Source organism: Paenibacillus sp. RC67 (genome assembly GCF_030020805.1).
In the GTDB taxonomy this organism is placed as follows: Bacteria; Bacillota; Bacilli; order Paenibacillales; family NBRC-103111; genus Paenibacillus_S.
This window is the reverse complement of record NZ_CP125098.1, coordinates 6,570,804-6,686,146: the sequence shown is the minus strand read 5'-3', so window position 1 is coordinate 6,686,146 and position 115,343 is coordinate 6,570,804. Positions and strand designations below refer to the sequence as shown.

Annotated in this window: 105 protein-coding genes, 3 pseudogenes and 1 riboswitch (1 of these 109 only partly in view); of the genes and pseudogenes, 82 read left to right on the top strand and 26 right to left on the bottom strand. The window is 45.7% G+C overall.

Annotated elements, in window-relative coordinates; genetic code table 11:
* The 11 genes from QMA13_RS30295 to QMA13_RS30245 all read left to right on the top strand — a co-directional run.
* Positions 1–204 carry the 3' end of an immunoglobulin-like domain-containing protein gene (locus QMA13_RS30295; protein WP_349254240.1) on the top strand. Its footprint begins 627 nt before the window's first position, so 204 of the gene's 831 nt are visible here — the last part of the coding sequence; the start codon falls outside the window, past its left edge; it ends in the stop codon at positions 202–204.
* Positions 205–511: 307 nt separating this feature from the next.
* On the top strand, positions 512–838 hold the full coding sequence (locus tag QMA13_RS30290; RefSeq protein WP_282937363.1) for a heterocycloanthracin/sonorensin family bacteriocin: 327 nt from the start codon (positions 512–514) through the stop codon (positions 836–838).
* 172 nt (positions 839–1,010) lie between these two features.
* The gene (locus QMA13_RS30285) at positions 1,011–2,936 is read left to right on the top strand and encodes a putative thiazole-containing bacteriocin maturation protein (RefSeq protein ID WP_282937362.1); all 1,926 of its coding nucleotides are present in this window, start codon (positions 1,011–1,013) and stop codon (positions 2,934–2,936) included.
* Complete coding sequence (locus tag QMA13_RS30280) at positions 2,933–4,876, top strand: TOMM precursor leader peptide-binding protein (protein WP_282937361.1); 1,944 nt, start codon at positions 2,933–2,935, stop codon at positions 4,874–4,876. Before QMA13_RS30285 ends, QMA13_RS30280 begins: the two co-directional genes overlap by 4 nt.
* A 20-nt stretch (positions 4,877–4,896) precedes the next feature.
* Positions 4,897–6,474 carry a SagB family peptide dehydrogenase gene (locus QMA13_RS30275; RefSeq protein ID WP_282937360.1) on the top strand — a complete coding sequence of 526 codons (1,578 nt, stop codon included), beginning with the start codon at positions 4,897–4,899 and terminating at the stop codon, positions 6,472–6,474.
* A gap of 254 nt (positions 6,475–6,728) precedes the next feature.
* The gene (locus tag QMA13_RS30270) at positions 6,729–7,112 is read left to right on the top strand and encodes an NUDIX domain-containing protein (RefSeq protein ID WP_282937359.1); all 384 of its coding nucleotides are present in this window, start codon (positions 6,729–6,731) and stop codon (positions 7,110–7,112) included.
* Positions 7,113–7,241: 129 nt separating this feature from the next.
* The gene (locus QMA13_RS30265) at positions 7,242–7,670 is read left to right on the top strand and encodes a MarR family winged helix-turn-helix transcriptional regulator (protein WP_282937358.1); all 429 of its coding nucleotides are present in this window, start codon (positions 7,242–7,244) and stop codon (positions 7,668–7,670) included.
* Between the two features lie 95 nt (positions 7,671–7,765).
* The gene (locus tag QMA13_RS30260) at positions 7,766–8,644 is read left to right on the top strand and encodes an NAD(P)H-binding protein (RefSeq protein ID WP_282937357.1); all 879 of its coding nucleotides are present in this window, start codon (positions 7,766–7,768) and stop codon (positions 8,642–8,644) included.
* Positions 8,629–9,114, top strand: a complete 486-nt coding sequence (locus QMA13_RS30255; protein ID WP_282943644.1) for an anthrone oxygenase family protein — start codon at positions 8,629–8,631, stop codon at positions 9,112–9,114. Before QMA13_RS30260 ends, QMA13_RS30255 begins: the two co-directional genes overlap by 16 nt.
* Positions 9,115–9,297: 183 nt before the next feature.
* Positions 9,298–10,350 (top strand): FUSC family protein, encoded by a 1,053-nt coding sequence (locus QMA13_RS30250; RefSeq protein ID WP_282937356.1) that lies wholly within the window; start codon positions 9,298–9,300, stop codon positions 10,348–10,350.
* 251 nt (positions 10,351–10,601) lie between these two features.
* On the top strand, positions 10,602–11,531 hold the full coding sequence (locus QMA13_RS30245; RefSeq protein ID WP_282937355.1) for a phosphotransferase: 930 nt from the start codon (positions 10,602–10,604) through the stop codon (positions 11,529–11,531).
* 141 nt (positions 11,532–11,672) lie between these two features.
* Here the strand turns inward: QMA13_RS30245 and QMA13_RS30240 are convergent, their stop codons facing one another.
* The 7 genes from QMA13_RS30240 to QMA13_RS30210 form a co-directional block, all read right to left on the bottom strand.
* Positions 11,673–12,431, bottom strand: a complete 759-nt coding sequence (locus tag QMA13_RS30240) for an SIS domain-containing protein (protein ID WP_282937354.1) — start codon at positions 12,429–12,431, stop codon at positions 11,673–11,675.
* Positions 12,428–13,621, bottom strand: coding sequence for an N-acetylglucosamine-6-phosphate deacetylase (locus QMA13_RS30235; protein WP_282937353.1), 1,194 nt, complete (start codon positions 13,619–13,621; stop codon positions 12,428–12,430). The genes QMA13_RS30240 and QMA13_RS30235 overlap by 4 nt, the downstream gene beginning before the upstream one ends.
* 12 nt (positions 13,622–13,633) lie before the next feature.
* Entirely contained in the window at positions 13,634–14,416 is a 783-nt protein-coding gene (locus QMA13_RS30230; RefSeq protein ID WP_282937352.1) for a glucosamine-6-phosphate deaminase, read from the bottom strand.
* The gene (locus tag QMA13_RS30225) at positions 14,413–15,711 is read right to left on the bottom strand and encodes a neutral/alkaline non-lysosomal ceramidase N-terminal domain-containing protein (RefSeq protein ID WP_282937351.1); all 1,299 of its coding nucleotides are present in this window, start codon (positions 15,709–15,711) and stop codon (positions 14,413–14,415) included. The genes QMA13_RS30230 and QMA13_RS30225 overlap by 4 nt, the downstream gene beginning before the upstream one ends.
* Positions 15,712–15,727: 16 nt before the next feature.
* Complete coding sequence (locus tag QMA13_RS30220) at positions 15,728–17,008, bottom strand: AGE family epimerase/isomerase (RefSeq protein WP_282937350.1); 1,281 nt, start codon at positions 17,006–17,008, stop codon at positions 15,728–15,730.
* Between the two features lie 79 nt (positions 17,009–17,087).
* Entirely contained in the window at positions 17,088–18,596 is a 1,509-nt protein-coding gene (locus tag QMA13_RS30215; RefSeq protein WP_282937349.1) for a sodium:solute symporter family protein, read from the bottom strand.
* Between the two features lie 151 nt (positions 18,597–18,747).
* Entirely contained in the window at positions 18,748–19,890 is a 1,143-nt protein-coding gene (locus QMA13_RS30210; RefSeq protein ID WP_282937348.1) for an ROK family transcriptional regulator, read from the bottom strand.
* A gap of 169 nt (positions 19,891–20,059) precedes the next feature.
* Between QMA13_RS30210 and QMA13_RS30205 the strand changes: the two genes are divergently transcribed.
* The 4 genes from QMA13_RS30205 to QMA13_RS30190 all read left to right on the top strand — a co-directional run bounded on the left by QMA13_RS30205 (position 20,060) and on the right by QMA13_RS30190 (position 23,399).
* A complete protein-coding gene (locus QMA13_RS30205) occupies positions 20,060–20,881 on the top strand; it encodes an MBL fold metallo-hydrolase (RefSeq protein ID WP_282937347.1) in 822 nt (273 codons plus the stop codon).
* Positions 20,882–20,992: 111 nt separating this feature from the next.
* Positions 20,993–21,619 (top strand): LysE family translocator, encoded by a 627-nt coding sequence (locus tag QMA13_RS30200; RefSeq protein WP_282943643.1) that lies wholly within the window; start codon positions 20,993–20,995, stop codon positions 21,617–21,619.
* A 217-nt stretch (positions 21,620–21,836) separates the two neighbouring features.
* Positions 21,837–22,484 (top strand): hypothetical protein, encoded by a 648-nt coding sequence (locus QMA13_RS30195; RefSeq protein ID WP_282937346.1) that lies wholly within the window; start codon positions 21,837–21,839, stop codon positions 22,482–22,484.
* A 108-nt stretch (positions 22,485–22,592) separates the two neighbouring features.
* The gene (locus QMA13_RS30190; RefSeq protein ID WP_282943642.1) at positions 22,593–23,399 is read left to right on the top strand and encodes a putative protein N(5)-glutamine methyltransferase; all 807 of its coding nucleotides are present in this window, start codon (positions 22,593–22,595) and stop codon (positions 23,397–23,399) included.
* 121 nt (positions 23,400–23,520) lie between these two features.
* On the opposite strand, the gene QMA13_RS30185 is transcribed toward QMA13_RS30190, so the two are convergent.
* The gene (locus tag QMA13_RS30185; RefSeq protein WP_282937345.1) at positions 23,521–24,363 is read right to left on the bottom strand and encodes an aldo/keto reductase; all 843 of its coding nucleotides are present in this window, start codon (positions 24,361–24,363) and stop codon (positions 23,521–23,523) included.
* A gap of 63 nt (positions 24,364–24,426) precedes the next feature.
* Positions 24,427–25,635 carry an MFS transporter gene (locus QMA13_RS30180; protein ID WP_282937344.1) on the bottom strand — a complete coding sequence of 403 codons (1,209 nt, stop codon included), beginning with the start codon at positions 25,633–25,635 and terminating at the stop codon, positions 24,427–24,429.
* Between the two features lie 137 nt (positions 25,636–25,772).
* Here QMA13_RS30180 and QMA13_RS30175 point away from each other — a divergent pair, with 137 nt between their 5' ends.
* The 7 genes from QMA13_RS30175 to QMA13_RS30145 all read left to right on the top strand — a co-directional run bounded on the left by QMA13_RS30175 (position 25,773) and on the right by QMA13_RS30145 (position 31,916).
* Positions 25,773–26,168 (top strand): winged helix-turn-helix transcriptional regulator, encoded by a 396-nt coding sequence (locus tag QMA13_RS30175; protein WP_282937343.1) that lies wholly within the window; start codon positions 25,773–25,775, stop codon positions 26,166–26,168.
* A gap of 271 nt (positions 26,169–26,439) precedes the next feature.
* Positions 26,440–27,210, top strand: coding sequence for a class I SAM-dependent methyltransferase (locus QMA13_RS30170; RefSeq protein ID WP_282937342.1), 771 nt, complete (start codon positions 26,440–26,442; stop codon positions 27,208–27,210).
* Between the two features lie 85 nt (positions 27,211–27,295).
* Positions 27,296–27,847, top strand: a complete 552-nt coding sequence (locus QMA13_RS30165; RefSeq protein ID WP_282937341.1) for a GNAT family N-acetyltransferase — start codon at positions 27,296–27,298, stop codon at positions 27,845–27,847.
* Between the two features lie 298 nt (positions 27,848–28,145).
* Positions 28,146–29,060: a DUF4097 family beta strand repeat-containing protein gene (locus QMA13_RS30160; RefSeq protein ID WP_282937340.1), complete on the top strand. Its 915-nt coding sequence runs from the start codon at positions 28,146–28,148 to the stop codon at positions 29,058–29,060.
* A gap of 297 nt (positions 29,061–29,357) precedes the next feature.
* A complete protein-coding gene (locus tag QMA13_RS30155; RefSeq protein WP_282937339.1) occupies positions 29,358–30,923 on the top strand; it encodes a hypothetical protein in 1,566 nt (521 codons plus the stop codon).
* A 202-nt stretch (positions 30,924–31,125) separates the two neighbouring features.
* Complete coding sequence (locus tag QMA13_RS30150) at positions 31,126–31,401, top strand: DUF1294 domain-containing protein (protein ID WP_282937338.1); 276 nt, start codon at positions 31,126–31,128, stop codon at positions 31,399–31,401.
* Between the two features lie 128 nt (positions 31,402–31,529).
* Entirely contained in the window at positions 31,530–31,916 is a 387-nt protein-coding gene (locus QMA13_RS30145) for a ribosomal maturation YjgA family protein (RefSeq protein WP_282937337.1), read from the top strand.
* A gap of 88 nt (positions 31,917–32,004) precedes the next feature.
* Here the strand turns inward: QMA13_RS30145 and QMA13_RS30140 are convergent, their stop codons facing one another.
* Together QMA13_RS30140 and QMA13_RS30135 are read right to left on the bottom strand one after the other, a co-directional pair.
* Positions 32,005–33,798, bottom strand: a complete 1,794-nt coding sequence (locus QMA13_RS30140) for a helix-turn-helix transcriptional regulator (protein WP_282937336.1) — start codon at positions 33,796–33,798, stop codon at positions 32,005–32,007.
* 124 nt (positions 33,799–33,922) lie between these two features.
* Positions 33,923–34,501, bottom strand: a complete 579-nt coding sequence (locus tag QMA13_RS30135) for a sensor domain-containing protein (protein WP_282937335.1) — start codon at positions 34,499–34,501, stop codon at positions 33,923–33,925.
* Positions 34,502–34,815: 314 nt separating this feature from the next.
* Here QMA13_RS30135 and QMA13_RS30130 point away from each other — a divergent pair, with 314 nt between their 5' ends.
* From QMA13_RS30130 to QMA13_RS30120, 3 genes are all read left to right on the top strand, one after another.
* Positions 34,816–34,986, top strand: coding sequence for a hypothetical protein (locus QMA13_RS30130; RefSeq protein ID WP_282937334.1), 171 nt, complete (start codon positions 34,816–34,818; stop codon positions 34,984–34,986).
* A 305-nt stretch (positions 34,987–35,291) separates the two neighbouring features.
* Positions 35,292–36,272: an aminoglycoside phosphotransferase family protein gene (locus QMA13_RS30125; RefSeq protein WP_282937333.1), complete on the top strand. Its 981-nt coding sequence runs from the start codon at positions 35,292–35,294 to the stop codon at positions 36,270–36,272.
* A 160-nt stretch (positions 36,273–36,432) separates the two neighbouring features.
* Complete coding sequence (locus QMA13_RS30120) at positions 36,433–37,098, top strand: stalk domain-containing protein (RefSeq protein ID WP_282937332.1); 666 nt, start codon at positions 36,433–36,435, stop codon at positions 37,096–37,098.
* A 399-nt stretch (positions 37,099–37,497) separates the two neighbouring features.
* On the opposite strand, the gene QMA13_RS30115 is transcribed toward QMA13_RS30120, so the two are convergent.
* Positions 37,498–38,403 (bottom strand): AraC family transcriptional regulator, encoded by a 906-nt coding sequence (locus QMA13_RS30115; protein WP_282937331.1) that lies wholly within the window; start codon positions 38,401–38,403, stop codon positions 37,498–37,500.
* Between the two features lie 320 nt (positions 38,404–38,723).
* On the opposite strand from QMA13_RS30115, the gene QMA13_RS30110 reads away from it, so the two are divergent.
* The 12 genes and pseudogenes from QMA13_RS30110 to QMA13_RS30055 all read left to right on the top strand — a co-directional run bounded on the left by QMA13_RS30110 (position 38,724) and on the right by QMA13_RS30055 (position 48,505).
* Positions 38,724–39,335, top strand: coding sequence for an aldo/keto reductase (locus tag QMA13_RS30110; RefSeq protein ID WP_282937330.1), 612 nt, complete (start codon positions 38,724–38,726; stop codon positions 39,333–39,335).
* Entirely contained in the window at positions 39,298–39,726 is a 429-nt protein-coding gene (locus QMA13_RS30105) for an aldo/keto reductase (RefSeq protein ID WP_282937329.1), read from the top strand. Before QMA13_RS30110 ends, QMA13_RS30105 begins: the two co-directional genes overlap by 38 nt.
* 44 nt (positions 39,727–39,770) lie before the next feature.
* Positions 39,771–40,100: a carboxymuconolactone decarboxylase family protein gene (locus tag QMA13_RS30100; protein ID WP_282937328.1), complete on the top strand. Its 330-nt coding sequence runs from the start codon at positions 39,771–39,773 to the stop codon at positions 40,098–40,100.
* 25 nt (positions 40,101–40,125) lie between these two features.
* Positions 40,126–40,215: pseudogene (locus tag QMA13_RS30095) on the top strand (SDR family NAD(P)-dependent oxidoreductase); the annotation flags it as partial.
* A gap of 150 nt (positions 40,216–40,365) precedes the next feature.
* A complete protein-coding gene (locus QMA13_RS30090; RefSeq protein ID WP_282937327.1) occupies positions 40,366–40,848 on the top strand; it encodes a GNAT family N-acetyltransferase in 483 nt (160 codons plus the stop codon).
* 144 nt (positions 40,849–40,992) lie between these two features.
* On the top strand, positions 40,993–41,859 hold the full coding sequence (locus tag QMA13_RS30085; protein WP_282937326.1) for a MurR/RpiR family transcriptional regulator: 867 nt from the start codon (positions 40,993–40,995) through the stop codon (positions 41,857–41,859).
* An 11-nt stretch (positions 41,860–41,870) separates the two neighbouring features.
* The gene (locus QMA13_RS30080; RefSeq protein ID WP_282937325.1) at positions 41,871–42,800 is read left to right on the top strand and encodes an alpha/beta hydrolase family protein; all 930 of its coding nucleotides are present in this window, start codon (positions 41,871–41,873) and stop codon (positions 42,798–42,800) included.
* 19 nt (positions 42,801–42,819) lie between these two features.
* Complete coding sequence (locus tag QMA13_RS30075; protein WP_282937324.1) at positions 42,820–44,154, top strand: ABC transporter substrate-binding protein; 1,335 nt, start codon at positions 42,820–42,822, stop codon at positions 44,152–44,154.
* 21 nt (positions 44,155–44,175) lie between these two features.
* Positions 44,176–44,985, top strand: a complete 810-nt coding sequence (locus QMA13_RS30070) for an alpha/beta fold hydrolase (RefSeq protein WP_282937323.1) — start codon at positions 44,176–44,178, stop codon at positions 44,983–44,985.
* 126 nt (positions 44,986–45,111) lie between these two features.
* Positions 45,112–46,827: an RNA polymerase sigma factor gene (locus tag QMA13_RS30065; RefSeq protein ID WP_282937322.1), complete on the top strand. Its 1,716-nt coding sequence runs from the start codon at positions 45,112–45,114 to the stop codon at positions 46,825–46,827.
* Positions 46,824–47,957: an extracellular solute-binding protein gene (locus QMA13_RS30060; RefSeq protein WP_282937321.1), complete on the top strand. Its 1,134-nt coding sequence runs from the start codon at positions 46,824–46,826 to the stop codon at positions 47,955–47,957. Before QMA13_RS30065 ends, QMA13_RS30060 begins: the two co-directional genes overlap by 4 nt.
* Before the next feature lie 71 nt (positions 47,958–48,028).
* Positions 48,029–48,505, top strand: coding sequence for a hypothetical protein (locus QMA13_RS30055; protein ID WP_282937320.1), 477 nt, complete (start codon positions 48,029–48,031; stop codon positions 48,503–48,505).
* Between the two features lie 289 nt (positions 48,506–48,794).
* Here the strand turns inward: QMA13_RS30055 and QMA13_RS30050 are convergent, their stop codons facing one another.
* The 3 genes from QMA13_RS30050 to QMA13_RS30040 all read right to left on the bottom strand — a co-directional run bounded on the left by QMA13_RS30050 (position 48,795) and on the right by QMA13_RS30040 (position 52,001).
* Entirely contained in the window at positions 48,795–49,358 is a 564-nt protein-coding gene (locus tag QMA13_RS30050) for a MepB family protein (RefSeq protein WP_282937319.1), read from the bottom strand.
* A gap of 82 nt (positions 49,359–49,440) precedes the next feature.
* Positions 49,441–50,760: an MFS transporter gene (locus QMA13_RS30045; protein ID WP_282937318.1), complete on the bottom strand. Its 1,320-nt coding sequence runs from the start codon at positions 50,758–50,760 to the stop codon at positions 49,441–49,443.
* An 83-nt stretch (positions 50,761–50,843) separates the two neighbouring features.
* Positions 50,844–52,001 (bottom strand): winged helix-turn-helix domain-containing protein, encoded by a 1,158-nt coding sequence (locus QMA13_RS30040; RefSeq protein WP_282937317.1) that lies wholly within the window; start codon positions 51,999–52,001, stop codon positions 50,844–50,846.
* A gap of 264 nt (positions 52,002–52,265) precedes the next feature.
* Here QMA13_RS30040 and QMA13_RS30035 point away from each other — a divergent pair, with 264 nt between their 5' ends.
* The 8 genes and pseudogenes from QMA13_RS30035 to QMA13_RS30000 all read left to right on the top strand — a co-directional run bounded on the left by QMA13_RS30035 (position 52,266) and on the right by QMA13_RS30000 (position 68,751).
* Positions 52,266–54,227, top strand: coding sequence for a serine hydrolase domain-containing protein (locus QMA13_RS30035; RefSeq protein ID WP_282937316.1), 1,962 nt, complete (start codon positions 52,266–52,268; stop codon positions 54,225–54,227).
* A gap of 460 nt (positions 54,228–54,687) precedes the next feature.
* Positions 54,688–62,760: an Ig-like domain-containing protein gene (locus QMA13_RS30030; RefSeq protein ID WP_282937315.1), complete on the top strand. Its 8,073-nt coding sequence runs from the start codon at positions 54,688–54,690 to the stop codon at positions 62,758–62,760.
* Positions 62,761–62,839: 79 nt separating this feature from the next.
* Positions 62,840–64,024 carry a HupE/UreJ family protein gene (locus QMA13_RS30025; protein WP_282937314.1) on the top strand — a complete coding sequence of 395 codons (1,185 nt, stop codon included), beginning with the start codon at positions 62,840–62,842 and terminating at the stop codon, positions 64,022–64,024.
* Entirely contained in the window at positions 64,017–65,075 is a 1,059-nt protein-coding gene (locus tag QMA13_RS30020) for a permease (protein WP_282937313.1), read from the top strand. Before QMA13_RS30025 ends, QMA13_RS30020 begins: the two co-directional genes overlap by 8 nt.
* Before the next feature lie 14 nt (positions 65,076–65,089).
* Complete coding sequence (locus tag QMA13_RS30015; protein ID WP_282937312.1) at positions 65,090–66,040, top strand: TIGR03943 family putative permease subunit; 951 nt, start codon at positions 65,090–65,092, stop codon at positions 66,038–66,040.
* A 37-nt stretch (positions 66,041–66,077) separates the two neighbouring features.
* Complete coding sequence (locus QMA13_RS30010; protein ID WP_282937311.1) at positions 66,078–66,938, top strand: cupredoxin domain-containing protein; 861 nt, start codon at positions 66,078–66,080, stop codon at positions 66,936–66,938.
* A 462-nt stretch (positions 66,939–67,400) separates the two neighbouring features.
* Positions 67,401–67,646, top strand: a complete 246-nt coding sequence (locus QMA13_RS30005) for a hypothetical protein (RefSeq protein ID WP_282937310.1) — start codon at positions 67,401–67,403, stop codon at positions 67,644–67,646.
* Positions 67,647–67,807: 161 nt separating this feature from the next.
* Positions 67,808–68,751: pseudogene (locus QMA13_RS30000) on the top strand (alpha/beta hydrolase).
* Between the two features lie 652 nt (positions 68,752–69,403).
* Here the strand turns inward: QMA13_RS30000 and QMA13_RS29995 are convergent.
* From QMA13_RS29995 to QMA13_RS29985, 3 genes are read right to left on the bottom strand one after another with little or no spacing between them, the layout of a single operon-like run.
* Complete coding sequence (locus QMA13_RS29995; RefSeq protein WP_282943641.1) at positions 69,404–70,417, bottom strand: serine hydrolase domain-containing protein; 1,014 nt, start codon at positions 70,415–70,417, stop codon at positions 69,404–69,406.
* Between the two features lie 5 nt (positions 70,418–70,422).
* On the bottom strand, positions 70,423–70,908 hold the full coding sequence (locus tag QMA13_RS29990) for a hypothetical protein (RefSeq protein WP_282937309.1): 486 nt from the start codon (positions 70,906–70,908) through the stop codon (positions 70,423–70,425).
* 60 nt (positions 70,909–70,968) lie between these two features.
* Positions 70,969–71,244, bottom strand: a complete 276-nt coding sequence (locus QMA13_RS29985; RefSeq protein WP_282937308.1) for a hypothetical protein — start codon at positions 71,242–71,244, stop codon at positions 70,969–70,971.
* 160 nt (positions 71,245–71,404) lie between these two features.
* On the opposite strand from QMA13_RS29985, the gene QMA13_RS29980 reads away from it, so the two are divergent.
* The 5 genes from QMA13_RS29980 (at position 71,405) to QMA13_RS29960 (ending at position 76,661) form a co-directional block, all read left to right on the top strand.
* Complete coding sequence (locus QMA13_RS29980; RefSeq protein WP_282937307.1) at positions 71,405–71,842, top strand: NUDIX hydrolase; 438 nt, start codon at positions 71,405–71,407, stop codon at positions 71,840–71,842.
* A gap of 343 nt (positions 71,843–72,185) precedes the next feature.
* Positions 72,186–73,745 carry an extracellular solute-binding protein gene (locus QMA13_RS29975; protein ID WP_282937306.1) on the top strand — a complete coding sequence of 520 codons (1,560 nt, stop codon included), beginning with the start codon at positions 72,186–72,188 and terminating at the stop codon, positions 73,743–73,745.
* A 287-nt stretch (positions 73,746–74,032) separates the two neighbouring features.
* Positions 74,033–74,527 carry an NUDIX domain-containing protein gene (locus QMA13_RS29970; RefSeq protein ID WP_282937305.1) on the top strand — a complete coding sequence of 165 codons (495 nt, stop codon included), beginning with the start codon at positions 74,033–74,035 and terminating at the stop codon, positions 74,525–74,527.
* A gap of 9 nt (positions 74,528–74,536) precedes the next feature.
* Entirely contained in the window at positions 74,537–75,133 is a 597-nt protein-coding gene (locus QMA13_RS29965) for a histidine phosphatase family protein (protein ID WP_282937304.1), read from the top strand.
* Positions 75,134–75,269: 136 nt separating this feature from the next.
* Positions 75,270–76,661, top strand: coding sequence for an MATE family efflux transporter (locus tag QMA13_RS29960; RefSeq protein WP_282937303.1), 1,392 nt, complete (start codon positions 75,270–75,272; stop codon positions 76,659–76,661).
* Between the two features lie 40 nt (positions 76,662–76,701).
* Here the strand turns inward: QMA13_RS29960 and QMA13_RS29955 are convergent, their stop codons facing one another.
* Both QMA13_RS29955 and QMA13_RS29950 read right to left on the bottom strand, forming a co-directional pair.
* Complete coding sequence (locus QMA13_RS29955) at positions 76,702–77,124, bottom strand: GNAT family N-acetyltransferase (protein WP_282937302.1); 423 nt, start codon at positions 77,122–77,124, stop codon at positions 76,702–76,704.
* 205 nt (positions 77,125–77,329) lie between these two features.
* Positions 77,330–78,712 (bottom strand): MFS transporter, encoded by a 1,383-nt coding sequence (locus QMA13_RS29950; protein ID WP_282937301.1) that lies wholly within the window; start codon positions 78,710–78,712, stop codon positions 77,330–77,332.
* A gap of 182 nt (positions 78,713–78,894) precedes the next feature.
* On the opposite strand from QMA13_RS29950, the gene QMA13_RS29945 reads away from it, so the two are divergent.
* The 3 genes from QMA13_RS29945 (at position 78,895) to QMA13_RS29935 (ending at position 80,434) form a co-directional block, all read left to right on the top strand.
* A complete protein-coding gene (locus QMA13_RS29945) occupies positions 78,895–79,200 on the top strand; it encodes an ArsR/SmtB family transcription factor (protein ID WP_282937300.1) in 306 nt (101 codons plus the stop codon).
* Positions 79,201–79,347: 147 nt separating this feature from the next.
* Positions 79,348–79,503 carry a tautomerase family protein gene (locus QMA13_RS29940; RefSeq protein WP_282937299.1) on the top strand — a complete coding sequence of 52 codons (156 nt, stop codon included), beginning with the start codon at positions 79,348–79,350 and terminating at the stop codon, positions 79,501–79,503.
* 166 nt (positions 79,504–79,669) lie between these two features.
* Positions 79,670–80,434 (top strand): ChbG/HpnK family deacetylase, encoded by a 765-nt coding sequence (locus QMA13_RS29935; protein ID WP_282937298.1) that lies wholly within the window; start codon positions 79,670–79,672, stop codon positions 80,432–80,434.
* A gap of 332 nt (positions 80,435–80,766) precedes the next feature.
* On the opposite strand, the pseudogene QMA13_RS29930 reads toward QMA13_RS29935, so the two are convergent.
* Both QMA13_RS29930 and QMA13_RS29925 read right to left on the bottom strand, forming a co-directional pair.
* A pseudogene (locus tag QMA13_RS29930) lies at positions 80,767–81,716 on the bottom strand (MsnO8 family LLM class oxidoreductase).
* A gap of 48 nt (positions 81,717–81,764) precedes the next feature.
* Positions 81,765–82,691 carry a phosphotransferase family protein gene (locus QMA13_RS29925; RefSeq protein ID WP_282937297.1) on the bottom strand — a complete coding sequence of 309 codons (927 nt, stop codon included), beginning with the start codon at positions 82,689–82,691 and terminating at the stop codon, positions 81,765–81,767.
* Positions 82,692–82,892: 201 nt separating this feature from the next.
* On the opposite strand from QMA13_RS29925, the gene QMA13_RS29920 reads away from it, so the two are divergent.
* Genes QMA13_RS29920 through QMA13_RS29905 form a run of 4 tightly spaced genes read left to right on the top strand, consistent with a single transcriptional unit; the run spans position 82,893 to position 85,305 of the window.
* Entirely contained in the window at positions 82,893–83,306 is a 414-nt protein-coding gene (locus QMA13_RS29920) for a GntR family transcriptional regulator (RefSeq protein ID WP_282937296.1), read from the top strand.
* Positions 83,281–84,165: an ABC transporter ATP-binding protein gene (locus tag QMA13_RS29915; RefSeq protein ID WP_282937295.1), complete on the top strand. Its 885-nt coding sequence runs from the start codon at positions 83,281–83,283 to the stop codon at positions 84,163–84,165. The genes QMA13_RS29920 and QMA13_RS29915 overlap by 26 nt, the downstream gene beginning before the upstream one ends.
* Positions 84,155–84,454 (top strand): hypothetical protein, encoded by a 300-nt coding sequence (locus QMA13_RS29910; RefSeq protein ID WP_282937294.1) that lies wholly within the window; start codon positions 84,155–84,157, stop codon positions 84,452–84,454. Before QMA13_RS29915 ends, QMA13_RS29910 begins: the two co-directional genes overlap by 11 nt.
* Positions 84,445–85,305: a hypothetical protein gene (locus QMA13_RS29905; protein ID WP_282937293.1), complete on the top strand. Its 861-nt coding sequence runs from the start codon at positions 84,445–84,447 to the stop codon at positions 85,303–85,305. Before QMA13_RS29910 ends, QMA13_RS29905 begins: the two co-directional genes overlap by 10 nt.
* 54 nt (positions 85,306–85,359) lie before the next feature.
* Here QMA13_RS29905 and QMA13_RS29900 read toward each other — a convergent pair whose 3' ends face one another.
* Positions 85,360–85,758 (bottom strand): helix-turn-helix domain-containing protein, encoded by a 399-nt coding sequence (locus QMA13_RS29900; RefSeq protein WP_282937292.1) that lies wholly within the window; start codon positions 85,756–85,758, stop codon positions 85,360–85,362.
* 94 nt (positions 85,759–85,852) lie between these two features.
* Here QMA13_RS29900 and QMA13_RS29895 point away from each other — a divergent pair, with 94 nt between their 5' ends.
* Positions 85,853–86,635: a class I SAM-dependent methyltransferase gene (locus QMA13_RS29895; protein WP_349254180.1), complete on the top strand. Its 783-nt coding sequence runs from the start codon at positions 85,853–85,855 to the stop codon at positions 86,633–86,635.
* 94 nt (positions 86,636–86,729) lie between these two features.
* Here the strand turns inward: QMA13_RS29895 and QMA13_RS29890 are convergent, their stop codons facing one another.
* Positions 86,730–89,705 (bottom strand): ATP-binding protein, encoded by a 2,976-nt coding sequence (locus QMA13_RS29890; RefSeq protein WP_282937291.1) that lies wholly within the window; start codon positions 89,703–89,705, stop codon positions 86,730–86,732.
* A 298-nt stretch (positions 89,706–90,003) separates the two neighbouring features.
* Between QMA13_RS29890 and QMA13_RS29885 the strand changes: the two genes are divergently transcribed.
* Complete coding sequence (locus QMA13_RS29885) at positions 90,004–90,633, top strand: LysE family translocator (protein ID WP_282937290.1); 630 nt, start codon at positions 90,004–90,006, stop codon at positions 90,631–90,633.
* A gap of 97 nt (positions 90,634–90,730) precedes the next feature.
* On the opposite strand, the gene QMA13_RS29880 is transcribed toward QMA13_RS29885, so the two are convergent.
* Entirely contained in the window at positions 90,731–91,495 is a 765-nt protein-coding gene (locus QMA13_RS29880; protein WP_282937289.1) for an SDR family oxidoreductase, read from the bottom strand.
* A gap of 650 nt (positions 91,496–92,145) precedes the next feature.
* On the opposite strand from QMA13_RS29880, the gene QMA13_RS29875 reads away from it, so the two are divergent.
* Positions 92,146–92,631 (top strand): DUF2798 domain-containing protein, encoded by a 486-nt coding sequence (locus QMA13_RS29875; protein ID WP_282937288.1) that lies wholly within the window; start codon positions 92,146–92,148, stop codon positions 92,629–92,631.
* Between the two features lie 154 nt (positions 92,632–92,785).
* Here QMA13_RS29875 and QMA13_RS29870 read toward each other — a convergent pair whose 3' ends face one another.
* Positions 92,786–93,976: an MFS transporter gene (locus QMA13_RS29870; protein ID WP_282937287.1), complete on the bottom strand. Its 1,191-nt coding sequence runs from the start codon at positions 93,974–93,976 to the stop codon at positions 92,786–92,788.
* Positions 93,977–94,077: 101 nt separating this feature from the next.
* Here QMA13_RS29870 and QMA13_RS29865 point away from each other — a divergent pair, with 101 nt between their 5' ends.
* The 22 genes from QMA13_RS29865 to QMA13_RS29755 all read left to right on the top strand — a co-directional run bounded on the left by QMA13_RS29865 (position 94,078) and on the right by QMA13_RS29755 (position 115,193).
* Positions 94,078–95,028 (top strand): helix-turn-helix transcriptional regulator, encoded by a 951-nt coding sequence (locus tag QMA13_RS29865; protein ID WP_282937286.1) that lies wholly within the window; start codon positions 94,078–94,080, stop codon positions 95,026–95,028.
* 57 nt (positions 95,029–95,085) lie between these two features.
* Positions 95,086–95,739, top strand: a complete 654-nt coding sequence (locus QMA13_RS29860; RefSeq protein ID WP_282937285.1) for a GNAT family N-acetyltransferase — start codon at positions 95,086–95,088, stop codon at positions 95,737–95,739.
* A gap of 466 nt (positions 95,740–96,205) precedes the next feature.
* Entirely contained in the window at positions 96,206–96,751 is a 546-nt protein-coding gene (locus QMA13_RS29855; RefSeq protein ID WP_282943639.1) for a sigma-70 family RNA polymerase sigma factor, read from the top strand.
* Positions 96,744–98,033: a DUF4179 domain-containing protein gene (locus tag QMA13_RS29850; RefSeq protein ID WP_282937284.1), complete on the top strand. Its 1,290-nt coding sequence runs from the start codon at positions 96,744–96,746 to the stop codon at positions 98,031–98,033. Before QMA13_RS29855 ends, QMA13_RS29850 begins: the two co-directional genes overlap by 8 nt.
* 114 nt (positions 98,034–98,147) lie before the next feature.
* Positions 98,148–98,322, top strand: a riboswitch (M-box (ykoK) riboswitch).
* A 131-nt stretch (positions 98,323–98,453) separates the two neighbouring features.
* Positions 98,454–99,158 carry a response regulator transcription factor gene (locus tag QMA13_RS29845; RefSeq protein WP_282937283.1) on the top strand — a complete coding sequence of 235 codons (705 nt, stop codon included), beginning with the start codon at positions 98,454–98,456 and terminating at the stop codon, positions 99,156–99,158.
* A complete protein-coding gene (locus QMA13_RS36475; protein WP_481858051.1) occupies positions 99,112–100,578 on the top strand; it encodes a sensor histidine kinase in 1,467 nt (488 codons plus the stop codon). The genes QMA13_RS29845 and QMA13_RS36475 overlap by 47 nt, the downstream gene beginning before the upstream one ends.
* Before the next feature lie 59 nt (positions 100,579–100,637).
* Positions 100,638–101,180, top strand: a complete 543-nt coding sequence (locus QMA13_RS29830) for an FG-GAP repeat domain-containing protein (protein WP_282937282.1) — start codon at positions 100,638–100,640, stop codon at positions 101,178–101,180.
* Positions 101,181–101,187: 7 nt separating this feature from the next.
* Positions 101,188–101,874 carry a phosphatase PAP2 family protein gene (locus QMA13_RS29825; protein WP_282937281.1) on the top strand — a complete coding sequence of 229 codons (687 nt, stop codon included), beginning with the start codon at positions 101,188–101,190 and terminating at the stop codon, positions 101,872–101,874.
* A gap of 184 nt (positions 101,875–102,058) precedes the next feature.
* A complete protein-coding gene (locus QMA13_RS29820; protein ID WP_282937280.1) occupies positions 102,059–102,247 on the top strand; it encodes a hypothetical protein in 189 nt (62 codons plus the stop codon).
* 233 nt (positions 102,248–102,480) lie between these two features.
* Positions 102,481–103,014: a magnesium transporter gene (locus QMA13_RS29815; protein WP_282937279.1), complete on the top strand. Its 534-nt coding sequence runs from the start codon at positions 102,481–102,483 to the stop codon at positions 103,012–103,014.
* A gap of 109 nt (positions 103,015–103,123) precedes the next feature.
* The gene (gene mgtE, locus QMA13_RS29810; protein WP_282937278.1) at positions 103,124–104,461 is read left to right on the top strand and encodes a magnesium transporter; all 1,338 of its coding nucleotides are present in this window, start codon (positions 103,124–103,126) and stop codon (positions 104,459–104,461) included.
* 45 nt (positions 104,462–104,506) lie between these two features.
* Positions 104,507–105,469, top strand: a complete 963-nt coding sequence (locus QMA13_RS29805; RefSeq protein ID WP_282937277.1) for an FtsW/RodA/SpoVE family cell cycle protein — start codon at positions 104,507–104,509, stop codon at positions 105,467–105,469.
* Complete coding sequence (locus QMA13_RS29800) at positions 105,357–105,635, top strand: FtsW/RodA/SpoVE family cell cycle protein (RefSeq protein WP_349254179.1); 279 nt, start codon at positions 105,357–105,359, stop codon at positions 105,633–105,635. The genes QMA13_RS29805 and QMA13_RS29800 overlap by 113 nt, the downstream gene beginning before the upstream one ends.
* Positions 105,636–106,183: 548 nt before the next feature.
* On the top strand, positions 106,184–108,253 hold the full coding sequence (locus QMA13_RS29795) for a bifunctional aldolase/short-chain dehydrogenase (protein WP_282937275.1): 2,070 nt from the start codon (positions 106,184–106,186) through the stop codon (positions 108,251–108,253).
* 48 nt (positions 108,254–108,301) lie between these two features.
* Entirely contained in the window at positions 108,302–108,673 is a 372-nt protein-coding gene (locus QMA13_RS29790; protein ID WP_282937274.1) for a sensory rhodopsin transducer, read from the top strand.
* Between the two features lie 22 nt (positions 108,674–108,695).
* Complete coding sequence (gene rhaA / locus QMA13_RS29785; RefSeq protein ID WP_282937273.1) at positions 108,696–109,958, top strand: L-rhamnose isomerase; 1,263 nt, start codon at positions 108,696–108,698, stop codon at positions 109,956–109,958.
* 22 nt (positions 109,959–109,980) lie between these two features.
* The gene (locus QMA13_RS29780) at positions 109,981–111,456 is read left to right on the top strand and encodes a rhamnulokinase (protein ID WP_282937272.1); all 1,476 of its coding nucleotides are present in this window, start codon (positions 109,981–109,983) and stop codon (positions 111,454–111,456) included.
* Between the two features lie 27 nt (positions 111,457–111,483).
* On the top strand, positions 111,484–112,245 hold the full coding sequence (locus QMA13_RS29775; protein ID WP_282937271.1) for a DeoR/GlpR family DNA-binding transcription regulator: 762 nt from the start codon (positions 111,484–111,486) through the stop codon (positions 112,243–112,245).
* A gap of 222 nt (positions 112,246–112,467) precedes the next feature.
* Complete coding sequence (locus QMA13_RS29770) at positions 112,468–112,788, top strand: ArsR/SmtB family transcription factor (RefSeq protein WP_282937270.1); 321 nt, start codon at positions 112,468–112,470, stop codon at positions 112,786–112,788.
* Complete coding sequence (locus QMA13_RS29765) at positions 112,781–113,254, top strand: SRPBCC domain-containing protein (RefSeq protein WP_282937269.1); 474 nt, start codon at positions 112,781–112,783, stop codon at positions 113,252–113,254. Before QMA13_RS29770 ends, QMA13_RS29765 begins: the two co-directional genes overlap by 8 nt.
* Before the next feature lie 32 nt (positions 113,255–113,286).
* Entirely contained in the window at positions 113,287–113,928 is a 642-nt protein-coding gene (locus QMA13_RS29760) for an FMN-dependent NADH-azoreductase (RefSeq protein WP_282937268.1), read from the top strand.
* Positions 113,929–114,278: 350 nt separating this feature from the next.
* Positions 114,279–115,193: a cation diffusion facilitator family transporter gene (locus QMA13_RS29755; RefSeq protein WP_282937267.1), complete on the top strand. Its 915-nt coding sequence runs from the start codon at positions 114,279–114,281 to the stop codon at positions 115,191–115,193.
* Positions 115,194–115,343 lie beyond the last annotated feature (150 nt).

Below are 115,343 nucleotides of genomic sequence, written 5' to 3'. Positions count from 1 at the left end.
ACATCCACATCCAAGTGGGAGAATGCAAATATATTCAGACAATTTACATTGCAGGGCATCCGGCTAGAACCTGGAAAAAGCTACGAGCAGAAAATTAAAATAGATGATCTGGATAAGGGGAGATATCGAATTATAAAAAATGTGACTGTTCTGGAAATCAGTGAATTAAAGCAGACATTGATTGCTGAGTTTGAAATTGAATAGTACTCTCGCGAGCCGCATTTGACTAACGAGCGTGTTTTAGATGGTTCCTGAACTTATTAGGGATCATCTTTTTTTATCCGATAAAAGCATTGGAACTCTGCGCGTGCAGCGGCATCCAATCCTTGATCCTTCCCGTATGACCAAGCCGAAACAGCTTGTTTTGGTACAAATGCCCAATAAATGGGCGTTTGATTCAGTAACAAATGCGGAGATACTCCATAGATTGGAATTATGTTCAGAACAGTTCGATCTTACCTAAATGTACCCACATTGGTTATCAGAAAAAAACTATTGGAGGTTTTTACAAATGAATGAATTTCAAAATGATCTTCAACAATTGAGCGTTTCCCAATTTCAGTCCAGTGAGATGACGCCTTGGAACCAACAAGACCAGTACGCGACGGGGCAGTTTCCCGTTGGTGTAGAGGTGGATCCAGCAAGGCTATGTGTTGGCTTTGGCGGCTTTTGTGTAGGATTTTGCGGTGGGTTCGGCGGCTGCGGAGGTTTCGGCGGCTGTGGTGGGTTCGGGGGTTGCGGAGGTTGCGGCGGCTGTGGAGGTTGCGGTGGATTCCGCTGTGGCGGTTTCCGTTGTGGTGGATTTCGCTGCGGAGGTTGCGGTCATCGTTGTCGTTAATTCCCGTTTAATTGAACCGCAACGACTTGCGGAGGAAATGCCAGCCCCTGACAACGATAAGTTGTCAGGGGTTTTATTCATTACAGGCAAGGCATGTGGGACGAATTCATGTACATATAATATAGAAACCACGTACCATAAATTGGCAAAATACACCATTAGGAGGAGCGAAATGACAAGTTTAACCCCTGCTGCCCGCCTGAAAGTAAAGGAGGATACGTATTTCCTCCCTATATCGAACGACGGTGTGTATTTCCGGAATAACGTAGGCACATTCCGCATGGAAGGCGGGATGATCGATCGTTGGATTGAAAAACTGTTCCCCATGTTCAGTGGAGAACATACATTGGCTGATTTGACGAACGGGTTGTCGTCTCCGCATCGTGAAAGGGTGTATGAAATTGCAAACATCCTATATCAAAAAGGCTTGGTACGGGATGTGAGTAAAGACCGTCCTCATCAATTGACGAGCGGGATTATTCAAAAGCACGCTGCACAAATAGCTTTTTTAGAAAGCTTCGGTGATTCCGCAGCTTATCGGTTTCAGAGTTATCGGCAGGCCGGCGTATTAGCGGTTGGGTCCGGTCCGTTCTTCGTTGCACTGATTTCTGCTTTATTGGAGTCCGGACTGCAGAGGATCAACATGGTGATAACTAATTCTGCGCCGACGAATCGAGAGCGGATTGAGGCATTAGCAGAGCAAGCCCGCCTTACGGACCCCGAGGTGGTTCTTAAGGAGATCCCTTTGCGTGAAGAAGGAGCAGACGGTTGGAGAAACGTTATTCAGCCATTCCAAGCAATTCTGTATGTTTCTGAGGAGGGGGAAGTAGAGGAGTTCCGACTACTCCATTCGGCTTGCAGAGCAGAGAAGAAGATGCTGCTGCCGGCCATGTGTCTTCATCAGACAGGAATGGCGGGTCCGGTTGTACATCCTGAGTCGGAAGGATGCTGGGAATCAGCATGGCGCAGGGTTCATCAGTCCTCCGTATTTAAGGAACCTAAGCAGCATTACTTCTCATCCACCGCAGGCTCAATGCTTGCGAATGTCATTGTGTTTGAGCTGTTTAAATCCGCTACCGGAGAAGCAGCACTCAGAAACTCTTTTTTTCTGTTGGATCTGGAAACGTTGGAGGGAGGCTGGCATCCTTTTATACCGCATCCTTTGGTTCATGGGTTTGCGGAGCCGCAAGCGGTTAGAGCTTCTACTCTTGAGCTTTACAAGGAAGAAGGGAGCTCAGACCGTGATGCATCCAATCGTTTGCTGGCCTATTTGAATCAATTGACTTCACCCCATTCAGGGATTCTCCATATTTGGGAAGAGGGCAGCTTGAGGCAGCTTCCGCTTTCCCAGTGCCGTGTTCAGTCGGTTGACCCGTTAGCGGAGGGGCCTGCAGGACTGCTGCCGGAGCAAATCGGTACCGGTCTGACGCATGAGGAAGCGCGGAGCGAAGCAGGATTGATAGGGATTGAAGCGTATGTATCCCGATTGGCTGGTAAGCTTGTGACTACGCAAGAAATTGTGGGTGTTGGTGTAGGGAGAACATCGGCAGAAGCCATACTGCGTGGATTACAAGCCAATGTAGCCCAACAGATGGCTATGACGCAGGAGGTTCAGAGGCAATCTGCCACACAGGTACAGTTAAGCAGAGTGGAAGAACCAAGATGTCGGTATTATTTGCAGGCTTTGACTGCTATGGGAAGAGAACCGGTGATCGGTCTGGGTGAGGAAATATCGGGTTTCCCTACGGTTTGGGTCGGTACAGCGGATGGTTGGTATGGCAGTATCGGATTAAATAAGACAACGGCTTTGCAGAAGGCGCTAAAAGCAGCGCTGCAGAAGGTGCAGAATCACTCCGACTACCCAGCGGCACAAGTGGTAGAAGCTCCATCCGTGCGACTTGGAGAAGGGGCTATGGTTGACCTTGTGATCCCATCGAGTGAAGGAATCACACAAACGGGAGCTTTACAGGAAGCTTTACAAATTTTAAAAAAGAACGGCAAGCAGCTCTACGTTGTAGATCTGGCGGTAGAGCCGTTCTTGAAAGAGGAACTTAAAGGAGTGTTTGGAGTGCTGCTGCGAGAGGGGGAGTCTCGGTGAACACTAGGGTAGCTGTTATTGGAGAAGGCAGATTGGCGGATTTTGTCTGCAATGAGCTGTCTGCCATATGCCAGCTTGTCCGCTTAAGTGATTTCAGGGGAGGAATTCCGGAAGCGGTCAATTTCGCCTTGGTGCTGCACGATGCATGGCATCCTGCTGTTCATCGGGAAGCGGAGGAACGATTCCGAGAAGCTGGCATTCCTTGGCTGCGCGGTTTCGTTGTCTTTGGTGAAGGCGTAGTCGGACCGCTCGTACGGCCAGCTGTGTCCGGATGCTCGCTCTGTGCAGACACCCGGCATCTCTTGGCGGGACGTGACCGCAAGGAAATGTGGATGCTCGAGCAGCGTCTGACGGAGACTGGGGGAATTCCTCACGACGCTTGGGCATCGGGTACAGGGCTTTTACAAATGACGCAATGGCTTGTGACAGAGTCGCAGAAGGTCCTTCAGGGTAAACGATCCCGGTTGGAAGAGCGGATGCTTCTCATGGATATGAAAACATTGAGTGCCACCAGCCACTTCTTTCTTGCTGATCCGCTATGTCCTGCTTGCAGCCCTTTGCTGGAAGACACGCCGGAGAGGGCAAGCATTTCGCTTCAACCAAGTCCTAAGATCAATGGGAAAAGTTACCGCAGCCGGTCGTTAGATGAGCTTGGGAGCTTTTTGGTTAAAGAGTATCTGGATTATAAGACTGGCTTTTTGAATGGGAAAATGGTGGATCTCGTTTCCCCTTTTGCTGATGTGAGTGTAAATCTTCCGTTGTTTGATCAGGATGAGCCAACGGCAGGCCGTACGCATTCCTATGCGGAGAGCGAGATGACGGCTATTATGGAGGGCTTGGAGAGATACTGCGGTATGGCTCCCCGTGGCAAAAGGCCGATGATCCACGATAGCTACCGCAATCTGGTCGACCATGCGCTGGATCCCGCCACAGTAGGATTATACTCGAAAGAACAGTATGAGCAGCCTCATTTTCCTTTCAGACCCTTTGATCCTGATGAGCCGATGGAGTGGTTATGGGGTTATTCGTTTGGCCGGCAAAATCCAATTCTGGTTCCGCAGCAGCTTGCTTATTACAGCTCGCCTTGCGGAAATGGATTTATCTATGAAACGTCCAACGGCTGTGCGTTGGGAGGCAGCTTAGAGGAGGCTATATTTTACGGCATCATGGAGGTTGTGGAGCGAGATGCTTTCCTGATGACTTGGTACGCGCAGCTGCCCCTTCCTCGGCTTGATCCTCATTCCGCAGGTGATACGGAACTGGAGCTCATGATCAACCGTTTGCAGATGGTGGCCGGATTCGATGTGTACTTGTATAACGCGACAATGGAAAATGGAATTTCGAGCGTGTGGGCAGTGGCCAAAAACATGAAACCCAAAGGGGTAAATCTGATTTGCGCAGCAGGAGCGCATCCGGATCCAGTTCGCGCAGCGAAGAGTGCAATTCATGAATTATCGGGGATGATGCTGACGCTGAACGGAAAGTTCGAGGAAAACGAGGAACAGTATAGGCAAATGCTTCATGACCCGTTATTGGTGCGCTCTATGGAAGATCACTCTATGCTTTACAGCTTACATGAGGCAGAGGAGCGTCTACAATTCCTATTAGAGGAAAACCGGCCTATGCGGTCGTTCCAAGAGGAATTCAAACAGGCTCCAATGCATCCGGATTTGACTGATGATTTGAAGGATGTCCTTCAAGCGTTCCGCCAATTGAATCTCGATGTGATCGTCGTCGATCAGACGACTCCGGAGTTAAAACGCAATAGATTGCACTGTGTAAAGGTGCTGATTCCGGGAATGCTCCCGATGACGTTCGGTCATCATCTCATTCGGGTGGCAGATCTGGATAGAGTGTTAAAGGTACCGGCCCAACTCGGTTATGTTAAGCAGCCGTTGCTCTTGGAACAGCTTAATCCGCATCCGCATCCGTTCCCTTAAATGACTAAGGAGGAAGGAAGATGAGTCTGGAAAAATTCCTGAGCAGCCTTCATTCGAATACTGACGATTCCAAACCGCCGGATTGGGAAGTCGATTGGGACGATGCGCCGCTTACATATAAGCTATATCGCAGCTTGCCGGTCATTTCTTTATCACCGGAAATACCGTTGTCGCTGTATAGGCATGAATCGCCCCCCAATCCGGATCTGACAACCATCGGTCATCTTCTATGGTATGTATATGGGGTTAGCCGAATAAGCCAATTCCCTGCATACAATGCCAGGGACTATACAGCTGCCCCTGTCCAAATGTACCGACGATTTGTTCCTTCAGGCGGCGGGTTATATCCGAACGAGCTATATATATACTTGAAGATTGAAGAAGCTCCGACCGGAGTGTATCATTACGACGCCGCCCATCATCGGCTGGAACTGCTCCGTGAGGCGAATTTCGATTCTTACCTGACCCGGGCACTGGGCAACCGAAGCGATGTAACGGGTTGTTTTGCAACCGTATTTGTTTCGGTTATGTTTTGGAAAAATTTTTATAAATACCATAACTTTGCTTATCGATTGCAAGGTTTGGATTCCGGTGTATTGATAGGTCAAATGCTTGAAGTGGCAGGACGGTTCGGTTACGAATCCAGCGTCTATTTTCAATTTCTGGACCGGGCGGTCAATCATCTGCTTGGGGTCTCCGATCAAGAGGAGAGTGTGTATGCCGTGATCCCTCTTTCGGCGGAGCACATGAAATCTCAGTTCCGTGATGAAGCGAACGGAGAGTGGGAAGGCTCCGCGGTTGACTTGTGCCGGGAGCTTCCAGCTGTTTGGCATGAACATTACGTGCGATCACGAACCATTAAGGAATATCCGATGCTGACCAGGATGAACGAAGCCGCCATGCAGGATTCCGCAGGTTCGTTTGGGCATCCCAGTGCGGTCAGACCTGTAGAAAGCGGAGTACAGGTGGCATATATGCCCCTCGTGGACCATTTGACCCATGATCTGGCTTCGATTTGTCAAAAGCGGTATTCGCCAGAGTCGGATTTTGTTTTGAGGAAAGTGACGCAGTCGGACGTGGCAGCGCTGTTTCAAGAGGCGACGGCATCCTTAACGCATGACGATGATTTGTTAGGTCCCAATGAAAATGCCGCATCTCGTCTTTCGCTGTACTGTTGTTTGTATCATGTTGAAGGCATTCCGGACGGCGCTTATCGCTATGACAGCTCTGCCCATTTGATGCGCAGGGTAGCTCCAGGTGATCATCGGCCGCGATTGCAGAGCGGAATGTCTATAGATAACGTCAATTTGTTTCAAGTACCGATCTGTGTGCATGTGGTTGGTGACCGTGATTATCACAAATCCGCACTAGGGCTGCGGGGATACCGAATTCAGCAGATGGAAGCGGGAATGCTTGTACAAAGACTGTTGCTAGCGGCGTCGGCGATCGGAATGGGGGGGCGGCCTTTGCTTGGGTTTAATCCGGCTATTTGTGATGATCTATACCGATTGAATGAGCAAGGAAAAACCAGTCTGATCCAGATCCCGATCGGTCCCTATCGTCAGCGTCCTCGTCTGGAAGCGGGCCTGCACAGCTAACCAATAGTTGGATGATTGTAGAGTAAGTGAATCTCGCAACGTTCTCTCCTAAAAATAGAGGCTGCCGACGTGGAGATCGGTAGCCTTTGCTTTGTTAAGAGGAGCTATTAGCAATAAAATGTTGAAGGATATGGTGAATTAAGTAGATATTTATTAGTGTGGGATGCAGGACATTTTATCAGGGAGGTATATGAAATGACTATAAAGTTTAGACATATTGCCCGAGCTTTAATTATTGATCACAATCACATACTGTGATCGCTCGTATGAAAGGAGCTCATTCATTTTTACCAGGAGGTGGCGTTGATCTTGGGGAAAGTGCTCAAACGGCCCTCAAAAGAGAGTTAGAAGAGGAACTATGCGTGACTGCTTGTGAGGTAATCCGGTTTCTTGGAGTCATTGAATTTGGAATGAAAGAAAAAAATTATCACGAAATAAACCATTTATTCGAAGTCAGATGTAACGAGCTATCTGCGAATGTTCCTCCCAAATCACTAGAATCACATCTTGAGTTTTATTGGGTGGAACCTACGTTAGAGAAGCTTAAGCAGCATGATGTCTCACCCTATCTTGTGCAAGAACTCATTCCCCAAGTGTTAAGCGAGGATAAACCTTTATGGGTAAGCAATATGGATTGATATTGTACTAAAGGGAGGGGCATTCAATAAAGCAGTAATGATATTGATTAAAATTGGACTTTACATTATTTTGAAAATATATTATATTTGTATGCGCAAGCAATTATTTTTGAAAACGAGGTAAGAACCATGCTGGAGACCTATTTAAAAGAATGCCTGTACTTTACCGCCAACCGACTAGGTCGAGTCATTACCAAAATGGCAGAAGATGAGTTTGCTGCTAGCGGTTTATCACCCACATCTGCCTTTTTATTGATGGCTGTTTTTGAAAAGGAAGGGATTTCGCAGAAAGAGTTAGGTGAAATTCTCCATCTGCAACCGTCAACAGTGACCCGACTTATTGAGAAGCTTATCATCAAGGGATTGATCACCAATCGTGTGGAAGGGAGATTATCGCTTATTTTTTCCACGGAAAAAGGTAAGGCTTTGGAAGAAAGTATCAACGAGTGCTGGAACAACCTTCGTAAACGGTACGCCGAATTATTGGGAGAACAGGAAGGGGATGAACTGTCACTTCATCTTTATAAAGTGAGTGATCAATTAGAAAATATGGAATGAGGGCTCATTCTTTATTTAGGTTAATAGTTGCTTGCGCAAACAATAATAATTAAAAAGCAATGCGAATACAATACATTATCTAAAGGAGAGATCATATGAACAATGATGGAGTTAAAAAGGTAGCTGTCGAGGATATGAAGCCGATTTTGATTCTTGGCGGCACAGGCAAGACCGGTCGTCGTGTGGCAGAGCGGCTGACGGCACGCGGCCTGCCGATACGAATCGGTTCGCGTTCGGGCGAACCGGCATTTGATTGGGAGAAGCAATCCACCTGGGAATCGTCCCTACGGGACGTGGGAGCGGTGTATATAACCTATTACCCTGATCTGGCACTACCTGGTGCCGCAGCAGCAATTGGTGCTTTCGCCGAGCTGGCGGTTAAAAATGGGATCAAGAGACTGGTTCTGTTATCCGGCCGAGGTGAAGAAGAGGCTCAACGGAGTGAGCAGGCATTACGGAACTCTGGTGCAGACTGGACGATCCTGCGGGCCAGCTGGTTCTGCCAAAATTTCAGCGAGAGCTTCCTGCTTGAGTCCGTGCTCAGCGGCACGGTCGCTCTTCCGGCTGCTGACGTGGCGGAGCCGTTTATTGATGCGGAGGATATCGCAGATGTCGCAGCAGCAGCTTTGACCGAGGACGGACACGTCGGCCAGCTTTACGAGTTAACTGGTCCGCGTGCACTGACCTTTGCGGAAGCGACTGTAGAAATTGCAAAAGCGAGCGGCAGGCAAGTCCGTTACGTAGAAGTTTCAGCAGATCAGTTCATCTCTATGCTGGCTCAAGAGGATATACCGGCTGAATTCATGGAGCTGCTGACCGATTTGTTCACCAAGGTCTTGGACGGTCGCAACTCCCACCTGACAGACGGCGTTCAACGCGCCCTAGGCCGAGAGCCACGGGGGTTTGCCGACTACGCTCGAGATGCTGCCGCTACCGGCGTTTGGGGAGGTTCAAGAAGATGGAACGCTTGCTAAATGGCTTGACCCTTTTCTCAGCTCTTGGTTCCGGATTGATAGCCGGATTATTCTTCGCCTTCTCCACCTTCGTGATGACCGCCTTAACTCGAATTCCTGCATCACAAGGAATTGCGGCCATGCAGTCGATCAATATCACAATACTCAATCCTTTGTTTGGGTTGGTCTTTGCCGGAACGGCCCTAGCGTCTGTCGTCCTAACTATCGTCTCCTTCCTCAGGTGGGGCGAAGCCGGAGCAAGCTATCTGCTTGCAGGCAGCTTGCTCTATCTCATAGGCTCCTTTCTGGTGACAATGGTGTTCAACGTTCCGCTGAACGATGCGCTTGCTGCCGTAGATCCAAGCAGTGCTCAAGGTGCTGATTTATGGACTCGATACACGGCCAGCTGGACGGCCTGGAATCATGTGCGCACGGTAGCTTCTCTTGCCTCACTCCTATCATTTATCCTCGCATACCGACACTGGGGCTAACTTATTTCCATAACAAAAAAATACAGTTCGAAATTAAGTAAGGCTGCCGAGTCAATGGATCGGCAGTCTTTTTTGCTTAGAAGCAGTTGAACGATGTACAAGGAATTTTGAAACTTTAAGCGAACCATTTAATATTAAAGCACGTTGAAGAAATCATTCACCATGGAAGGAGATCTGCACCAGGTGGATAGCAAAAAGCATTTGACCCAAGCACTTCATTGGTCTAAAGAGGCCGAGGTGGATCTTGCCGAAATCATTTCCTCTTGTATAGGCATGGCCGGTCCTGTAGTCCTCTTTGCAGCAATGGGCTATCTCCAGCTTGGTTTGGTGGCATCGCTTGGTAGCCTGGCAGTAGGCGGAGTGAAGGGGGGCTCGAACCTTCGAAATCTGACAAAAGAGTGGGCTTTCGCGCTACTGCCGGCTGTCTTGGCTTCCGTTTTGGCTTTTCTCTTGATTGACCATGGCTGGCTATCGGATACTGGTGTAATCCTGCTGGCGATTCTTGCGGCTATGATTGGCGGGTACAGCCGTGAGCTCATCGTCTCTACAACGCGGTTCATCCTGTTTTTGACCATCGCCATTAATGTGTTCAGTGCTGCGCCGCATGCTGCAGAGCTTCTTTTATTCATCCTTGCGGGTGCAATTTGGCGAACTATTCTTAGCTTTGTACTAGATAGGTTTTTAAGCTGGAAACGCCGCAACGACGCTTCACCGACTGAGACTTTGACACCGTCCGCATTGCAAAAATTCAAACGTTGGAAAAGGTCGCTTACACAGCTATCCGGCTGGCAGTATACGCTTAGACTGGGGTTATGTTTGTGTGCAGCTGAGGGGCTACGATGGTTATGGCCCAATCATCATTTTTATTGGATCGTATTGACCGTGGCGATCTTAATCGAACGGAAAATAGACCCCATCCCGATAAAAACTATACAGAGAGTACTAGGAACGGTTATCGGAGTGATCGTTGTAAGCTCCATTTTTTTATTTACGCTTCCCGTCTGGGTGGTAATCGTCATAATTGGGCTACTCGCGGCATTGAGACCGCTGTTGAAGGTTAGAAATTATCTCCTATATTCAGCGACCATGACCCCGCTAATTTTTTTACTTATGGGTGCGGGCCAAACTATCGAATTTAAAGTTCTTATAGACCGCGTAATGGCTACGCTCATTGGAGCATGCCTCGTTATATTGGTTAATCTGCTATTTAATCGGGTTATACCTAAGCAAGCGTAGTGCGATTTGATCTAATTAATGCGCCCGACCTCTTATCGAACAGCGAAAAAAACCTTTGGATTGAACTCCGAAGGTTTTTTGTATGTCTATTTTTTCCAAGACCTTATTCAACATCATATCAAAACAGAAAGAAACAGTCTATACTTTCCGCTGGATTTTATTTACATTTAGATTGCCGGCAAAAACAAGGAATGGAGTGCTGCTCATTGGAATTTATTTGTCACCTCAATAAAATAGATTTACAAGAGTACATGAAGAATGTCTTTGGTATCAGTTATTTGGTTGCAGATGTATCCAGAATGCATGGGGGCGCACAGAAGGTCGTTTACAAGATCGATTGCACTAACGGATTTTCTTTCGTTCTGTATGTGTGGGATCTTACCAAGAATTATTTTGAGGAAGAAAAGAACAATGAAAATAGGACGGAGCAGTCCTACGGCAGTGACTTATTTGAAATAAATAACAAGTATTTCATACAGCATGGGATTAAGACCCCTCATCTTTGGTATCTGAATAAGGAAAAGAATCCGTATCCCTTTGACTTTGCATTCGTTGAATATATAGATGGACAAAAGGCAGAAGCCTACTTCCAGCATTCCGATAGAGGTGTTCAAAATAAAGTGTTTCAGCGGTTGGGAGACATGCTGGAGGCTATGCATACGGATGTAAGAACTACTTACGGGAAGCTGAATCAAGATGTCATCCACAAAGAGGCTTGTCATCTGTTGAAACTAGAGAACGCTAAGCTGCAGCTGTCCTATGCTTCTCGTTATATCGATAGCATTAGGGCTAATGAAAGCAAACTGCTTGATACTTTGTATAAGCTTGAGGCAAGAATTGAACCTAGACAGCGCTATGGATTTATACATGGGGAGCTAGGTCCTGACCACGTAATGGTTAGTGACGATCTAGAACCTTACCTGATAGATATCGAAGGAGCAGCATTTTTTGATATTGAGCATGAACACAGCTTCTTAAAATTTCGGTTTGGGGATTATTATAGATATCTGATGCAGGATACTCTCGATCCTAACAGGATGGTTTTCTATCAATTCCATCATCATCTATCTTTAACCTCAGGTGGTTTGAAGCTGCTTCATAGAGGCTTTCCGGATCAGTCATTTGCCAAAAATCTCGCTGAGAGCCATTCCCAAAGAGCATTGCGATTTATTGAAGGATGATGTTACACGGTATGGAAGGTGGAGACACGCTCTACAATCAAACGTCAGGTTTCAAAAATCAATAAGCAGCGGAGGAGGTAGGTAGTACCTGCAGCCGCTGCTTTTTCCTCATAGTGCCATAAGAAGCTTTGGTGCTAGTAACTACAGCTTCTTAATCCTGCCTTTGAACTGCTGAATGAACCGCTCATTGGATTCATCCCCGCCGCTTGCGTTGCCGCTCATCCAAATGGGCGGTTGAATGCCGTCCTTGACCAGCAGGTCAATCGTTTCGGAAACAAGTGAATTTAAAAGAAACGCATTGGCGAAGGTGGACATAGCAGCCACTCGCTGATCTAGACCCTCAATCTCGACTATGGCATCACCTACGTCGATTTTCGTATCGAGTACGATATCGACCAAATCATGCAAGTTGTGCTTAGAAGGATGACGGGCCACATGGTTCTCAGGTGTGGCAAGCGCATGTCGGACAGAAGTGACTCCGATGGTGTGGACGCCGCGCGCCTTGGCCTCCAAGGCCGAATCAATGGTCGCCGAGTTAATCCCATAGGAATTAATGATGATTAATAAATCCCCTTGCTTCAACCCGTAATCGTCCATCACGATGTTGGCATAGCCGGGTGTGCGCTCGACGGCCATAGATCTTAGCGCTCCTCCGCTAAGCAGCGTGCCTTCATCCAGAATGGCACTGATGTGCATTAGCCCGCCGGCCCGGAAAAATATCTCCTGTGAACCAAGATTCGAATGTCCTCCCGGTCCATAAGCATACACAATGTTATCTTGTTTGATGTGCTCTGCCATCATGCGAGCCGCTTGGGCAATGGAAGCTTGTTCTTCCTGATGAAGCAGCTCCAGATGCTGAATAATTTTATGAAGGTATTGGGTCATTATTGGTGTGCTCATGCGTTCTCCTCCTTGGTCGATGCATTCGAAGTAAAGACCCGCTGGCCCTGCTTATAAGTTTGAACTACGGCTACACTTTGGTTCCTCAGTTCGAACAAAGCCAGGTCTGCCGGCGAACCGACAGCAAGCCCGTGCTGCGAAGGCAATTGCATAAAAGCAGAGGGGCGGACGGATGCCATATCCCAAGCTTCCTCCAACGCGGCCATACCGCTTTTCATGAGATGGGAAATTCCCCATGGGAGCAGCTGTACCGAGCCAGCGAGAAGTCCGGGATTATCTGCGAGATGAAGACGCCCTTCCGGCGTCAGAACGACTCTGCCCCCGATATGATTATCGTAAATTCCTGGTGCCATGCCGCTCAAGTATACAGCATCACTGACGAGCAAGGCCCGCTCTCCTTTGGTCCGCAATATGACCTTCAATACGGATTCGGGCAGGTGAAAGCCGTCGGCGATGATACAAGCCGTCAGCCCATCCTGGCTCAACTGCTCCCATATATAGTTGGGATGGCGGGGGAGCATCAGGTGAGCCCCGTTGCCAAGGTGAGTGGACATTCGCGCACCGGCCTTGCCCGCTGCGTCAATTTGCTCCGCCGAGGCGGAAGTATGCCCGATCGATACGGTCACGCCCTGATCCACACAGCGCTCGATGAATTCGATCGACCCCGGCCATTCGGGTGACAGGGTAATGATTTTGATTCGGCCTTGTGCCGCCTCCTGCCACCGCTGAAATAAAGACCAGCTCGGAGCTTTGGTAAAGCTCCCGTCATGTGCGCCACGGGGACCTTCTTCAGGGGAAATGAAAGGGCCCTCCAGATGGATCCCAGCAACCCCGCTATGGGATATAGGGTCCCCTGCGCAGGCAGCAGCAATGGATTTCATGGCCTGTTCAATCTCCGCATCTCCGTTGGTAATGACCGTAGGGTAATAGGAGGTTACGCCTTCCTTCCATAGCTCGCGTGTTGCGCGCTCCACGGATCCATTGGCGATAGGGATGGTGTTGAAATCGGAACCGAAGTACCCGTTAATCTGCAAATCCACTAGCCCGGGAGCAATCCAGGGCAGTGAAGCTTTATTTTTATCCGGAGCTATCGATTGAATATCCTTGATAAGGCCGTGTTCGATGTGAATCGTAACGGGTTCCTTTGTCCTATAATGAATTCCTTCCACCGTCGTTACGTTTCCCAACATGTCATTCATCTCCTAACCGATGTCTCCATCATAAGCGTCTGTGTCCAAGTATAGCGTACAGTCCGAATGCTGGCGGAGAATAGTGGAAGGACATTCCGTTGAAATGGAACCGTTCAGCGTTCGATGAATAGCTGCGGTTTTGGTTTTGCCTGGAACCATACAATATAAATGCGCGCCCGAGACAAGGGCAGGAATGGTCAGCGTGAGAGCATGGGTTGGAACGTCCTGCAGGCTGCCAAAACAGCCGTCATTGACCTGCTGCTGTCTGCATGGCAGATCAAGCTCAACGCTCTTCACCAGCGATGGATCGTTGAAATCTGCGACTGGAGGGTCGTTGAAGGCGATATGGCCATTCTCCCCAATGCCTAAGCAAACGATATCGATGGGAGCTTTTCCAAGCAGATCGGCATATCGCCGACATTCCTCATCTATATCGCCCGCGCTATTGATCAAATGAACTTCTCCCGGGTTCACTGCGTCAAACAGCCGCTCACATAAGAATGTTCCGAATCGCTGCGTCGCTTCCGGGGCAAGTCCGATATATTCGTCCATATGAAATACGGTAACTCTAGACCAGTCGATGCCTTCCGTGCCTTTCAAGGCTTGTAGAAATTCATTCTGAGACGGAGCTGCAGCAAAAACCATCCGGATATGCTCTTTACTATCCAGAAGCTCCTTCATTTTATTAGCTACATGGCTTGCGGCTGCGGTTCCAAGCTGTGTTCTATTTTCGTATATATTGACTTGCAACCGGTCGACGGTTTTTGTTTGTAGGGGTTGTATGGTTTCACTCATCTTATATTTTCTTCCTTTCCTATAACTTGAGATAGGGCACTGCAAATGATGCTTTCAACTTGAGAGGCAAAGGGTGACGGAAGAGCAAAGTAAGGGACGGAGCCCTGAGACTCGTAACCGCCTTGAACCAGCTGAGTGACTGTCGGCACATACCCGATCATTCCATTGGTATAGCCCAAGGGGAGAACTTTCCCTTGCGAAGCCTTCTTTACAAGAAAACCGTAATCGACTACCATTTCCGCATTGAAGGCGACCAATGACAGTTCCTCCGCCAAATCCAGCCGCGTAATTTCCAAAGGAATGCTCTCTTGCAGCCGCTCCGGCTGATGAAGCAGCAGGCGAGCCCACTCACCGTAAATGTCTGTCTGATCGGCTTGCTCTTTGAGCTCGTTAAGGGATGGAACCGATTGAAAAGGCAGCGGCACCACCAGTGTCTTGCTTTGTAAATCAGCAGAAGGGAGCTCATCCATTGGCATGCTGTTGATGCGCAGCACCTCTTCGCTTAACCAGCTCCCGAAGCGCTCCACTTCCATGCGGTGTCCTCTATAAAATTCATCGTCGTTGACAAGCTCGGGACGAATATCCCCACAGCAGCCTTGTAAAAAGGCGCCGACAACATTACTCCCCAAGGATTGCTCGATTCGATCCAATGCCACGCCACAGTACTCGGACGAAATTTCGTTATCACCTGTCGTTGTTGGATGGCAGGTATAGTGAACAAACAGCCCTTTGGTCCAGCCGCTTAACGAGTGAAATCGGATCACGGTTACTTCCGGGTCGACAGGTCCCTTTACGTTCGGGGCCATTTCAATGTGTCCGTCGATTTCTTTTCTTCGGTTCACACCGATCAGGCATTGCCCAACACCACGTTCCATTGTGACGGGTTCCATAGTTTGGAGCGACTGCTCAATGCCTTGCAACAGCCTGTGCTCCAACTCCTCCAAATAGTCAGGGTCCGACTTGCCGAGAGCGTCCGTGAAGCAGTCACTGGTTTGAGGTCCGGAATGGGTATGAGTCGCATGTAGTAACACGGTCTGAAATCCGTAACGTTTCTTTAACTGAGGTGTCAGCTTCTTAACCAGATCGGTTCCCCACCAGATCAAATCTGCTGAAACCAAGAGAACAGTCGTTTTGGAACCCGATCCATCCGATTGCTCCAAACAATGAATCCTCACGTATAGCGGGTGGGCGATAAGCTCGAACGGTCCAGTTCGATGGGCAAAGCCTGCTAGTGGCACAGGTTTTGTCGGTGTGATATCGACTTTGGCGCTGCCAAGCTTTAACGGCGACTTCATCGGGCCCACCTCCTTGTTAGTCTGAAGCTTTAGAAGAATACAGCTCGATGATGAGCAGCACATTTCGAATAATATGGAAAGGGTCCTTAACGGGCAGCGCCACTACTTTTTCCATCGGATTTCCATCTCGGTCGCGAATCTGAATCCATTCCCCGATTCTCCGATCCGGTTGTGGGAAGGTCTGGAAGACATAGTCATGCATTTGTAAGTAGAGTTCCTTGAAGCTATTGTCATCGGACAACTCATAGGCTAATAAAGAAGAGTACAATGCTTCCGAATGAGGCCACCACAGCTTCGAATCCCATGTATCCAAAATTAACGCTTCGTAGGGATCGCCTGTCTGCTGTCCCTTCGGCTGCCCGCCATCTTGATCGACGAAGCGAAGCAATCCGCCTTTTTCCTGATCCCAGCCCAGCTCGAATGCTTTTTGGATGACAGGCAGCGTCTGCGCGACAAGATCCTTCCGTTGAAGGCGGGCCGCCGCATGGATGACGAACCACATGCACTCCAGCGTATGTCCCGGATTGACGTGTCGGCATAGAATCGTTGGGGGTGCCTCTCCTTCGGTAGGAAGAAGCTCGGCAATCCGGTGATCTGGCATTCGGAACTCCGTCATGATTTGCTCTGCGAAGGCCAAACAATCGCGCTCCAGCCTCTCATATGCAGGATGCTGGAAGTCCTTCAAGGTTTCCATCAGCTGTTCTGAAATATTCAATTGAATCATAGTGACGGAATGGGATTTCAGCCCCGCCGGTATCGGATAGGGCTCACTTCGGATTCCCCCGCTGCTGCAGCGAATCCGAATGCGATCATACAATGCAAGTGCTTCCTCGGCGATTTCTGCCCGTCCGCTAACGCGGGCAAATTCGGAGAACCCAAGCACAACGAAACAATCTGCATAAAAGCTCGTATCGTAGCCTTCTCCAGGAATACTCTCTTTCTTGGACCCATCTTCCGTCAACAAGAATGCACAGTTCCCGTTATCCAAATAAACGTGACGCCCCAGAAAGTCTACAGCATGCTCGGCTTCCTGCTTAAAGGCAGAGGCGTCGCCTGGAAGTATACCTTGTTCGATTAATCGTGCGATTCGAGACCATATCCAGATGTATCTTCCTTGTGACCAGGTGTACTTGTCTGTACTTATAAGCTCATCGCCCGCATTCGTAAAGCAGGTGTACATGCCGCCGTGGCGCTGATCTACCGCTTTGCTCCAGAAAGGAAGTAAGTCATCCAGCAGATGGCGTTTATAAAATAGCTGCAACGAGCGTGCATTCCATGTTTCATTCATGCTGTTCATTTCAAATCCCTCCCGATGTTACCAAGAGCAGGACAGCTTCGGTTCTTTAGATAATCCTGCTCCAATGGTCTCGTTCGTTCTAAGCTTTAATTCCATGCTCCTGAGGATTCGATTCATTCACATCGGTACTGATGGACTGTAACAGCTCCTCTACTTTAGGTGAGACCGGTGCATTTCGGTTCAGCCAGCCCATACCGATGAAGAGGATAGCGGATACAAGGACAGGTGAGGCAACGAGTGTGGCTGTGCTGACAGTAAGAACATATTTGACAATAACGAACGTGACAAGCCCGGCAGCCCATGAGACAATGGCCGCTTTCGAATCACTGCGCTTGAAGGCGGGAAGCAGGCCTAGAAGCATCGGAATGGAGATAGGACCAACCAAAGCGCCAAACCATACGATAAGCAGGCTCAATATACCGCCGAATGAGCTGGAGTATACTGCAATAATTAAGGTAAGTACGACGAAGGTAATCATGGCTACGCGGGCAACGCGAAGGGCTGCCTTCTCACTGAGCGTACGATATTTTTTGGACATTACGGGTAGGATATCGCGTGTAATAACCGCTGTAATCGCATTGGCGTCTGAAGTGGTCATAGCCATCGTATGAGCGAACATGGATGCCAGCACCAATCCGATCAAGCCGTGCGGCAGCAAATCCATCGTCATCATAGAGTAAGACTGGGTAGGATCTTTTAAATTCTGGTAAAAGAGAGGCGCGGCCCACATAGGGAAAAACAGAATGAGCGGCCAGATTAGATATAAAGCGCCTGAGAGAATAGCGGCCTTGCGTGCTTCAGAACCGTTGGGGGAAGCGATGTAACGCTGCGCCAGGTTCCATGTGCCGCCGTTGTAGCTGAGAAAATCGATTAGGATATAAGCAAGCACAAATCCCATCGTGTATGGGCCGACGAGAGGTTGACTGTGGGAGGGAGGCAGTTGGTCCCAAATGCCAGTAATGGATCCAATACCACCTAATTTCATAACCACGATGACAAACATCGCAATCCCTGCGATCAATTGAACGATAAACTGGGCGAAGTCTGTCCACGCATCTGCCCATAAGCCGCCAATAGCTGAGTATACCAGGGAGATGGCACCGGACAAGAAGATTCCTACAGCCAAAGGCACCCCTGCAAATACATTAAGGATAACCGCAATGGCTGCCCATTTGGCACCGACATCGAACAGCTTGAGCAGCACACCGCTCCAAGCCATCAGCTGCTGTGTAGGCACATTGTATCTTGTGGAAAGATACTCCATGGGGGATTCGATGTTCAGGCGTTGACGCAGACGAGCCCACCTCGGTGCGATAATGGCAGCGCCTACAAATACGGCAATGGATACCGGAACGGCCCACCAAATATAAAGCGTAAAGCCGTAGGTATAAGCTACTCCCGCATAAGCTACAAACACCGCAGCACTGTAACCGGACATGTGATGAGAAATACCCGACAGCCACCAAGGCATTTTACCGCCTGCTGCAAAAAAGTCCTGGGTACCACTGATCTGGCGGAAAGACCAAACCCCGATGCCCACCATGAGCAGGAAAAACAATCCTAACACGATCCAGTCCAACATTGACATAATGGAGCTCACCCCTATAATGTGATGTATTTCGGATCAATTAATCCTAGTCTAGGACTAATTGTTAATACTAAATTAACACGCTTACATTTCGCGTGTCAATCGTATTTTCACAATTTCGTCACTTTCATTTATTTTCAAAAAAAAGCTGCTATTCTTTTTCGAAATCAAGAATAACAGCGAAAGCTGCCCCGATACTGGAGGCATAGTGGCTTTTGATGAACAATATATTGGTCTTTTCGGTTGGGAACTTTAATGCCCGGTTTTCTACAGTGGACAGTACCGACTGCTTGAACGTATCCAGCTTCTCAAATGGACTGTCAATGACGATATATCCCGGGTTCAGCAGTAAAATGATTTGCGAGACAGCCATACCAACATACCGGCCTGATCGCTGCATAATCTCATAGAAAGAAGGAGGCAATGTTTCTTGGCTAACTAAAAACCGCTGAAGATCATTGTCGTCTTTTATTGCGGGCTCCAGCTTCTGGATTTGCTTAAGGATCGCTGGAATGCTGACCAATGCCTCCAGGCAGCCCTTTTGGCCGCAGCTGCAGAGAGGTCCGTCCGGCTCCACGCACAGATGCCCTGCTTCTCCCGCTGTCCAACTGGCTCCACTGTATATTTGGCTGTCCATAATATGGGCTCCGCCAATCCCTTCATCGATACGTAAATAAAAGGAGTTGGAGGCGTGTTCCATCGGTATTCCTGAAGAGGGTGCGATGGCAGCGGCCTTCACGAGGTTGAGCACCTTGGTTTGGACCGGCAGCTTGGCGTCCATTTGCTCTTTCAAGCGAACGTTTCTCCAGCTCAAATGGGAGGAGAAGTGAACAACTCCTTCAATCGGATCGACAAGAGCCGGGACGGCGATGCCCACGCCAAGCACCTCCGGGTGCCGCTCTATTAAGGTGTTACACAAGTCAATAAGCTTTTCGATATACTGTTCAGGATCATCCGCCTCCATGGGGATGCTACCCTTGTCCAGAAGGGTCGAGCAATAATCCGTGACAACGTATTGGAAGTACGAGTGCTGGATCAAGATCCCGATACTTTTATACGCTTCCGTTTGTAAGCGAAGCTGAATTCGAGGTCTGCCCACACCCCCTTGTTCATGAATGCCGACTTCTTTAATGACTCCATCTTTAATGAATTTATCTACAATTAACGAAATGGTATTTTTACTTAAACCCAAGGCTGTAGCAATCTCTTGTCTCGAACTATGCTTTCCTGCGCGTAGGAGCGCCAAGGTCCGTTTTTCATTTTGCTGCCTTAACAGGGCTGTACCTTTACTCATGAACTGGGTGCCCCCTTAATCCTATATCCCTTACGCTTCATAATAGCATATTTTAAAAAGACCTAGCTAATCGTCTTTAGGCGGGAATAGTAAAAGCGGGATTGAAAAAAAATTCCTTTTCTATCATGATGATGATGATAGACAATAGTTACTAAGGAGGATATACCCAATGAAGGTACATTTCCTGGGAACGGCTGCCTTTGAAGGCATTCCGTCTCTCTTCTGCCAATGCTCAACCTGCAAGCAGGCTCGTAAACGCGGTGGTCGAAATATTCGCTCACGGACATCCGTCATCATCGATAACGTGCTGAAGGTCGATTTTCCACCGGATACGTTATATCATTCGCACCGATATGGCATCGATATGAGCCAAGTGCAAGATTTGCTGATCACCCATTCGCATTCCGATCACTTGTACGCAGACGATATGACCATTCGGGCAGAAGGCTTTGCGCAGTATGGGGACAGTCCTCTGCATGTCTATGGTCACGATATTCCTTTGCGACTTTGTTCTCAGACACTTAACGGGTACAACCACAAATATCAATTCCATCGGGTGCTTCCTTTCGAACCGTTGCAGACGCAAACAGCGACTATCGTACCCCTGTTAGCCGCTCACGATAAACAGGAAACCTGCCTGTTGTATTACATAGAAAAAGACGGCAAAACAATCCTCTACGGCAATGATAGCGGTTGGTTCCCTGAACAGACTTGGGCTTGGCTTAAGGATAAAAAGCTGGATTTAGCCATCCTCGAATGCACAACAGGCCGCAGCCCGCATCGCCATAATCATATGAATGTGGACGCGGTTATGGAAGCCAAAGCTTGGATGGATGACAATAGCGTTCTGAAAGCCGGCGCGCCGGTTGTCGTTACGCACTTTTCGCATAATGCAGGCTTGCTGCATGAAGATCTCATGGATATATTCGAGCCGCATGGCATGCAAGTCGCGTATGACGGTTTAGTCGTTTCATTGGGCGCTTCTTCATAAGTTTAGCAGAGCGCTGCGACACCATAACAAATTGACAAGATATAGGCCAATAAGTACAATCTCCTTACGAATGTTCGTTAATGATAAACATCGGAATAAAGGAGATTTATGATGATTGACTTGGCGACACTGGGAGCATTTTTAGTGGTCATAATCGGCTTGTTTCTTATACCGGGTCCTGCCGTTTTACTTACCGCTACTCGAACGGTTCAAGGAGGCCAGAAGGCAGGCATTATGGCTGCTCTGGGCATTGCAACAGGCGATTTGATCCATACACTATTTGCAGCAATTGGATTGTCTGCGATCCTGATGACTTCGGCTTTTGCTTTTCAATTTGTGAAATACGCCGGAGCCGCTTATTTGATTTATTTGGGCGTACGAGCCTTGATAGAAAAGCCTTCCAACCCACAGCTGCCCAAAGTGCAGGCTTTATCACCTTTATTGTCGTTCGGGCAAGCAATTGTAACAGAGCTTTTAAATCCTAAGACAGCGTTATTCTTTTTGGCTTTTTTGCCTCAATTTGTTCATCCGGAGCGGGGAACTTCCGTTATTCAGTTTCTGATTTTTGGACTTATCTTTGTTGTATTAGGAACCTTATACACGATCGGTATCGCGCTTAGTGTTCGTCAGCTGGGGCGGCTTGTGAGCAAAGTTTCGTGGCTTGGACGTTGGGGAGGTAAAATGATCGGAGCGATTTACATCGGGCTGGGATTAAAGGTAGCGATGCAAAATCGTTAATGAAAATCTTCATGATAATCATAAAACGAATGGCCTAACCATGTCTCGGAGCCGTCTCAAACCACTTTTATGAAGTGAAGGGATGGCTTTTTTGTATTAATTATAAAGCTCATCAGCTGATTATCATTCTGATATTAGTGCCCATTTATACTAATAAATGGTATGTTTGAGGAGAGATATAAGAAGACGAGGTGACCCCCAAAAAATGCCGCTCCCTATGATACATTTTCAAGTTGCTGTGAACTATTTTGGTAGAGAAGACATACCTGCTCCATTTATTTTGGGCAGCATTGCACCGGATGCGATTCATATGAGAAAGAATGCGAGCAGGGAAGACAAGAAGAGAACTCATCTGAATATCGAGTCTGAGCCCAATCAAATGATATTCGCCCAGAGGCTCTACACACATTACATCAATAAAAAAGCTACCGACGAAGACATGAAATGGTTTGTTAGAGGGTACTTTGCTCATTTGCTCACGGATTATTTATGGTTGCAAAATGTATACTTCAGGTTCAAAGAGAAAGCCCAAAATGACCTCTTGGAACCTGAGCAGATGCGAAAAGCGTACTACAAAGATACGGATCAGATTGATTTTTCGTATTATAAGCATAAGCAGTGGAAAAATGAGGTCTGGAGCAAATTGATTCAATCACCGTCCTACGCCTTGGACCCCTACGTAACGTCCGATGAAGTCCACTATTGGCGATATCGGACCGTCCATTGGTTTGATCTGCTGGCACAGGAGCCGGGGGTAGAGCCTCAATACATTACGGAAGCAATGACCGAACTGTTCAGTATCGATGCAACTGAGCGTGTAAAGCAAGTTCTTAACGAGTGGGACGCTGCGCTTAAGGAGCAATAGAGCTTAAAAGCGGGATAATTACTTATAACGAAATTGTACCTGTCAGGCAATCTCCGATGACGATAAGATGAATGATATCAGTTCATTTTAAGGAGATGTTGCAGGATTATTGAGAATGGTAACTCTCATGGTCATTCCAAATATGCCAAGGTTGTCAATAGGCTTCGGGCTGCCGGTTGTGTGTTCGCTGAAGAGGAGGCTCGATTACTCCTAACAGCGGCGCGGACAACAGCTGAGCTTGCCGAATGGGTGGAGCGGCGAGCCGCTGGCTTGCCCCTCGAGCATGTTATTGGTTGGGCAGAGTTCTGTGGATTACGAATAGAGATGGACCCAAAAGTCTTCGTCCCGCGCAAACGATCCGAGTTTCTTGTCAGTCAGGCGGCAGCTCTAGCAAGGCCGGAGGATATCGTGGTGGACCTGTGCTGCGGATCGGGAGCATTGGGTGCGGCGTTGGCTGCCGCTCTGGAACGGATTGAGTTATATGCTGCTGACATCGACCCCGCTGCGGTGCGATGTGCCTCTCGCAACGTTGCTGCTGCCGGTGGCCAAGTATACGAGGGTGACCTCTATGATCCGCTGCCCGTTACACTTCGTGGCCGCGTCAACGTCCTTATAGCCAATGCGCCTTATGTACCAACTGGTGGTATTGAAATGCTCCCTTCGGAAGCGCGAATCCATGAAGCGCAAGTGGCGCTCGACGGGGGAGAGGATGGTCTTGACGTTCAGCGCCGAGTGGCAGCCGCTGCGCCGCTCTGGTTGGCACCCGGAGGCTACCTGTTGGTTGAGACCAGCGAGCGTCAAATGCTTCAAACCGCCCAGATCTTCGTTGACAGCGGGTTGATCGCGCAGGTGGCCAGTTGCGATGAACTGGATGCTACGGTAGTCATAGGTACTCGGCCGGTTTTCCCGGAATAACTGGAATCTTTTGCTGAAAAAAAGGCAGCGGTAGTCTTGGACATTGTTATCTTGTCCAACTACCGCTGCCTTTTAATTCGAGTACACCAGTCTGAAGGTTATAGTCGTGTTTAATGCTGTATTAAAAATCGAAATTGTCAGGGTCTGGACCGACTCGAAGGTTTTGATTCAATTGATCTATCTGAGTCACATCTTCTTTGGTTAGCTCGAAGTCGAATAAGTCTGCATTCTCGATAATGCGATTCTCTTTAGTGGATTTGGGAATGGTAATGACTCCATGCTGCAAATCCCAGCGCAAAATGATTTGAGCAACCGATTTGCCATACTTAGCAGCGAGCTCCTGCAAGACAGGGTTATCCAACAATTGGCCTTGCATTAATGGGGACCAAGCTTCAAATTGAATGCCTTGCTCCCTGCAAAAATCGCGCAATGGTTGCTGTGTTAAACGAGGGTGAAATTCAACCTGGTTCACAGCTGGCTTTACCTCCGCATCCTTCATTAAGTCCTCGAGATGATCAATATGGAAGTTGCTCACCCCAATGGCCTTCACGCGTCCGGCTTTATATAAAGTTTCCAATGCCCTCCAGGCCTCTTTATATTTGCCCTTCACCGGCCAATGGATAAGATACAGATCGAGATAATCCAAGCCCAGTTTATTTAAGCTGGTTTCATAGGCAGCAAGCGTTGATTCGTAGCCGAGATCAGCATTCCAAACCTTTGAAGTTACGAAGAGGTCTTCTCTCTTGATATCATTCTCCACAATGGCTTCGTGAATACCTTGTCCTACACTTTTCTCATTCTCGTAAATTGCCGCTGTATCGATACTGCGATAACCATGCTTCACGGCTGATTTTACAGCTTGTACGAGCTCTAATCCTTCCTCTACTTTAAATACGCCGAGTCCGAGCCATGGCATTTTTATACCGTTGTTTAGTGTTGCCGTGTCTTGTAAATGATTGTTCATTTTTTAAAATGCCTCCTGTAACTGTTTTTAAAATAAAAGTCTTCCTGGTGAGATAGTCTATACTTAAGCAGCATTCTCCACTTTAAGCCGTGCTGTATCCTTCTTTTCTAAGGCGCGACTCCAGCCAGTCAAAATGACGGCTAGGAGAACCATGACAGCCCCCACCCAAGGGGTATGGATGAGCCCGATGGAGCTGACTACAATCCCTCCTAAATAGGCACCTATTGCAATGCCCGCGTTAAAAGCGGCAATATTAAGCGCTGAAGCCACATCAATCGCTTTGGGGGTAAATCGTTCTGCCAGCATAACCACATAAACTTGCAGCCCCGGTACGTTCATGAAAGCCAATAGCCCCATGAGAAAGATGGTCAACAAACCAGCCACTTTATAAGGAGCGGTGAACGTTAAAACGACAAGAATCACGAACTGCAAAGCAAACATATAAAATAATGCGTTGATAGGCTTGCGATTAGCTGCTTTGCCTCCAATGACATTACCGATGGCAATGGCTATTCCGTAGATGAGAAGGAGAAGTGCCACTGTTTTTTCCTGAAATCCGGTTATATCATGAAGCAACGGGGATAAATAGGTAAAGACGACAAAGGTGCCCCCGTATCCTAGTGCAGTAATGGCAAAAGCCAGAAGCAATCGTCCATTCGTAACAACTTTAAGCTGCTCTCCAAGCGGTGTTTTAATACCTTTTCGCAGCCCGGAAGGAACCAAAATCATATTCGCTATCAATGCAACTACGCCAACCACAGCGATAGCAATGAAAGCAGCGCGCCAGCCTAATTGCTGCCCGATTAATGTACCCAGAGGAACTCCAGTAACCGTGGCTACGGTAAGTCCTGAAAACATCATCGAGATAGCGCTGGCCCGTCGGTTCTCAGGCACAAGATCGGCTGCAATAGTGGAACCAATGGACATGAATACACCGTGTGAAAACGCAGAAATAACGCGTGCCACCAGCAGTACCCCAATCCCGCTTGCTGAAGCTGCAAGAATATTACCTGTGATGAAAATAATCATGATCCACAGCAGCAGCGTTTTGCGTGAGATGCTTGAGGTTAGAGAGGTTAGGATGGGGGCTCCGAAAGTGACCCCTAATGCATATAAAGTAACGGTTAAACCCGCTGTGGTAATGGATATTTGTAAATCCTGTGCGATAAGGGGCAGCAGCCCTACACTGATAAACTCTGTTGTGCCTATCGCAAAGGCGCTTATGGCTAACGCTAGTAATGCTAGAGTACTTCCCCTTTTATCTAATGTCATTTGTACCACTCCTACAGTATGGTCATCACCGGCCGGTAAGTGCTATTATGAATTATTAGAATAGGTTTGGGAAGTACGCACTCTTAAGTACTATAGGTACTAAAAAGTGCCTATAACCGTAATGGGAGGTATAAGCTGTGGTCAAGAAGAAATACAACATCTCAGTAGAAGCGACGCTGGAAGTCATCGGGGGTAAATGGAAGTGTGTCATTCTTTGTCACTTAACTCATGGGAAGAAAAGAACAAGTGATTTAAAGCGCCTTATGCCTGGGATTACGCAAAAAATGCTGACTCAGCAATTGAGAGAATTAGAGCAGGACGACATCGTTAATCGGATTATTTATAATCAGGTTCCGCCAAAGGTGGAGTATGAGCTAAGCGAATATGGCTGGAGTTTAAAAGCGATATTAGACTCCTTATGTGCTTGGGGCGAAAGACATATTATTAAAGAATACGGGGATAAATTCGCTGTTTTGGAAGATAATATTCTCAATAATAAAACGGAGACAGACCTCGATCTCACGGTTCAATAGGTTTGACTATTTAAGTACTGGACAGGCTGCCGATACAGATCGGCGGTCTTGTTGTGTTACAGAGAGTAGTAATGTTTAGCCATAAAAAAAGTCTCCTATTGTTAGTATTTACCATGCTGTTTATAGTTGAGTTAAGTCCAAAAAAAGCGAGGGATTACTATGAAAGCCATCAAAATCCTAACCCATTCAACGAATCAAGAGGTACGGAAGGGATAATCATTCGAGTTGGAATCCTTCTGTGCCCAATCCTAAACACGGAGGGAATACGTTTATGTCATTTAGTTATTACGGCGAGCTTTGCACGGAGGTCTATGATCTAACGAAGAAAATAGGCCACTCATTTGGCGGAGATGTGGAATATTATCGGGATCGATTGCAATCTTGCAACGGGAAGATTCTTGAAGCCATGGCTGGTTCCGGACGTGTGATCATTCCACTTCTTGAATCAGGACTTCGAGTTGACGGAGTCGACTCGTCTCCCGAAATGTTGGCTTCCTGCCGACAACGCTGCGATGAACGCGGCTTGCTAGTCAATTTGTTTGAAGCCAAGCTGCAAGAGTTATCCTTGCCCGATAAATATGAGGCTATTATCATTCCCGGTGGCTCGTTTTTATTGATTGAGCAGCGCGATGAGTCTATTGCAGCATTAAAGCGGCTATATGACCAGTTGGAGCCTGGTGGACGTCTCTTGCTGGATATCTTTTTACCGAAAAGTCTTGAATTTGAAAAAGGGAAAGTTGGAACATCCACGTATCATTTTCCTAATGGCGATACCATAACAATGGAAAGCAAACGTGTCGAAGTGAATATGTTCGAGCAATACACGATTTCTTATTTCAAATACGAGAAATGGCGTGAAGGGAAGCTGCTTCAGACTGAACTGCAGCGATTTGCTCTGCGCTGGTATGGTATTGAGGAGTTCAGGCTCGTTTTGGAAAGTGTCGGCTTTACTGATGTTGTTATATCCGCTGATTTCGATTACGGCAAGCAACCGACGAATAAGAGTAAATCCTACGTTTACGAAGCTGTAAAAAAGTCTTGAGGACTTGGTATGAAAGGAGGCTGCCGAAGGTTCGGTGGCCTTTTTAATAGAAGGTCACAATTGTATGCAGGAGGAGTGGTAATAGATGAAATTCGAATCATTTCCGATACTAGAAACAGAAAGATTTATTTTGCGTCAAATGACACAAGAAGACGAACAGTCCGTGTACGAACTATTTTCGGATGGTGAAGTTACCAAGGATATGGGAGAAGAGGCCTTCAATAGAATCGAACAAGCTCAAGAACTCATTCATTTCATGAACAGCATGTTTAATAAAAATATAGCCATTCGTTGGGGAATAGTTAAAAAAGATACGAACACCTTGATTGGGACTTGCGGATACAACGGATGGGAGATTCATCGCGGATCACGTGGAGAAATTGCGTACGATCTTCGGAAGATGCATTGGCGCCAAGGTTACATGTCCGAAGTATTGAGACGAGTCATTACGTTTGGGTTCGAGGATATGGGTTTATATCGAATCGAGGCATTTACCAACTTAGACGCTGTTCCATCTATAAAGCTATTGGAGAAATTCGGTTTTCATGAGGATGGGGTATTGCGAGGGTATGCTTCTTTTCATGGGCAATTTGTTGATCAGCGCTGTTTTTCTTTATTAAAGAAGGAATGGGGATAATAATATCCTTACAAGAAACAACTCGTGAAAACTGGTTTAGCGTTAGCCGACTGAAGTGATGAAACTGGCGCCCTTGAAACTACAATGAATGACAGAGGAAGCCATTTATCGAAAGTTACAATCTCTACGTAAGCGGTTGTTCCACTAATTATTGTCTCAAAGTTCCTTTTATCTAGACCTAAGGCGGGGGATGAATCAATTCGTCGGTCCAGTGTGGCATACTAGCGTTCATGGTAAATTAAGTATGCAAATAAAATGAGTAAGAGAAATCACTCAGGATCGATTGGAGAGATATACAATGAAACAAGGAACAGCGAAAGGCAAACTGTTTATCGTGGCAGGGGTAGTCATTCTTTTGGCATTATTTGTGAACGAGCGAGGATTTGCCAAAAATATTTTTTTGTGGAATACGAAGCCTGTACATATAGAGAGATCTGTAAAGGCAGCTGATATTCGCAACCTTCTTGTTGAGACGGGAAGCGCAGATGTGAACGTCATAAGCGGAAATTCTGAGAACATTGAAGTTCGTTTAGATGGAAATGTCAAAAAGGAAACTGCAGATCATGTTCAAATAATAGTAGAGCCTCAATCGGACACATTGAAACTAAAAGTCGAGAATCCGGATGGGTTCCAGCTTGGTATTAACTTCTCGGAACTGAAACTAACCGTAGAACTGCCGAAGAATTTATGGGAAACGGTGAAGGTCCATACCGGCAGCGGGAATGTTGATTTGGAAGAACTGAAAGGGAAGACAGTAGAAATTACCGCAATCAGTGGCGATGTAAATGTGAATGAAATTGAATCGAAGCAAATTACATTACAGGCGAATTCGGGAAATATTGTGACAAAGGATTTCATATCCGAGCATCTGATGTTTCAAACGGGGAGTGGGAATGTGAATCTGTCTAACGGGCAGTCATCGATCAAAGGAGAAACAAAATCAGGCAATATTCAAGTTAAAGTGAAGGATCTGGTTCAAAATATGGATCTTCAAGCTTCGAGCGGTGATGTTAATGTCTATCTGGAGAAGGAACCTAAGTCGTTGATGGTTCAATTTAATGGGGGGTCAGGCAGCGGGGAAATCGACTGGGATGGTATGACAAATAAGGAACGCGGCAAAGATGACCACAAACTGAAGGGCGTTTTCGGGTCAGGGGAGACTAATTTGAATGTTCGTACTGGGTCAGGGAATTTTTTGTTAGGCCAGGATTGAGTCGGTAAATGTTACGAAATGGAGCCTTTGAGGAATTATCTCAAGGGCTTTTCTTATAAGTGCAACAACACAATAAATGGAATAAAAGATGAATAATGGTAAAAATATGATGTATTTTCGCTATAGTCCTTCATACATCCATGCTATAAAATGGATTGAGTTCTTGTTTTACTTTAGAAGTTATAAAGAAAATGGAGGAGGCTGATGCTTGAAAACATGGTAATTGAAAGCGCGGCAATTAGTGATGATAGCAGCTTTCATGAATGGATCAAAAGCAGATTTAAAAGGAGGAATCTAATGTTTTCTAAGAAAAGACTAAAAATATTATTGATGTTAGCCACTGTGAGCACCTTCGTACTGGCCCAGCCCGTCAAGCTTCCCATAGCCTCGGCAGCGTCCTCAAGCTGGGTCAGTGTTGGAAACGACGGAAAGTTAGTGTACCAAACAGATTCGTTAGGCAATAGGATTATGGACTTTTCTTCAGCAGGTTATGGCGGAGGAGGCGTGGCGATACCCGAGGTTCCTGCCATTAGAACCCTGACCCCATCCGGCGGGGATGATACAGACGCTATACAGCATGAAATTGATTTGATCGCCGCTATGCCGCTTGTTAACGGATTCAGAGGGGCACTCTTGCTAGGGCAAGGCACCTTTAACTGCAGTAAGCAAATCAACATTAACGCAAGTGGCATTGTCGTTCGAGGAAGCGGCTCTGGCAATAATGGAACGGTCATATTAATGAATGGAGCTCCATTCCTGCTCTTTAGCCTCTCTGGTTCAGGCTCCTACGCGTTAAGGGGTAGCGTGAACATGACCGATTCTTTCGTGCCATCGGGAACAGATTCATTTAACGTTAGTGACGCTTCCGGGTTCCAGGTAGGTGATACTGTTCTTGTTACTCGAAAAGCTACAAAAGAGTGGATTCACTATATGGGAATGGATACGCTTGTACGTGATGGAAAGCCGCAAACCTGGCTAGCCGAAGGGAGTAAATTCAATACGGATCGCATCATCAAATCTATTGATGGTAACAAAATTACGTTGGATGCTCCTTTAACGGATTCCTTCGATTCCAATTACCTTGGCAGTGTGGTGGGAACTGTTTCCAAATATGTGTTTTCCGGAAGAATATCTCAGGTAGGATTAGAACAAATGAAAATTCAAGCTCCGCCTGGAGTCGAAGCATACAGAGCCGTTTATATGAATGCCATTATCGATTCTTGGGTGCGTAATCTTGTGATCCAAGACGGTGTGAACAACTTTACGATAGACAAGACATCCAAACGGCTAACGGTAGACAACGTTATTATCAATCACACTGTTTCCTCTACAGATGCAGCAGCCCCGGCGGATTTCACCTGCATAGGCACACAAATCCTATTTAATAAATCTCAAACCAATGATCTGCAAGCGGGAGGCAAAGGGTCTTGGTCTTTCGTCACTCAGAGTCAAGGAACGGGTCCAATTGTTTTGTTGAACTTTTCTTCTACAGAGAAAAATGGAGTCGCTCCGCATCAGCGCTGGACTACAGGGATCTTAGTTGATAGCAGCAGCTTTATGAATCCGGGAAATGATGCCTTGGGCATAGCCTTCCAAAATAGAGGGACTTCCGGTTCCGGCCATGGTTGGCCGATGGGATGGTCCGTAGCTTGGAATGTGACTGCACCTAAGCTGTTAGTATCACAGGCACCTGGAACGATGAATTGGTGCATCGGATGCGTAGGCAGTAAATCTTCGTCGAACGACCCTATAGGAGTCTACGATTCCTTCGGGACTAAGGTGACGCCGTCCAGTCTATACTTGACCCAACTCAAGGAACGTTTAGGACCCCAGGCGTTGACGAATATCGGATATACTAATTAGGTTGTACTGTAGATGTAATATGGACCGGTGAAGCGACGGTGAATCAAAGTATTAAGAATAAGGCTCTCTTCGCATCAATTGCGAGAGAGCCGTTTTTGTTGACTGGAAGCTAGCTTTATTGATTATATGTTGGATATATGAGATGGTGATAATGCATATAGTTTAATTTATCTGGAATAAACTTTGAAAGGTAGATCATGAAATGCTTATCTTTATTGCTTATTGGGTTGTCGTAAATATGGTTGGTTTTTTGATGATGGGACACGATAAATCCCAAGCCAAACGAAGAGGGCGTCGGGTTCCTGAGAAGCGTCTATTCACTCTTGCGGCAATTGGGGGTGCACTCGGATCATGGATCGCTATGAGGGTGTATAGACACAAGACCAAACATATGAGTTTCGTGATAGGCATTCCTCTACTCATTGTATTGAATGCTTTCTGCAGTTATTATTTGTATGAATTTTTGTTCATAGAATAATAGCGTTAGCAACATATCATTCTCTTATTATTGTTGAAGGGGACTATTTTTGAGACAATCTATTTTAGAAAATAAGATAGGGACTGGATGTAGACCCATATTTAATACAAAGAGCTAGGATGATGGCCTTGCGTTCTCGTATAAAATATTTCATAGCTGTAATGGTTACTATTATTTTAGGTTTAAGCTCAAGGAAGCTATCAGATCTGCCTGAGTTCATCTCCAACAATGCCGGGGACATGCTGTGGGCAAGTATGGTCTATTTTGGTTTTCGATTTTGGTGCATTCATAGAAAATTATCTTGGGCGGTAGGCTGTAGTGTCGCATTTAGCTTCGCTATTGAATTCAGTCAGCTGTATCAAGCGGAGTGGATCGTGGGACTGAGGAATACTGTAATAGGTGGATTAGTGCTTGGGAAGGGATTTTTGACAGTTGATTTAGTCAGGTATGTCTTTGGTATTGCGATTGCGTATGGTTTGGATGCCTATTGGTTGAGGCGTAAATGGAAGAGATGAGTTTGCAGTTACGAGTGTTAAAATACAGCCGCCGGCTCTCATAGCGAAGCGGCCGTGAATTTTAATTCCATAAACTGTAGTTTCGTATTTAGCTAACGATGATCCCGAATTCCAGTGCTTTCTGGACGGCTTCTTCCTTGTTGCGTACTCCTAGCTTGATATAGGCAGAGGAGGCGTAGTTTCTGACCGTGCCGTCTGATAAATACAGCTTGGACGCTATCGTCTTGTATCGGAACCCCTTGGCAACAAGCTGTAATATTTCTATTTCCCTGTCCGTTAGGTCATAGTTGGCTGCGGCTTTGGATTGCGGCGATTCAATGCTCTCATCGAGCTTCTCGAATATTTTATGGGACATCCCCTGACCGATTAACGTGCCTCCACGGTGAATAAGCCGAATCGTTTCGGCCAGCTCGAGCGGTTCGGCCGATTTAAGCAGGAAGCCGTCTGCACCATTACGAAGCAAGTCTAACGCTTGCTCCGTGTCTTGAAACGTTGTTAGAATCAATATGCGGATATGCGGCCATTGCTGCTTGATCCTTTTGGTTGCCTCGGCTCCGCCCATGCGCGGCATATCCAAATCCATAAGCACTACGTGGGGCTGATGGCGTCCGCACAGATCGACGGCTTGTTCACCATTCTCGGCCAAATCGGCTACATTCAAATCCTGGTACTTGTCGAGCAGCGTCCGCAGACTTTCCCGAATCAACGGCTGGTCGTCGACGATCAACAGACGAATAAGCTCATCTGCCATCTCCGTTTGTCGCGGCAAAGTGCAAACGACAAGCGTCCCATCTCCTGGCTTCGTATAGACGGAGATTTGTCCTTGCAAATTCATCGCTCGTTCCTTCATCGCGTTCATGCCGAAGCCCTCCCGCCACTCTTCCATCCCTCTTCCGTTATCCTGTACTTCCAGCCTCGTATATGGCTGCTCGAATTGCAGAGAAACGGTAATTTCTGTTGCCTGACCGTGACGAACCGCATTCGTAAGTGACTCCTGCAAGCAGCGGATGAACGCCATCTTCGCTTGACGGGACAGCTGGTGTTCCTCACCGAACACCCGAAGGCTTACATCGACCCGGGCATGTTCCCGAAATTCCTCCACAAGCTTTTGCAGAGACCCGACTAAGGAAAGCGACTGCTGCGGAGATTCCATTTGATGCAAGTAGTCTCTCACATCCTCAATGCTTTTGCGGCCCAGCTCAAGCAAGGAATCCAGCCTCTGTTTACCGGTTTCGGTAGCAAGCTCGGAGCGCAGTGTTTCCATTCCCATGATAATGGAAGTATAAGCATGACCGACCGTATCGTGGAGTTCCCTAGACAGCCTGTTTCGTTCTTCTGCCAGTGTAATGCGCTCGATTTGGGACATATATTGCTCAAGCACCGCATTTTGCTTGCGGATCGTTTCATTTTGCCTATGATTGACGATCAATAAATGAAATGTGAATCCCATCACATAAGCAAGTCCGTGGTAGGTGACCATGACCCAATAGCTATTGCTTGGCTCAAGGGCATAGAAAATACCAGGTATTATAAAGACGGTTGCCGGAGCTGTCCAACGATAGGATGGATGAGCGCTGTTCGCCGCGATAAGAAACGCGGATAAGAGAAATGAAGGGAATGCTTCTGGAAACAGCGCGGTTAAATATGTGCATAGTCCTCCATATAGGAGTATTTCCGTAAACAAATAATATTTGTAGTTGAGCATCAAGCAAACCCACGGAATGGAGAAGGCGGCAATCTCCCAAAAAATAACGCTCCAAAGTGGCAGCGTTAGACCTTCCTGAAAACTGATTGTCGTGAGGATGAGCGAAACGCTCGTCATAAGGCGGAGCGCAAGCATAATCCAGTCATACCAAAACCACTGTTTAACCATATCCAACAAGTTCCTTCAACCCCTAAGCAGCTTTCTGATTTGTTTCCTATAGTATTATAGTCCAAACCTTCGCGCGGTGTCATATTTGCTAGTTCATGCTGCGGCACCTTACACAAAGGCGGGAAACAATCAGCTATCGGTTTAGCTGCCGAATCATGCTGGCCGTATATCCTCCGATTGTTTTCGCCAAAGCATCAGTAAGCTTGAAGCTTATTGCGGCAAGCAGCGCTCCCACAGCCATTACAAGGAGTGATTTCGCAAAAGTGTCTACCTGCATGAAAATGACATTCATTTCAATGAATCGATACAAAAGAGGTGCCAACAGGAAGGCAAGCGGTACTAAATAGAGAACGGCTGCGCTGACGAGACTGACGAGTCCGATCACGAACTTCTGCATTAACCAAAAGACGGCAGACCAGTTGCGGCGATCCGTTAGCTCTAATTTGGCTTGAGCCCAGACCGATGCTTCGGTTGTTACTTTTCTGTCGTAAGGGGCCGTCGTAATATCGGTATAAATCTTGGTCTGCGTACGCTCGAACTGGATGAAGGTTGTAGTAGTTCGCAATACGCGCGTAACTAGTGGGATGCCGATTACCGTAAATGAAAGACTTAAACTGAACGACAGAGCTACCATGTAAAAACAAAAGTAAAACAATCCTGTTATGAAAGTGAATAATAAAAAATAACCATTTTGGATGAAACCTGATTTCATGAGGCTCATCGCTCCTCTCCATATAATATCTGCATCGTACGGCTTCTAGCGTCACTCGCACCAGTGTAAAAATGTCATATGACATTTGGGGCATGTACTATAGAACCTATGACAAAATGCAGCTTGCCGGTGTGACATTCATATTGCGATACTAATGCTTGCAATGCTAGTGCTTGATGTATTCTTGCAGCGAGAATTTTGACGGTTATTTGACGGTTTGTAGATTGGGTTAATTATCTGGCGCTGCACTTGGTGAACCGGTACGTTCATTAGGTACGGTGCTGCATTACTATCAAGTCAGGAGATGGGGTTTGATGATAAGCATATTTTTCAGCACTGGCGTAACGGCTTTACTGTTTGGTGCGACTTTCTCAGGAGGGTGTAAGGCTGAAGAAAAAAAAGCGGAAGAGGGGATGACATCAGTCACAAATGGAAGTGCGAATCAACCGCTGCACGTTAAGGAAGTTAAGGAGCTCGATCTCTAAAGCTCAGCAAGTAAGGAAAAACCACAGTCGGTATTGCGACGGGACTGTACCCCGGTTGTGAGACATTGAACAAAACATCTTGCCATATTACGAAAACCAGTCGTCGGAAATGAAGGGGCGACTGGTTATTTAACATTGCCAACAATAAAGGCGATGTTGTCAGCACCTCATAGTACGAACGGGCAATTCTCTATTATAAAAACTTTCCATACACACGAAAATACAAAATATGGTAAATTTAAATCGAGCGCTTGAATAGCTCTCATTAGGGGAGAATGTACTGGTAGAAAGGCTAAGGTGAAGCTATGGAAGAATTAATCGTTCACATAAGAAGAAAAGCTAAGGAATTATTGAATGCAGAAGTTGAATATGTTGAAAAATTTGAGAACGTTCCTAATAATTCAGTGTTTAAAATTTTAGTAGATCGCAAATTTTATATTTTTAAACTATATAAGAAGAGAACCTGGCCCGAAGACGGAAAACTCATTTTTATAAATCATAAATTAATCGAAAATCATATTGGCTGTGCGAAGATTATTACATTCGACAGAAACGATTCATATTTTCAGACCGGATTTCTGATTGAGGAATACCTACCCGGAGTAAATGCAGATCCTATTGTTTTCGATTTGAAATCGGGAAAAGAGTTTTATAAAAAATTAGCACTGTTGGTATCTAAAATACATAGGATACACATTGAAAACTACGGGTACATTGGTAGTGGCGTGGCTGGTTATATTTCATTTATTGATTTTATGAATGATAAATATGATGAGATTACGAATGCTTTGATAAACAAGCAGTTATTCGATAAAAACAGCTTATTGGAAATAAAGAAACCGGTCATTGACAGACTTCGTTTATGCGAAAGCCTTCCATCTGTATTAAATCATGGTGATCTATCAACAAAAAACGTAATGATCGATGAGGAGGGCGAGCTTACTTTAATAGATTGGGATGACGCAATGTCATACAACTGGATAGCTGACATATCGAGAATGACCTACTGGATGAAATTTAAGTACAATGATTATGAATATGAATTGTACAGAAATACATTTATGGAGCATTATTCAACCGAGAGTACAAAAAGTGATTACGATACTTTTGAAAACCTATTTCATGTATGGATCGGTTTGGATCATCTGAATTATTATTCTAATGCTAATAACCCTCTTTATGAGAACTCAATGGCATACTTTAAAGAAACGGTAGAAAGGCTTAACTTTATCCCATTCCCGGCTACTTATTTATCCAATTGGAACAATTCATCGACAGCCAACTAATGCTGATTTCTTTAAAGCCTATAGGACAGGGGATCGGATACAGTAAAATATGTCTCTGGTCCCTAGGATTGTAACTATTCACAGGTATAATTACACTGAACTGTAAATTAGAAGAGAAACATAGTTTTATTCAATTAAACGCAATGGAGAGGATATCAAAATGAATAAAAAAGTGGTAGCAATGGTTCTAGGAACATCCCTGATGCTTAACGCAGGTGCATTGGCATTTGCCGCAACGAATCTCGAAGAAATCAAAGCTTATCTGAACCACGATTTGAAAGTAAAAGTAGACGGCAAGCCGGTACAACTGCAGGATGAGCAAGGGAAAGTCGTTGAACCCATTACATATGAGGGGAATACTTACTTGCCGGTTCGCGCCATTGCCAATGCTTTGGGGGTAGGTGTCGATTATGATTCCAGCTCGAGCACGGTCCTGCTTGGAGTTAAGGCAGAAGGCGTTGCGGTTTCAACGGAAAAATTCGATAACACGTACCTTTCTAAAGACAAAAATGACACCACCTATAAAGGAACTGATTATAAAGAAGTCTTGATTAATAAAGAAAGTGCGGGAAGCTTCATACTCTCTCCTAACAAAAAATATTCCAAGCTAAGCTTGCAAGTCGCAGCTCTCGGCAAAGATATTGAAAGTATCGAGATCAAGGACACCGATTCGTTCGCGACATTAAAGAAAGAGTCGGTTTCTATTAACGACGGATTAAAGACAATTGAAGTCGATATCGCTGGCTATAAAGATATTTATGTCAATATTGAGACTAAATCCGGCGGCGGCTTCTTGATTCCGCTGACCTCCTCGACTTATAAATAACAAACCCTAACAAGCTGGTTGAGTGAAGGGCGAGCATTAAAACAACCAGAACTAGTTTCAAAGCCGTTTATTAGCGTGTTTATAGTAATAGTAATACTTCTATTAGCATGAGAAAAGAAATTATCTCGCTAACCATTACTGATACGGATATGATAGTTGAGGGGCTAGCTTCGCGGCAGCTCCTCTTTTGTTTATTAAAGTAATGGCCAGGTTTGTTCAATTACTCAACGCCCTTGATTTAATAATAATATCCTGAGTATTTAACGAAAATACTTCAAAGAAATTAGGGGATAGTCGATAGGAATAAAATTACAAATGATACATAACAAAATAAATATCCATGTCGGAATCTTCAGTATTGTCCCCACACACACATGGAGTGGGATCTTCATGTGTTAATCATTGGTCATATTTTGCTCTCAGGCGCTTTATATCTTCTCTTGGTGGAAAACCAAACATTCGGGAATATTCACGACTGAACTGAGATGGACTTTCATAGCCTACATGGAATGCGACATCAGCAGCATCTGTTGACTCAGACAATAACAGGCGTCGGGCTTCCTGTAGTCTCAGTTGCTTTTGAAACTGAATAGGGCTCATAGCGGTTACCTCTTTAAAGTACCTATGAAGTGAAGCAGCACTCATATTCGCTATTTCCGCAAGCTCCTCAATCCTAAAAGACTTATCATAGTTATTCTTTATTTGTTCGATAACGTTTCTGATCCGGTTGGTAGAGCTTCCCTCTATTGCAATTTGTTCCAGTGTACCCCCATGCTGCCCTTGCAGAACCTTATAGAGAATTTCCTTCGTAAACAGAGGAGCAAGTACCGGAATATCCTTCGGGTTGTCTAACAAACGAGCTAATCTGATTACCGCATCCAACATAGATAACTCTATAGGGCTGACAAACATGGCTCGCTTAGCATTCTCTTTCTTTCCGCCACGAATTTCAGAATCACGTAAAACCTCTAAGATTTGACTCGGTGTAAATACAAGATTGAGAGCCAAATACGGAATATCGGAAGAAGCTTCTATAACTTGTCCGATAACCGGCAGGTCAACCGATGCAACAAGGTAATCGGCAGGACTGTACCTAAAGCGCTCCTGTGCCAGCCATACTTCCTTTGCGCCTTGAACGATAATGCATAAGGAAGGCTTGTAAACACTGTGCTTTGGACCGGTAACATTAGAGCGGCGAATAAAAAATAAAGATGGAATCGCAGTCGCGTTAACACCCTCTTGGCCTGAATAACGGTCTATAAGTTTGGCAAGCTCGTCCTGCTGTTTATATATGGATTCAGCCATAAGATTCTCCTTGCTCCCTCATTTTAATAGTCCCATTATAATGCATATTCATCTGTCGTGTAAGTCGTTGTGAGAGGATTAGGCAATCATTTGCGATAAATTGGATATCGGTCGTTTTATTATTTGCTGCATACTTAGATAGAACACAATGATCAACACTAGGAATTAAAATATCACCAATAAAATGAAGATCAATAATGCCAAAGCGTACATTGGGAAAAAATGGACTAGAAGCTATTGCTAGAGGACCCGGTTGCTTGGGCATAAGTTCCAGTTTTGACGAACGAAAAGCTCACACTCAGCAGAGAGGAGAAATTAGGATGAAAATTCGTTCTCTTGGAAGGACAGGCTTAAAAGTAACGAATTTGTGTCTGGGTACCATGACTTTCGGTAACCAAGCGGACAAAAATATCTCGTTCGAGATTCTCAACAAGGCATTTGATGCTGGAGTCAATTTTATCGACACAGCAGATGTATATCCGATCGGGAGGTCATCGTATGAAATCGCCGGTGCAACTGAATCGATTATTGGGGAATGGTTAGAGGGTAAACGAGACAAAGTCGTTCTCGCAACAAAGTGTTTTGGAGTGATGGGACCTGGTGCCAATGACAAGGGATTAAGCAGGAAGCACATCATAGCAGCCGTGGAGGATAGTCTTCGCCGCTTAAAAACGGACTATATCGACCTCTATCAAGCACATCAATTCGACGATAGCACCCCCGTGGATGAAACGTTGCGTGCGTTTGATGATCTCATTGAACAAGGTAAAGTACGCTACATAGGTGTATCCAATTGGCGTGCTTGGCAAGTAGCTAAGGCAAACGGAATTGCAAACAGAAAAAAATTACGCCCGAATCGTGAGCGTTCAGCCTCGCTACAATCTGTTATTTCGGATGATCGAGGACGACTTGGTTCCAATGGCACTGGATGAAGGGCTTGGTATTATCAGCTACAACCCGCTTGCGGGTGGTTTGTTAACGGGACGCTACAGCAAAAACGCTAGTATTGAAGAAGGGACTCGCTTCGGACTTGGAAACAATGCTGGTAAATTGTATCAGGAGCGCTATTGGCAAGAGGCGAACTTTGATGCTGTTAAAAGATACCAGTCCTGGTGCCAGGAGTATAACTATGATCCGACCACAACAGCTGTGCGTTGGGTTACACATCAACCAGGAATCACCTCCGCTATCATTGGTGCGAGTCATCCAGAGCAATTGGATGCTAGTCTGCGTGCTGCTGATCTGGGTGAATTAACTCAACAGGAATTGGAATGGCTCGATGGGCTGTGGTTCTCATTGCCTCGTCGTAGAGAGTTTAGCTAAGAATAACTCAGAGGGTGACCTTGAAATGAAAGAAGGGAAATTCAATGTCAGATTCAAAAGAACTTTCTGTCGCACAGAAAAAGTATGGAGATATTGCACCAAAGATAGCTGAATTAACCGATGATGTCTTATTTGGAGATGTGTGGAAGCGTGAGGAGCTTTCTCCACGTGACCGCTGTTTAATTACCGTATCTAGCTTAATTACTGGCGGTAATACGCAACAACTGAAATCCCATTTAAATTTAGCAAAACAAAATGGACTTTCGGAAGAAGAATTAATCGAGGCAATGACACATCTTGCTTTTTATGCTGGTTGGCCGAAGGCAATGTCAGCCATTACGGTTGCAAAAGAATTGTTTTCGAAAGCTGAATAAAAATAACGAAAGGACGACATTCTATATGTCTAATATTCTAGGTAAAGTTGTTATTATTACGGGCGCTTCTAGTGGAATTGGAGAAGCGACCGCAAAAGAGCTTGCATCTCTCGGTTTCCTAATAGGGGCCCTTACTCCTCCACAGCTTAGTTTTACTTTATGGAAAAGTGTCGGCTGATTACTTACTGCCCCTTGCTCAAAGTAGATAGAAAGGTTTATTCTAACTACAGTATTCACACCAAGTTGTGAAAGAGGAGGGGACGCAATGAGCTGTCGTCTTGCATTTTACAGTCCGGAATGGGATTCCACTATTCGAGGCTTTACGCTGGATGAGGAGCAAAAAAACTTTGTTGCTTTGCCAAGCGCCATTATCGATTTGTCTTTGGAGGATCGGGATCGTTATCCGGTCGTTATCCTTTTGGAGGAAGAGCCTGTAGGATTTTTTGTTTTGCATCATAGTGAAGAATTTCGGACTTTAGCCGGTAATAAAGATGCCCTATTATTGCGTGCTTTTTCTATCGACAGGAACCATCAAGGCAAAGGCTTGGCAAGCAAGGCGATGAATCAATTGCCTGAGTTGGTTCTAAATCATTTTCCTCAAGTGAATGAGGTTGTTCTTGCCGTTAATGAAAGTAATTCGCTGGCAAAGCGATTATATGAGAAGTCTGGCTTTCATTATAAAGGAATCAACCGAGCGGGCAGGAGCGGGAATGAGTTCATTATGCATTATTCGCTTCATCATGCTTAGTTTCGACTGTCATGCTGTTGTGCCTCTTCGGAGGCTTTTTTTGCTTTTTAGCCTATTTCAATTTAAGGATAGGTATGTTACATTATGAAGTAAATAATTCTACTTTATATATTTATAGGAGAATATAATTCATTAAAGGAGGCTTTGAAAGCAACGATGACGGAATTGCTGCAGTTCGAGGATTTGGTTAAGCAAAAATTTAACGGATTATCTGCAGGTCAAAAAAAAGTGGCGGAGTATATTCTGCAGCATCTAGAGAAAGCGAGCTACGATACGATCGCCAAGATTAGCAGAGACACGGAAGTTAGCGAGACGACGGTTATACGTCTGTCTTATGCATTAGGATTCAATAGCTTTTCCGAGATGCAGAAAGGAATCCGCAAACAAATATTGGATCAAAATCAGCTGGCCGCTCAGCAAGATGCGGGTGAGGCGATAGGAACTGGAAATCCGTACGCAAAAATCATTGAGCAGGATATTCACATTCTCAAACAAACCTTGGCTCAGCTAGATTTGGATCACATGGATAAAGTGATCGATCACCTCATTCAAGCGGATACGGTGCATGTGGTTGGAGGCCGTTCCTCCTACGCAGCCGCAAGCTGGTTCGCGATGATGCTTGGAAATTTGCGGGATAATGTGAAGCTGATTTCTTCTAACGGGGATGTGCTGGAAGGCCTGGCGAATTTGACGAACCAATCGGTGGTGGTCGCCATTTCATTTCCTCGTTATGCGAGGGAGACCCATAAATATGCAAAGACGGCTCAGGTGCAGGGGGCGACACTTATATCAGTTACCGATAACAAGCTTTCTCCTATAGGCTGCATCTCAAGCTACACCTTACTGACAAATACAAATAAGGATGAGACGGGACTTAATTCCATTGCACCCGTCGTTAGCCTTTTAAACTTGGTCGTAGTGGGGATGCGTATGAAGGATCATACCCGAATTATGAGCAGGCTTCAGAAGCTGGAGGAGCTTTATTCCGCTTATGATATTTTGTTCGAGTAAGGTGGTGGGGTGTGAGATCCATTGTCTTGTCGCCATGGTGGAGTATAGCTTTGTTAATACTGTTGGTAGTAGGGGGAGCGGGATGCAGCAGGATCATAGACGACGGTGCAAGCCTGTCGGTTGAATCCAGGGAGCCGGAGCAGAACCCTTTGCGAACAGGCGTCATTCAGCTGCGCTATTTGCAGAATGATCCGAACCAACCGTACTACGTATACAAACCGGCTTCAGCTAAGCAAGATAGTCCAATGTTCGTGACTGTGCATGGGACCTCTCGGGATGCCAAACTGCATGCGGAGAAATTTGCCCCTTTTGCGGATGCCTATGGGGTCGTGCTGATAGCTCCACTTTTTTCTGAAGAGCGTGCGCCGAACTATCAGCAGCTGGGTGGTAAAGGCAAGCAAGTGCGAGCAGATCGGCAGCTTGACCTTATCGTAGAGGAAACAGGCCGCATAACGAGTGCGAGTACGAAACAGCTCTACCTGTTCGGTTACTCCGGAGGCGGACAATTTGCTCATCGGTATGCGATGGCACATCCTGAGCGGATTGCTAGGCTAGTGGTTGGTGCAGCAGGCTGGTACACGTTCCCTGATAGGTCGCTGTCATATCCGCAGGGAATACGGGAGGGGATCCCCGATATGCCTGATTTGCTGTTGGACCCGATGAAATTTTTAAGCATTCCAACGCTCGTGCTGGTTGGCGAGCGGGATACGAATCATGGAGATGCTCTAGAGCAATCACCGGATATTGACGCCCAGCAAGGGGGCAATAGGGTAGAGCGAGGACAAAGATGGGTAGAAGCAATGAACGAAGCTGCCAAATCGAAAGCGCTTACTAATGTGTTTTTATTTAAGCTTATTCCGAATTCCGCTCATAATTTCGCGCAATGTATGGATAGAGGACGAATGGGTACGTCCGTGTTTGAATTTCTGTTCAAAGAATAAGTTCATTAGGGGGAGCGATATGAAAGTACATGAGATGAACAAAAGTAAGGCCGCGGTATGCTTGATCGCCATAACGGTATTAGGGCAGGTTCTTATCGGCTGCAATAAAAGCGATGGTAACACGGTAACCACCACCGGGCAGGACCCGACTGTGATCAATGAGCCGGTAACGTTAACGGTAGCTCCGATCGTTATTTCTATAACAGATGAAGATTTTCAGACTTTGCTAGTAGACCCCGTCAAGAAGGTTCATCCTAATATTAAGCTGGAACTGATCAAGCCGGGCAAAGGGACCAATATAGAGGATCTTATTGCAGCAGGCAGTCCCCCTGATCTAATTCTAACCTGGAACGGTCGTCTCTTGTTTACCAAAGAGATGGGCTTGCTTGAGGATGTAACTCCGCTGCTTAACAAGCATAAAGTAGACCTCGATCGGTTCAATCCCGATGCAATCAGTGCAATTCGTATGGTGTCCGATAGCAATGAATTATACGCGCTTCCGTTTGCTCTACAGCATTATGCGCTATATTATAATAAAGATATATTCGATAAATTCGGCGTCCCGTATCCCAAGGATGGCATGACCTGGGATGATACCGTGGAACTGGCCAAAAAGGTGACGCGCTCCGAGGGAGGTGTTGATTATCGCGGGCTTGGCATTCAAAATTTGGCGTCGCTTCATTATCCGTTATCTTTAGGCGCCGTGGATGCCAAGACGAACAAAGCGATAGTAAACAACGATCAATGGAAGCGGGTTTTCGAGCTTGGCAGAAACATATACTCCATTAATGGGAACACACCCGCCAAATTTTTCAACAACGACGACGATGTATTTACTAAAAATAAAAACATTGCTATGCTGACAGCCGTCAACATGATTCCTCGTCTGTTGGAGGCGGAGAAAGCGAACAGCGATATGAACTGGGACGTCGCTCAGTATCCAAGCTTTCCTGAACGGCCAAATACGTATGCTATGATGAATACTCATGTCATTGCCGTTACCAAGTCAAGCGCCCATAAGGACGCCGCAATCGAAGTTATGAAGACGCTTACTTCAGATGAGGTGCAAAGAATATCGGCAGCCAAAACCGCCCGCTTGACCGCACTGAAAAATCCGGACATCATTAAAGCGTTTGGTACAGAAATTCCATCGCTCAAGGGCAAGCATGTGGACAGTATTTTCAAAAGTAAAGCTGCCCCTGCTGTTATCATGTCGGAGTATCTAGGGAAGGCTACGACGATTCTGCGAGATGAATTTACGCTGTATCAGGGTGGTAGCAAGGACGTCAACACTGCGCTTCGAGATTCTGAAGAAAAAATTAATAAGATGATACAAACCGACATCAAAAAATAACCAGAAGAAGGAAGAATGTGCATGATACAAGGTGAATTGATGGAACGAACTTTGAAGACCGATCCGCTTCTTTCTTATTATCTTTATGTTCCTAAAGGAATAGAATCGGGGGCCCCAATATTTATAACGGTTCATGGCATTTCCAGAAACGCGGCTGAACATGCTAATCGGTTGGCTCCGTTCGCAGAGCAGTATGGGGTTGTGCTTGTCGCCCCAATGTATGACAAGTCGCGATTTCCCGATTACAATTGCCTTGGACGCGAGGGCCAGGGGGAACGTTCAGACCGTGCCTTGGATAGGATCCTTGAAGAGGTTGGAGCATTAACAGAGGCTGCTACGGACAAAGTCTACTTATTCGGTTACTCTGGTGGTGGTCAATTTGCCCACCGATATGCATTGGCCTATCCCGAGAGAGTGGAGTGTTTAGTTGTTGGGGCGGCTGGATGGTATACGTTTCCTGATCATTCTTTTGAATACCCGCAAGGTATCGGCTCCTTCCCAGGCTTGGAAGATGTGGAGATGGACCCGGATCGCTTCTTGAACATTCCAACCTGTGTTTTGGTCGGTGAAGCCGATACAGAGCGTGGCACCTCATTAAACCAAGATGCTGCAGTAGATGCTCAGCAAGGGTTGAATAGAGTTGAAAGAGGCTTGAGTTGGCTAACCGCCATTCGTGCAGCTGCGCATCAACGTGGTTTGGATACACGGTATCATTACGAAACCTTGCCCCAATCCACGCATAGCTTCGCGCGTTGTATGACTAAAGGCGGATTGGGTCATCGGGTGTTTGAATTTATGTTTGGCAAAAACTTCTATGAAATAACCAAGTAGTAACAGAATATGGAAGGACATTTACTTGAGACGTCGAAAGCTTTGAAAAAAGTTCTCGGCGTTTTTGTTGTGTCCATAACTTCAATTGGCATCTATATAGTTAAGGGGAACAGGAGGTGACGCTAGATGAAGCCCCGTGATAAGAACATGGAGCATGGGGAGCAGCTGCTCGACGATGCAGAAATCGCGGATCGAGCCCGTATGGGCGATATGGAAGCGTTCGGAGAGCTGATTCAACGCCACAGAGACCAAGCGGTTGGCTGGGCGAAGAAGATGGCTCAGGATAGCGGCTTGGCAGAGGATATTACACAAGAAGCTTTCATAAAAGCGTTTCTGCATGTCGGAAGGCTTGTACATCCGGACCGATTCGTGATGTGGCTGAGGCAAATTGTGAAAAACGAGGCTCATATGAAGCTTCGAAGAGGAGGACCGTATGGCAGGGAAATGCCGATCTCTAGTTTAGTCATCGGTAAGGAGCATAGCGATCCTGATTCTCAGGCTGATGTGCTGGAACGGTTGATTGCCCGAAGGAATGATGAACATCCAGCTGATGCAGAGCCACAGCGAGCACTGCTGCGAAAGGAATGGCTTCACTTGTTCCGCAGCCTGCTGCCCTGCTTGAATGAACGGGAACGTGGGATGTTTGACGCCTATTTTTTCATGCAGCTATCAGCGGGCGAAGTGGCTGAACGGTTCGGAACGACATCAGGCAGCGTTCATACTTACCTATACCGATCCAAAGCGAAGATACAGAAAAGAGCGCTTGAAGACGGTCAACCATTCGGATTAACCTCTACTGCTGCGGTGCTTCGTAAAAACTCCTTGTCCATGCCTACAGGCGTTCTTGATGTTAAGGTAACTTATGTGGACAGAATGAGCAAACTGCTTCGTGCTCGAGGCGAGGGTGCGACAGCAGCAGATTTGATGGGGAGAAGCGGTCATGCATTTCGCCTTAAAATTTCCAAGCAAAATACGTATGCCGACGGTATTTTTCTATTCGATTGGAAGCAGGAAATTAGCAAGCTCGTAAGAGAATATGGATACGAAGCTGTCTATTTGACAGGCCAACTGGAAGGAACGCCTGTACCTATTCATCAGGTTGCCATGCTGTTCGAGGTGGTATCGGCCGACGAGCCACCTGTCATGCAGTTTATAAGGCGGTTTGTTGATTGCGGCTGTCCGGTGCTGTTTTTCGATACGTATGTCAAACGCCCGTATGTGTATGAATGGAATTTGATTTACAGCTACAACGATTTGGATCGGACTGTAGAGCTGACGGACATCACGCCGCCTTACCGGAAAACGTTGACTTATGAGGAACTGTCCGCATCTCCGCTTCGATTTTTTTGCGGATTACAGAAGACGGGCCGCATTGTAAAAGAAAGTGATTTAGGTCAACTACTGCAAATTGTTGTTAGGCAAGCGCGTGAAAACGAGAATGACGAGCATATATGCGGAATTAGAGCTTATGACCAATGGATTCGCCATCTGGAAAGCGGTCCACGCCTGGCTAATCCTTATGGTCATCGTTATTTGGCTCATACCTGCTCCAATGCCAGAGCTTTTGCAGGCCGATTTGTGCGATCATTAGCCACGAACAGACATGAGGAAGTCGTACTTGAGGATGCGGCTGCGTTATACGACGAGGCAGCAGGTTACTTAAAGCAAATAAGCGCAGCCGCTCCGCTTCTAGGTGAGTACGAATGGACGGCCGATACTTTGAGGGATGCATCAGAATGGCTGGGTCAAGCACAACAGGCGGAGGAGCAAGCTGTACGGATGTTAGAAGAGTACATCCAACTATTGAAGTTAAAAAATACGAAGCAGGGGGATTTAGAATGAGCGGAACAAAGCTGCTGACAGTCATTACACAAGCTAATGGGAAAAGCTTGGAAGCCTTGCACCAAAAGGCAGATAGGTTCGTGGCTGAGAATGATGGCATTGAGGTGCAAATTGAACAGGCTAACGGAAATTTCAATGTATTGAACAAAATCAAGAGCGGTGAACCTGCGGATGTGATCCACTTATCGGAAAGTGTGTTTGGTCCCTATTTACGGCAAGGACTTATCATCGATCTGATGCCTTATTTGCAGCAGGATACTCGTCTTACCCTAGATGATTTCTATGGCGGAGCTATTGCCGGACCGACCGATGACGATAAACTGGCGGCGCTTCCCGTAGATATCGCAGTTCCGCTTATTTATTATCGCAAGAAAGCATTCAAGGAAGCGGGAATAGAGGAGCCGCATAATGGCTGGACGTTCGAGCAATTTATTGAGATCGCTAGCCGATTGACTACGGATAAGCAGTATGGGCTGAGACTCGGTGTCGATATCGAGTGGTTTGAGCCGTTTGTCAAGCGAAGCGGCGGAGCTTACTTTTCAGCTGATGGAAGTACGTCACGAGGGTATGTGGATGGAGAAGCAACGGCTTCGGCATTGCAGATGATTGTCGACTGGTTCCGGGTACACCATTTGGCTCCGATGCCGGGGACTGTTGGAGAAGGGGATAAGGCTTTTACGGAGCAGTTTGCTATGGTTTATGATTTTTCATGGTGGATTCCTTTCTTGATGAGTCAGCGTAAGGATGAGTACGGTGCGGTTGGCTTGCCTCTATCGGCAAATGGGAAGGATACGAACATGATGTACATGGGAGGATACGGCATTTCATCCGGTTGCATTCATCCCGAAGCGGCATGGGAGTTGTTGAAGGAGTTGTCCGTTCCGGAAATGGGCTCTCCGTTAAGTCAGCTGCCTGCTGCAAAATCAACTGCCCTTAGACTCAGCACTGAAAACAATCCATTCCTGAAACTCGCTCTTTCCGAGCTGGATAAAGCATCTAGGAGCGCTTTCTACGTAAGTCAAAAGTGGAACGCTAATCGGCAGCTCGTTAAACAGGATTTGATGAATTGGATTACAGAAGGTACGGAAATCCGTCCTTCGCTCAGCAAATGGGCGCAAGCTATCGGGTAAAAGAGATTAAAACGGAGCTGCAACAAGGAGATATTGTAAACCGTCTATCGTATTAGAAAGGGCGGTGCGGTATGAAGTTAACAAAATGGTGGATACCTGTTCTTATCATTTTATCGTTTCTAGTGGGCTATTACGTTCGCGGGTTAACGAGTAACCAAGGCTTCGGACATCAATGGATCCGAGCGGCGGAGCCTCCACTACCGGGCATTCGAGTCAATGAGAAGCAAGTTCCAGTTTTGCAAGGCACTTACTCATGGTGTAGCGGTGCACTTTTTAATGCAAGTTGTAAGGTGGTAGATATGATTCCGCCAGCCGAAATCATAAAGGAGAAAGGAGTCCAGCCAGTCGTTGTCCCTCCTAATACAATGATTACGACGATAGCTCCTCCTGGAATAAAGTCATTTACGCTAACCCGTAATGATAACAAGGACAATAGTGATCCTTACCAAACCCCCGCAGAAAAAGGTATTTACATGTATAGCATCCATTGTGAATGGTTCGCGGATCAAGGAAATGCACAATTTTACTTTACTATAGAAGTTCAATGAGCGGACGGAAGACGGGATGTTGGCGGTTTGTCCTGATACCTGGATTCCCGCGGTAAGCGGCACGATCCGGTTGGATCTTTAAACAAAAAAGCACGCCAGCATTTGGTGTGGAGTCTGTCGAGAAATCTTCTTCTCTGGAAATATGCTATATAAGGAGGTGGGGTATGCCTTGGAGGAGTTTACGTCCGCCTTTGAAATTCGTGAATATACTGCTAATTCTAATCAAATTCACGGGTTTCAACAGCGGCTGGAGGGGCATGCCCCACTGGAGTTCAGTAGGTGTTATCCTCTAAAGACCGTAAAGCATTTGAGCACGAACAAAGTCTACGGGTCCATCCACAGGTATCTCTAGGAAATAGTCCAACTGCCATTTTTGAGTTTTCTGAGCCTGACGGCTCGTAGGCTGGTCCCAGGCAGGGTAAACTCGTATGCCTCTTTTGCCGCCGCTGCCTTTATTGGATACAATATCCTGATCACATAATACAGATTTAGGAAATATAAACTGACCAAAGCTATTGCCTTTGCGTGTACTAATAACGAAGAAATCAATTGGATCTGATACATCATAGGGTTGGGTTGGTCCATCTCCAATGCGTTCCCATAAAGTTACAAATTGCCCAACCTTGGTAGGAGTGATTTTTGCAACACGAAATCTAATAGAGAGAGCATTCAAATGAAATACATAGGCCCCATAGTCGGCATTTTGTACTTCTGAGAGTGGTCGAGAGCATTCCAACCCGCACGGGTTATATACAAGCTCCTTAGTGGCCAGTAGGTCACTATGAATGTAATCTGAAGAATTCCAAGCATTTGGATCGCTAGCTTCTGCAATGTTTCGTATGTTTGGATCCATTTAATCAAATCCCCCCAAAAGTAAGTCCAATGCAGCTATTTGTTGCTGCTCTGAATCTTCATCCATCTTAATGTAACTGTAGCTAGTTCACAAGTTCATTTGTAAATTGCTCTACAGACCCATTGCTTTTAAGCACTTTTGACCTAGTCGGCCACAGCACTCTCCCTAACAAAATGCCCAGCAGGCCGATCACAGTAATCACTATACCGATGTTCAAGAAGGTATGGGCGGGACCGTTAACTTGCACCAGTAGTCCCCCAAGCAGTGGGGCTCCTATCATAACCATCCCTAGGAGTGTGCTCTGAATTCCGAACACGCGGCCGGTCATATGTGGAGGCGTTTCTTTGTGTAGACAATAGTTGAATGTAACTATGAACATGCCGTTGCCGATTCCCAGCACGAACCCAAGTACTAGCACGGGAAGGGCGGAAACCTCGGCAGGGATTAATCCTAGCCCTACAACGGATAAGCCAATCAGCGCATAACCGCTTCCAAACCTCCAACCATAACTCACTGCGCGCTTCATTCGGTTCATCGCTACAATGATGAGTAGGGCACCTGCACCCGATGCCGCCACCATCCAGCCGAGCAAAGATTCCTGATCCGGTGCAAGCGCCCGGAAGAGGCTGGTGAACTGAAAGTCGATCATCTGAATTGCGAGTGTTCCGGTTAATCCGAACAGCATGGTAGTCAGCAGCAGTCGGCTGTGCAGCATGAAGTTCCAGCCTTCTTTCCATAGGGTACGCAGTGGAATAGGTTGCTCTGGCAGCGAGGTTGCGGATGGATGCTTCCGTTCAAGTGCTTTCCAGGAGGCTCCCGCCTCTGTACTTTTGACTGTGAGCAGCATTAGATAGGAACCCAGCCTAAGGCAAGCACATATCAAAATGCACCACTGCGGCGACAGGAGGGATAAGGCGAATCCCCCTAATAAAGGACCAGCGATTTTGGAACCTTGGTTTACGATCCCGTTGAGAGATGCAGCCTGAAGCAGCTGATCCTCACTGACTATGGTGCGTGTCAATGACTGAAGTGCGGGCACATTTAACGTAGATACGGCTGCGCGGAACATGAGCAGAGGAAGCAGCCATAACATATTGGGAGCGAATAACACGAGTAGGGTTAAGACTGCTGTAAGCAGATCGCAAATACGAATCAGCTTCAGCTTGTTCATCTTGTCGGCAGCGACTCCTGCAAACGAACCGAGCAGGATACTGGGCAGAGCATTGGCGACCGGAATCAGGGCCAGCATCAGCGGACTGGCATGCCAGAGATAGCCTACAAGCACCTGGATGGCCAATGTATCAAACCAGTCGCCAAGGGTTGCTGCCGCAAAGGCGCAATATACGCGCATGTATACCTTGTTATGAAGAAGGCTTGCACCTGCTGGTTGTGAAGCTGTCATTACTCATTCCTCCAAATCACAGTAAGATCGAATAAGGCATGATATTACTGTAACGGAGAAATGTCAGAGAATGATCAGAGCGATCAACAACGGCCCAGCTCTTTTAGTATCACAGATTCCAAGGGCTCTAACAGCCTTTTGAGGCCAATCCGCTCCTGCTCTTCTTCAAAAATATCTGTGTATTTTTGCTGCAATTTTTTCTTCGGGGGAAACATGCTGCAATAATGAACAATTCGGTGCAGGGCATACAGCCGCATCGGCACAAAACCGGATCTATCCAGGACCTGAAGTCCCTCGTCCAGCAAATTTTCCGCTTCATGCCATGCTTGACGCCGCAGCATCCACAGTCCCTTGACCACTTTGTAACTGCCGATCTCGCGTAGAAAAGGCTTGGTGGACAAAATTCCGGTTTCAATTGCTTCGGCCATTTTTTCCAGCTTGTGTTCCTCTGCTTCTGCAACCAGGTTCACAAACATCTCGGTAATAGCTGTTTGCGGGATGAAATGCTCTAAATTCGGTTCAGCGATCACAGTGTGACTCACCTTCAAGCGTTCAAGCGCTTTATCAGACTCACCCGCCAGTGTATACATATCAAGAATGTTGAGAATCTCCATTTCTCTGTGCTGCGCGGGAGACAACAGGTTCTTTTCAAGCACTTGTTCGCATAAGGTAAGCCTCAGCTTGGGGGTTCCCGTGAAAATATAAAACAACAACAGTGAATATAAGCGTTCGTTCAGCGGAACCTCGTCCGTGGTTAGCAGCCATTCCAAATCCCCTTGTACAAAACGGACATAGGCGGAATAGAACGGATCCAGCTCATATCCAAGCACATCCTGTTGGCGAGCAAGGGTCAGCATAGAACGGCCCTGGCCGTATTGGTGGTATTTCTCGAATATATCCCGCATCGTCTCATGCAGCTCTGTATCCAAGGTGGTGGGGTTCGCTTCCCTTGCGGTCTTTGGATTCTGCACAGTCAGACTATAGCCGATCCCCCGAACCGCCTTAATCTCGAGACCTGCCCAAGGGCGCAGCTTCTTACGCAGCCTGTAGACATGGTCATCCACCGTCCGCTCAACCGGATATTCGAGCGGCCACACATTATCGAGCAGCTGTTCCCGGCTGAAGGTACGACCTCTGTTACGATCAAGAAATTGCAAAAGAGCAAACTCCTTAGGCAACAGCACTATCGTTAAGCCTTCGGCTGTCACTTTATATTCACTCGCGTGTAATTCCAGTTGCATTCAGATAACCCTTCTTTCCCGTGGATCAGCTTATTGACCTTAGTATATCAGCCAACCTTCACTGTGCTCCAGAAAAAAACCTCCAAATGTAGTCCATGCTGCTGCTGGTCCTGTTGTCAATTAGCTAGTGCCATAATGTCATATGACAGAGAATAGACACTCAGATAAAAGAGATGACGAAAAGTCACTGGCTCCTGTGACGTTCACTTTGCCATACTCGGTTAGCCAGCTTTAAGGCAAACAGGATACAAGGAGAGGGATAGAATGAAAAGAAGGTTTCGCAGCATGAGCCTAGCATCACTGCTATTATTGGCGACGGTTTTTACCGGGTGCACGGCAGCGCCTGACGGATCTACAGCAGCGGAGGGGCCTAACAATCCGAAGGAAGTTGAGAAGTTCGCAGATGTACTATTTGCAGAAAAGATGAAGAAATTCAATACCGTCGGTTCTAACTTTGTTGTCGTTAAGGACGGGAAAGTGGTATTAAGTAAAGGCTATGGCTATGCAGATAAGGAAAAGAAAATACCGGTCGACCCAAGCACCGTATTCCAAATCGGCTCGGTGACGAAGACATTTACTGCGTTAGCTGCCTTGCAGCTGGCAGATCAGGGGAAGCTGAATATAAAGGAAGATATTCAGAAGTATCTAGGAGGATTGAAAGTACCGAATAAAACAGGTAAGCCGTTGACGATGTACGATTTGCTCACTTATACGAGCGGCGTAGATATGCCGGACATCGTGACCGATCTTTCTCCCGACTACATTAATAAAGACATTCCAATGAAGGATTATCTCGCTGCGCATATGCCGACGATTGTAAGACCCCCTGGGGAAGCTTATACCTATGATAATTTTGGTTTTTTGTTGGCAGGCTATGCGGTCCAAAACGTAAGCGGAATGCCTTACTCCGAATATATGGAAAGGAATGTGTTTAAACCGTTAGGGATGAATACAACTAGCGCACGAATGACTCCAGAGCTGTTGGGTAAAATGGCCGCGCATTACGGGCCTAACGGGGAGCTGCAGCAGACGGTGGGGTTTGCGCCATCCGAATGGCCCCAGGGAAGCATGCTGTCTAACGGCGAGGACATGGCAAAGTATTTGATCATGCATCTTAACAAAGGAAAGTATGAAGGCAAGGAAATCGTAAGCCCCAAAAGCATCGATCTCATACACACTTATCAGGTTTATGTTGACCCAACCATTCCCATCACAACCGTTGGGTTTGAAGAATATTTCAAAGAGCTGATGAATGATGAGCATGTGCTGCTCAAGGGAGGGAACGTTCCGGGACACTCTTCCTTGATCGCTATCCTGCCAGAGAAGAATACGGCGTTCTATATGTCCTACAACAACGATACGATGATGAGTGTTGAAGTGTATGAGGCATTCATGAACCACTATTACCCCAAGAAGCAACCAACGCCTCCGGCTGCCTATTCTCCTCTATCGGAACAGCAAGCTAAAGAGTATGTCGGGTTATACAAGAACACGAGGATCGAGGGAGTAAGGACGAAGTTTTCGTACGAGGGTGGGAGTTTGCTCATGGAAACAGGTTCAGGCAAGCATACGCTCAAAATGATCCATCCGTTGTTATTTGATGACGAATCCGGCAATAAGGTAGCGTTTAAGAAAGATGCGGAGGGAACGATTGCCTACTTCTATTATACGAATCCCAAGACTCTCGATATTGTTGCTCATTCGCAAAAGGTGAAGCTGAAACCGGCGTTCATCGACGTCCCGAATGAGAGCCCATACAAAACACATATTGATCATCTACATGCAATGGATGTTATGGGAGGCAAATCGGGTAACCGCTTCGATCCTAAAGGAACGATGACACAAGGCGAGTTCGCGGATGTATTGCTGCGTGCACAAGGATTTCACAATATGCCCTATTGGGTTGCCGGCAGTAAGAAACAGATGGTAACGGGGCTGCCGGATTATCAGCCAACGGCTCCAATCACTAGGCAAATGGCAGCTGTCATGATTCAGAATCTGAAGCATGTCCCGCCAGCCACCGATGTTAAATTGATAGGGCAAACGGATGTTTGGGCAGTCGATGCTATTAAAGCGCTCGTCGCTCAAGGGATTGTCGATCCGGATACAAAGGTAAGTGCGGACCAGACCGTAGACTTCCGCTCCATCCAAAATATCAGCCGTCAAGAAGCCAGTGCGCTGCTCGATAAGGCGTTCGATTATTACGCACTGCCTATCGCTCGTTAATTATAAGATATTTCCTTTGTAGGGTGGTTTGTGGAGAAATTTTACTGAGATAGGTATGTGATACTTCGGTAGTATATTCAATGGTTTAAAAGGTAGGTGTAAATTATTCCCAGATACACCTTATTAGGGTATTAATAAATTTTTGGATTTTTTTGGTTTCTCAACTGACTTGGACTGCCATGGGGCAGTCCTTTTTGCGTAAACGTTAAAGATTTAAATAAGTACCAATGGTAAGTGTTGGATTGTGTAGAAAAAAGTCGAATTATGTTGTTTTTTTTACAAAACCTCAACATAAGCTTGATACTGCTGAAACAAAAGTCCATATAATTAGGACTTATCGACGTATGAAATGAGACGAAGGGCGGATGGAAAGGAGGGGATTTTTAAGGAAAAAGCAGTCGATGACATCGGAAAATAAGCTGCTTAATTGCCTAATATGACAAAAGGAGCAAATGCGTACATGTTTACTTTTTTGAAAAAGTATACAAGATGGATTAGCCTTGCTATGGCTGTATTACTGCTGACTGCATCGGTTCTGCAGGGTGGGCTGGTCTACGCCGCAGCATCGGACACGGTAGCGGGATGGACGTTCTCGGGAACGGGTACTGCGAGTTCGTTTACTGCGACCAGCGGATCCGCGACCAATGTAAGTAACGCCAAGTTAACGATAAGTGGTGGCCGGTCTGGAACTTATTCCGGCAGTACCATCTACACAGCTGGTTGGAACGTAGCCGATGGATACTGGCAGGCACAGTTAAATACACAAGGCTATACTGGACTCAACGTTGCTTTTAAAAGCTACGGCACGGGTACAGGACCAAAAGACTTTAAGCTCCAATATAGTTTAGATGGTACCAGCTTTGAAGATGTTCCAAACGCGACCTTTGTTCAGGAAACTTCGAGTGCGTCCAACACTTTTACATTGCCAAGCAGTGTGGATAATAAAGCAAATGTATATATTCGATGGCTTAACTATACAACAACATCCATCAACGATGGGACGATAGGAAATACCGGAACTAGTCGAATGGCTGATATTGTTTTTACCGGCGTCCCTAGCGATAATCAGGGCGGTGGAGGGACTCCTGATCCATCCAAAACAGCAAGTCCTGATGTAGGCAAAATTACGTTCCAGGAGGATTACACCACCGTTCGAGGTGTGACGGGTGCTGTGTATGGCAGCGCAACGGTGAAGGCTTATTTGCCTGATCAAACACCGGCAGGTACAACGACGGCACAGCCTGACGGTTCCTTCCAATTAGGGATCACCAACCCTGGGCTTAGCACCGCTGTCAAGCTGACAGCAGCAGTCAGCGGCAAAGACGAGAGCGATGCAGTATCGGTTTCCATAGCGAAGTCTACGAAACCGGATGCATCCAAAATGACGTTCACGAGCGCAACTACGATTACAGGAGCGGTCGGCAGCGTAGCGAATCAAGCCAAGGTTTCGGCTTATTTTGACGATAACTCTTTGGCGGGTACAAGTACGGCAGGAGCAGACGGATCTTTTACGATAACGTTCACGAATCCAAGCAATAAAACTTCCGTAGGGGTGACCTCCAAAGAAACCGGCAAGCTGGAGAGCGACAAAACAACGCTAAACTTGTCCGCTCCATCAGGAAATTATAAGCCGGGAGATATTGTATTCAGCCAAATTTATGTCAATGGCGGAAATAGCGGGGCCTTTTACAATACGAAGTTTTTCGAGTTGTACAATACGACGAATCAAGATATTCAGTTTAACAATCAATGGGCACTGATCTATACTGCAGCCAGTGGAGCTAGTTTTGGAACAGGTACTAAGCTGACAGGAACGATCAAGGCTCACGGCTATTATTTGGTTGCAGGCGCCTCCGGAGCAACAGGCAGCAGCCTGCCGGTAACCCCGGATCAGACAATGACGTTGAAACCAAGCGGATCGACGGGGGGAATTCTTGCCTTAGCCAATTCGGTTACCGGATTAACGAGTCAGGATGATGCTAAAGCAATTGATATCATAGCGTTCGGTAACGGAACGAACACGAATTTTACGACCAAAACGGATCATTGGGGATTGCCTTTCTTCAGCTCCAGTATTGGCGGAGGAACCTTGCTTCGCAAAACGGATGCCGGTTCTGATCCCAAGGGTGTTATCGGATTAGGCAACGGGTTCTTCTCGAAAGATCCGTCTAATGATTTCATTCTTAATGTACCAAGCAATCCTAACAACCCGGAAGATATTGCTGTTAGAAGCTCTAAATCTATGATTCAACCGGATGCTGCCAAAATCAGCTTTGCGAATGCAAGCGGCAGTGCATCGGTAACGGGTGCGGCAGGTTCTGTACCGGCTTCATCCACAGTCCAAGCTTATACAGAGACCGGAGGCGTGGTTACTTCGGCTGGACAAGCAACTGCAGCGGCAGACGGATCTTTTGCTCTTTCCTTCAGTGACTCAGGTAACCACACTTCGGTTTATGTGACGCATACGGATAAGGCTCATCCGGTGTCTAAGGAAAGTGCCTATACCCGTGTTGACACAGCTGCTAATCCGTCCGCGGTCGTTCCGATTGGACAGCTTCGCAACAATGATGCGAACGGTATGCTGCTCAACATCGGATACACCACAACCATTGAGGGTACAGTCACAGCAGCCAACAAAGCGAATGGAACGATGAAAGCAAGCTTTTATATTCAGGATGCTACCGGCGGTATTCAAATTATTGACAAGCAGGCGCCATCTGCAGCAATTACCGTTGGAAATAAAGTGAAAATATCAGGTAAGCTGCTATTTACAGCGGGTATGACTCAATTTGTACCGACGGCTATAACAGACGAAGGTGCCAATGGAACGCCTACCGCGCCGGTCATCGCTCTCGATGCCCTGAGCAGCTACGGAACGGCAGAGCCGCTGGAAGGAACACTGGTTTCCATTAAAGGGAAAGTAACCAACATTCCTTCGACTGGTCCGGATTACAACGTGACTATTGCTGATGATGCGGGCAATACGGCTATCGTGAAAATATCGGGAGCATCAGGTATCGATGTTAACAGTGTATCTTTGGGGGATACGTATGCCTTTACGGGAATTGTAGGGCAATCCAAAGCCGGTTCTCCTTATACGAGCGGATATTATATCGAACCAAGAAATGATGCCGATATTAAAGGCGAATTGCAGTTCCAGCACGAGCCTATGACCAAAGGATACTCAGGTATCGATATTCCGGTGAAGGCTGCAGCCAAATATGCTGATTCTGTCACCCTGTTCTATAAAAATGATGGAGAAACCTCTTTTGCTTCACTCCCTATGGTGACAACGGACAAGCTGAACTATAACGCAAAAATACCGAAGCAGTACGTCACTGCTACCAAAATGTACTATTACATCGAAGCAGCGAGTGCGGGACAGGCGACCCAAAATTCCGGAAGTGCGGTTGCGCCGCATAGTATGGATATCGTGGCGGATACGGATGGACCTTCTTACTCGAACCAGCTGCCACTACCGATGGACAGCATCGAAACGTTCCATCCGGTCGTTTCTGTTGACCTGGAAGATCCGAACGGCGTAGATGCCAATTCTCTCACGCTGGACATCGACGGTAAAGATTTCACACAAGCGGCAACCAAAACGGAAACCCAAATGAAGCTGGTGATGACATCAGCCGATGATTTAGCTGTCGGCAACCATACGGTTAACGTTTCTGCGAAGGACAAGCTTGGTAACCTCTCGACCGCTTCATGGACATTCCAGATCGTTCCGAGATTTACTGGCGGTAACCATTATAGAGGAACGACTCATAACCATACTCAAATCTCGCATGATGCCAAAGGAACCCCCGAGGCGGCATTGCAAGCGGCACAAGCCTATGGATACGACTATTTTGCTTTCTCCGACCATTCGCATGACATTGATTCCTCCAAAGTCGGAACCGATACGGTTGATCACAACGGCATGCCGGAGCGGACAGGCGGCTCGGATTGGCAGTTGACCAAGGATTTGGCCAAACAATATACAAAAGACGGTAACTTTGTCGTCTTCCCGGCGTTTGAGATGACCTCTACAACCTGGGGACATTCCAATGTATTTGGTACAAGCAATTTTATCGATCGTGTTCAAAGCGGAGGCAAGTATCAAAATCTGCAAAACTATTATGCGTGGACGTTGACTTATGACAACATTGTTGCTCAGTTCAACCATCCGGCAATGTCTGCCAACGCATTTGATAATTTTATTCCTTACGACAAAAATGTCGACAGGCTGTTCACTATGCTGGAAGTGGGCAATGGATCAGGAAATTATTCCTATGTGAACACGGAAAGCAAGTTTTTCAGTGCACTTGATTTAGGCTGGCACGTAGCGCCGACGTACGGCGAAGACAACCATGATGCTTCGTGGGGTCAAACAAAGAAGCGTACGGTCATCGTTTCGAAAGATCTGACGCAGGATTCTTTGCTGGATGCCATGCGTAAAATGCATGTTTACTTTAGTGAGGATCCTAACTTCCAGCTGGATATGCTGGCTAACGGATATTACATGGGTGCGACCGTGGACTCCAAAGTGCTGAGCTTTGACGTTAAAGGCAGCGATCCAGTATTGGAGACCAAATCCGATCTCAAATACAATTATTTGACCACAGCGTCAAACGATAATATTGCGAAAGTAGAGCTAATTACCAATGGCGGCAGAGTCATTGACAGCTACACACCGACGACAGACAACACTTCGTTCTCCTGGAAGCCGTCCGTTTCGGTACTGGGCGGTCAACAATGGTTTGTCGTTCGTGTGACGCAAAAAGACGGAGACAGAATTTACTCTGCACCAATCTGGTCCCAAGCTGATCCTTTGGCGGTAAAAGTCAGCGATTTAAGTATCGTTGAAGGAGCTGCGGTAGCTGGAATCCCAGTTACTTTGAAAGCAGGCATTTCGAATCTGGGAACTATCAACCTGACGAATCTTACAGCGCACTTCTATTATGATAGCATCGATTCTACGCATTTTATTGGCGATAGCACGATTGCAACGCTAGGCAGCAATAAGAATGCGGATGCCACAGTCAGTTGGCAGAACCCGGTAGCGGGAGAGCATAAACTGATCGTCGTTCTGGAAGCCGGGGACGGAAATAATCTTGGCGACAATAAATATGAACAGCCGATCACGGTGAAAGCTCCGCTGGGTATTACGGTCATGATAGATGCCACGCACAAGAATGAGAATACAACAAGCGATACTGGCACCTATGCGAACAATTTGACTGACTTTACACTTAACTTGAGAAAGCAAGGGTATACCGTTGTTGAGAACAAAGCAGCAATCACAGATCAGCTGTTAAGCAATGTCGGTGTGCTCATGGTTACCCACCCAAGCAGCGCTTACTCGGACAATGAAATTGCTGCACTGAAACGTTTTGTTGATCGTGGCGGCTCACTGCTGCTTACCGAGAAAAGTAATTTTGGTGGAACTCCACAAAACTTGAACAGCTTACTCTCAGGAATCGGTTCGAGCATATTAGTTAATAACGATGGTGTGTTTGATGAAACGGCAGAGGGTAACTTCTGGTCTGCTCCATTGAACTCGAATTTCTCTGTAAGGCTTCATTTGAGGCCGGTAAGCAATGGATTAACGGATTTCATATCCTTGCTTGATTATTACAGCGGACCAAGTCTTGCGGCAAACGATGGTGCGGGGAATAAGGTTCCTCTTACCGACAGCAGCACCGTTACGATCTTGGCTCGGGGGAATGAATCCACATTCCAAGATTCGCCTCAAGTTAAAGCAGATACGGTATCCTATAACGTCTATACGGCAAATGGAAAAAATGGACCTGCTTTGACTAACGTAACCGGGGGATCGGCGATACCTTTAGTTGCTTCGGAACAATTGGGCAGCGGCCGTATCCTGGTTGCGGGAATGAATATTTTTAACGATAAACAAATGACGCAAAATGACGGGCCGACGAATAATATGCCGCTCAGTATCAATGCGGTGAATTGGCTTGCTCATATCGAGCCGAAGGTAATTCCAATGAGTGATGCGCGTAAGCTTCCAGAAGGAGCGAACGTTGTGGTTCAAGGGAAAGTGACGACCACGGCATTCTACGACTCGGCGTATATTCAGGATGATACAGGAGGCATTGTAGCCTTCGGTGAGGTTCCGGCAGGATCCTTACAGCTCGGTGATACCGTTCGTGTTTACGGACATATCGGTGTATTTGAAAATGACAAAGAGGTTATCTTCGACAAGTTTACGAATAGCGTTGTTAAGTTAAGCTCAGGGCCAGCGGTTCAGCCTAAAAAGGTGAGCACGAAGGAATCGGTTTCTGATGCATATCAGGGCCAACTGGTTCAGGTGGAAGGCGATATCGTCTCTATGCCTGACGACAGTACCTTCATTCTTAATGATGGTTCGGGTAACGTCACGGTCTTTGTCGACGGATACATCGTGAATCAAAGCGGAGTACCTGTTCCATCCGTTCATGTAGGGGACAAACTGCAGGCGGTAGGACTTAGCGGCAAGTATTCTCAAGGCGACCGGATTCGCGTTCGCGATACGAGAGAATTGAAAGTAACGGATTCCCAACCAGTTACTTCTGTTACAGGTGTTGCGCTGAATAAAACCGCGATGAGCTTAAACGTTAACGGCACAGAGCAACTGACAGCAACTGTACAGCCAACTGATGCCACAGACAAAACGGTTGCATGGACCTCCAGCAACTCAGCGGTAGCAACAGTGACCGCAAACGGTCTTGTGACAGCAGTAGGCGCTGGAACGGCAACCATCACGGTAACGACAACGGATGGACATTTCACAGCAACAGCTGAAGTGGCCGTAACGGCTCCAAGTACGAACGTAAGTGTAACCGGTGTTGCGTTGGATAAAACCGCGCTGAGCCTAAACGTTAACGGAACAGAGCAGCTGACAGCAACCGTACAGCCAGCTGATGCCACAGACAAATCGGTTGCATGGACCTCCAGCAACCCAGCGGTAGCAACAGTAACCGCTAATGGTCTGGTTACGGCGGTAGGCGCTGGAACAGCGACCATCACGGTAACGACAACGGATGGGCATTTCGCAGCAACAGCTGAAGTGACCGTAACGGCTCCTAATACGAACGTAAGTGTAACGGGAATCACGTTGGAGCAACCGGCTGTTTCCGTAAGGATTTTTGGAACAGTATCTTTAACGGCAACCGTACAACCGGCAGAAGCGACCAATAAAGCGGTCGTTTGGACCTCCAGCGATGAATCCATTGTAAAAGTCGATGCGAACGGAGTAGTCACCGCGATAGGCTTGGGCGTCGCAACGATTACGGCTGCTACGGTAGATGGAAACTTCACAGCAACGAGCAATGTGACGGTATTTAGCAGCAGTTCAGGCTCTTCTTCCCATGGCGGAAGTGGCAGTTCTGGATCTGGCAGCGGATCTGGTGGCAGCACTGGAGGTAACAACAGTGATACCCATTCTGTTGCGGTAACAGCGGAACAGCTGACTTCAAGCGGAAGCGGTCCTGTCAACGTGCAGGTTCCAGCTAATGCTACAGAAGTGAAGCTACCATCCAATACGGCTGAGCTTATTGGACAGAAGCCACTTGAAATCAAATCGGACCGTGTGACTCTGTCCGTACCTTCGGAGCTGTTGAAGCAATTGGTCAGCAAGCTGACCGCAGATGAGCAGAAGGACAGCAGCATCTCCTTGAAAATGGTTCCTTTAAATGATGCGGATGCCAAACAGATCATTGACAAGGGCCAAAATGCAGCACATGCCGATCTGAAGCTCAATGGAAATGTGTACGAGTTCCAGCTCTCTATTGTGACTGCCAGCGGCAAAACAGTGGATTTAACTAAGTTCGAACAGCCTATTACGATTCAAATGAAAGTAGATGCAAGCTTGAATCCTAAGCTGGCTGCCGTTTACTATATCTCTGACAATGGTGTGCTTGAGTACATTGGAGGAAGCTATGTAGACGGATATCTGGTAGCCCAAATCCATCATTTCAGTAAGTACGCTGTCCTTGAAGTTAGCAAGCTGTTTGCGGATGTCCCTGCAAGTCATTGGGCAGCAGGCGTTATTCGGGAATTGGCAGCGAAGCAGCTGGTAAGCGGAACTAGCGAAACAACGTTTGAGCCTGAGCGCAGTGTAACGCGTGCGGAATTCACGATGCTGCTGGCAAGAGCATTGAAGCTCACGGAAAAAGGCACCTTGACCTTCAATGATGTGAAGGCAACCGATTGGTATGCTGAGGCCGTTTCGATGGCGGTGAAGGCAGGCATCGTACAAGGCAAGAGTGTTGAGGCATTCGATCCGAACACCAGCATTACCCGTGAGGAAGCTGTTGCTATGCTTATGCGGGCCTATGAATACAAGAATGGCAAAGCGTCTGCACCTGCAAGCGCCCCATTCAAAGATCAATCCCGCATTTCTTCCTGGGCAGTGGAGTCTGTTCAATCGGCTGTATCCTTGAACTTGATTCAAGGCCGTGCCGCAGGGCAATTTGATCCACAGGGTATTACAACCCGCGCGGAATCCGCACAATTAATTTACAATTTCCTGAATAAATAAACAGCTTAGGTTTACATCAAGATAGTCGGATGCCATTCGCTAGAATGGCATCCCTGCTATCTATACCAGGAGGAAAAAGATGTTTCAAGTTCGGTCTATCTTGAAATACTGCTTTTGTTTTATACTCGCTGCGGTCCTGTGTCTGCCTATAGTTCAACATGTGTCTGCTCATGCCTACAGCGCAAGCTATACGACGCTCGATTTGACCCAATCGGGTACTGATATGACCTATGCATTGGATGAGTTATCGGTTATGGAGCTTGTCGGCGGTGACGTTAACAAGAACGGCATGCTGGAGCAGGAAGAATTCAACGCCGTGAAGGATCAGCTGATCTCGGTCCTGCAGCAAAACATTACGTTGAAATTTAACAACCAGCCGCAGAGCTGGAAGATCAATAGTCTAGTGCTCGATCGGCAAGGAGATGCCACCAAAGCGATTCTGAAGGTATCGTATCCGCCAGTCGCTTCAGGTCAACCGATATCGTTAACCGACCAATTGTACCTGAATGACGCGGCGACCAATTATGTGGATCTGGTTACGATACATTATGGCAAGCAAAAAAGCACATCCGCTTTATCCGGTAAAAATCGGGTCTGGGCGATGCAAATGACGGACAGCGAATATGCGGGGTTGCAGCAAGATAAGCAGCTTCAGCCTGCGGCTGGAACAACTTCTTCTGGAGAAGAAGGAACAGCTGAGGATTCCGAAGAAATGCCGTCGGGATGGTTATCTTTCTTCAAACTGGGAATCAATCACATTCTCACCGGCTATGATCATTTATTGTTTCTTTTTTCGCTCTTGATTGCACGGCAGACATTCAAACAGCATGCGGCCATGATTACGGCGTTCACGATAGCCCATAGCATCACACTGACGCTCACCGTGCTCGGCTGGATCGATGTGCCGGCCAAATTCGTCGAACCTGCAATCGCCCTTAGCATCTGCTATGTGGCAGTGGATAACGTGCTCCGGGAACGGATTAATTACCGCTGGCTCTTAACCTTTTTGTTCGGCTTAATCCATGGCATGGGCTTCGCTGATATTTTGAAAGAAATGGACATTCCAAGAAGCGAACTTGCAGTGGACCTCATTAGCTTTAACGTAGGCATTGAAGTTGTTCAAGTGACGTTGGTCGCCATTGTTTTGCCGCTGCTTGCTCTTGTACACCGCTGGAAATATTCGAAACGGGCCGTATTTGCGGGCTCTACCGTGGCTTTTGCTATGGGGGGCATTTGGTTAGTGCAGCGGTTATTGTTTGACTAAATCACAGCAAGAGGGGATGTTCATGCAAAACCCGGCGCTACACAAAAAAACAGCGGCAAAGAGCACGAATGTCATTGCTGGTGCTTCTATCATTCTAATTTTGATTTTATATTTCTTCTCCACGAAAGCGTCTGAGACGTTCCTGCAAAATCCCAAGCTTCAACTATTCAAAATGATGTTCGTTAGCATCATCATCGAAGCACTGCCGTTCATCCTCATTGGCGTCATTCTTTCAGCCTTGGTCGAAGTATTCGTCTCGGAACAGACGCTTAAGAGACTCATACCTGCCAATCCGGTCTTGGCTATTTTGACGGTTATCGTGCTTGGGATCATTTTTCCAGTGTGTGAATGTGGTATGGTTCCAGCCGTCCGCCGGTTCATTCAAAAAGGAATGAAGGTACATGCGGCCATAACGTTTCTAGTTGTCGGGCCAATCTTGAATCCGATCGTATTGTGGTCGACCTATACCGCTTTTCGTAATAAACCGGAAATGACTTATGCCCGAATGGGATTGGCTTTTGCCGCGGCGTTTGTCATTGGGCTTCTCATTTATTATTTTGTCAAAACAGATCCTTTAAAAATGAATAAGCCTGCAGCCTCTGGTGCTTCCGGACACCAACACGATCATGCAGGTTCTGGCTGGAGTAAGCTTGTCCAAGTAATGGGACATTCAATAGAAGAATTTTTTGAGATGGGCAAATTTTTAATATTCGGAGCTTTATTGGTGGGCTTGCTTCAAACGTTCATTCCCAAGGATAGCTTAGTAGCTTTGGGTCATTATCAAGGGGGCTCGAGTGTGCTGATGATGGGGCTCGGATTCATTCTGTCGCTTTGCTCCACTTCGGACGCGTTTGTCGCTCAGTCATTCAGTGCAACATTTTCTCCAGGCTCTCTTGTTGCTTTCATGCTTCTGGGTCCCATGTTGAATTTAAAAGGAATTTTTATGATGTCGGCAATCTTTAAACCCCGATTCGTCTTATTATACAGCTTGCTTGTAGTGGGTTTTGTCTTTATCAGCACTTTGATAGTGGAAAAAGTATTTTGGTCTTGAGGGGGGAAATAGTGGTGAAGAACGGTTACGCTCCCATGGTGCATCATCTCTTGAAAGTGGTGATTTTATTCGCCTTTGCTGCATATCTGGTAAGCTTGGTGTTTACGGGGGAGATCCTTCTTTTTGTTGCGCCTCATCTATTAAAATATGTGAACATGGCTGCGGTGGGGCTATTCCTGTTCGCCCTGTTTCAGCTGTACATCTCGATTCGGTCCACCAAACAATCCTCGCCTGGCTGCGCCTGCCCACACGATCATTCCAATGATGGACACTCGGATCATACACATCATCATGAACATCATCATGGTGAAGCTAAGTCAGCGTGGAAACACGCCGTCCTTTATGGTTTGTTTGTGATGCCGCTGCTGCTTGCAGCGTTACTGCCCAATCAAGCATTCGCTGGTTCACTGGCCAAAGGCAGCGGGATCCGTTCAGGAGAAACGACGGCGGTCGATAGCAACGGGGTACCCATAGATTTAGCGCAGCTGCAGGGAAGTGTAGATGCTAAAGTGAAGGCAATGTTTACTACGGATAAGTATAATCGGGACTACGCCAAGTTAGGGATGCTCCTGTATAAGCAGGATGTAGTGGAAATGAAGGATGAGTGGTTCATCGAGAAACTGCAGTCGCTTAATCTTTTCGCAGACCAATATGCGGGTAAGCAAGTTAAAATAAAAGGCTTCATCTATCGGGAAAACGGCCTGCTGGAAAACCAGCTTTTCATTGGTAGAATGGCGATGACCCATTGTATTGCAGATATTTCCCCTTACGGCATTATTGCAGAGCTCCCGAATGCAAGCCGTTATGCGAATGATTCTTGGGTTACTATAACAGGAACCATCGACAAAACTACTTACCATGATCAGCCTGTCATCAAAATTAAGGTTCAGCAGGTGGAGCCTGCAACCGCTCCTGTGATTCCCTATGTTTATCCGGATTGGGATTTGGGCAAAAAATTGAAATAAACTTGAGCAACTTGAACATAAAAAGGTGGTTATCGTAATGCTGCTTAACTTGGGTAGTTTTTTGCTGATTGTTCTGTTGAGCGCTTATCAGATCTTTAGTGGATTCCGTGGAAAAGGAAGAAAGGTAAGAAACATATCGACGTCGGTGTTTTCTTTCTTGTCAGCATTGGCCTTCGGTGCCATAGCGGCGCAAACGTTCGATTGGGGCATAAGCATCCTTTTATTAATTTCGGTAGTATTCGCTATCGTCGTTGGGTATATGGGTGGAGCTGCTTTCGGGTTGCAGAAGGCCATACAGGGAGCTTTATCCGGTACGCTGGGCGCGATGCTTGGAACGGTGGCGGGAAGTCTGTTCTATAAGTCGAACAACGTTGTGCTGGCTGCCGCGATTGTTTTTATCGTGGGGTCATTCCTTATTCAGAAGATTAAAGAGCGGTTGGATGCAGGCAGATTGAAGAGCAAGGCAGCAACGCAAAAAAAGCCCACTTATCGCGGTACGGTAATCCTTGCCGTCTGCGCTGTCATGGGTGCAGGGGTTATGTTCACAGCTATCAATCAAATTCATATAGGCGCCATTGGTGCACCGGCTTCGCAAATCGCTGTGTTCGATGAAGAAAACGATCTGCAAATCGCGTCGATTGACGTGACCTCTTCTGGGATGATTCCCGTCAATACGGAATTTAAAGCAAATACCATGATTAAAGCTGTATTTAATGTGAAGTCTAACGCAGGAACCGATCTAAAGCTGGTATCTAAGGATTTAAACTTCAGTGCCGATTTGAAGCCCGGTGAAAATATGTTTTTGCTGAATAATCCTCAGCCTGGAACTTATGAGATAGTCGAACCTGGAAAAGCTTTCAAGAGCACGTTTACGGTCAAAGGCGGGCAAGCTAAATAGTTGAACAGGTACACATAAAAGCGGGTGCTGCGGCAACCTGCTTATTTTGTTTTTGAGGGAGATTTTAAGTGAAGGGAATGAGCGTACACTATCTTTTTTAATTTGTGGTATATTTATCCTTATATTGTATATTCAGGTATGAATTAAGTTTTTATAGAGTGAAGATGAACGTCTTTCTCCTAACACTGTAGCTTTCGTGAGAAATGCAATGGATGAATCGGGTTCTGAACACTCTGACCAAGAGAGGTGAGCTGTTCAAATGATTATTGTAATTATCATTTTCATGGTGTTGGTTCTATGCGGATTATCAAGTATAGATTTTAAGCTAAAGAAGAGGCTTGAAAATGATGAAAGAATTATAAGTAGACTGGATTTGATTTGGCAAGAGCAGCAAAGGATTCGGTCTAATCAAGAGCCTTAGTATTAGGAGTGAATCCTCATTCAAGGGAAGGAGAATAGAATGTGAGGGAAAAGCGTATGTACGTGATAGGTGCCGCGTTTATTTTGATGTCGGGAATTCTATACACGTTAGAACTAATCTCCAATTATGTGCCAGAAAATATTAAATGGGCAGGATTGTATGCGGGTGATTTCTTCGGTGAAGTGCCCTCGCCTTATTTGCATGGCTTCGTAAACAACATCTATGTACCCGCTTTTCTTCTAACTGGAATCGCTATAATTGCTAACGCATCGTTAAGGAAACCATAGTGCATATTAGTTTGATAGCAAATTGTAAACAGATCCACATGGTTACGATTATTGCAGAACAATCCCTTGCACAGATACCTTCTGCATTACGTTTCAGGTTTTGGATTCTTTTATTTGGTGTAAAAAGTAATGACACTCAAAATGGAAGGGAGTCTTACACCATGCCAAATGAAGTGAAACTAGAGCCCGAAGCACAGCAATTCGTGGAAGATACGAAGAATCCGCCCTATTTATATGAACTTGGACCGAAGAATGGTCGCAAGAAAGTAGATGAAGTACAGTCCAGCCCTGTTAAAAAGCCAGATGTGGATATCGAGGAGCGTATGGTTCCAGGAGGACCGAACGGGCAGGTACCGGTAACGATTATCAAGCCGAAGAACGCCGCGGCATCGCTTCCCGTCATTGTCTATAGCCATGGTGCCGGCTGGGTATTCGGCAATGCCCATACGCATGACCGCTTAATTCGAGAGCTGGCTGTGGGTTCACAATCGGTAGTTGTGTTCCCAAATTACAGCCTATCGCCAGAGAGTAAATTTCCTACCGCGATAGAAGAGATTTATGCCGTCGTCGAATGGGTTGCCAAACACGGCATGGAGCTCGGCGCGGACCCATCCAAGCTGACGGTCGCCGGTGATAGCGTGGGAGGCAACATGACGGCTGCGGTGACGCTGATGGCCAAATATCGTGAAGGCCCAACGATTCACAAGCAGCTGCTGTTTTATCCGGTAACTGATGCATCCTTTGATACCGATTCCTACAAGCAGTTCGCGGAAGGCTATTTTCTGAGCAGGGAAGGAATGAAGTGGTTCTGGGATCAATACACAACCAGTCCGGAGGAACGGGCTCGGATTACGGCATCGCCGCTCCGTGCCACAATCGAGCAGCTAAAGGGATTGCCACCCGCGCTGGTTATCACCGGAGAAGCGGATGTGCTGAGGGATGAGGAGAAGCCTATGTGGCGAAGCTTCGTGAAGCCGGCGTGAAAGTTACGGCAGTACGCTTTCAAGGCATCATCCATGACTTTGTCATGCTGAATGCACTTGCAGATACGAATGCCGCAAGAGGAGCATTGCTGCTGGCGAATGCTTGGCTGAAGAAAAGCTAACGGCCAATAGATCACATAAATCATCAAGCGGGCGCAATAGCAGCCTGCTTTTTCTTATTTCTAGACACCACACAGCAACTAAAAAATAGTTTCTACGTATATATAAATAACCTGTATTTTCCAGTAGAGAATCTATGGGTAAGCACCATGAACTAATGAGGCAGTTGAGAGTTTTAGGGCTGCCAGTTACGCAGAACACGTTTCTATACTTTCAGGTGAGGGGGGAAAACAAGCTGCAAGTTGTCATAACCACAGTTACCCTATGTTTTATCTTCCTTCAGGATATCTATATTCTGGTCGCGCAACCAGCTCGCTATAAACCATGGAGGCCAGTGTTTCATGTTGCTTTTGGATTATTGTTCATGATCTTCTCGATCTTCTTTTACTGGAATGCATACAGACCCAGAGTAGGGCCGGTAGGAAACGGACCAAACGATGCTGTAATATGGTCTAATTTTCTTTATACCATGATTGTCGGGGGATGTTTCTTAACTCTCGGGATGGTCGGATGGGCTGTGGTAAGAAGCTTCAAATCGAAGAATCACCATGAATCTTTGGACGAATAAGCTAAATAGACAATTACATCAAAAATGCCCCCGACATAAGTTAAGCTGGAGGCATTTTTTATTACAGACATATATTATTCGCGTACCTAACCTGCAGGGGCTACCGTGTCCTTATATGTATTAAAGAACTGGATAAGAGGCTCGGACTGCTGGTAGTCTAGTAAAATATGAGTTAAAAAGTAGGCTTTAACGGAAATTTCACTTTCGTTCCACGAATATGTTTTTTCCCAATCCAGAGGGGGCAGGCTCTCTAAAATAGAATAAAGCTGCTCTCTCTGCTCCAGAAAACGACGGACTAGCTGCTGCGGAGAAAGGGTAGCTGGCGGAAGATTCGCCTGTTCAATCTCTACTGCCGTCTCCGGCTGTGTATCCAGTGGCGTCAGAATATGAAGAGCTTTTGTATCGCGATGAATCATTGTTGCAAGGAGATCTAATGGAGATCTTACGGATGTTGAGGATTGCGGCTTATGCCAGTACTCCTCACGGATCTTGTCCAGAGCCTTGGCTCTGTGATGGAAAGAACGAAAATGGCTTAATAAGAAGTGCATCTCTCCTGCTTCTACGTCCAAAGGGATAAGGTCAGGAGGAGCTTGTGTAGAAGTTGTTTCGCTTTTTGCTTCTAAAATAAGCCGGTACAGACGCAGCACTTGCTTGCCATTAATGTGACGGCCGCTGTCCGTGTCTGCCCTATGCACAAACACAAGATTTTCTTGGGGGATAACCGAAATGCATTGCCCGCCGACACCCCTAGCCTCGTACATTCCAAGCTGATTCCATATGCCCTTCATTGGTTTCCACCATAAGTAACCGTAGCCGGCGCTCAATTCTTCCATGATCGAATATGGAGCAGTGCTCTCTTGAATCCAGTTTTTAGGGATCAGCTGTTGATTGCCGAAGCTTCCGTTCTGCAAGTAAAGAAGCCCAAAACGGGCCAAATCCCTGGCCGAGAGGCGATAATGCCTGGCTCCATGAATAGAGATGTGCTCCTGCTTGACTAGCTGCGTATGCAGTTCTGGTAGGAAGTCCTCCATGTGGAGCGGTTTTGCAAGCCGCTGCTCAAATGCTTCGAACACAGTTGAATTCGTAGTCAGCTCGAATATAGTCTCTAATGCGTTGAAATCCCAGTTATTATAGCACCAGAACGTATCTGGAGCGTGGCTGCCTCTGGCTGGACGGTTTTTTTCATCGCTGCGGTTTCCGAGGCTGCTTCGTGGTAAATTCCGGACCGTGCTTTCAGTAAATGCACAACCTTCGCTTGTTTTTCTTGTTCCGTTAACGGAGGCATGTCGTCGATACCGAGCTCTTCTAGCGTTTGGTTAATGTCAATGCTTCCTTGCTGTGTATGAATACCGTACAAGGCACTTAATAAGCTTTTGCGAAGCGAGTGACAGCGATAGGGGATAGTTACATTGCCCCAAGCGACGGCAGTAGCTCCGCGGTCTATGACCAGAAGCGCTGCGGAACCTATTTCATCGAATACCTGCTTAGCTTCCTTGAGCTTATCCGCTGACCAACCACCCTGTGCTGGATCGGCATAGGTCAGCCATGGACCGCCTTTCTGTGTGCTTCGAGCTTGCTCCCATAATTTCATTAGGTGCACATCCTTCATGAATAAAATAAGGGACACATCGATAGTGTCCCTCAAACTGGTTTAGAAGCAATATTCTTCCTCGTGAATATAAGCATCTAAACGCCAATTACTATTAAGAATGCGTTGTTGAGCAGCCTCGGCGTCTGCCCAATCGTTATAGGGACCGAAGGTTTCAATATATCCGTCAGAATCGTATGCAGTAACGAAAAACTTCCATATGTTGCAGCCTGAACCAAAAGATTGTTGAGTGACCGTGGTGTTGTTTTTTGCTAGAGCAGCGCTTGGAAGGGTGAGAATGACAGCACATAATGCGAGAACTAATAGTTTCTTTAACATAAGTGCATTCCTCCTATTGGTTGATTTATGAATAATTGTAATATATTTACTTATGAGTAACAATAGGATTATAGCACTTATTAAAATAAAGGTGTTTGCGAAAGTAAGAGAGGATCGGAGAACGATATTCTTACTACTAAATCAGGAGGTGTTCTTATCCATGTTTAAAAGAGTGGACGTAGCCAGCGCGTTGATATGGGATGAAGCAGGCCAAAATGTAGTCATGGTGAAAAATAAAAATGGCAACGGAGATTATTGGAGCTTGCCGGGAGGGGCTGTTGAACCGGGCGAAACCTTGAACCAGGCCGCAGTGAGGGAAACGAGAGAGGAATCGGGGTTGGATATCCAAGTAACGGGACTGCACTCGGTTAGAGAGGTTTTTTTCACGGGAGCAGGACACCATGTTTTATTGTTCATTTTTGAAGCGGTTATCATTGGTGGAGAACTAGGGACAACTGACCCCGATGAGGAAATTATGGAAGTCAAATGGGTGTCTGCAAAGACAGCGAATGAGGTGTTTTCAAGCCTCCCTGTCAAACTCGAAATAAGCCGCGAGGATAAGAATGCCAGATACTCTTTCCATGGAAATGTAGGATAAGCTAGGTGCCGATGAGCATCAGAGGGAACAGGATATGAACCTGCTGGTCTTATGTATGAGTTTCATACAGTGGAAAATAAGATAAATAAAGGGTGGATAGCGCTTTCAACCTTCTCTCTGTACAACTTATAAAAACATAAATTTTTACAACTGCCGTCCCTTTGGTTGGGCTTTTTTTTGTTGTAATGACGCTGATTTCTGAAGGAAGGGAGCAGCGCGTTAATAAGACGAATCGTAAAAAAACACAACGTCCCATAATTAAGACCGTTTTGGTGGGAGTCGAAAATAGGTTAAGATAGGATGAACAAAAAATAGAGACACACAATAGGAGAGAAGGATTACTATGAAAAAAGCAGTAAGTATCGTAATGGTAACAGCGCTTGCAGCCGGTTCCATAGCTGGTTGTTCTACCAAAGGCGAGGAAGCAAACGCTCCAGCTGGAAAAACAGGGGATAAGGGTCCACTAAAATTTTCTATCGCTTATCCAATCACTTCAGGTGACGGTTACGCTCAGCGTTCCCCTGACTTGAACAAAGACAAATGGATTCAAAGATTGAACAAGCTGACTAACACAGAGTTGGACGTACGTCTGATTCAACGTGAAAAAATGAGCATGATGTTTGCCGGCAACGATCTTCCGGACGTGCTTGGAAGCTTGGATATGCCGACAGGTAAAGATATGGCGGGTTCTGTAGAAGCCGGCGTATTTATGCCATTGGACGATCTTTTGAAGGAATATGCACCGACCGTTTACAAAAAGGTACCTAAAGCAGCATGGGATTCGGTATCGTACAAAGGCAAAATTTATGCAATTCCAAGTTATTTGACGAATCCGTCCCGTCGCGGTACGTACATTCGTACAGATCTTTTGGAAAAGACAGGATTGCCGGTACCAACTAATGTCGATGAATTTTTGAATGTACTGCGTGCATTTAAAAAGCTGGGCGTAGAGAATCCTTACCAAATGCGTGAAAACTTCAAATATGCCGACGTGATTTTGGGCGCATTTGACGTGCTTCCGTACAAGGATCAATTCGAAAAGCAAGGCGATCAAATCGTACCGAAATTCTTTGACGTAGAAAATATGCAGAAAGCTCTGCAAACCTATAAAACGATGTACGATGAAGGCTTGATGCCAAAAGATTTTGCTACTATCTCCTCCACAGATTACAGCAAAAACATCAATGCCGGTAAATCGGGTATCTGGTCAGCTAACGTTGGAACGGGCTTGAAAGATTTCAGAACGAATCTGAAAGCGGTTGATCCTAATTCGAAAGTAGACGTTATTCCTTCTCCTAAAGGACCTGAAGGCAAAGGCGGGTACTTCTTGTATTCCCCAATGGTTAGTGCGTACTACATCAACAAAAATGTAGACAAAGAAAAAGCTATCGGTATCATGAAGTTTGTTGAATGGATGGCAACGGAAGAAGCGGACAAGTTCTTCAGCTTAGGTGTTGAAGGAGAAAACTATACGGTTGAGAACGGAAAAATCAACTATAAAGTTCCGACGAACAAAGAGGAGACTCAAGAAGAATCTTTCCGTACTACATTGAGATTGGCTTCTGACTCTACTTATAACAAGCTTCAATTAAGCGTTAGCCAAGACGGTCAAGACATCTTGACAGCATTCGATAAAGTATTGTCTAAAGAAGGCTTGCCAGGTATTGGCTTCAACCCGGATCTGAAAGCATTCTCCAAATATCCGGATTTGACACCGCTTGGTGATACAGGCCCTAAATTGATCATCGACCACATGGTCAAAATGATTTATGGCAAAGAGCCGATCTCCGATTGGCCGAAAGTTATCGAAGAGTACAAAGCTAAAGGCGGTAACGAAATCGTCAAAGAAGCTACAGAAAGATACAACAACAAAGACGGAATCGCTATCTTCAACAACCAATAAGAATAAGATAAAAAGCTTGATTCAGTTTTCTGAATCAAGCTTTTTTTCCGTTCTGAAGAGGTCCCTGAGAACAACAAAAACCACCGCTGCCGGTGGTTTATCTCATCTAAATAGACTATTAAACAATAAAAACCAGTTTTTGACAGATTTTAAGCAAGGGGTGCTATCTCGAGCTCCTATAATAGTAGTATAACCGATTTGAAAATATAAGTCTATATTTTTCCTGTAAAACCGATTATTGTTATTTAAGCCGGCCGGCAAAATCAGTAATAGAGAGAGGTGGACCGATGGCAGCTAAACAAATTAGAACCGCAGCACGAGCTATCATCATTAAAAATCAATCGCTACTCGTATTACGGAGGACCGGATTACAGGGTGAATTTTTTGTGCTGCCCGGCGGTGGGCAGAAGCATGAAGAAGCGATCCAGCAAACGTTAATTCGGGAAGTGCTGGAGGAAGTGGACCTTCATGTCAACGCTGAGCAGTTGCTGTTCATTAATGAATTCATTGGGAAAAGAGATTCAAGCTTTCCGGACCATGAGCAGGACGTTCACCAGATTGACTTTACGTATCTTTGCAGCGTGACAACGGAGCAGGAAGCCCAGGTTGGAGCACAGCCTGATGTTCATCAAATTGGTATTGCGTGGATTCCTTTAAAAGAAATCACAGATTACCGGACGCATCCGAAGGACGATCTGAATTTCATTATGGGGGCGCCTGGGCGGGATGCTTTGGTGACTTGGATTCAAAATGGTTTTGTAAAAAATACAATATGTCTATAGGAGGCTAATATGCAAATTTTGATGATTCGTCATGGGGAGTCGGAAGCAGATATATTAAAGGTGCACGAGGGAAGAGCGGATTTCCCGCTAACCGAGCTAGGCCGCAAGCAAGTAAAGCTTATGGCGGAGAAGGTAAAGCAGCAATTCCCTCCTGAATTCATCTGGGCCAGCACGTTAAGAAGAGCGAGCGAAACGGCGGGGGTGTTAGCAAACACTGTAGGATGTCCGGTTCAATACGAGGCTGACCTGATGGAGTACAACAATGGAATTTTAGCCGGGCTATCTTATGAAGAGGCCAAGAAATATCCCAGACCGCAAGTGGCTCACGAACGGATAGAAAACGGGGAATCGGATATTGAGTTCCGCATGCGGATAGAAGTTATCTTTTCTAAAATATTGAGCTCATCTCCATATGACAGAATTGCCATCGTAGCCCATGGAGGGGTTATTAATAATTTATTGCGTTCCTTTTTCAAAATGCCGGTCACTAAAGAATTCGGATTTAGTAACGGGGATACGGCGATTCATCTTGTGGAAATAAGCTCAAGCAAGAGCAGAAAAATTCATTTCTTAAACGATATTTCGCATCTTGATGGATTGGAATAAAACAACCCGTATAAAGTAAGCGCACCCAATTTGAAAGTTTTGTAAAATGCTAATTTAGATAGTGCAATAGGATTGGAACTGTGCTACGATACCTTGAGTTTAATGGAACGGAACGAAAAAGAGAAGGTGAGACATCATGGATTCCATTCAAGGGAAACAGGCACATGGCAGCACGGAGCAGTTCAATTTGTTCTTTCTCACATGGCCGATATTTTTGGAAGTTTTTCTGTTTATGCTGATGGGGATCGCGGATACGTTTATGCTGAGTGCGATTTCGGATAATGCCGTTTCGGGCGTCGGTGCGGCTAACCAGTACTTAGGTATTGCCATCCTCATTCTGGAGGTTATCGGCAACGGGGCTTCCATTGTTGTGGCGCAGTATATCGGCTCTCGCAAGCTTATAGAAGCGGCCAAAATATCGGCTCATGCGGTTACACTCAATTTGTTAGTCGGATTGCTGATCAGTCTTGGGTTTATACTGTTCAGCGGTAAAATGCTGGAGTCGTTGAACTTAACCGGAGATATATTAGTTCACGCGCAAAACTACCTGCACATCGTGGGCGGCGGAATCTTCCTGCAGGCTATCATTAATTCATTGGCGGCGATCATTCGGGTTCATGGATTTACAAAGCACGCAATGCTTGTATCGCTCGGGATGAATATTGTGCATATTGCAGGCAATTACACGCTGATTTTTGGTCACTTCGGTTTCCCTCAGATGGGCGTTCAAGGTGCGGCTATTTCATCGATAGGAAGCCGTGCACTGGCCGTACTTGTCTTTCTGTGGCTGCTGTATCGTGTTATGGAAGTGCGGATTGAATGGAAGTACTATTTCTCTCTTTCGATAGAATATATTCGCAATATATTGAAAATCGGCATTCCATCGGCCATGGAGCAGGTCATGTACCACGGCTGCCAAACGATCTTCCTGTTTTATGCGACCTTCTTGGGGGCAGAGGCGTTGGCGGCAAGGCAGTACGCATCGAACATCTCGATGTTCATTTATTTGTTCGCTATTGCCATCGGAATGGGAACATCGATTATCGTGGGTCGATTGGTAGGCGCTAACCGGCAGGATGAAGCTTACAAGAGAGTGTTATCCAGTGCAAAGTGGGCGAGTGCAGCCACACTACTAATGGTAGCGGTAGTTATTGTGCTCCGTAAACCTCTTATGGGCTTGTTCACCATAGATCCTGAGATCATACGTTTAGGCGCGAACGTGCTGCTGCTTAGCATCTTGTTGGAGACGGGGCGCACGATCAATATTGTGCTGATCAACTCGCTTCGAGCCGCTGGAGATGCCAAGTATCCGTTATGGATCGGTATGTTTACGATGGTAGGAATGAGTTTATCGTTAGGCTATTTGTTCGTATTCAAGATGAACATGGGGCTTGCGGGGATATGGCTGGCCATCGCTTCAGATGAGTGGTCTCGTGCGATCATCATGTACTTCAGGTGGAAGAGTAGGGCGTGGGAGAAGCATGGGCTAGTGAGGCGAGAATATAAGGAGCAATCCGCTAATATATAGCAGATGTCAAAACAAGGAGCCGTGAACGGTTCCTTGTTTTTTATTCATACACCATAACCCAGTACTTCTCTTCGCCTGGTCGGCCCTCTTCAACAGCCTTCTTCCATCCATTGCGTTCATAAAATGTCAAAGCCTTATGATTTTTAGATACGCATTTTAATCGCATGGGTTTATTCATTTTCTGGTCAGCCGCTTGCAGTAATTGGCTACCGACTCCTTTACCGGAGCAATCAGGATGAACAAAAAGGTTATGTATGAAATTATCCGGTAAGTACAGTGATACAAAACCCATGATGGTATCAGCTTCTTCTGCTACGATGATGAATTCGTCCTGCGTATGCTTATCAAAATCTTCCAAAGTCATTTCATTAATATTGTCCCATATAAAGGTTTGGCGGCGCGATTCCAGATACAACTTTCTTAATTCGGGGTAGTCATTTTCAGTGGCTTCTCTAATATTCAAATGTTCACTCTCTCTTTCTTTAGTTCAGTTTTTATTCAATTTCATGATGGCTTCTCTATAGTAACATAAATGGATATTATAATAAAAATAAAGCAGTAAGCTATCTCTTAGATGATAACTACTGCTTTATTTAGCGAGAGCAGATCTAGTACAGCTTATTTGATCATGCGCGTAATCTCATACTAGCTATCTTCGGTGAAAGTTGTCACTTTTGTAGCGACGTTCCGTGCTTCTCTGCCCGGTACAACAGCGAACAGATGATAGCGATAGCCGCGATCACGGTCATTCCCCAGAATATATTGGTGTAAGCAAGCGGAAGAGGCAGGCTTTTTTGCATGGTGAGGGAGGTTCCTGTGAGGGCTACGCTAAAAGCTCCACTGAAAAACTGCAGAAGCTGGAACAGTCCCATGCCTGCACCTATATGTTCTTTGGGCACGATCCGCGATATTTCATTGGATACGCTTGTGGTCAGAGCCGAGAAGCTGATACTGAGCAGCATGTAAGTCACAACGATGGCATAGACCGAATGAACCGCCAGCAAGGCGAACAATGCAGCAGCTAAGATCAGCAGCCATGGTGCATAACGGAACAGCACGCTGTTGCCGAAACGATCGATCATCTTGCCGATCCAGGTAGATGCGAGCATCGACAGAACCGCTCCCGGAAACAATACCAGACCGGACTGTCCTGGAGTCAAAGCATATAGATGGGCCAGGATTTGGGGAACCAGGAACAATGTAACGAAGCTGCTCATGTAGGCCATAATTCCAATGGCGTTAAGGTTCATATATGATTTATTGCCGAACAGGGAGGGCTGAACAAAAGGATTGTTCGTACGACGGATACGCATCCAGAACAAGACTAGGGCAAGCACTCCCGCAGCTAGCATCCACCAAGAACGGTTTGTCAAAAATAGAAGTGAACCTGTGGTTCCTATAGCTATTAGTACGGCTCCTGGTATATCAAAAGAACCTCTTTGCGGCTGTTCCTTTGGCAGCAGCTTGTAGAATACGGGAACTAGCAGCAGCGTGACTGCAGTAACTAGAAATAAATCGTTCCACCCAAAATACTGGGTAATGGAACCGCCGATAACAGGACCTAGCCCAAGACCAAGCGAGCTTGCAGACATCACAATGGACATCGATTTGCCGCGTCTGGATAGTGGAATGTAGCGGGTCAGCATTACAATGCCCAGCGCGGGGACGGAGGCGGCCCCTGAAGCTTGAATAAGACGGGCGATTAGCAAGGGAACGAAATCATGGCTGAAAAAGCCAAGGATGGATGCACCCCCGAGAGAAAGAAGCCCGATCGTGAACAGCTTGCGAATTGGTACGAAATCAGACAGCCGCGAGTACGTAATGGATGAAATCGCGAATACGATCGAGTAGCCTGTAACAATCCATGAGGCTGCAACAGAAGACAAGGAGAAGTCTATAGTGATCTGTGGTAATGCCAGGTTGAACATCATTGTGTTCATCACAACGAGAATAACGGTAAAGCCGAGAAGCGGAATGATCCAGCTTTCCTTGAAGCTGCTTGTCGTTTCAGCAGCGGATTGTGAATTAGGGATGGTTGACTCGGTATTCATAGGGCCCCTCCTTATAATGATAAATGATATATCCACCCCTTTTTATGAAGATTGAAGCAGGGTAGCGAAAAGGCATACAGTTCAATATTTCGATTATTATCGAACAATAGAAATATATCATGAGATGTGGTATAATTCAAGAAGGAAAGTGTAAATTTTTTGAAAAAAAGGGGGAGCGGTCATTGAAGATTTTATTTCATCCCGCAGTTGACGACATCCATCTGTGCTCTGTCCTCTACGCTTTAAGCGATCCAGTCCGAATGAGTCTGGTTAGCAAAGTTGCCCAACATGGCGCTCAGCCATGCAGCTCATTTGAACTTCCCGTCGCCAAGTCGACGGCTTCTCATCATATTAGAACCCTTCGGGAAGCAGGAGTGGTTCGCGTTCAAATACAAGGAACTCAGCATATCGTTGATCTTCGCAAGGATGATTTGGAGAAGCGGTTTCCGGGACTGATGGATGCCGTATTGAATGCGGTTACAGTATAGAACTTATAATCTTGGAAAAGCGAAAGCGTCCGCCTTTGTTATCGGGAAATAACCGCTGTAAAGCGAATAAGTTAATAATTTCACGAAAATAACAGCGATTGGAAGGGGGATACTCTACTGGAGTACCTACAACCATTTCTGTAATCTGTGGTTCCCCACTTAACTCGAGGAGTTACACAGCTGCTCGTAGATGTGATGGGAAAAAATCCTAACACAACGGTTGTCGTTATTGACGAGGTGGATACGGATAATTGGGGAATAGGCGGAGAGACGGTAACCGTTCGGAGGCAGCGGGAAAAGTAAGGATTTTTGACGCTGGGGCTTTACTTTTTTTATTTCCGGTGTATAATACGAACAACATACACAATATCCCGTAAGAGCAGGGGACGTAAGATCACTTTCAAGTGGTTTTGCGTCCCTTTTTGCTGTTTCATTAGAAAAAATATCGAGAGGGTGTGAAAGGCTACTCATGATGCCGGGAGAAACGGCTAAGGAAGCAGCCGCGTTTTGTAGAAGGAATGCATCTGCACCTGTCGGGATTCACCTCACGCTGACGAGCAGCAAGGAGTGTGCGCTCAAGCCATGTTATCAAGCGGAGCCCTTGCCTAGCTTGGTGACTCTAGACGGATGCTTTCCGACAAGGGTGGAGGAGGTGGAGCATAGGGCAGATACGGAACAACTTCGATTTGAGCTGGAAGCCCAAATCGAGCTCGCCCTTCATCTGGGAGTGGAACCGACTCATTTGGATAGCCATGCCGGAAGCGTTATGGGACTGCTGACAGGACGTGATTTTCTGGAAATGGTGTTCGACCTTTGCTTGAAGTATCGCCTCCCGTTTCTACTCCCTCGGAATGCTGCAAGGCAGCCTTTTTTTGATAGCAGGCAACAAGCGCTCTTACAGCAAAGAATTACCTCGGCGCTAAGCCGCGGCGTAGAGCTTATTGATGATTTGTACACGCTGCCGTATCTGCGAAGAGAGGGAGAGACCTATGAGAGCGCAAAAGAAGAGCTGATCCAATCGCTCAGGCGGCTACGCCCTGGTATTACACAAATTACGCTTCATCCTTCCCTTTATCAAAGCGGGAGCAAACCATTAACGCAGCAGCAGGAGACAAGGGAGATGGAGTACAGGCTATTCCAAGATCCTGATATTAAAAGGAGAATCGAGCAAGAGAGGTTGCGGCTGATTTCCTGGAAGAAGATTCGGGATGTTCAGAGAGCTGGCGAGCGGTAAAAAGAATAAAGCAAAAAGACAGCCCTATATCCTGCCTAAGAGCAGCGGGCTGCCTACTGTCGTAAAGAATGCTTGAAGATCTCATTTATAAAAAGCGAAGCACGGTTCTAATCTCCTGTACGCACATAAAAACGCTTGCGGGATTCACGATGAACCATCCTAAACCAGTAATAAACATACATAAAAATGTAGTGCGGGTAAGACTAAGCAATGGGTCCGTTATGCGCAAAGTACTCCCCCTCCGTTCGTGTTCTGCTGTTAATAGCATATGCACGAATAGAGAAGTTTGTCCGTGATTAGGAGTGCATTGGCATACGATTTTTTAAATAGAATTAAGCTTGCGAGAACATCGCCTTGGCGAGCAAAGTATAGGAATGAAGCCGTTTCTCGTAATTTTTGATCATAGTGACGACGATAAATTCGTCTACACCGTAGAGGCAGGCTAGCTGCTCCAGACGCTCCTTGACATCCTGCGGTGTGCCAACCAGCCATTTGCGGCTGGAGGATAGCGGTGGAGCTTCCTCATCCTCAGTGCCTTCTTGACGGAAGGCAGCTGTGCCCGGAGCTGCGAGCTGCTGGGCTTCCTCCTCGGTATCGGCACATACAACCCCGACAGCTGCGATGGTACGAAGAGCCGTGCTGAGCCGGGAAGGAGTATATGCTTCGCGGTAAGCATCCAGTACTTCTTTCCCATCCACATCACTCATGAACTGTCCGAACACGTAACCGGCTCCTATCTCAGCGGCATAAGCAGCACTTTTACGGTTCGTGCCCAACATCCATAGCTCTGGCGGCGAGGGGGAGTAGGACGCGCAGTAACCTTCTGCCCGTCCAACTGGAAGCTTCCCTCCAGCAGTTCTAAGAGCTCTTTCAGCTTATCCGGGAGCTGCCGGACATTCTCAAGAAAGTTGCCGCTAAGGGCTATGCTTACGTGTGCTGAACCACCGGGCGCTCGGCCAATGCCGAGATCTACGCGTCCCGGATATAAGCTTGCAAGCAGGTGGAACGATTCCGCCACTTTGAGCGGCTTGTAGTGCGGCAGCAGCAAGGCGCCTGAGCCAATACGGATACGCTGAGTCCGTGCTCCAACATGGGCCAGCAGCACTTCAGGAGAAGTGCAAGCTAGATGAGGCATATCATGATGCTCTGCAACCCAATAGCGGGTGTAACCTAGCCGTTCAGCGGTCTGAGCCAGCTCGACAGCTTGACTTAGAGCGTAGGCTGCGTCTGCTTCATCCAGTACAGGAACCAAGTCCAATACACTAAGCTTCAAGGGCTTCATATATTCTCCTTTCTTTAACCTTTCCTCTATCACATTGAAGTTCATTTCTCATCGCAAGGAAGCTCGCTTCAGCAGGCTTATCATATATTGGTCCGTTCTTTCTCTCATCATTTCGTCCGTTAGCCCAGTTACACCGAATGCAATCCAGCCCGGGTCTACGTCAGGAGGACCGAATAAGGTATCCATCAGCGCAAGCAGATCCCAATAAGGATCGTAATGAAACCTTTCCCCAGCGTGAAGGATGTAGGCGGACAAGAAGGCATCAGCAGCCGGGATACCGTGTAATAGCGCCAAGTCGCGCCGGCAGTGCCCGAGATCTACACCTGCCGGTCCGCGGCAGCCGTTCGCCCAATCGACAATTCCGCTGATATGCTCGCCAGCCCATAGCACATTGCCGGGATGATAGTCCCTATGGATGAAGCAGGGCTTCGCTTCAGGAGCAGGCCCTTGGATGATACGGATGGCAGCGTCCCAGAGATCGGGGACACTTGACCAAGTGGGTTTTTCCGGGGATGTCGTATTCATGTAGGGCGAGTAGTGCCAGGGGAAGCCCTCCGCATCCACGGAATGAATGGCTGCCAATGTCTTGGCCAGCTCATTCACCCAAGCGTCAAGCTCAGGCGGCTCCAGCTGTACGGCGCCTTCAAGCCGTGTCATCAGAACAGCGGGGATTCCGCACTCGCTGCCGTTTACATCGTAAGCAATGAGCCGCGGAGCTGGAAGTCCTGCTCTTTCAACCCACTTGAGACATTCTGCTTCATGATGGGCTGCATCGGGCTCTTCGAGCAGCCATTCAGTATTATCGAATTGGCGCAGCACAACCTCCTGTTTCGTTCTATCAACTTCAACCGTCAATTGAAGAACAAGGGAGGAAGTGCCGCCAAGAAGACGGCGAACGGATTGAACGGCTGCGTGGGGGTTTATGGAAGCGGCAGCCCATTGTAAACTGCGCTCAGATAAAACGTAATCAGACATGAGGCAGTCCCTCCTTGAACTATGTACTTATTTTAAAGATATATTCATTGTAGCATATCCGTTCGCTCCTATCTTAGCATCAACAGAACGGCACCAAGAAAACGTATTGACAAACAGGAAAATGTATCCTATTGTATTTAGTGTACTAGATGTATTAATACACATGATTTTGTTGTGATTCAAAAAAGGGGTGCATAACCATTGCCAATACATATCGATGAGCGCAGCACGACCCCTATATGGGAACAGATCGTTCAGCAAATTAAGGAACTCATCCTGAAAAAGGTGCTCAGACCTAACGATAAGCTGATGTCTGTTCGTGAGCTTGCTTCTTTCCTGCTGATTAACCCTAATACGGTTAGCAAGGCGTATCAAGAGCTGGAACGACAGCACATTATTGAAACCCGAAGGGGAAAAGGAACATACGTGACGGAAGCTTTGTCCTCCGTCCAAGGGAATGAACAGAAGATCAAGGAAATCAGGGAGTCCTTAAAGCTGCTTGTCATGGAATCATCCTATATCGGTGTCAGCCGTGACACGCTGGTTGAATGGATCGATGGCTATTTGAATGAATGGGGAGGCGAAGACGATGTTAACCGTTCGCAATCTAAGTAAGCAAATCGATGGCAAACCGATTATTAGTGGAATTCATTTTGAAATCCATAAAGGAACGATTACGGGGTTGGTTGGTCGAAACGGCGTAGGGAAATCGACTTTGTTAAGACTGCTTGCCGGTATTTTGGACCCGGACGATGGAGAAGTGCTGCTGGAGGGAGTGAATCTGACGGCCCATCCGCGAGTGAAGCAATCGATGTACTATGTTCCTGATTCCATGAGCATGTTCAACAGCTACAATATCAAGGAACTGGTCCGCTTGCACCGCCATATGTACGATTCGTTCGACGAGCAGGCTTTTTACGGATGGTTGGATCGGTTCCAGTTACCGTCTAACGGAACGATACGCAGTTTTTCCAAAGGGATGAAAGCTTTACTGTTCATGATCGTTGCCTTATCCACACGGGCGAAGCTGGTTTTGCTGGACGAGCCGACGAACGGCTTGGATGTTATCGTTAAGAAGCAGATTATGCAGCTGCTTATAGAGGAAGTGTCTGAACGGGAGACAGCTCTATTGATATCCTCCCATCATTTGCAGGAGCTGGAGAAGGTAGCCGACGTTATTATGATGATGAACGATACGGAGATCGAATCCATCATCCGTATCGAGGAGCTGCAGGAGTCGTTCAAAAAAGTACAAATCGCTTTTGCTGACGCTTCGTATAATCCGCTTCATACCTTGCCCAATGTTGAAGTATTGACGCAGGTCGGGCGAGTAGCGACGCTGCTTTTAAAGAACGATATGGCACGAACGATGAAGGTATTGGAGAATAGCCAACCGCTGCTGCTTGAGGAGCTCCCGGTCACCATCGAGGATTTATTCATTACCAAGCTGGGAGGGAATCGACATGCTTCATAAAGGATTATGGTTTCAAAATTATAAACAAACCAAATACGTACTGTGGTGTTTTTGGCTCGTAGCTGTTATGAGCGGGGTTCAATTTTATAATCATGCGGTCAGTGTATCAGAGCGAGTTCGATCTTATATGGAACTTACAAAGAAAGACTATCCATTTCAATACAATTTCACTATTGATTTGCAAACAGTTTCCGCGCTGCAGCTTCTTCTTTGCATCGTGCTAGCGGCTTTTTTGTCGGCTTTGGCCGAACGAATCAGACTCTGGAGCTTGCCTACGCGATGCCCGTGAAGAGAGAGCACATTTATTTGTCCAAATGGTTGCTGGGGTTGGTTCACATCTTCGGAGCCACAACCGCTGGACTGGTTATACAGCTGGCGGTGGTCCATTCGACCATTTTGAGCAACAGCTTTTTGCCGGATAGTCTTATATGGATGTACTATTTGCACCAGCTCTTTATTCTTTGTGCTGTATTCAGCTTTTCCTTATGGATTGGACTTATTGGAGGGAGTGTTTTCTCGCAGGTTGTCCTCGGCCTTATGATCCCGATCATTCCTTACGGAATCTACGGATGTATCAAGGATTTCCTTTCCATGCATTATTTTGCTCTTGGCATTACGGACCTGAGAGATGTATGGTTTTTCAGTCGGGAGACTAGCCTGTGGATCGAGCAACTTTCGTTCCCAATCAAGCTGTATCATATTAGAGCAATGTTCTCGCTAGCGGAGTTTCCGATGGGAAACACGGAAGAATATTTTGAACAGTTACGCCTCCTATACTTTGGAGTCCAGTCGTTTATCGTTCCTGTACTTGTTACAGCAGGAAGTGTATGGGGAATGGCACGGATGGCGAGGAAATCGAGAAACGAAAACAACGGCAAACCTCTATTAAATGGTCGTTTCCGTCCGTATTTGATGGCTGGCGTTATCGTATGCGCCTTCCTTTTGGGAGGAACTCTTTTAGAGAGCATGCTGGGTGAGCATTATTATGGAAAGGGGGGTCAGTATACACGGATGTACGTAGAGAATTTAGCTATTTTCTATGCTTCAGGTGTCGTTTCGGTAGCTATTGTATATGGAATCGTTCGTAAATGGCTTGGGGGCAGGGTTCTGTTGGGCAAAAACCGGACCAGTGCAGGTTAAATAACTTAGTTTCTCAACAGACAGGACCCGCTTGGGTCCTTTTTCTCGTATAGCTTAGAAGGAAGTTTCGTCAATACGGGACCTATTTGGTTTCAAATACGCATCTTGCTGGAGCATGCCCGAACTAATCATCCACTCGAATCCTTGTTCTACGATACCTATCAAATATTCAGCGGCCTTAGGGTCTGAGTCATATAATGCACGTAAAGATACGGCAAGATGCTCAATCCGAGTACCTACGTTATTTTCGATATAGGGTTCAACCTCATTGTCCTCTATCATTTGAAATTCATTTTGCAGCTTGTTGATGATTTCCAACTGAAGCGTCCTCGTTTTACCTGACTCAAGGTTGCTTAAATAATCAGGAGAGACTCCTAGCTCTCTGGCAAAATCCATAATGTCCACGCCCCGCTGCTGTCTCATTGTTTTGATATACAATCCAATCTCGTTCATCTACTTACCGCTCCTTAGACTAAGAATATATCTCCAGTATGGCCCGGTACATAGGCTTGTAATCGTCAGCCGAGCTGGGAGCGGGGGAAAAGGGATGTACAAAAGAATAATATTATTTATTGACCTTACCGTTACGTTAAGCTTTATGATGAATGCGAACCGGTTCAATCAACTTAACGGAGGAAACGATATGCCAAACCATAATACGATTTATAAGCAAGAAGCTGACAAGTATCACTCAATGATTTCTAAACAACAACCACTCCTTCCAAAAGTGGAAGAGCTGATCAACTTGGAAGGCCTCGACATTCTAGATCTAGGGGCAGGATCAGGGAGGTTTACGCTTGAACTGGCATCCAAAGCCATATCGATAGTTGCCTTGGATAATTCTGAAGCTATGTTGAACGTAGCCGCTAATCGTTTGAAGCAGGCGGGTTGGAATCATTGGAGAACCATCACTGCGGACCATAGGTCGCTTCCGCTAGACGATCATTGTGTGGATTTAATTATTGCAGGCTGGACCATTTGTTATCTCACTAATGCCGATGTTCCCGATGCGCTGGACAATTTGAGGCATATCATGGAGGAGATGAAGCGCGTGCTTCGCCCTAATGGCACTATTCTCATTTTTGAGACGATGGGTACGGGGGAAGAACAACCCAATCCGCCGGAGTTTTTGAAAGATTACTACGCAGCTCTAGTGCAGGATTATGGATTTAACCACAAATGGATCCGCACAGATTACACATTTGAAACTATTGAACAAGCGGAACAGCTAACGAGGTTTTTCTTTGGGGAAGCTATGGCCGAGCGGGTGGTTGAACATAATTGGACTCATTTGCCGGAGTGTGCGGGAATGTGGTGGCTACAAGTGTAAAAAACTCAAGTAAACAAAACAGGTCAACCAGTCAAACGCTGGCTGACCTATTAATACGATGGGCAGTAATTTTGTCTTAACTTGGGTCAACAACCTACTTATCTCGGCTGTCCGGAATAATAAATGAAACGGTTGTTCCTTCATTGGGCTGGCTGATAATAAACAAGCCTTGACCGTACAATTGTATTAATCGTCGATTTGTATTATTGAGTCCAATTCCGCCGGTTCCTTTCATGGTTGGGCTCAATAATTGAATAACCTTCTCTTGCTCCATACCCTTGCCGTTATCTTTCACTTCAATAAGTGTAGAGCTGTCCTGGCGAGTAATCCGAATGTGAAGCGTACCGCCTTTGCTTTGACTAAGGAGGCCATGCTTAAGAGCATTTTCGATCAGCGGCTGAATAGAAAGCGGAGGGAGGAGCAGGCTGATGTTGGGTTCAACATCCCATATGATAGAGAGTCTCTCTCCAAACCTCTCTTGCTCAATATATAAATAGGACTTAACAAGCTCTAACTCATGGGAAAGCTTGACCAGCTCCCCCGTATTGAGAAAGTTAAAGCTGATCCGTAAAAAGGAGGCAAAGGCATCTCCCAACTGACGCATTTTTTCCGTATCGATATCGCTTAGCGACATTATGGAGTTAAGCGTGTTGAACAGAAAATGAGGGTGAATTTGTGCCTGCAGATAGGCGGCCTCCATACGTAAACGTTCATTAATGGACTGCTTCAGCGCGGTTAATGCCCTGATTCGGTATTTTAATTCCAGAGCGTCAACAGGCTTGGTAACGTAATCGTTGGCTCCCGAAGAGAATCCCGTGTAGATATCAGCAGGCTGACTACGTGCAGTAAGCAGTAAAACCGGAAGCTCTGACACGGAGTAATGCTCCCTGACTCTCTGCGTCAATTCGTAGCCGGACATGTGTGGCATCATGACATCAGCAATTAGCAGATCCCATTGTTGTGTACCTAACAAATCCAGTACCTCATGGGCTGAATTTGCTGTTGTAATGGTATATGGCTCCGTCGAAAGGATGCCAACAAGCACATTTAGGTTAACGGGGTCGTCATCAACTGCAAGAATTTTCATCTTCGTATCATTCAAAAGCGGCGAAATCAGTACAGGAGTCGCTAATTCACCGATTGCAGCGTCTGGAAACAGTAATCCAGCCGTTCCCTCATAAACTCTCTCTTTTACTGTTAGGGAATGAAGAGGGTCATGTGACGATGGGAGGTTCGACGCGCTCGCTAATGGCAGATCAAAGCTGAATACGGAGCCTTTACCAAGTTCGGAGCTAACGGTCAATGCACCGCCATGTAATTCAACCAACTGCTTGCTAATGCTTAACCCAAGTCCGATTCCTCGCCCATCACTAATGCCATAAGATCCTTGTTCATAAGGGAGAAATACTCGCTCCTGTGTTTCCTCATTCATGCCCACTCCAGTGTCGGAAACATGGATGATGGCATGTCCGTCCCGAATTTCGGCTGAAACGGTGATGGTTCCTTCTTCTGTGTATTTAAGCGCGTTATGCACTAAGTTATACAAAACCTGAACGAGTCTTTTCTCATCAGCCATTACTGGCGGCATCGATTCCACAATATTCATATTCAATTGGATAGGCTTGCCCTCAATCATAAATTTAAGCATGGCGATTACAGCAGGTACGATCGATTGAACCTGTAAGGGCTCTAGCTGCAGCACGATACGATGCTCCTGGAGACGAGCGACATCGAGAAGATCGCCAAGCATATGCGACATGCGGCGGCTTATCGTTATAAGCAGTTCCATATCTTTAAGGCTGCTCTCATTCAGCTTCTCTTGCTCTTTGGTTACAACGGTCTGAGCGATATTCATAATACCATGCAGCGGTGTTCTCAGTTCGTGCGACGTATTGGCGAGAAATTGGTCTTTTAGCTTGTCGGCTTTTTTTAGCTGCTCGTATAGAAGCGCGTTTTCTCTGGCATTATGGAAATACTTCCTAAACCAGTAGGCAGAAAAACCAATAATGGCTGCAAGGATATCTATTGGATAGTAAACGATAGTGTAAGAGCTCCATAAACTCCAGACAATACTAGACATAATGCCTGCCGCAGACAGTATCAGGAAGACGCCGTCGTTGTCGGCGTGCTTCCTGAAGACCATGGTTCCTATGATATAAACAAACCATACAAGGGGTAATAAATAGAAAAAAGAAAATATGCCTAGTCCAAACGATCCATTCACCCATGGAGCCGATGCAGCAAGCAAAAATCCGGAATAAGAAATGAGCGCTCCGGTGAATACTCGCAACCATAGGCTCTTCGGAGGAGCCGAAGAGAATTTTCTGTAAAGAAGAAAAATAAAAAAGGAATGCCAAAGCAGGGCGAGCAGTCTAATTTTCAGCCCCCATGTATAGTTGACCGGCAACCACAGCAAGATCAGGTTATCATGACCGGTCCCGATCGAAACTCCTGCAGTCAATGTTACCGCACAGACAAGGAGCAAAATCCGTTCATGGGGATTAAACCAGTAGAGGATAGATGCATACGAACCGTGAAGCAGTAAAACAACAAGCGTAACCAGCTGAAACCCGATGGAATACCAACGCAAGTAGTCCATTGCTGCTTGATTTCCAAAGCGAATGGATTGCAGGATACCGCCGTTGTAAGGGTCGTCGAAGTTGGCTACTCGAATGAGCAGTTCGATCTCTGTAGCACCTTCCACAGAGTAGGACCCTGTATAAGAGAAATTTTTGGGCGTGTACTCCTCAGCATTCTTGGCAGGTTTTCCGAAAGAGCCCTCAACGTGCCCATTGATTTCCACTTCGGATGAGGCTTGTATTCCTCGAAACCAAAAAGAGACAGGCTCCTTCAGCGGATCGACTAGAATGCGTAGATGATACGTTCCGTACCCATACGAGGAGTTCGATTCATTAGACAGCGCGCTGCTCCAATCTCCTGGAACCTGAATAGTACGGAATTGGTCTTCAGTCCATTGTACATCCTGATGAGAAACTAATTTGGCGGGGGAAAATTGCCATTGACCATCCAAGGAGATCAAAGAAGAATGATTCAGATCCCGACCGCGCATGTCGAGTACACCATTGACTATTGGAGGATGCTTCGCTATAGGGAAAACTTCGAGCCAAGCCCATCGTAAACCCTGAAGAACACCGAGAAATAATATAATTATGACTATATACTTAAGGGCACTTTTATTTTTTATTCGCATCATACGAAGGGATTCGACATAAATTGCGCTTTTTCCTTTATTTAGTCTATCTCTCTTCTAATTTCTCCAGTTGTGTAATACTAAACGGTATACATCCATATTTTATTATGATAGTCTACCTTAAACGTTTATGACTACTGTGAGGAGGGACACGACAATGATTAGTCTAGGTACATTAATTGCTTTTGGAATTGTATCACTGGGGATGGTCTGTTCTCCCGGCCCCAATATGATTTACCTGATCTCTCGTTCCATTGCGCAAGGGCGTAAGGCTGGCATTATATCTTTGCTGGGAGTTGTCCTCGGATTTGGCGTTTATCTCATTGCATCTATGATGGGACTGATCGCCATATTCAATACCGTTCCGGTAATCTATACGGCAATGAAGTGGGCGGGAGCGGCATATTTGTTTTGGCTCGCATGGAAGATGATTAAGCCTGGCTCTGCGTCCATACTGGAACCGGTTGCTCTCCCAATAGAGAAGCCCAAAAGACTGTTTCTGATGGGCTTCATAACCAATTTGCTTAATCCAAAAATCGCGGTATTGTATATTTCGCTTTTACCTCAGTTTCAGAATCCTGAAAAAGGCTCGTTACTTGCACAAAGCGCGATTCTCGGCTTAACGCAAATTTTAATCAGTTTTACAGTGAACCTCCTTATTGTTCTTACTGCAAGCCAGATTGCCAGTTGGTTTGGTAAGCGCCCGACATGGCTTAAGGCACAGCGCTGGATCATGTCCGGTGTACTCGCAGGACTTGCCGTTAAACTGGCTGTTCAGCGAAGATAAATGACGTGTTTTTATTACGATCTCACAGGCAACAGAGTGGAGTGAAATAACAGGCTCAAAAGCCTAGCTCTTCAGCTCGGTTTCCGAACCTGTTATTTTACAGATGAGATCCGCCACTTGCATCAATCAATTGACTGGTTACCCAACGACTGTCCGATGAGGCAAGGAAGGCAGCAATATCCGCCACATCTTCAGGCTCACCCCACCTGTTAAAGGTTGAAAGACCAGCGGCAAATTTCTGTCCGTCTGGATCCTGCAGCGTCTCGGTATTCATCTCTGTATTAATAAAGCCTGGTAGGATCGCGTTCACTGTAATATTACGACTCCCAAGCTGCTGAGCCAAAACTTTCGTAAGAGTATTAATCGCACCCTTCGATATGCTGTAGGCAAATACATTAGGCAAGGCCATTTGTGTAACGAACGATGAGATATTAATAATACGGCCTTCATCTTTCAGACGAGGTAAAGCTTGCTGAGTTACAAACAGCGGTGCTTTGACATTAATGTTCATGACTTCATCAAAAGATTCTTCCGTGGTCTCTTCAATCGTTACAACTTGTCCGATTCCAGCGTTATTCACAAGAATATCAAACCGGTTATCGCCTGTACGATTCTGAAGGGCTTCATCTAATGTTGCATATAATTCACGTATACCATCAAGCGTATTGAAGTCAGCACCAATCGTAAATGCCGAGCCTCCGCTTTGTTGAATCTTCTGAACGACTTCCTCTGCTTCATTTTGCCTTTTTCCATAATGCACTGCGACTAGTGCGCCCTCCCGTGCTAGACGTAACGCAATACCACGACCGATTCCCCGGCTTGCACCGGTTACTAGAGCTATTTTACCTTTCAGATTACTCATGCCCTCATCTCCTTGTTTGGAATTCATGTTTAGTTATATCACAAGGTCATGTTTGAAATGTTGCTCTCACATTCGGGATGAAGGTTGTCCAGTTTGCTTATCCGAATACATAAAAGCTTCCATCGCGCAAATAGCGGGTTTAGCCACTTATATTGGAATTAGTAATTCCTTGGTTCAGATGTCATTAATTCAAATAAGTACAAGCGTATTGCTTTTATTATTAACTGCTATCTTTTAATACAGAAAATTTGGGTTTATGTTCTTAGCAAGAGAATTATACGGACGAAAAGTATTGAAACCACTCAATATTGTATTCGGTATACTATAAATATTGATTATGTGTGCAATTGAAGCATACAGAGTATCTATGTATGTACACGGCTGCACACAGTATTTTGCATCCTATCATATTCTTTCTTATAACATTACTTCTTATTGTTGTTTTGCTCAGTGGAAGTCACCTTTCCTTGAACGGATTTCATGTAAAGATCCCCGTATATCGGGGATTTTTCACTATATAGTGCATATTTTATGGCAATGCGTTTTAAACAAAATTAGGAAAATATAAAAAATCACAAAATGTTCACTTATGAGAAAATTTTAGTTTAGCTATACTTACAAAGAAAAAAGATATGAAGGGATGAAATGAATTGCCTACAACTAAAAAAGAAGGTATTTATTTTGGATTGATGATGTGCTTTGGGATGGTTATAGTTATGACTTTCTATAACTTATTTATCAATGATTTGTTTAGCGTTTTAACGCTCAAGAAAGGAATTATTCAGTTTATAATTACGCTCTTTATTGCAGTCACAATAGAGTTGCTTGTCGTTAGTCCTATAGCCAATAAGATTGTTTCTAAACTACCGTTTGATAAGACTAAGAAACCTTTAGTTATCATAGCTATGTCAACATGCATGGTGCTAGGAATGGTGTTTTTTATGTCGGTTTATGGTCTAGTAACAACGTATTTAAATCATGGATTAACGACGGAATCCTATCTTAAAAGTTACCTTTTAATCTTTGCTAGAAATTTTGTATTTGCATTTCCTTTACAATTGATTATCATGGGTCCAATAGTTCGTTTGTTATTTACGAAGATTGTTAGAGGAAATAAATCCCTTAAATCAGCTTAATAAAAAGAATTAAAAGAGCTTTATTTAGCTATCGGGATGAACATTATATTTAACGAGCAGGCTCCGTGGTAGCCTGCTCTTGTTTCATGATCAGATAAGATAGCGGCAGGCTCGAATTTACCAAATTTCCACTCGTGTTATCTTAATCCTGCCTTTAAGCAACGGGTTCGGTCTTTGGTTCAGCTTTTTTCGCATGGGTTGATAGAACCCCACTTGATATAAATACAAGCAGCGAGCACGCCAGGCAGATACCCGTAAAAATACCTATAGCATAATAACCATTAAACACAGAATAAAGCATGCCAGCCATCCAAGCTCCTAACGTTGTTGCGGCATTCATGGTTGATGTGGCCAGACTTGAAATGGTTCCGCGGATAGTCGGATTTAAACTGTTCAGAAGCCCAACCATAAGCGGGAATAGAATGCCGAGGATAGCAAAAATCAAAAAGTAAGCCCCTTTGACTACAAAAACCGACGAAACATAAGGTAATAAGATATATGCTGCAATAATAATGAGCATTCCCACCGTCATAGTCCTGAACTGATTTAGCGCCTTTATCACGTAAGGACTGCATAGACTGCCGAGCAAATTGCCAAGTCCCAAAAAGATAATCACATATCCTGCTTCAGCAATCGAAAGGTGAAAACGGTCCGCCATCCATTTCCCGAGAAAAGCAAAGGCGGCGCTGCTCCCTAAATGTACAAAGAAGTAGGCGAGAAAGGTGCCTCGCGCTTTACCGCTTGTTAACAGAGGAACGTATCTTTTTAATATAGACGGTTTAATGTCTTGCAGCTGGTGAGGTTTCATGCTGGGCACCGCGAAAAAGGCTACAACCGCCAGCAGCAGAGAAAATATACCGATGGCCCAGAATGGATGCGACCAATTGCTTGCAGCCAGCAAGCTTCCGATCGGCACGCCGAGTGCTTGAGAGACAGCGAGCCCTGCATAGGCTACACCCAGCGCTTTGCTGATTTTGGCTGGGGGAAACAGGGTAGGAATGGCTGCCCACACTTGCGGCGCTGTAAATGCAGCGCTTACTCCCGCCAAAAAACGGAACAAGCACATGGGCCAAAAATCAACGGCGAAGCCGCACAAGCATGTTGAAATCGCGAAGCAAGTAAGGCCGACCAGCATCACTTTTTTTCGATCCCACCCATCGGACAAGGGTCCGGCGATTAGGGCAAATACCGCTGAGCCCAAAGTGTAGGCCCCCATCATCCATCCGGCCATTTCGGTAGAGACACCGAACCTACTTTGCAGTGTCGGAATCAGCGGAGAGATAAGAAACGTATCCGTACCGATAACGAACATGATTAGAAAAAATAACATGATAATTTTGCTCATTTTCTTCACCATTTTCTTTTTTATATTTGATCTTGAACCCTATTCTAGAGGATAATGGTGACAATAGTTGTCGTGAATTTTAAAATAATTGGAGCCATGTCATGTCTAAATCGAAACGTTTGTTGGAACTGATGATGACGGTCAACCGAAAACGGAAGTTTACGGTCAAAGAGCTTGCCCAGGAGTTTGGCGTATCTACAAGAACGATGCTAAGGGACTTGCAGGAGCTAAGCGAGCTGGGTGTCCCGCTTTATTCCGAGGTAGGTCCTCACGGTGGTTATCAGGTGCTAAAGGAAAGAATTTTGCCACCTATCGCATTTTCTGAAGAAGAGGCTGTTGCCATGTTTTTTGCGGTGCATGCACTTCGTCATTATTCCTCTCTACCTTTCGAAGAAGAGTCTGCTTCCGCATTAGACAAGTTTTATTTGCACATGTCTGGGGACATTCGAGATCGTATTGATCAAATGAAAAATCGGGTGGACTTCGTGACGCCGACGAGACAGCAGGACTCCCCTTATCTGTCGATCCTGCTCGAAGCAGCTGTTCATCAAAAAGTGCTACGCATCGAATACGGCTCGAAGGGGAGTGAGGCGGGAAGAACAATACAACCGATTGGAATTTATTCAAATAACGGCTTATGGTTTTGTCCTGCTTATTGCTCTCTTCGTAAAGATTTTCGTATATTCCGTTGTGATCGAATTCATTCGGCGGTATATGATACTAACGGTATAGAGCCTATGGATCTGCGGCATGTACATCTTGGCAATAAGGAGTCGTTTTTTCAAACGGAGAAGGAATCGGCCCAGCTTTATGCGGAGCTGAGTCCAAAAAAAGGCGTTCAAATGTGCGAGGCAGTATTATGGTTGGGTTCCCACTTGCATATCCGGGAGGAGGGTACCGGGTGGCTGGAAGGCACAATTCCTCAGAACGACCTTGCTTTTTATGCGAGATTTTTCATAGGATTGGGCAACGAGGTAACCGTGAAGCAACCTACGGAGCTGATAGGTTATATGAAGCAGCTGTTCGCAGAGATTATGGCCAAATATGATTAGTTGCCATCTAACATACTGGACGAATAATAAAATTCTGAAATTAAAGGTTGTGATATCATGCTAACGCCAGTAACGCTTCGGGGGCGTCTAGTCTGCCTAGAGCCCATGACCATTGCCCGCATCGATGATCTCTGCTCCGCGGCCTCGGAAGATAGGTCAACTTACACTTATACAAATGTGCCAAATGGACCGGAGGATACAGAACGTTATATAGACGGCGCTCTAATGTCCTTTGCGAAAGGCCGTGCATTGCCATTTGTAGTTCGTCACATCGAAACAGGTCGTATTGTCGGAGCCACGCGATTTCTTGATCTTGAAGTTTTCTCGTGGCCACCTCCATGGCCGCCAGGCGTTGCCAGTGGCCCTTCACCTTCAGATGCGGCCCCACCAACAGTGGCTGAAATAGGGAGTACTTGGTATGCACCCTCAGTTCAGCGTACAGGTGTCAATACAGAGTGTAAGCTTCTGATGCTTACCCATGCGTTTGAAACTTGGCATACGACTAGAGTCACCTTAAAGACGGATGCTCGCAACATGCGTTCACGCACTGCCATCCAACGCCTTGGCGCTGCTTTTGAAGGCATCCGTAGGGCACATGTCCCTGCTAGTGATGGGGGGATAAGGGATACAGCGTATTATTCGATTCTGGCCGCAGAATGGCCTGAGGTGCGGAACAATCTCCTAGAGCGTCTTCAAAGAAGTCGAGGATAGCTATGTGTAAAAGAGGTGATCACGCGTGTGGCAAATAGTCCTGACCTTAGTTTTTATAATTGAACACTGGTACTATTTTGTAGCCATAACGTTAATTATTACTTCTCTGGTCTCGTTTAATAGAATAAGAAAGAAAAAAAGATTGAAAATCCATAGAAGGTATCGAGAAACGGGTGTCCTTGATACTAAGGCTAACCAAGGAGAAAAGCATTAAAATTCAGTGAAAGAAGATTCGGCGGGTATTCGTCAGAGTCTTTTTTTGTGCAACAAAAGGCTTTCATTTACTTGAAGAAAACGAACGTTTTGACATATTCGCCGCCTTCTATTCTTCCGATATGATAAGCTAGTCTGACTGTATCCCGTCATTTTTGGCGATCGTCGGCTAACAGATGAGCTGATCTTTTATTTTTGTGAAAATGAACTTTTGACCGTAGTTATTACTCATATAGGGGAGAGAGGTGAAGGCATGAATGTAGTTCGATTAGTGAAAAAAGCGAAAAGAGGGAATAAAGATGCATTACTTCATTTAATTATGTCTGAAAAAGATGTTTATTATAGGCTTGCTTTCACCTATATGGGCAATACGCATGATGCTATGGATGCGATGGAGGAAATGATTGTAAGGCTTTATGAAAAAATCGATCAGCTGAAAAAAGAAGAAGCTTTTTACAGCTGGAGTAAAACCATTCTGGTGAATAGTTGTAAAAGCTTGCTGCAAAAGCGAAAAAAGCTGGTTTTACTAGATGATTGGGATACGGCTAATGAACGGGAAATAGGTCATGATTTGATTAATGATCCTTATATTAGGAGTGATCAACAAATAGATATCCAAGCTTTATTAATACACATAAATGAGGATCAAAAAGAAGCGATCCAGTTAAAATATTTTCATGATCTTGATTACCAAACTATAGCGGATATGACAAAGGTATCGATTGGAACCGTGAAATCAAGGATCTTTCAGGGATTGAAAAGGCTAAGAGAATATTATAGGGGGGATGTTGATGAATAACGTAGAGAAACGATTAGAGGAAGAGAAGCATCGTATGGAGTCCATCACAGCACCAGAAGAATTAGAAATGAGATTACGAAGTGCGTTAAATACGGCTGCTCCAAGAAGAACGAAACGAATAACACCGAGTTGGAAGATCGCAGCAGTCATCTTATTGGGTGTAGTTATATTCGGAAATAATTATAATGCTTTAGCCTATTATGGCAAGCAGCTCCTTGGATTCGATGAATTAATTCATGGTACTTTAAAACAACTAAATGATGAAGGTATGGGACAAATCGTTGAAAAAAAGACTAAGCTAGAAGACGGAACAGATCTCATCATTAACGGAATTCTGTCGGATGCCAATCAACTAGTTATGTACTACACACTAACCAATCCCAATGGGCTTGAGGACCCTATGAGCGGCTATTTTAGTCCTACAAGAATAAGCGGTTTTTTAACGAATTCCAATATAAGAAGCGGCTCGTCAGTTATCAATGAAAATCATACGGAGATTAAAGGAATGCAGACTTTTGATAGCGTTAGTCCTTTTTCGAAAGAACTAACGCTACACTTCGGGCAATCTCTTCAGAATGGTCAAAGAAGAGAAGGAACTATATCCTTTCCTTATGATCCCAATAAAGCCATGCAAACTCAGATTAAACAGTCGATCAATAAGACGTTTAAAGTCGACAAAGGCACGATAACATTCAATTCGATAACAGCCACACCAACCTTGACATTAATCAATGGGACGGTACATGTTGAGAACTTTAGTAGAGTAAATTTCCCGTTAGGCGGAATAGAATTAAGGGCTAATGGAACTCCTGTAGCAATACAGGGAAGTGGCAGTCAATCTTCACTTGCTGGCATGAAATTTGACATTCGTTATGAGTCATTGCCAAAACAGCTGCATTCACTAGAATTAGTCATGAAAGAGTTTGTTGGATATCAAATACTAGATGCAAAATTGTCACTAGCTTCCTTTGGTGATGAGCCGCTGACTCTTGATAGTAAAGAATTAAGGATTAAGAATGTATCAAAGACTTCACAAGGAGTTGAAATTACGATCGCTACAGATGATGATGTCATGCTGGATGGAGTTTCTGTAGAAGCGCAAAACGAAATAACGCCTTTAAAAACAACAGTAAATCAAAATAATAAACAGCAAACCAATGGCAGAATAATGAAGGAACGCACCTTATTATTTGATACAACAATGGAGCCAGAATATCTTCTAATAAAAGGTATGCACTACATGAAAGCATATAATAAGGTGATTGAGATACCCGTTGATTAGTAAGGTGAAATGGGTATTAATTTGTAGCTGAGTTGGCCCTACAACATCTTCAGAATGAAACTCTGTTTACTATTGACAGGTAATAATTTCGAGAGTAACATTCAAATGTAAATTAAATGTCCTCGTTAGGTGAGGCTCCTATACAAATACAGGCCACTGCCCGGAAACATCGAAAGATGCCAATGGGTAGAACAGGGATTGCCGGATTAAGGCTTTTCATAAGGTGGCTAAGGGAAGGTTAATTCTCTTTACGTTGTATAGTGCTAAAACTCGACTAGGGGGAGCGAATGTATTTAGTGCGCATTCTTAAGCCCTCTAGACCTTCTAGTGGGTTTTTTATTTTATTGAAAAAATCGTAATGTTTACATTTACTGAAACTAATGATCAAAAGATTATTGAGTATGGTTAAGGAGATAGTCTATGGATACTTCATACCGGAATAAGGTTCTCATTGTGGAGGACGATGAAAATATTAGACGCTTTGTAGCGATTAATTTGGACAGAAATGGATTTAGAGTGACGGAAGCGGGTTTAGGAGGGGAGGCTTTGACGAGTCTCGGTGCCAATCGACCTGATGTGGTTGTATTGGATATTATGCTTCCTGATATGGATGGCTTCGAATTTTGCAGAAAGCTCAGAGAAATTGATTCGGACATTGTGATTGTCTTTTTGACAGCGCGTGGGCAGGATTTGGACAAGATTAAAGGGCTGGAGCTCGGTGCTGATGATTACATTGTCAAACCCTTTAACCCACTAGAGCTCGTGGCAAGAATAAGAACGGTATTACGCCGTACCCGGAAATGGGAGGGGCATGAGAGAAAAGTACTTCAGTCGGGTTCGATCCTTCTTGACCTTGTTTCTAATAAGCTATTTAAACAGGATTGTTTAATTGAAGTTACCCCCAAGGAATATCAAATGGCTAAAGTATTCTTGGAAAATCCGGATAGAGCCTTATCCCGGCATGAGCTTTTGAACCTGATTTGGGGTGAGGATTATGTGGGCGATACCAAAACCGTGGATGTCCACGTTCGCAAACTAAGAGAAAAGCTAGAGGACGACTGCTCTCAACCAAAGTTGATTGAAACTGTTTGGGGACTTGGCTACCGTTGGCGAAAGGACGGTTGAATCATTGGGTATTCAAAAAAGATTAGTAGGAAGCTACCTCATTGTTATTTTCATTACAGTATGCATTCTGGAAATTTTTCTAATGGTTTCCGTGAAATATTATTATTATAACAACATTGAACGCATTCTGATGAATCAAGCAGATTTATCCGCTTCATTTTTTCAACAATATTTTGCTGAGGAAGATTTACAGGAACAATCCGAACGATTACTGAAAGGATTTGCTCAAAATTCCGCGGCACAGGTACAGATAATAAGTTCTTCTGGACAACTTCTTCAAGACTCTACGGGTCAAACCTTAGGTAAGAATATGATCGCTTATCAAGATGTGCAGGAGGCGCGCGGCGGGAACATCGGAGTATGGAGGGGAGAAGAATTATCCACACATGAGGATATTCTGGCGGTATCTTATCCATTACGAGCTAAGGATGTTACCGTAGGAGTCGTTAGGTTCGTGACTTCTCTAACCGAAACCATGGAAACCATTAACCGCATTTATGCTCTCTTTATTACAGTAGGCCTCGCGGTTGTTGCGATAGTGACCGTTCTCGGCATCTTCCTGTCCAGAACTATTACTAGCTCCATTACGGAGCTTAAGCTGGCTGCAGAAAGAATGGCGGAAGGTGATTTTTCCGTAACAGCCAAGAAAAGATATCAAGATGAGCTGGGATCTTTAGCTGATACGTTCAATACGATGGCAGCCAAGATACGGCTCAACGAACAGCTCAAAAATGAGTTTATTTCATCGGTCTCTCATGAGCTTCGCACTCCGTTAACATCGATTAAAGGCTGGGTCGTAACCCTAATATCGAGTAGGGAGCACAGCAGCAATCTTCTGTTAAAAGACGGTCTTGAAATCATCGAAACGGAAACAGACCGGCTAACTGATATGGTGGATGAATTACTTGATTTTTCGAAATTGGATAACGAACGAATGACTTTAAGCTGTTCCCCGCTGTCTATTGCAGAATTCATTCATCATATTGGTAAGCAGTTGGCACCAAGAGCTGCTCGACAGAGTATAACGCTGAGGGTGGATGCTGACGATACGCTCCCTGTTATACAAGCGGACGAGAATAGGCTAAAGCAGGTGCTCATTAACCTTTTAGATAACGCACTTAAATTTACGGATCCCAACGGCAGCATTAAGCTTTACGCACACTCGGATGACAACCACGTTGTAATTACTGTAGAGGATACAGGCTGGGGAATTGCAGAGGAGGATATGGCTCAAGTCCTTAAAAAAATTTTACCAGGGAAACAATCATGTCGCAGGAAGTGGTCTCGGATTATCGATATCAGAGCAAATTGTAAAGCTGCATGGAGGGCATTTACTAATAAAAAGTCAAGAAGGATTGGGAACGACAGTCAAGATCTTCCTTCCAAAGTAGGTACGGAATCAATTTTAACTTTTTCATAACCTTTTATTTACCAAAAAAATATAAAATCAATTTTAATAGTCGAGGAGTAGGAGGACAAATGTTAAAAAGGCTGATTTCGACAGGGCTCATGTTGACGACGATAGTATGGCTTGGCGGTTGCGGAATGCCTGCGTCACCCATCGATTTAATAAAACCTCCGGTCTCCGAAGAAACCGTCCAAAAGGATAAATGGACTACAACCCTTCGAACCTTACTGCCTGATGGAGCCCGATTGTTAGCTTCAGTTCATGGTAAAGAAGGTCATAGCGTTGCATTCGGAGATGTAGACGGAGATGGCATCAATGAGGCTATAGTTGTATACGAAGAGGATGTCCTCAACAAAAGAAAGCTCAAAGCTGCACTGTTGAAGCAATATAAAGAGGAATGGCGGATCATTTGGGATACATTGGGATTCGGCTACGGTCTAGATAGTGTGGGGTTTGCTGATGTGAATAAGGACGGGCGTCCGGAGCTTGTTTTGGGATGGTCCTTAGGTGCGGGAGGAAATGGGCTCGATATTTATGAATGGAACAACAATACATTAGAACTAGCTGCAAAAAAAGGGTACCACGGGCATCTCGATTTGAATAATATTCCTTAATACATTCATGAAAGTAGGATTAGATTTGAGAAAAGCACAACCCAATTACTACATGTTATTCTTGGCTTTTATACTGCTTATAGGCTTTGGCGCAGTGGCTGTTGCAACCAGCGAATACCCGATAAACTCATTGGACGTACATCTGGCTGCTTTCGTGCAAAGCTTCGAAAACCCCAGCTTAACCGTAGTCATGAAAATGTTCACTGCCATAGGTTCAACCAAAGGTTGTGTAGTCATTATCTTACTGGCCATGATTTTTTTATACTTCGTACTGGGGCATCGTATGGAGCTCATTTTTTTTAGCGGGGTTGTGGGTGGATCGGCTGTTATAAATCAGATAATGAAAGGGGGCTTCCAGCGGGAGCGTCCGAGTGTTTATCGTCTGATAGAGGAGTCTGGGTACAGCTTTCCCAGCGGCCATGCAATGGGAGCCTTTGCATTGTATGGGGCTTTGGTTTTTCTCTTGTGGAGGCATGTATCTACAAAGCAAAGACGAAGTCTTCTGATAGTGTCGAGCGTCCTTATGATTGGGATGATCTGTATAAGCCGTATCTATCTTGGCGTGCACCACCCCAGTGACATCATAGCGGCATTGATGGTCAGCGGAGCCTGGTTGACCCTGATGATTTGGCTGTTCCAACGATTTATGGAATACCGAGAGCTAAGATCCTCTTCGAAATCAGAAGCCATGTGAACGAGAATAAGAACCGGATACCTCTAGTTTAAGGTATTCCATCCAATCCAAGAGTCTGCTATAGGGCAGTCTCTTTTTTGTTATTAAAAGGAAGCGAGTGATTTTAACCTTTTCATAACCTTTTATTTTCCTTATGAATATAAAATAGAGGACAGAAGTGGAGCAAGAGGAGGAACGTTCACTAATGAACTCCTTGTATAATGAGCCCAATGCATCGGTTATCGAATCTCTTAAATGGCTATTGTCGCAAAAAAATAGAGAACAGTTCAAAACGGTTCTATTGAGCCTGCATGCTGCAGACCGGGCGGCTTTCTTTTTGGCGTTGGATGAAAGGTCATCGTCAAACGGTTCTCCAGTTTTTACAACCCGATGAATTTGCAGAAATCTTTCAGGTCTTGGGTCTGGAAGATCGAAAGCTTGTTGTGACGGGGCTAGATAATAACTATGTTTCGGAAATAGAAAGAGGTTCTGAATGGCTTACGCTTCTCAACGGAAGATAAAAGCCATTATGATCTTTATGTAGCTGATCAGAGCCATCGTTTGATAGGTATGGTTTCTATGTATCATCTCTTGCAAGCCCCGACAGATAGTACAATGGAGTCACTTATGAGAACGAAGATTATCTCTATCCCCGCTCAAGCCGAGCAAGCTACAGCTGCGGAAATGATAAAGAAATATAATCTCCAGGCTCTGCCTGTCACGGATAAAAAAGGCGTTATGATAGGCATCATAACTATGGATGACATTCTTAAACTATTGGAAGAAAGGATTGCTTTACGAATTCAAAATTTCGCCGCGCTTAAAAACGGGCTGCTCTTTTCATCCAATACATTAAGGTCTGTTAGTCAAACACTTCCTTGGCTCATCGGGCTTACATTGACCGGATTTTTGATGACTGAAATAATGGCGCCCTTTCTTACATCACTCCAGCATATCGCAATGCTCACTATTTTCATTCCGGTCATTCTCGGGATGTCGGGAAACAGTGGAATACAATCCCTTTCGGTTGTCATTCGGAAAATGACAATGAACCCATTAAACACGAAAGATAGATGGCAATTACTTGGAAAGGAAGCGGGTGTTGGGCTGCTGACAGGGATCGTCTGTGGACTTGTTGCTTTGCTTCTGGGCCGGTGGTAACCACCTTAAATGATATCTTGGCTCTGTTTGTTTACTATGGTGTCGCGGCGCTTCTTATCCCCCTTGTAACAGCTTAACCATTTATTCGATCACGAAGGAGTACCTCTACATGATTCAACTGGAAGAAATGAAGAATTTACTATCGAATGCTGATAAAAATTCAGTGTTGTCCTTCGCAGAAAATTCCAGGCCCTTCGACTTGGCCGTCTGTGTAGAAAAACTGGATAGAGCAGAACAACTCCAATTGATGAGGCTGCTTCCTGCCGATATAGCTGCGGAAATCATGGAATATTTGGAGCCTGTATTGCAGTATCAGATTCTTAATCATTTAGAGGAAAATGAGACTTCCCAGGTGCTGAACAAAATGTCAGGGGACGTAGTTGCTGATATGATGCTAGCCATTCATCGGCATCAGGCCGTCAAGCTGTTGAATCTGCTTCCAAAAGATTATCGGGATAAGGTCCAAACGCTAATGACATTCCCGGAGCATACCGCTGGAAGCTTGGCAACGATAGATTATATTGCTGCACGCAGCTCATGGACCATTGAAAAAACGCTGCAGCATATCCGTAAAATTGGGCATGATGCCGAGATCACTTCCTATGTCTATGTGACTGGAATGAAAGGTGAGCTTCTAGACGTCGTTTCATTGAAAAAAATCATTTTATCCGAACCTCAAACTCGACTGGAAGACATTGTCATGGGGGAAGTCATTTCTGTACCGGCCACTATGGAGCAAGAGGAAGCCGCGGAGCTATTATCTCGCTATGATCTGGTAGCCCTACCCGTGGTAGATGGACAGAACCGACTTATTGGTGTTATTACTGTTGATGATTTGATTGATGTCATACAGGATGAAGCGACCGAGGATATTCATAAACTGGGCGGAAGTCAGCCATTGACAGAAGCTTATTTCAAAACCTCTGTATTTCATTTGTACAGAAAACGGATCGTTTGGCTATTGATTTTGTTTGTAGCGGAAGCATATACGGGTACGGTTCTAAGACACTATGAGGAAACGCTCTCTGAGGTCATTGCACTGGCATTCTTTGTCCCACTGCTCATAGGGACGGGAGGGAACACGGGAACCCAAACCGTATCCACTTTAGTCCGCGCGCTTGCGGTAGGTGAAGTACAGTTTCGCGATATTTTTAAAGTAATACGAAAGGAAATAACCACAGGTCTTATGACGGGGGCCTCCATTTCACTGATCGCTTATGTACGAGCCTTATTTCTTGGGGTTGAAACGAATGTTGGATTGGTCGTTGCCATAACGGCTATGTCCATCGTCATTTGGGCTTCCTTTGTTGCCGCTATCCTGCCATTACTATTGCATAAGCTGAAAGCGGACCCCGCTGTCGTGTCGGGGCCTTTCATTACGACATTGGTAGATGGGACAGGCCTTATCATCTACTTTACTATTGCCAAAATATTGCTCAAACTATAATACCTGTCATACCTATTTGGCGAAATAAAAAAGGGGATTAGTAGAGTGAACACATCTACAAGGGGAAAACCGGATTTCTTATTGCTATTTTTAACTATTTCACTCGTGGGATTTGGATTAATTATGGTATTTAGTGCAAGCTCTGCCAATGCCTTATATAAATATGATACGAGTTGGTATTTCGTGAAAAAGCAATTCATCTTCTCATTCCTCGGTCTGTTGTTGATGGTTGTTCTTATGAACGTTCCTTTTCAAATATTAAAGCGATGGTCACGACCACTGCTGTTGGCTTCGATTGTAACACTGATACTCGTGCTTGTCGTGGGTGTTCAAATTAATGGTGCCAAACGATGGATCGGTGTTGGAAGCTTTGGCATTCAGCCTACTGAATTCGTCAAAATATCTGTCGTTATCTTCTTGGCTGCTTTAATAGATAAAAAAGGAGATAAGATACGTGATTTCAAAACGGGATTATCTCCTTTGTTATTATTGACGGGGTTCGTTGCTTTTCTTATTCTACTTCAGCCGGACTTTGGTTCCAGTCTGATTCTTCTATTCGTTTCGGGTACTATTATTATTATGGGAGGGGCGAATTTATGGCATCTATTGAAACTAGTCTTCGTTATTGCGCCCATCTGTGTTTATTTAGCTGTATCCAAAAGCTATCGCCTAGAGAGAATTACTTCCTTTATGAATCCTTGGGAGGATTCCTCCGGAACAGGCTATCAGCTGATTCAATCGCTTTTTGCTTTAGGCCACGGCGGGTTGACAGGCGCAGGAATTGGTAAAATCATCCAGAAGCTGCGATATTTGCCCGAAGCCCATACGGATTTTATATTCGCTATTATGGGGGAAGAGTTAGGCTTTGTAGGGGTTGTATTCTTTATACTGATTTATGCTATTTTCCTTGCGAGAGGTTTTATTGTTGCGTTTCAAAGTTCCAATTTTTTTTGGTCTATTGCTAGGGACAGGTATTGTCAGTATGATAGGGATTCAATTCGTATTTAATATAGGGGCTGTCACAGGGTGTATGCCAATAACCGGAGTACCGCTTCCCTTGATAAGCTATGGAGGCTCCTCCATGCTGGTTTGTTTGGCGGGTATCGGCATCCTGCTAAGTATTTCTCGAGAGAGAAATCGATTGCGTAATATGAAACGAATTAGTCAAAGCTAGCTATGGCCAAGGGATGCTGATCAATAGATATACCTTATTTTACCACTCGGTATCTTGCAACATAATGAAATCAGGCCCCGTCTATGAAGATGTCGGCATGTTGTTCCCGGAAAGTGAATCTTTCCCTAATAGATAAAGACAACTAGAGAGATATAAAAGAGATATGAAACAAGGTTTAGTTTTACGCCGACCTAGGGTGGAATATTCATACGAATGGAACTGCCCTAGAGGTAGAGAGAGTGTGTTTAGGCAAGACAATGGAGACTGTGGAGGATGAAAATCCGACGCAGTCTCTTTTTTTCGAACCTCGGTAACTATAAGATAAGTCCAGTAAAGGCGAGGCACTGGCTTGAAAGTAATATATGTACGCAAAAAACAGCGGCAGTCTAGGATGTTATTATCGTCCAAGGCTGCCGTTTATAGTTCGCAGAGCTCTTTAATTGTTTTTGTTTTGTTTTGTTTTATATAAAAAAACACAGTATTCAAAAATAAACAAATATGATAAGATGTAAACAAAATAAAATAAACATCTAAGCGGAGGTATAGTCATGGTACAAAGTTTGTGGGAAGCGTCTAAAGCAGCAGAGCAGGTTACAGGTCTCGATCAATTGGTTTATCGCTCTAATTTGATAGGTACAGATCGTCGTGTATGCAATTACGGGGGTGGCAATACCTCTAGTAAAACGATCGTAAAAGATTTCCGTGGTCGTGACATCGAAGTTATGTTTGTTAAAGGCAGCGGCTCTGATCTAGCAACTATGAAGGCATCTAATTTTACCGGCTTGCGCATGGATGATATTCGTCCATTGTTCGAGAAAGACGAAATGCCTGATGAAGAAATGGTCGCCTACTTGGCGAACTGTATGATTGATGCTAAACATCCACGTGCTTCTATTGAAACTTTGCTTCATGCATTCCTACCATTCAAACATGTTGATCATACTCACCCGGATTCTATCATCAGTCTTTGCTGCGCAGATAACGGTAAAGCGTTGGCTACTGAAATTTTTGGAGACCGTTTCGTATGGGTTCCTTATATCCGTCCTGGTTTCAAACTATCCAAAATGATAGCTGAAGGCGTATTGAACAACCCTAAAGCTGAGCTTGTTCTGATGGAGAAGCATGGTCTGGTTACTTGGGGTGAAACTTCTGAAGAGGCTTATGCTCAAACGATCAAGATCATTACCGAAGCGGAAAGCTTTATCGAAGCACGTGTTAAAGAAAGCCAGGTTTTTGGCGGCGTGAAGCATGGCGCTTTGACTGCTGAAGAACGTAGAAGCGTTGCTGCACAAGTGATGCCAACGATCCGCGGCGCAGTAAGTGATGCTAAGAAAATGATTCTTTCCTTCGACGACGCTGAAGATGTACTGCAATTCGTAGGAGGACAAAGCTCCGCAGCCCTTTCCCAAGTTGGAGCGGCTTGCCCGGATCATCTCGTTCACACGAAAGTGGTTCCATTGTTCATTGATTGGACTCCTAATGCGGATGATATTGACGGACTGAAAGCGAAATTAAAAGAAGGTATTGCAGCATATAAAGAAGAATATAAAGCCTATTTTGACCGCAACAAAAATGATGGAGATGTCATGTTCGAAGCCGCGCCGCGCGTTATTCTCATTCCTGGCGTTGGTATGATCAATACCGGTAAAAGCTGGGCTATGTCTCAAGTAAGCGGCGCTTTGTATCACCGTGCGATTGCAGTTATGAGAGGCGCTACGGCACTTGGGCAATTCGTATCCCTTAGTGAAAATGAATCTTACAACGTAGAGTACTGGCCGCTTGAGCTTTACAAGCTATCCTTGGCTCCGGCAGAAGCTGAATTTTCACGTAAAATTGCTTTCATCACCGGCGGAGCTGGCGGAATCGGTAGCGAAACAGCACGTCGTTTAGTTTCTGAAGGCGCGCATGTTGTTCTGGCAGATCTTAACCTTGAAGGTGCACAGAATGTAGCTTCGGAAATCAACGCGAAGTATGGTGAGAATCGTGCAATCGCGGTTAAGATGGATGTAACCAGCGAAGAGATGATCAAAGCCGCTTATGCAGAAACGGCAATCACTTATGGCGGTGTAGATATTATTGTCAATAACGCAGGTCTTGCCACTTCCAGCCCATTCGACCAAACGTCCTTGAAAGAATGGAATTTGAATATGAACGTGCTTGGAACAGGATATTTCCTCGTTGCTCGTGAAGCGTTCATCCTGATGAAGGAACAAGCTATCGGTGGTAACATGGTATTCATCGGCTCCAAAAACTCGGTTTATGCAGGCAAAAGCGCATCTGCCTACAGCTCTGTAAAAGCACTGGAAGCTCATCTTGCACGCTGCGTAGCTGCAGAGGGCGGAGAATTCGGTATTCGTGTTAATACGATTCTGCCCGATGCGATCCTGCAAGGTTCTGCAATCTGGAACGGAAGCTGGCGTAATGAACGTGCCGCAGCATACGGCATCGAACCGGATCAACTGGAAGAGCACTATCGTAAACGCACAACCTTGCTTGTAAATATTTACCCTCGCGATATTGCGGAAGGCATCGCATTCTTTGCTTCTTCGAAATCGGATAAAACAACAGGCTGCATGCTGACCATCGATGGCGGCGTACCTGCTGCATTTACTCGTTAATTATACGTAAATTAGTTAAATGGATATTATTTAAAGGAGGCGTATCACATGCCATCAGCCACAGGGGAAAAGGTATGGATCATTCCTGACGGTTACATCCCGGAGCTCAGCTCCGGGGCGTTGACCAGCCATGAATCGATTTGTGTATTGAATACCGCATCGGAGGATGCCGAGCTGACCATTACCATCTTCTTTGAGGATCGCGATCCGATAGAGAATATCGCGGAAGTCGTTCCAGCACGCCGTACGAAGCATATCCGCACGAGCTCATTAAATAATGATGGGACGTACATACCCGTCGGCGTTCCTTATGCGATTGAAGTGAAGAGCAGTATTCCTATTATTGTGCAATACAGTCGCTTGGATGCGACTCAGGCTGAGAACGCTCTTATGTCCGTTATAGCTTATCCCATCAAATAATAGAAGTAGAGGAGTTGTACAAATGGATAAAAAAGTTCAAGCCAATTATGAATTGGCTAAAGACCTGTATGCAGCCCATGGCATTAATGTGGATAAAGTACTTGAGCAGCTGGAACAAATCAAAATTTCCATGCATTGCTGGCAAGGCGACGATGTAAAAGGATTCCTGAATCGTGATCAGGATCTGACAGGCGGTATCTCGGTCACTGGCAATTATCCAGGAGCAGCACGCACACCAGCCGAGCTTCGCGCAGATCTGGAGAAAGCGTTCTCGTTAATTCCCGGCAAGCATAAGGTGAACCTTCATGCTATCTACGCAGATACGGAAGAGAAAGTGGAACTGGATAAGCTTGAGCCGAAGCATTTTCAGAAATGGGTGGACTGGTCTAAGGAGCAAGGCTTGGGACTGGATTTCAACCCTACTTGTTTCTCTCATGAGAATTCCAAGGATGGATTTACACTGAGCCATCCTAATCCTGAAATTCGCCAATTTTGGATCGACCACTGCAAAGCCTCTAGAAAAATCGGCGCCTACTTCGGCGAGCAGCTGGGTCAAACTTGCGTAACGAATGTATGGGTACCGGATGGCTATAAGGATGTTCCGGCAGACCGTATGGCTCCGAGACAGCGTTTGAAATCGGCATTAGATGAAGTATTTGCAGAAGAAATCAATCCGGCATACAACCTGGATGCAGTAGAAAGCAAGCTGTTCGGTATTGGTTCCGAAGCTTATGTTGTAGGATCCCATGAGTTCTATATGGGTTATGGTATCCAAAACAACAAACTGATCTGCCTGGATGCAGGACACTTCCATCCGACAGAGGTTATTTCTAATAAACTGTCGTCGCTTGCATTGTTCTCAGATGGCATACTGCTGCACGTGAGCCGTCCGATGAGATGGGATAGCGATCATGTAGTTACTATGGATGATGAATTAATTGAAATCGGTCGGGAGCTTGTTCGCGGCGAACTGCTTGATAAAACACATATCGGTCTTGATTTCTTCGATGGGAGCATTAACCGGGTTGCAGCTTGGGTTATCGGAACACGCAACACCATCAAAGCGCTTCTCCGCGCGATGCTGGATCCAGTGGAAGCATTGAAGAAAGCAGAACTGGAAGGAGATTACACAACTCGTCTAGCTTTAACCGAAGAGTTCAAATCGTATCCTTTCGGCGCAATTTGGGATTACTACTGTGCATCCAAGGGCGTTCCTGTACGTGAAGAATGGCTTGCAGAGATAAAGAACTATGAGCAGGAAGTACTGCTTAAGCGCGGCAACTAATTAACGAATAAGGGTGATACCTTTGGGAAACATTATTGCTTTTGATCTCGGGGCGAGCAGCGGAAGAGCTATGCTGGGCCGCTTGGTAGACGGTAAGATCGAAATCACAGAGCTTCATCGGTTTTCCAATGATCCAGTGCAGGTGGGCGACCGCCTGCATTGGGATATTTTACGGTTATATCATGAAATCAAGCAGGGGCTGCTGATTGCCAAGAACAAAGGAATCGAAGTCGCTAGCATTGGGATTGATTCCTGGGCCGTTGATTTTGGATTCATCGGTAAGAATGGCGAGTTGATTGGCAATCCTTATCATTATCGAGATCGCCATACGGAGAATATGATGGAGAAGCTGTTCACCGAGCTTCCTGCATCTGAAATTTTCGGCAGAACGGGGATTCAATTTCTTCAGTTCAATACGATCTTCCAGCTCTATGCTCTCAAACAAGCTAATTCTCCTTGGCTGCAAGAGGGCAACCGATTCCTGATGATTCCAGATCTGCTGCGGTACTTCTTGACCGGAGAGATACAAAATGAATTTTCCAATGCAACAACGACCCAGTTATATAATCCAGTCCAAGGTGATTGGGATAAGGAGCTTTTGAAGCAGCTGGATTTACCTGAATCATGGTTCGGTGAAGTACTGCAGCCGGGAAGCACAGCTGGAATGCTGCAAGCTTCCGTATGTGATGAGCTGGGAATCCCGTCGATTCCCGTCTACGCGGTGGCTGAGCATGATACAGGGTCTGCAGTAGCGGCTGTACCGGCAACAGATCGTTCCTTCGCTTACTTAAGCTGTGGGACTTGGTCGTTGATGGGAACTGAAGTTCAGGAACCGGTTATTAATGACAGGGCTCAAAAGCTCAATTTCACGAATGAAGGTGGAGTCGAAGGGACTTATCGCTTGCTCAAAAATATTATGGGCTTGTGGATATTGCAGGAAAGTCGCCGCGTATGGGAAAAAGCAGGGGAATCGTATTCGTTCCCCGAACTGGTCCAATTGGCTGGAGCAGCTAAATCGTTCAGTGCATTCATTGATCCGGACCATCCGCTATTCCTGGCGCCAGGAGATATGCCTGCCCGAATCGCTCAGTATTGTCTTGAAACAGGACAGCAGGCACCAGAGTCAGTGGGTGAGATCGTCCGCTGCATTCTGGAAAGCCTTGCATTGAAGTATCGATTTGTATTCGAGATGACCGAACGCCTATCTGAACAAACGTTCAATGGTTTGCATATGGTAGGCGGTGGCATTCAAAATACATTGCTTTGCCAGTGGTCAGCTAATGCAATTGGCAAGCCCGTATGGGCGGGGCCATCGGAAGGCAGTGCTATCGGAAATATGGCTGTCCAATGGATTGCCCAAGGCGTCTTTGCAGATATTTGGGAAGCGCGTCAAGCCATCCGTGACTCTTTCCCTATTGTGGAATATAAGCCTGAAGAACAAGAGCTGTGGGGTCATGCCTACGACAGATTTGTTAAGCTGACTGGACTTGCAGAATAATTTTGTTTGTGTGAAAAGAGGTAGTCTATGCTAGCTGCGGAGCGTTATGAGAAAATAGTGAGTGTGGTTAACCAAAGAGGTGCAATAAGGGTTTCTGAGCTTAGTGAGCTCTTTCAGGTTACGGAAGAGACGATTCGCCGTGATCTGGATCGCTTGGAACAAGCAGGTCGTCTGACCCGCTCGCATGGTGGGGCGGTTAGTATCAAAGACGACCAGCAACCGGAAATTCCTTATTTCGAACGGGAAATCACCCACGCCGAGGAGAAGAAAAGGATTGCCCAGGAAGCGATCAAGTTGATCGGACCGAAGGATCGCATTCTTCTTGATGCCAGCTCGACAGCTTGGTATATGGCTGCGGAGGTCCCTGATCTTCCTCTGACCGTCCTTACTAACTCAATCAAGGTCGCAACGGAGCTGAGCAAGAAAGAGAAGATCGAAGTGATCTCGACAGGGGGCATATTGGCTCAACGTTCCCTGTCCTTTGTAGGGCCACTAGCGGAACGCTCTCTGGATACCTATCACGTAGACAAAGTCTTCCTATCTTGTAAAGGCGTGCATCTTGAACGCGGAATCAGCGAGTCTAACGAGCTGCAAGCCCGTGTTAAAGAGCGGATGATCGGTATGGCGGATGAAGTCATTCTGCTTGCAGATTCTAGCAAATTCGGAGTACAAGCTTTTACTCATGTGGCTGATTTATCAGAGGTTAATACCATTATTACGGATCGTCACATTGCTCAGGAAACGTTGGAGCAGCTGCAAAATCGCGGAATCTCTGTCGTAACGGTATGATATGTTAGAGTCTAAAGCCTCAATATGGAATCGGTAAAAGCGGATGATCAGAACTAGTTCTGGTCATCCGCTTTTTTTTTTGTTTAGGCAAGGGGAGCTTGTACAGGAATCCATCGTTAATGGTCTCATGAAACCGCGATAGAACTGATTTAAAATAGGGCGAAAACTACGAGAGCGATTTGTTGCTTGACATGCAGCTATTTGGCTGCATATAATACACATATGGATATGGATAATGTATTTAAGGCTTTAGCAGATGGAAGCCGTAGACAATTGCTCGATCAGCTATACAAGAGAAATGGGCAAACGCTGGGCGAGTTGTGTGACCATCTGGACATGACACGCCAATCTGTAACGAAACACCTAATCATATTGGAGGAGGCTAATTTAATCGCAGTTGAATGGCAGGGGAGAAATAAACTGCATTACTTGAACGCCGCTCCGATCGGCGACATCTATGATCGCTGGATTCGGAAATACGAGCATCATCGTATGGAGGCATTAAGTGAATTGAAAATTAAACTGGAGGACGCTGATGGATAATTCTACTTTTGTTTATGTCACCTATATCGCAACAACGCCGGAGAAGCTTTGGGAAGCTCTAACGAATGGTGAATTTACGCAAAAATATTGGTTCGGAAGAAAAGTTCAGTCTGATTGGAAAGAAGGCTCGTCGGTCACCTTCCTTATTAAGGACGGAACGGTCGCCGCACAAGGCGTTGTATTGAAAAGCCAGCCGTATCAGCATCTTTCCTATACGTTTACATGGGCGGAAGATCAGACCGTTCGCGAAAAATCCACGAAGGTAACCTTCGAGCTGCAGCCGATGAACTCGAATGTCAAGCTGTCGCTTAAACATGAAGAGCTGCTGCCGACGGATTTCCGCAGTGAGCATACAGGCTTTGCTGGGATTAATGAAGACGGTATTAATAATGGCTGGCCGGTTATACTCAGCAGTTTAAAGAGCTTGCTTGAAAGCGGGAATCCGCTATCGTTGCGTAACGAATAATGTATCGATTGATCAATAAGGAGGAGAAAGTCATGGCAAAAGTACTTTACGTTTCAGCTAATCCAGGAAAAGAGGAAACCTCATTCAGCCTGTCGATCGGTCGCCATTTCCTTGACGCTTACAAGGCCAACAATCCCGGTGATGAAGTAATAGAATTGGATTTGTACAAAATGTCTATTCCGCTTATAGACTCAGATGTATTAAGCGGTTGGCAAGCTTTGCAAAAGGGTGCTGCTTTTCCTTCATTGAGCGCAGCATCGCAACAAAAGATCGCGGCTCAAAACGAGCTAACGACTCAATTTGTCAGTGCGGACAAATATATATTTGTTTCGCCAATGTGGAGCTTAGGCGTGCCACCGTTGATGAAGGCGTATATTGACACGCTCGTGAAGCTGGGGATAACTTACAAGAACACGTCAGCAGGACCCGTTGGTTTGCTTGAGGGTAAGAAAGGAATTCATATCAATGCCCGAGGGCTGGATTACTCTGGCGACCTTTCAGCATTGGAGTTTAGTGACAGCTATATTAGAACGATTATGCGCTTTATGGGCATAGAGATGCTGGATTCTATTATTGCCGAGGGAACGGTCCTCGCGTCGGAGAAAGCGGAGGAGATCAAGCAGCAGGCATTTCGGCTCAGCGAGGCTGCCGCGAAATTATTGGCATCGGCTTAGCAAATTTGATCTCGTAAGAGCCAAGTCGCACCTTTCCTAGAAAGTAGAAGATCTCTCGAAAGAGAGGTCTTTTTTGTGTTTCACCGAGAATCCATCGAGATTTTTGGTCTAACTCAACATTGTTTACCCTCGCTCATATTTAGGGACTATGACAAAACTGTTTCTCTAGACCCACACATACTTCATCTATTATGATTACTATCGTTGTCGTTTTTAAGATCATCTTAGCTTATTCTGGAACAATACATAAGCAGACTGGCCGTTGCGCATTGTATGCCTGCAATGGATTCTAATATTTAGACAACACTCTATTATTAGGCAATGAATTGGTGACTGGAGGCAAGATTGGCGTGAGCAATCAGAAGGTAGCATCGAATGTTATTGCGATCTGGATAAGCTTAGTAAGTAATATATTGTTAACGGGTATCAAACTTATCGTAGGTTTTTTATTCAATAGCCAGGTATTAATAGCGGACGGTGTTCACAATGCGGGGGATGTTATTGCAACCATGGCTGCTTTAGGTTCGGCGAAAGTCGCTCAAAAGCCAGCGGATGAAGATCATCCGTACGGACATGGGAAAAGTGAGCTGATTGGTTCCGCGATGGTAGCCATTATTATGGCTATCGCAGCCATTTTTATAGCGTATCACTCGATTGAATCATTTTTTGAGACAGCGGCAGAAGCAAGCTTTATTGCGTTAATCGCTGCATTTCTTTCGTTGATTTGGAAGCAGTGGCTGTACATGTATTGCATGAGAGTTGGCAAAGAAACCAACAGCAAAAGCCTTGAGGCAACAGCATTTGACCACCTTGCTGATGTGTATGCTTCCATTGCAGCCGTTATTGGGATTGGGGCGGCAATCATTGGAGACAAATATAATATTGAGTTTTTGAGCTATGGGGATGCAGCAGCGGGGATTGTCGTTGCCTATTTTGTAATGAAGCTTGCCTATCATATGGGGAAAGAAGCTGTAGACGTGTTAATGGAGAAAACGGTCTCCCCAGAAAGACTGAGAGAATACGAAGAGCTTGTCTTTTCGGTTCAAGAAGTAAAACGAATTGATCGACTTCGCGCAAGAGCCTTTGGTCAATATGTGTTGATTGACGTTCGTGTAGGTATACCAGCTCAATTAAACGTTCAGGAAGGGCATGACGTCTCTCGAAAAATCAAACAAACGATCATGAAACACCATAAGGATGTAGAAGAAGTATTGATTCATTTAAATCCTTGGTATGAAGAAGAAAACCTGAAAACAGGAAATTAGACACAAAACTAAAAAAAGAGCCTAGGGGCTCCTCAGGATGTCGAGAAACCTGCAAAACTTGAAATATTGCTAGTTATACTCCAGTGGGGTATGCCCCTCCAGCCGCTGTTGAAACCCGTGAATTTGATTAGATTTTAGCGGTATATTCAC

Coding starts and splice junctions, on each gene's coding strand:
- QMA13_RS30055 (WP_282937320.1), top strand. CDS start 48,029: ATGAAGTTAACAAAATGGTGGATACCTGTTCTTATCATTTTATCGTTT.
- QMA13_RS30195 (WP_282937346.1), top strand. CDS start 21,837: ATGATACATTTTCAAGTTGCTGTGAACTATTTTGGTAGAGAAGACATA.
- QMA13_RS29800 (WP_349254179.1), top strand. CDS start 105,357: ATGCTATTTTCCTTGCGAGAGGTTTTATTGTTGCGTTTCAAAGTTCCA.
- QMA13_RS30165 (WP_282937341.1), top strand. CDS start 27,296: ATGAAATTCGAATCATTTCCGATACTAGAAACAGAAAGATTTATTTTG.
- QMA13_RS30060 (WP_282937321.1), top strand. CDS start 46,824: ATGAGCGGAACAAAGCTGCTGACAGTCATTACACAAGCTAATGGGAAA.
- QMA13_RS29775 (WP_282937271.1), top strand. CDS start 111,484: ATGCTAGCTGCGGAGCGTTATGAGAAAATAGTGAGTGTGGTTAACCAA.
- QMA13_RS30220 (WP_282937350.1), bottom strand. CDS start 17,008: ATGAACAGCATGAATGAAACATGGAATGCACGCTCGTTGCAGCTATTT.
- QMA13_RS30025 (WP_282937314.1), top strand. CDS start 62,840: ATGTTTCAAGTTCGGTCTATCTTGAAATACTGCTTTTGTTTTATACTC.
- QMA13_RS30255 (WP_282943644.1), top strand. CDS start 8,629: ATGGAACGCTTGCTAAATGGCTTGACCCTTTTCTCAGCTCTTGGTTCC.
- QMA13_RS29905 (WP_282937293.1), top strand. CDS start 84,445: ATGCCCGTGAAGAGAGAGCACATTTATTTGTCCAAATGGTTGCTGGGG.
- QMA13_RS30155 (WP_282937339.1), top strand. CDS start 29,358: ATGTTTTCTAAGAAAAGACTAAAAATATTATTGATGTTAGCCACTGTG.
- QMA13_RS30105 (WP_282937329.1), top strand. CDS start 39,298: ATGATCGAGGACGACTTGGTTCCAATGGCACTGGATGAAGGGCTTGGT.
- mgtE (WP_282937278.1), top strand. CDS start 103,124: ATGATTCAACTGGAAGAAATGAAGAATTTACTATCGAATGCTGATAAA.
- QMA13_RS30290 (WP_282937363.1), top strand. CDS start 512: ATGAATGAATTTCAAAATGATCTTCAACAATTGAGCGTTTCCCAATTT.
- QMA13_RS29880 (WP_282937289.1), bottom strand. CDS start 91,495: ATGAGTAATCTGAAAGGTAAAATAGCTCTAGTAACCGGTGCAAGCCGG.
- QMA13_RS29885 (WP_282937290.1), top strand. CDS start 90,004: ATGATTAGTCTAGGTACATTAATTGCTTTTGGAATTGTATCACTGGGG.
- QMA13_RS30100 (WP_282937328.1), top strand. CDS start 39,771: ATGTCAGATTCAAAAGAACTTTCTGTCGCACAGAAAAAGTATGGAGAT.
- QMA13_RS29895 (WP_349254180.1), top strand. CDS start 85,853: ATGTACAAAAGAATAATATTATTTATTGACCTTACCGTTACGTTAAGC.
- QMA13_RS30235 (WP_282937353.1), bottom strand. CDS start 13,621: ATGTTGGGAAACGTAACGACGGTGGAAGGAATTCATTATAGGACAAAG.
- QMA13_RS29950 (WP_282937301.1), bottom strand. CDS start 78,712: ATGAATACCGAGTCAACCATCCCTAATTCACAATCCGCTGCTGAAACG.
- QMA13_RS30130 (WP_282937334.1), top strand. CDS start 34,816: ATGATAAGCATATTTTTCAGCACTGGCGTAACGGCTTTACTGTTTGGT.
- QMA13_RS30120 (WP_282937332.1), top strand. CDS start 36,433: ATGAATAAAAAAGTGGTAGCAATGGTTCTAGGAACATCCCTGATGCTT.
- QMA13_RS29845 (WP_282937283.1), top strand. CDS start 98,454: ATGGATACTTCATACCGGAATAAGGTTCTCATTGTGGAGGACGATGAA.
- QMA13_RS30040 (WP_282937317.1), bottom strand. CDS start 52,001: ATGCAACTGGAATTACACGCGAGTGAATATAAAGTGACAGCCGAAGGC.
- QMA13_RS30045 (WP_282937318.1), bottom strand. CDS start 50,760: ATGACAGCTTCACAACCAGCAGGTGCAAGCCTTCTTCATAACAAGGTA.
- QMA13_RS30240 (WP_282937354.1), bottom strand. CDS start 12,431: ATGAGCACACCAATAATGACCCAATACCTTCATAAAATTATTCAGCAT.
- QMA13_RS30125 (WP_282937333.1), top strand. CDS start 35,292: ATGGAAGAATTAATCGTTCACATAAGAAGAAAAGCTAAGGAATTATTG.
- QMA13_RS30185 (WP_282937345.1), bottom strand. CDS start 24,363: ATGAACAATCATTTACAAGACACGGCAACACTAAACAACGGTATAAAA.
- QMA13_RS29975 (WP_282937306.1), top strand. CDS start 72,186: ATGAAAAAAGCAGTAAGTATCGTAATGGTAACAGCGCTTGCAGCCGGT.
- QMA13_RS29925 (WP_282937297.1), bottom strand. CDS start 82,691: ATGTCTGATTACGTTTTATCTGAGCGCAGTTTACAATGGGCTGCCGCT.
- QMA13_RS30115 (WP_282937331.1), bottom strand. CDS start 38,403: ATGGCTGAATCCATATATAAACAGCAGGACGAGCTTGCCAAACTTATA.
- QMA13_RS29965 (WP_282937304.1), top strand. CDS start 74,537: ATGCAAATTTTGATGATTCGTCATGGGGAGTCGGAAGCAGATATATTA.
- QMA13_RS30150 (WP_282937338.1), top strand. CDS start 31,126: ATGCTTATCTTTATTGCTTATTGGGTTGTCGTAAATATGGTTGGTTTT.
- QMA13_RS29825 (WP_282937281.1), top strand. CDS start 101,188: ATGAAAGTAGGATTAGATTTGAGAAAAGCACAACCCAATTACTACATG.
- QMA13_RS29910 (WP_282937294.1), top strand. CDS start 84,155: ATGCTTCATAAAGGATTATGGTTTCAAAATTATAAACAAACCAAATAC.
- QMA13_RS29860 (WP_282937285.1), top strand. CDS start 95,086: ATGCTAACGCCAGTAACGCTTCGGGGGCGTCTAGTCTGCCTAGAGCCC.
- QMA13_RS30210 (WP_282937348.1), bottom strand. CDS start 19,890: ATGAGTAAAGGTACAGCCCTGTTAAGGCAGCAAAATGAAAAACGGACC.
- QMA13_RS29820 (WP_282937280.1), top strand. CDS start 102,059: ATGAACTCCTTGTATAATGAGCCCAATGCATCGGTTATCGAATCTCTT.
- QMA13_RS30285 (WP_282937362.1), top strand. CDS start 1,011: ATGACAAGTTTAACCCCTGCTGCCCGCCTGAAAGTAAAGGAGGATACG.
- QMA13_RS29915 (WP_282937295.1), top strand. CDS start 83,281: ATGTTAACCGTTCGCAATCTAAGTAAGCAAATCGATGGCAAACCGATT.
- QMA13_RS29790 (WP_282937274.1), top strand. CDS start 108,302: ATGCCATCAGCCACAGGGGAAAAGGTATGGATCATTCCTGACGGTTAC.
- QMA13_RS30030 (WP_282937315.1), top strand. CDS start 54,688: ATGTTTACTTTTTTGAAAAAGTATACAAGATGGATTAGCCTTGCTATG.
- QMA13_RS29830 (WP_282937282.1), top strand. CDS start 100,638: ATGTTAAAAAGGCTGATTTCGACAGGGCTCATGTTGACGACGATAGTA.
- QMA13_RS29960 (WP_282937303.1), top strand. CDS start 75,270: ATGGATTCCATTCAAGGGAAACAGGCACATGGCAGCACGGAGCAGTTC.
- QMA13_RS29985 (WP_282937308.1), bottom strand. CDS start 71,244: ATGTTAAAGAAACTATTAGTTCTCGCATTATGTGCTGTCATTCTCACC.
- QMA13_RS30160 (WP_282937340.1), top strand. CDS start 28,146: ATGAAACAAGGAACAGCGAAAGGCAAACTGTTTATCGTGGCAGGGGTA.
- QMA13_RS30225 (WP_282937351.1), bottom strand. CDS start 15,711: ATGAAGTCGCCGTTAAAGCTTGGCAGCGCCAAAGTCGATATCACACCG.
- rhaA (WP_282937273.1), top strand. CDS start 108,696: ATGGATAAAAAAGTTCAAGCCAATTATGAATTGGCTAAAGACCTGTAT.
- QMA13_RS30070 (WP_282937323.1), top strand. CDS start 44,176: ATGATACAAGGTGAATTGATGGAACGAACTTTGAAGACCGATCCGCTT.
- QMA13_RS29980 (WP_282937307.1), top strand. CDS start 71,405: ATGTTTAAAAGAGTGGACGTAGCCAGCGCGTTGATATGGGATGAAGCA.
- QMA13_RS29795 (WP_282937275.1), top strand. CDS start 106,184: ATGGTACAAAGTTTGTGGGAAGCGTCTAAAGCAGCAGAGCAGGTTACA.
- QMA13_RS30170 (WP_282937342.1), top strand. CDS start 26,440: ATGTCATTTAGTTATTACGGCGAGCTTTGCACGGAGGTCTATGATCTA.
- QMA13_RS29900 (WP_282937292.1), bottom strand. CDS start 85,758: ATGAACGAGATTGGATTGTATATCAAAACAATGAGACAGCAGCGGGGC.
- QMA13_RS29855 (WP_282943639.1), top strand. CDS start 96,206: ATGAATGTAGTTCGATTAGTGAAAAAAGCGAAAAGAGGGAATAAAGAT.
- QMA13_RS29850 (WP_282937284.1), top strand. CDS start 96,744: ATGAATAACGTAGAGAAACGATTAGAGGAAGAGAAGCATCGTATGGAG.
- QMA13_RS29890 (WP_282937291.1), bottom strand. CDS start 89,705: ATGCGCGGTCGGGATCTGAATCATTCTTCTTTGATCTCCTTGGATGGT.
- QMA13_RS30135 (WP_282937335.1), bottom strand. CDS start 34,501: ATGAAATCAGGTTTCATCCAAAATGGTTATTTTTTATTATTCACTTTC.
- QMA13_RS30035 (WP_282937316.1), top strand. CDS start 52,266: ATGAAAAGAAGGTTTCGCAGCATGAGCCTAGCATCACTGCTATTATTG.
- QMA13_RS30090 (WP_282937327.1), top strand. CDS start 40,366: ATGAGCTGTCGTCTTGCATTTTACAGTCCGGAATGGGATTCCACTATT.
- QMA13_RS30230 (WP_282937352.1), bottom strand. CDS start 14,416: ATGAGTGAAACCATACAACCCCTACAAACAAAAACCGTCGACCGGTTG.
- QMA13_RS30205 (WP_282937347.1), top strand. CDS start 20,060: ATGAAGGTACATTTCCTGGGAACGGCTGCCTTTGAAGGCATTCCGTCT.
- QMA13_RS30110 (WP_282937330.1), top strand. CDS start 38,724: ATGAAAATTCGTTCTCTTGGAAGGACAGGCTTAAAAGTAACGAATTTG.
- QMA13_RS30260 (WP_282937357.1), top strand. CDS start 7,766: ATGAACAATGATGGAGTTAAAAAGGTAGCTGTCGAGGATATGAAGCCG.
- QMA13_RS30265 (WP_282937358.1), top strand. CDS start 7,242: ATGCTGGAGACCTATTTAAAAGAATGCCTGTACTTTACCGCCAACCGA.
- QMA13_RS30215 (WP_282937349.1), bottom strand. CDS start 18,596: ATGTCAATGTTGGACTGGATCGTGTTAGGATTGTTTTTCCTGCTCATG.
- QMA13_RS29865 (WP_282937286.1), top strand. CDS start 94,078: ATGTCTAAATCGAAACGTTTGTTGGAACTGATGATGACGGTCAACCGA.
- QMA13_RS29815 (WP_282937279.1), top strand. CDS start 102,481: ATGAGAACGAAGATTATCTCTATCCCCGCTCAAGCCGAGCAAGCTACA.
- QMA13_RS30245 (WP_282937355.1), top strand. CDS start 10,602: ATGAAGAATGTCTTTGGTATCAGTTATTTGGTTGCAGATGTATCCAGA.
- QMA13_RS30200 (WP_282943643.1), top strand. CDS start 20,993: ATGATTGACTTGGCGACACTGGGAGCATTTTTAGTGGTCATAATCGGC.
- QMA13_RS30050 (WP_282937319.1), bottom strand. CDS start 49,358: ATGGATCCAAACATACGAAACATTGCAGAAGCTAGCGATCCAAATGCT.
- QMA13_RS29990 (WP_282937309.1), bottom strand. CDS start 70,908: ATGAAATTATGGGAGCAAGCTCGAAGCACACAGAAAGGCGGTCCATGG.
- QMA13_RS30065 (WP_282937322.1), top strand. CDS start 45,112: ATGAAGCCCCGTGATAAGAACATGGAGCATGGGGAGCAGCTGCTCGAC.
- QMA13_RS29770 (WP_282937270.1), top strand. CDS start 112,468: ATGGATATGGATAATGTATTTAAGGCTTTAGCAGATGGAAGCCGTAGA.
- QMA13_RS29765 (WP_282937269.1), top strand. CDS start 112,781: ATGGATAATTCTACTTTTGTTTATGTCACCTATATCGCAACAACGCCG.
- QMA13_RS30180 (WP_282937344.1), bottom strand. CDS start 25,635: ATGACATTAGATAAAAGGGGAAGTACTCTAGCATTACTAGCGTTAGCC.
- QMA13_RS29870 (WP_282937287.1), bottom strand. CDS start 93,976: ATGAGCAAAATTATCATGTTATTTTTTCTAATCATGTTCGTTATCGGT.
- QMA13_RS30010 (WP_282937311.1), top strand. CDS start 66,078: ATGCTGCTTAACTTGGGTAGTTTTTTGCTGATTGTTCTGTTGAGCGCT.
- QMA13_RS30075 (WP_282937324.1), top strand. CDS start 42,820: ATGAAAGTACATGAGATGAACAAAAGTAAGGCCGCGGTATGCTTGATC.
- QMA13_RS30275 (WP_282937360.1), top strand. CDS start 4,897: ATGAGTCTGGAAAAATTCCTGAGCAGCCTTCATTCGAATACTGACGAT.
- QMA13_RS29935 (WP_282937298.1), top strand. CDS start 79,670: ATGATGCCGGGAGAAACGGCTAAGGAAGCAGCCGCGTTTTGTAGAAGG.
- QMA13_RS29970 (WP_282937305.1), top strand. CDS start 74,033: ATGGCAGCTAAACAAATTAGAACCGCAGCACGAGCTATCATCATTAAA.
- QMA13_RS29760 (WP_282937268.1), top strand. CDS start 113,287: ATGGCAAAAGTACTTTACGTTTCAGCTAATCCAGGAAAAGAGGAAACC.